Here is a 115,343-nt window from a genome sequence, read left to right on the forward strand (position 1 = left end):
AATCGTCTTGAAGAGCTAAAAAGCTAAAATCGGCACATAAAAAGGCTAACCAATGTATGCAGCATTTCGTTCAATAGGGGCATATGTCCCCTCTAAAATTCTCACCAATGCCGAGCTGGAAACCCTCGTTGATACAACGGATGAATGGATCACTAAGCGAACAGGGATCAAAGAGCGCCATATTGCTGCAGTAAATGAAACAACGAGCGATATGGGTGTCAAAGCAGCCGAACTCGCTATAGCGCGTTCCGGACTGGATAAAAGCCAAATTGATATGCTTATTTGTGCAACTATTTCACCCGATTATTTTTGTATGCCCTCTACCGCGACTATAATCGCCACAAAATTGGGACTTGATAAAATGATGGCCTTTGATATTTCGGCCGCATGTACCGGTTTTGTTTATGCACTTAGCATCGCAAAAGCCTTTGTTGAATCGGGAATGAAAAAAAATGTACTTATTGTCGGAGCTGAAAAACTTAGTGCCATCACCGATTACACCGATCGTGGAACCTGTATCCTCTTCGGTGATGGTGCAGGTGCAGCGGTTATCAGTGCTACGGAAGATAAATCCAAAGCAATTATTGATATCCATACCGGTTCCGATGGAAGCTATGCGGATCTACTTATGACTCCTAACGGCGGTAGCGGATCGGCTCATGATGAACTCAACCGTGAAGCGGCAGGATGTTTTATGAAGATGAAAGGGAATGAAACCTTTAAAGTTGCAGTCCGTACCCTCACCAATGATGTTATAGATATCTTAGAGCAAAATACCATTCCTTCATCCGCTATTAAACATTTTATTCCTCACCAAGCCAATTATCGTATCATAAAAGCAGTAGGCGATGCATTAAACCTTCAAGATGAACAAGTGGTACTGACTGTTGAAAAATATGGCAATACTTCCGGTGCTTCTATCCCTATGGCAATCAATGACATCTATGAATCAGGTCGTCTAAAAGAGGGTGAACTTATGCTTCTGGATGCTTTTGGCGGCGGTTTGACATGGGGAAGTGCCCTTGTTCCGTTTGCAGGAAAAAATATCTAAAAATTGCTACACTATCGAATCTTTTTAAAGGTTCGACATGCTTTACTCCAACTCCCTTATTTATATCGAACGTCACGATAGTGATATCCCTTGGCTCAAAATTTTTACCCATTCACTCCATAAAGAATTCTCAGAATGTTCTCGTGACGAAAAAGAGATGATATGGGAATGCTTGGATATGATCGAAAAAGAGATGTTACGCTATTTTAATCCTGCTAAAATCAATATTGCTTCATTCGGAAATATGTTACCGCGCGTTCATTGGCATGTCATGGCACGATTTGAAGATGACAACTATTTTCCAGAACCGATGTGGGGGATTAAACAAAGAGAGGGGTTTGTATTAACGACTCCGATGGAGCCGTTTATTGAGGCGATGAAGCTTAACTTAGCTTCTAGGTTTGCTTGAGCGATTACCACCGCTAAAGCTGCGTGAACGATCACCGCGATCGTTTCCGCCGCGTTCTCCGCCACCGCTGCGCTCACCACCGGCAGCATTACGATCGTTATTGCCACGGTATCCGCCGCCAGAGCTGCTACGACCTGCACCGCCTCCGCTACGATTACGGTTAAATCCGCCAGGACGGCTTCTTCCGCCACCGTCGTGACGATTTTGAAGATTATTAAGAATTTTCTCTAATCTCTCTGCTGCAATACCGATTTGATTCGGTCCGGCAACCGTATTACGTTCCATCAATACAGAAATTAATTTATACGCAATTTGCTCTTGATCGTACTCTTCTTTCAAAACGTCTAGCACTTTATGCGCTTCATCATAAACATGTTGTTTTTCAATTTCAGCAAGCAAACGGCTTACTTGAGCCTCTTTAACATCCAATTTACTTGGAATATACGCATGCTCCATGGTCGTACCAACTTTTGAACGGATACGCTGCAGTTCTTTGAATTCCATTGGTGTTACCAACGTAATCGCGACCCCTTTTTTACCCGCACGTCCTGTACGTCCGATACGGTGCACATAACTCTCTGCATCGAATGGAATATGGTAGTTGAATACATGGGTAACATTATCAATATGTAAACCACGTGCAGCAACATCGGTTGCGATCAATACGTCAATACCCTCGGTTTTAAACCCTTTAATAACACTTTCACGTTGACGTTGTTCCATATCGCCGTGCAAGCCTTTAGCCGAATAACCCACTGCAGAAAGGACATTTGACAAACGGTCAACTTCTTTTTTAGTACGGCAGAACACAACGGTTTTTTGTGCGTCTTCCGCATCCATCAAACGGATAATCGCATCATCACGCTCTGATTCTTCAATAACATAGTATTGTTGTGTAATATCCGTATTGGTTGTCTCGGATTTCGTAATCGATGCAAAGAACGGGTTAACCAAGATACGCTCAGCAAGATGCTTGATCGGAGCCGGCATCGTTGCTGAGAAAAGCAATGTTTGACGTTCAGTCGGAAGATAGGTGAAAATTTCATTGATATCGTCCAAAAAGCCCATGTCCAACATCTCATCCGCTTCGTCCAAAATAACAGTTGAAGGGGCAAAACCTTTAAGCATATCGCGACTAAGCATATCCAGAAGACGACCCGGAGTTGCTATAATCACCTGTGCTCCGCGCTCAATCAAATCCATTTGACGATTGTATGAACTTCCACCGTAAATCGTAACGGTACGAACACCCAAATGTTTACCGTATTTAAAAATTTCATCGCTTACTTGGTTTGCAAGTTCACGTGTCGGAGTAATAATAAGGGCTTCAATCCCCCCTTTTAAATGCATTTTATTCAATGTCGGAAGACCAAACGCTGCTGTTTTACCGGTACCGGTGTGGGCTTGTCCTACAACGTCGCGCCCTTCCATGATAACAGGGATAACCATTGACTGAATTGGGCTTGGTTGCTTAAAACCTGCATAAGAGATGCTTTGCATAATTTCACTACGAAGACCGAAATCTTCAAATGTAGCTAGATTTTCTGCGTTGTCTGTGTTCATTTCTGAGTTACTCATAATTCTTTCCTTTTGTATACGCCACGCCTGCAAAAAAAAGGAACCCGTTTTCCGTAATATACGAAAATATTTCCTAAAAAAGCCCATGTTGCTACGCTGTGCAGCTGTGACGTTAAATAATTGCCCTCATATAGGGACGATAAATTTTCAAAGATTAAATAGGGCATCCCTATAATCTCTACCATGGAGGGCACCTTTACAAAACTTCATTTTCATTAAAGGTTTGTAAAGGCACCCAAAAATTTGGCGAATTGTACCCATTATGACCATAATATCTCCTGACAAACATAGTTTAATAAAAAATAAAGTTAACCTTTAGTTTCATTTCGTCTAATTTTTGTCTAAAATTTTTAATCTTTATCGATTATACTTCCAAAAATTTACTCCAGGAGCAACGATTATGTTTACTGTAAAAATGGAAAAAGAGTGCGGCTGTTTCAAGCGCAGTGGTATAGAAAATTGCAAAACATTTGACAATCGTGATGATGCAATGCAAGAAGCAAAAGAGTGGTCAGAAGAGATGAATGAGACATTTTGTAAAAAACATAATTTTACTGTTGTAGAAGAAGGCAATGACTTAATTATCAAAGTCGATATGAACTAGGATTTATATATGCCAAAGGGATATATTTTCCCTTTGGCCACACACTTTTATGAAGAGAGCAATAGCGTTATTTAGAGTTTTAAATTTAGCTTTTTAATCATCATTTTTTTCGACCAAATCGGATCTTTCAATTCCAACATCTCACGTACCTCATCATTTACCAATCGATAAGAAACAACCACTGACACAGCATCAGCACTTGCTACTAATGGCAATGAAAAGGTTTTAGCGCCCAAAGCCGGAATGGAGACACTGTTCATACTCTTTGCCGCCAAATGAGGAATGGTAGGCTTATCCCGCTTGTTCAAATAGTGGGTAGAAAGAGAAAGGGCTTCCGTTTTGATCACTTTTCCTCCGGCCATGTAATAAGCCTCGATCAAAATCTCACGCGAACCAAAGCCGTTTGGTAATGCGTGAGGCTGAGGATTTGTCAATGTCACTTCCAGAGAGCGTGTACTTTTGCGGACATCAACATCCAATGCACCCTGCCACATTGTCTCCGTATGTGCCCCTTTAAATCCATGTTCACGAATTAAACGTTTATGCTGTTGCCCATTTTTATCCGGCAAGGTAGCAGCAACTCCCTCTTTGCGTGTTCCCATATGACAATCTACACACAATTTGCCATTATTTTGAAATTCTGCTTGCATGTTAATAAAGCGAAGTCCTTCTTCTGAACTGTCATTGGCATGGCACACAAAACAAAGCTGATTGGGATTTGTATCCATAAAATCACGTGGCTCGACTTTATGATACGGTGATTTAGCATCTGCATACGGACCGCTCATCATACCGGATTTTATCCAAGTAACCCGGTTTATCCCCCGTTTATTGTCAGGTAGATTATCATGTATTTGATCGATGTTATGGCATACGACACAATTGATTCCTTCGGAAATCGTATCACTGTGAAGCGCTTTATCCACAGCTGTCCCTTTGTCAAGCTTCAAAGCAGCTATAGCTTCATAGTCTGCGTTGGTAGAAGTAACGGCGATGCGCGGGTTATGACAAGTAGCACACTCAACCTTCACGGCATTGAGTGACTTATGGTTTTTGCGTACAACATAATCAATGGTTTTCTGAAAATATTCATCGCTCTCATAATGCGATTTAGCATGCCATGAAGTATCCCATTGTGCAACGATATGATTATGGCACGCTTTACACTTACTGGAATCTTTATATCTGTCCCCGACAGCCACAACTTCAGCCGCATAAGCTCCCAAACTGACCAATCCAATCCATAACAACCAACGCATTAGCACTCCTTATCGATGTTTATCTAGCCAAACCATCAACCCTTTTTGAGCATGTAGACGATTCTCCGCCTCTTCCAATATAAGACTTTGTTTCCCTTCAAGTACCGCTTCACTCACTTCTACTTCACGGTAGGCAGGAAGACAATGGAGAAAAATAGCATCCTCCCGAGCCAAAGCCATCAACGCTTCATCTACGATGTAACCTTTAAAATCATTAATACGCTGTGTTTTCTCGTCTTCCTGCCCCATCGATATCCAGGTATCTGTTGTCACAACACTCGCGCCGACAACCGCTTCTTTCGGATCGTTCGTAATAGTGATTTTAGCCCCGCTCTCTTGGGCCAACTCCATCGCATCTATAACAATAAGAGGATCACACTCATACCCTTTTGGGGTCGCCACACGCAATTCAAATCCAAGTTTCGCCGCTAACATCAGCCAAGAATGGGTCATATTATTTCCATCACCGACATAGGCAACAACCGGATTGATATCTTTACCGCATTCCATCATTGTCATATAATCAGCAAGAAGCTGCACCGGATGGTAACTGTCACTGAGTCCGTTAATCACGGGAACTTTTGAGTGCGAAGCGAACTCTTCGAGCTTAGAGTGCTCATAGGTTCGGATCATTACCATATCGCACATCGAAGAGATAACACGCGCCGTATCTTTTACCGGTTCACCACGCCCCAAATGGATATCCCGATTGGAGAGAAACAGGGCATGACCGCCGAGTTGGAACATTCCGACTTCAAAGCTGACACGGGTACGTGTCGAACTTTTTTCAAAAATCATCGCCAAGGTTTGATGTGCTAATCTTGGCTTAAACACTTTGGCTTTAACCTCATGTTTAATCTCTAATCCCAAAGCCAAAATTTCTAATATCTCTTCTTTGGTGTAATCTTTCAGCGTTAAAAAATGTCTCACGGTGTTCCTTCGATACAAAAAACAATCATATCATAAAATTATTTTATTAGTTTAAAAGTTTGGCTACTTCTTTAGCATGGTAACTGATGATGATATCAGCACCGGCTCGTTTGAAAGCAACCATCGTTTCCATCATCACCCGATTATAATCGATCAGACCGGCATTTCCGGCAAATTTAAGCATCGCGTATTCGCCACTGACATTGTAGACTGCAAGAGGTAATTGAGAAGCTTCACGGATATCTCGGATAATATCAAGATAAGCCAATGCCGGTTTCACCATCAGAATATCAGCCCCCTGCGCTTCATCTGCAAGGCTCTCTCGAATCGCTTCACGACGGTTTGCAGGGTCCATTTGATAGGTTGAACGGTCTCCAAAACTCGGGACCGATTCGGCAACATCCCGAAACGGTCCATAGTAGCCACTGGCAAATTTGGTCGAATAACTCATGATGGGAAGATTCGAATATCCGCCCCCATCGAGGGCGTCACGAAGCGTCGTAATAATCCCGTCCATCATTCCCGATGGAGCGATCATATCAGCACCGGCACGTGCATGAACCAACGCCTGCTGTGCCGAAATACCAAGGGTTAAATCATTATCCACGGTTTCATGAACATGATCCAGAATACCGCAATGACCGTGATCGGTATATTCACAAAAACACAGATCCGTCACGACAAATATTTTAGGATAGGCACGTTTGATAGCCCGAATTGCGGTGGCAATGATCCCGTGATCGCATAGGGCATCAGAGCCAACGGAATCTTTCACCTCCGGAATTCCAAAAAGGATAATGGAGTAAATACCCAACGATTGGAGCAGTTCACACTCCTTTAAGATCTCATCCAAACTCATCTGATAAACACCCGGCATCGAAGAGACTTCTGTTTTGATCCCCTCCCCAGGTCTGACAAACAGCGGATAGATAAAATCAGTAACGTTGACTTGGGTTTCACGAACCATTGTGCGTAATTGCGGGTTAAGTCGAGTGCGGCGGAAACGCTCCATATATAAGACTCCATTGAAAAAAATAATGGTTAGATTGTATCGCCAGTTAGTTTAATTATTCATATCACTATAAAGGTACGCTTTTTGCTTGTATGCACGTGCGCTTTGCGCACCCATTTTCGATAAGGAGGTCAAAATGACAATCAGCGGCAATTCTGCCATGTCATCTTATGTGTCTCAGGTATATTCCAATAAAAATGTACAGAGTCAAAGCGGTGCCAGCGGTACATGGACAGACAACAGTGCCCAAAGTTTCGATGCAATAGCTCAACAACTTATGTCTGCACTCGATACCAATAACAGCGGTACTATCGATAAAACCGAATTTTCTCAAGCGGCTCAAGCACTCTCCAATAATACGGCGGACACTACTAAAGTAGATACTGCTTTTAGTAAAGCAGATCAAAACGGTGACGGTCAAATCAGCTCGGATGAGTTTTTGAATGCACTCAAACAAGCCAGTGCTCAAACTCATAAACAACATCATCACAAACCGGCAGCCGATACTGCTGCAACACAAACCAGCCCATCTGCTACACCTTCAGATTCCGCATTATCACTCAGTCAGATGCAGAAAAATTTGTTAAGTAAGATATTAGCTGCTTATGGCAATTCAACGACAACAACTGGATCAACCACCAATCTTTCTGCTTGAATTTTTTTTAGCACGCCTTATGAGCTTCGTATTGAAGCTCCGACGACACTGAAGAAGCACTACTCATTATTACATCTGCTCATTCACATACGATACCACCTACTAAAGTCTTTTTTAATCTTAACAGAGTTAGGATAGGTATAAAAGAGAAGCCAAATATTCGTAGAAGGTGGTACCCCATGCATGTACTTATAACCGGAGGAGCAGGATTTATCGGATCCAATCTGGTCACTTATCATCTGGAAAAAGGGGATAAAGTCCATGTCGTTGATAACTTATCAACCGGCCGTATAGAAAATATTGCCCCTTATATGGAGCATCCCGATTTTATCTTCGATGAAGCCGATATTCTTGTATGGAATGAATTGGAAAAAGCGGTTAATTGGGCAGACCGAATTTATCATATGGCTGCTGTGGTCGGTGTCTTCAGAGTATTAAAAGAACCTATTTCTGTTTTAGCAACCAATATCGCCGGATGTGAACGTATTTTACGGGCTCTTCATACCAGTCACTGGAATACAAAACTTATCATTGCTTCAAGCTCGGAAGTGTACGGTAACCGCTCCGAAGATGAACTGCTAAGTGAAGACATGGAACTTCTTATCAGCCCTGGGCATAACAGTCGGTGGAATTATTCTATCAGTAAATTGGCAGATGAAGCTTTTGCCCTCTCATATGCTCGGCAGTACAATATGGATGTGACCGTTATCCGTTTCTTCAATGTTATAGGCCCCAATCAGACAGGCAAATACGGTATGGTAGTTCCCCGATTTGTTCGGCAAGCCGTTCGAGAGGAACCGATCACTGTTTTTGGAGACGGAACCCAAAAACGTTCATTTTTGGATGTCAGAGATGCCGTAATCTATTTAGATATGTTGGCCAATAATCCGCAAAGCCGTGCAGAAGTAATCAATGTCGGTACCAGACGGGAAATTAGTATAGAGCAATTAGCCAATATCATTAAAAATGAATCAAACAGTGCTTCTTCTATCGAATATATATCGTATGATGATGCATACGGAAAAGATTTTGACGAAATATTTCATCGAAAACCAAATCTTGAGAAACTTATAAAGTTTACCCATTATCTACCGCAATGGAGTCTTGAAAAGAGTATTATCGATTTAATTCAACGTCAACACGCTAAAAAGGAGTACTAAATGGCCGCAACCCCCTATTTCGTCCTTAGCCCGAATCTCATATTGAGTATTGTGGGTATGTTTCACGGTCCTGATAAAACCGTACCTACTCCATCGGAAGATTGGAAAGAGGCAACCGTTAACGTAATTATTCCCGCCTTTAATGAAGAAAAAAATATCCCCTTATGTCTTGCTTCGCTTGCCAATCAAACCCTTAAACCGCAACGGATTATTCTCATTGATGACGGTAGCCATGATAAAACCGTACTCTATACTCAAGAGTTTTGTGCTGCCAACAACATGGAAGTAACCATTATTCAAAGAGAGCACTCCATCGGTAAAACACCCACCATTAAACGACAATCCAGAGAGTTTGAAGCCGATGTCGAATTTATCCTTGATGGGGACACCTATTTAGAATCGATCAATTATATTGAGAGGACGGTTCAGGAGCTGTATCAGGCAGTCGGCATTGCCAGTGCATGCGGAACAGTTGTTCCTTTGCGTGACAGTGATCGTAAGATGATGATACAGACCCCTATGATTCAATCTTTTTTACACCATTTTCCAGACGCTGATTTACTACAAAAACAGGACTTTTTTCATATTCTTATGCGTAAACTTAGCAATGTATATCGCGATTCACTGTATATCTTTTTACAAAAATTTGTTTATCACGGACAAATGATCTTTTTTGGCTCTGTCACCAATCCGGTTGGTTGTGCAGTCGCTTATCGTCAAAAATATATCCGTGATCTCTTTGATCAGTATGAACCTATACTAGGAGATGATTTAACCAATTCCGAAGATATTTTTATTGGTTTTGCCCTACTCAAACATGGCTATCGTAATATTCAGCTAACGGATATTTATGCACGCTCTCAAGAACCTGAAGCCGAAAAGCTTCCTGCTCAAATCTACATGTGGTCTTCCTCCTTTTTTCAAAGTTGCTACTACTTTGATGAGTTGGTGCGCAGTCCCCTTAAATCTTTCAGAAACTATCTTCACCATCGCAAAATGGAAAAAGAACAGGGAGAAGAAATCCGTCATTTACGTAAAATACAAGAACCGTATCGTCAACCATTCGGAGATAATGTGACAATACAGTATGGTCGGCCTATGGGATGGGTTATTTTTGTCTCTCTTATTGAAAAAACATTTTTTCCAGCAACACTGTTGGTCATGATCATTCTTCATATGTGGTGGGCGCTAGGATTGACAATGGCAGTTGAAACAGTAATATCAGTCACCCTTTTAACGGCTGTAAGCAATAAAGGGGAGCGTTTAAATTATTTTTTCAAAGGAATTGTTGCAACACCAATGCGGTATGCAAGTATTATGTTTGATTTGTATACGATGAGCCGTTTCGCAATCGATATTTGGATAACCCGCAATAAAGGATGGAGAAAATGAGATACATTGCTGGATTAGTACTTACAGGAGTCCTTGCTATTGCGGCAGAAATTCCGCAAGATGGGTTAAAAGCAGAAATGGCTGGAAAGTGGAATGAAGCGGCAACTATGTATGAAAATGTTCTTCAAAAAGAGCCGACACGAACCGATTTATATGTACGTCTTTCCAATATTTATGCGAAAGAAAAACAATTTGACAAAGCAGCCGATGTACTCAATCGAGCTATTGCTATTAATCCAAAGCAGGCTGATTTGTATGATAAGCTAGCTTCGATCTATGCCGTCTTAAATCAGCCGGAACTAGCTCTTGCTGCACGCGATAAAACAATTGTACTCGAACCAAAAAATATTACCTATTTGGTAGCTCATGCAAAAGTCGCTAACTGGTGCAAGAAATCAGATATTGCCACCGAAAGTTTTAAAAAAGCACTTGCCCTTGATCCAACCAATGAAGATCTTCTTTTTTTACTTTCTCAATCTTCAGAATGGGCACGAAAAGATGTCGAAGCAATCAATTATTACCAAAAATATCTCGACTATAATCCTGATAATTTAAAAATTTGGCTTCTCCTAGCAAATATGCAAGTTATGCGGGGTGATTTAGCCGGTTCGAATGAGACACTGAAAAAAGCCTATAATCGTTTTACTCCAAAATCTCCGATTCAACCGACATCTTCAACCACTATCCCTGATATAGCCATTCCGATACTCGAGTACCATTGTCTTGATAAAACTGCTCCCAATATGTATTGGGTTTCTACCTCTGAATTTGAGTCTCAGATGGATGAATTGGTAAAAAATGGATATCACTCTATTACGATGGATACTATCGGAAAAGCAATAAAAGAAGGAAAGCCTCTCCCTGAAAAACCGGTTGCTATTACTTTTGACGACGGATGCCGAAATCTTTACACACAAGCATTTCCAATTCTCAAGAAAAAAGGCTTGAATGCTGAAATTTACGTTGTGACTGACTCTATTGGAAACAATGATGCAGAAAGAAAAAGCAGCACTACAGCCAAACTTGGAGAGAATGGTGAAAATTCGTTTACCGATTATCTTACATGGCCGGAAATAAAAGAGATGAGCGATGCTGGCTGGGGTATCGGGAGCCATTCAAGAGCACATACGGATATGAATGAGATTAATGCATCCGCACGCTTTCATGAACTCTTATACTCAAAACTTGCAATATTGGCCAATACTCAACTTAATGTTACCTCATTCTCTTATCCATACGGTTATGGTATTGGGGGAACGGATATTCATAATGATCTATCTTCTTTGGGGTATACAACAGCAGTTGCTTCAACAGGAGGGATAGTACAATTAAAAACCACTAATATGTTTGAGATTCCCAGAATTATGATATATGGACCAAAATCTTCAATTGATCCGCAAAGTAAAGGGATTTCAGTAATAAGTGACCCCTCTCGCCCAAATGATGGATTCATATATAAAATTGAGCCTAATGAAGCTGAAAAAAGATATGAAAAAGCAAAATTTCTTCTCAGTTCTCGAAAAGAGAGTGAAGCTCTTATTTCTATTAATGAAGCGGTTAGGCTTTCTCCGAATACCGTACGTTATCTGAAAACACAACTTCAACTTGCCGGTGTTTTGAATAATGCTTCGATTGCGGCAGAAGCTGCAACTAAATTACATGCCCTCGAATCAATAGATGAAAATCTTCTGACTCTTGCCCGTACGTATGTAGCGGATAACAGACTGAATGATTCAGTTACAAAATATGCAATGTATCTCCACCGTCATCCCGATCAAAAAGAGGTATGGTTGGAATATATCCAACTTCAAATTTGGCTGGGGCATTATGCAGCCGCACTGGAACAGTTAGAGTGGTATAAAGAAAAATTTGGAATCGACGACCCCTCTTTGGAAATAAAAGCTCAGGCATTAAGTTGGGGAAATCGTCAACAATACGCTTTCCCCATCCTTGATTCCACATTGAAAAGCCATCCTAATGATTATAATGCCAACTATACTAAAACCGTAGCTCTGGATAAAAATTTACAACCGATAGAAGCCGTCGAAAATCTTAATAAAGTGGAAGCATCTCGTCCGGATGCAACCCTTCAAAATGACTTTCTCCGTAAATTTATTACCACAAAAAATCGTTCTTCGGTTACGGCAGGTTTTCAATATTATGACGATTCATATCACGTAAACGATCTCTCGGGAAGAGTAAACGGAGAGTATGTCCTCACTCCGATAACAAGATTGAATGCGCAAATTCGTGTAGATGATTTACAGGCCAAAACCATCAGTGGCTACCAACAAGACAATGGAAAAGAAAATGCCCGTTACAGCAGTGCCACAGTAGGTATTAACCATCGATTTTCACCACGTCTAGCATTCAACGGGGCACTCGGAGGGGCAAAAACAGAAACATCAAGTGATGTTATTTATACGGTCGGTACTTTATGGTCTCCGGTCAATGCATTTTCAATGAATGTATCATACGGACATGATTATTTTGTTATTTCACCGCGTAGCATCAGTCGTGATATCAAAGATAACAATGTAAAAATGGAATTGCATTGGGAACCAACCATGAAAATCGCCGTTGATATTTTTAGCAAATATGATTGGCTTTCGGACAGTAATAAACGATGGGAAATTGATTTGTCCCCGAAATGGCTGATTGCACGAACACAATACTGGAATTTAGATATCGGGCCAAGTGCCCGTTTTTATGGCTATGACAAACAATTCACCGATCATGGATATTATGCACCTGAACTGATCCAAGGTTATTATGGAACGGGATATCTATATTGGAAAAAGAATCAAAATGACGGTGTTGGATTAGTCGTTTCAGTCGGAACCATTTATGACAGCTATGTGAACAGATCCAAACCTGGTGGAGGGGCAACGGTTGAGGGAACATTCGGTTTTTATCAGGACTGGATGCTCAAAGCAAGTGTATCCCTCGATTATAATTCACGGTTCACAGATCAGTCGTATCGGGGAAATAATTTTTCCCTTTATGTCACACGTCGTTTTTAAGAGGTTAGTATGTCCAAAAAAATATGTATCATCGGAGGCGGATATGTTGGCCTCCCCTTAGCAGTAGCCTTTGCTGAATATTTTTCTGTAATTGTTTTGACAAAAACCAAAGCTCATGCAGAAGAACTTTCAAAAGGGATAGATCGTACGCAAGCATTTAGTAGCGATGAACTCAGAAGGCATCCAATAATCTTTACTTCGGATATTTCAAATACGTCTGATGCAACCGTCTATATTGTTACCGTTCCTACTCCGATTTATGATGACTATACCCCTGATCTTTCTCCTGTAGAGGATGCAACCAAAAGTATTGCATCAGTTCTCAAAAAAGACGATATCGTCATTTATGAAAGCACCGTTTTTATCGGATGCACGGAAGAATTTTGCGCTCCATTGCTCGAACAAAAGAGCGGTTTGAAATTTAATAAAGATTTTTTTTGCGGTTTTAGTCCTGAGAGGATTAACCCTTCCGATACGGAACGAACCATTCATACCGTTGTCAAAATTATTGCTGGTTCTACCCCTCCTATCACAGAACAGATGAAAGAGATGTATGGAAAGATCATCCATGCTGGGTTACATATTGCCCCCTCTATAAAAGTTGCCGAAGCATCCAAATTGATCGAGAATATCCAACGAGATGTCAACATCGCACTCATGAACGAGTTAAGTCCCCTTTTTAAAGTACTTGGAATAAACACTAACGATGTGATTAATGCCGCATCAACTAAATGGAATTTTCAACCCTACCGTCCGGGTCTTGTGGGCGGTCATTGCATCGGTGTAGACCCCTATTACATGCTTTACAACGGAGAGAAACAAAACATTCCTCTTCCTCTGATTGCGCTTGCACGAAAAACCAATAATGCCATGTCTCATTATGTAGTCGATTCTACCCTTGAATTACTCCGACAACACAGCATTAAACCATCAGATGCCAACATACTCATGCTAGGGATTACCTTCAAAGAAAACTGTCCTGATATCCGAAATTCCCAAAGTGCCCGCATTTTTTCTGCCTTAAAAGCGGCAGTTAATACAATAGACCTTTGCGACCCGATCGCTGATCAACAAGAAGTTTATCGAGTGTATGAGATTCGAACTATTCCAATGGCTGATTTGAAACCGAAACGATATGATGCCGTTATCATAACGGTTGCCCATACTCTCTACAAAACCCTTGAGATTCAGAAATTGTTACTACAAGAAAATGGGATAATTATTGATTTAAAAGGATTACTTCCTTTAGGCAAAAGCAGCTTCACCCTCTAAAAGTTGATTCGTAAAATATGGAATCACACATTGTTACCAAATTTCGATAAACTAACTGCCATAGAAAATAAAAACAAACCAAGGAAAATTACCATGACAAAACGCTTTATCGGTTCCGTCATAACCGCATTATGTATTACTTCGTCTCTTCAAGCCCATCCAATCGCACCGGATGAGATTAAACAATTTGCTGCACAAGCGTTGCAAATCGATTTTGATAAAGCTCCACAGGACGTTCAGCAAAAAATATCGACTGAATACACTCAGCGAATAAAACTAGCAGAAACCCTTGTTGTTAAACTCAAAAACGATCCGGAATATATTCGTCTTTCCGAAACACTCGCTCTTGATTTATGGTCAAAACGGATCGCTGATACTATTAAACCTTCCGACGAAGAGTTACAAAAAGTATACAGTGAAGCAAAAGATTTAAATGTAGCACCAAGCTATAAACTCCGTCATATCGTTGTTGCACAAGAGACATTGGCGGATGATCTCATCAATCAGTTAAAAGCAAAAACAGGTGAAGAGCAAAGTAAGCTCTTCGCTTCATTGGCAGCAGCACAAAGTTTGGATCAAAACACTAAGCAAAAAGGGGGTGCAATCGGATGGGTTGATTCCGCAGCACTTCCTCCCGTTGTCAACAATGAGCTAAAAGGTAAAGAGGCTGGGAATCTTGTCAAGATGGCTGCAGGTAAAGAGATGTGGGATGTTATTCTTGTGGATGAAGTGAAAGCGGAACATCGTGCAACGTTTGAAGAGGCTAAAAATTATTTGTCCAATATGATGCGCCAGCAAGCGGTTGAAAATGAAGCAAAGAAAATTTTGGGCAGCAGTACAACAGCTCCAAAGCCAACAGGAAAGCATAAATAAATCTTTAACATAGGCAGAGAAACCCTCTCTGCCTATAATATTTCTTCTGACACCCCAATTTTTACGGAATATCGGACTATTACGTTCCCATAGAGGATACGAATACGCCTCTTTTATTTAGGAATTCAGAAACAACGATTATAATGGCACTAATGAAAACAACAACACCCACTTTTGAAAAATCTTCCATCGCCAATCTCCCCAGCAAATATGGGCATTTTAAGATCCGTGTTTACAAAGAGGGGATTCAAGAGCATCTCGCTATCTTTACTGAAAACTTTGAGCTCCAAGAAGCTCCACTTGTACGTATCCACTCTGAATGCCTTACAGGTGATACGATGGGAAGTATTAAATGTGATTGTAACAATCAGTTACACAAAGCATTGAATCTGATCGCCGATCAAGGTGGAATGGTCATCTATCATCGCCAAGAGGGGCGCAATATCGGATTGCTTAACAAAGTAAATGCCTATGCACTCCAAGATCAGGGACGCAATACGATCGAAGCGAATGTGGAATTGGGTTTTGCACCGGATCAGCGGACCTATGACGTAGTGCGTGAAATTTTTAATGATTTCGGGCTCACAAAAATTCGTCTCTTAACCAACAATCCGGCAAAAGTCTCTATCGTTGAAGAGTTGAATGTCGAAATTACGGAACGTATTCCGATCATTATCGATTCAAATCCTTACAATGAAGGATACCTTAGGGTAAAAAAAGAACAAATGGGGCATATTTTTTGAGCCGATTACACCAACTATTAAAGAATGCCGGAGTAAACGTCAATGAACGTTTTTTCGAGCGGGCTGAACAGTACAAAGTATTACTCGCAAAATGGAATAAAATCCATAACCTAACGGGAGCAAAAACAGCCGCTCAAATCGATGAATTTATTGCCGATGCTATTGCCCCTATCACTTTTTTACCCCCCGTTAAAACCGTTATGGATATCGGAACAGGGGCAGGATTCCCGGGAATGATCTTGGCGATGGGAATGGACGATACCCATTTCACCTTAGTGGAGCCTCTTGCAAAACGGGCTAGTTTTTTGCAGTTCGTAAAAGCGGATCTAGGGCTTAATAATGTTGATATCAAAGCCATGAAAGTTGAAGAGTTACCCTCAACGCGATACGATCTTATTACCTCGCGCGCTGTAACCGATACCCAAATGTTGTTAAAACTTTCTAAGCCGTTTTGTGATGATAAAACCCTTTTGCTCTTTTACAAAGGGGAAAAAGTGTATGATGAAATTGATGAAACGCTGAAGTATCAAATTTTTCAAACAGCTAACCGTCACTATCTTCTAATCGAGTCTTAAAAATGTTATTAAAACTATTGCTTTTTGTCGGTCTTGTAAGTACCGTCTATTTTGTATTTTTCAAGAAAAAAAGTCTCTCAGCACCCAGAAATGATCATTCACAAGAAGAGGCAATGATCCCCTGCGCCCAATGTGGAACCTATGTTCAGCTCAAGGAATCATTAATGAGAGATGGAAAATACTACTGCTCACACGAGTGCCTGGAGGCCTAAATGCTACTGTTCGGACACCCTTATATCGCCTCGGAGACGTTTTATCATATTGAATCGCTCGAAGCGATTCGACGCACTCCGCCCAATTCCATAGTCACCCTTTTCTTCACCCCTGAAAATCTTGATTTGATTGAGCATTTGCGTACACACGGTATACGCTTTGCCCTTCACATTGATTCCGTTACCGATGCGGTCATAGGGGAGAATTTACGCGCTACCTATCTCATTGTCAATCCCAAAGCGGGTATCGAAATTCAGCGTGTCGCAGAACATTATCTTTTTGATGCAAAAGTATTAGGGTATGTTGAAGATATGAGCAGTCTTGAAAAATTGATTGATCTACGGCTCGATGGAGCCATTTTTGCCGACGCGATTATTAAAATAACCTCTTAATTGCGCCATTCCCGTTTTAACTCTTTATCCAAACACGCCAAAATCTCATATCCGATCGTACCTACCGCTTTGGCGTATTCATTGGCGTTATCAAAAATAAGCAGCTCATCCGCATCACTCGAAAAAGCTGCATTATCCATCGAGATACGTCCGCGCAGCGCAATACCCTCAGGGGTGATGTAGCGGTTGGAAGCAAGGCGATCCAATCCGTTCGCATACCCTAAATCATACGTCGATATCACCTCATCCTCCTTCGCTTCATAAATGCCGTTATAACCGATCCGTTCCCCTTTTTTCAAAACGCGGGTAGCAATTTTATCTCCATACAGTGAGAGAACCGACTTAAGAGGCGGTTGCGGTAATGTCGTATCCATCTCCAAACATCCATATAATGCAATACCGACGCGTACCATATCGTCACTGCAGTGCGAACGAAAAGTACCGGCAGAGTTCGATGCGTGAAAGCGAAGATGCCACTTATACTTTTTGGCAAGTTTCACGGATTCTATTTTGATTGCATCAAACGCTCTACGCTGCCAGTACCACTCGCTGCTTAGAGTATCGGCACTTCGAAAGTGGGTAAACACACCCTTACAGATCAATCCCTGCGCAGAGATTTGTTCAAACGCTTTACTAAGAGCCGAAGGGGAGATACCGTTGCGGTGCATCCCGGTATCCATTTTCAATTCGACATGAGTACCGCGAGGAAATAAAGGGATCGATTCGAGGGAGTTGATGGCATAGCTAAACGTTTCATTGGGACGATCAGGCATGTCGGCTAAAATCAAAATACGCTCAAAAAACTCGACAATCTCTGCCGCTTCACGCTCCAATCGCACAACAGCATTTCGTACACCGTACTCCGACGCCGCTTGTGCGATCATGAGAGCACCATGGCCGTACGCGTTGTCTTTTAAAACCACGGCTATTTTATCTTTTCCACCGACTTGATGTGTAATAATGTCAAGATTATAAATCAGTGCCTCACGGCTAAGTTTGATCGATGCCATTGTTTCCCTACTGGGTGAGATGGTGAAATTATAGACCAAGGTAAATTAATGCGCTATTTCCCCGCCGAATTTGAACCCCAAAGTTTTGTCCAACTCATCTTTCCCCACCCGCAAAGTGACTGGGCACCCTATCTCGAAGAGGCACGTCAATGCTTCGTCAATATTGCCACCGCTGTCGCCCGCTATCAACCTTGCCTGCTCATCTGTGATGATGTTGAACTTGTCAAAAGTTATTTCAAAAACCAAGAAAATCTAATTTTTATTGCCTATCAGAGCGATGATACCTGGGCACGTGATTGCAGCGCATTAAGTGTCATTGATGAGGAGGAAGATGAGCCTTTACTCCTTGATTTCACCTTTACGGGATGGGGTGGAAAATTCGACTCATCCCGTGATAACGCAATGAGCCGTGCAATCAGCAACGTATATGGCGCACCAATGAAAAAAATTGACCTTATATTAGAGGGCGGCGGCGTTGAGACAAACGGGGCGGGAAGTTTACTCACTACGGCAGAGTGTCTTCTAAACCCAAACCGCAATACACACCTCACCAAACCTCAAACCGAAGCCATCCTCAAAAACGAGTTTGGCGTCGAGCAAATCTTATGGCTCAATCACGGCTATTTAGCCGGAGATGACACCGACAGCCACATCGACACTCTCGCCCGATTTATTGATACCGATACGATTATGTATGTCAAATGCGACGACAAAGAGGATGAACATTACGATGCTTTGAAAAAGATGGAGAGCGAGTTGCAAACTCTACGAGACATAGAGGGGGAACCGTTTAATTTAATCGCATTGCCAATGTGCAACCCGACGTTTTACGACGGTGAGCGGTTACCGGCAACCTATGCAAACTTCTTGATTATTAACGACGCCGTACTCTTGCCTGTCTATAACGATCCGCATGATGCCGAAGCAATCGCGATCTGCAAAAAAGCCTTCCACGGACGCGATATTATCCCTATCGACTGCTCCGTCTTGATCCGTCAACACGGATCACTGCACTGTGTCACAATGCAATTCCCCGAAGAAGTATCTTTAAAAGTAGAATGAATTCTGCCCGGCAGGGCAAGCTTCAGTGCCATAGTGGCGAGCGTAACCGAAAGGATTTTATCCCTTCGGTGTTCCAAATAAGAGCGAAAAACCGGAGTATAAAAAGTAGCCCGAAGCGACCAAAAGCAAAAAAGTAAAACCTATCTGTTTCATATTCATTTTGTAGTATCTCCCATAACTATTTACCCCTGAGTAAGTAGTATTTCATAGGCAACGTTGGCATCATTACGGTCGAAATTGAATTGTTTTAACATAGGCTCAACTTCTTCAAATGCTTTTATATATTTCAGATTAAAAAGAGTTCTTGCACACTTTATAGCCGCGCAAATTTCGGGTTCAAGCCCATTTTCAGGATTCAGTGAATAGCCTAAAGAATTGACAAAAAGCTTATCAAAATTCCACAATTCAAACAATGTTGCAGCCAATTCATCCCCTGACGCACCGACGACATTTTTTTCTTCAAGAGAGAGCTTTTCGGGTTCATCTTCCGTAAAGCAGTAAGCGTTATTGTTAAACATCAGAGAATAGGATGAAATCAAACGTCCGATTTCAAGGATGAAGGTAAGTCCTCCCAGCGATTGCAACATCGCGCGATGTTTTTTCCTAAGCCAAAGATCCAGAAAACGTTGTTGTTTTTCCATAACCGCGAACCATTGATCAACAGTAATGCCATACGGGGTAAGATCCGTCGAAGGATTCGCTTTTAACTCAGCGGTAAGAGCCATTCCTCGGATTGCCGAGATCCCGAAAAGGGCGATTGCTTGCGATATCGATGTAATTGGATTGCTAAATCCATGATAAGGAACATTCGAATAACGAAGAATATCGGTATACAAAAGCGGGTCAGATTCAATTAGCCGAATAAAAGCTTTTAAATCAACATCTTCAAAACGGCAAAGTTCATTCATTTTATTAATGGATTCAGATAACGGAGGAAAGGATTCTATCGAATGCAGTAAAGTACTATTCATTTATTGCCTTGTTAGCTCTATTTATAGGTTTTCTTCAAGAGCCTAATAATAACCAAAAAAGTCCCTAAAAATTAGGCTGAAAGATATTATACAACTTGGTAAAAAAATTAATAATTTCTATTATTACTTTCCTATAAGTAATAAATACAATTGAAAGTAGAACAATTGTTATAATGCGTCAAAAGTTATATTGCGATAGCAAAAATATCCCTATAAAAAATAAATTATTCAAAGCAGATTCTGATAATATGCCTTACTTTACTTACTTTACCCGCTTAAATGAGCGATTTAGTTGTCATTTTTCTGTTAAGAAAAGCAATTCATGAATAAAAAAGCCGATTTTGGATTACTGGATATATTAAAAAAAACCAATATTGATGCAAATCAACGTGAGTTTGAAATCATGGCTATGGCCATGAAGCATGCTTCAGACAGCATGATCGTTACCGACCGTAACAACAATATTATTAAAGTAAATAATGCCTTTGTTAAAACGTTCGGTTATCAAGAAAATGAAGTCATTGGGAAAAATCCTGATATTTTATCTTCCTTAAAACATGAAGTTTCTTTTTACCAATTTTTGTGGCATTCATTGTTAAAAGAAAAACACTGGAGCGGTGAATTATGGAACCGACGTAAAAATGGTGAACTGTTTCCGGCATGGGTGAGTATTAATGCGATCACCGATGAGAATAAAAAAATTCAAAATTATCTTGCTGTTTTTACCGACTTAAGCGCCTTACGAAAAAGTCAAAACAAATCCTTAAAACTAGCCTACTTTGACCAGCTGACTGAATTACCCAATCGTCAGAAAATTGTCTCAGATATGGGAGAAAAAAATCCTACTACGTGTGTAATTTTCAATATAGATGATTTTAAAGAGATTAATGACTTTTTCGGCATTGAAACGGGGGATGCCCTCTTGAGTCAAATCGGAAAATGGTTTTGCAGCATGAATTTTTCACCGTATCGAATCGGCGGAGATGAATTTGCTATTTTGCTCTATGAAGAGATTGTGTGGAATGATCTACACAGCCGAATTTCCGCATTGATGTCATTATTAGAAGAAAATGTTTTTGTTGTTGATGAGGAAGCTATCAATATCCGTATGAGCGTCGGCGTGGCAATTGGAAATGATAAATTATTAACACGTGCCGATATTGCATTAAACAGAGCCAAAAAAGATAAAAAGTCGATCGCTCTTTATGCCGAGCATGAAAATATAGAAGAAACCTATCGTGCAAATATGAGGATGAGCGCTATTATCCGCAATGCATTGAGTCAAAAACGGATTCTATGTCACTACCAGCCTATCGTGAATCTGACCGATGGAAGGATAGATAAGTATGAGACTCTCGTACGTATGCTTGATAATAATGGAAACATCCTCTCTCCCGCAAGTTTTTTAACCATTGCAAAAAAAGCCAAACTTTATTCTCATATTACAACCGAAGTAATCAATCAAGCCTGTACCCTATTTTCAACACGAAATGAGGAATTTTCTATCAATCTTTCTGATAGTGACTTACGAGATCCCTATATCGTTCAAGAGATTATTAATACCATTACCAAAACAGGTACAGCTTCTCGAATTGTATTTGAAATTCTCGAATCCGAAGGGATAGAAAATTATGAAGAAGTGACCCATTTTATTACACAAGTAAAAGCTTTGGGGGCCAAAATAGCGATCGATGATTTTGGAACCGGGTATTCAAATTTTGAAAATATTCTCAAATTGAGCGTTGATTATATCAAGATAGACGGTTCCCTGATCCAAGGGATTACCGATAATACGAGGCATCATATTGTTGTTGAAACCATCGTCAGTTTTGCCCATAAAATCGGCGCTAAAACAATAGCCGAATTTGTAAGTGATGAAGCAATTTACGCGGCTGTAAAAAATCTGGGGGTTGATTATTCCCAAGGGTACTATACCGGAAAACCGGAAAAACTCCTCCACTCCATACCGTTTAAACAGAGTGTAGACTTAACACTATTGTAACACTTCTTCCGTACAATTCTTCATATTTACTTAAGGATTTAAAGTATGAAGAATGCTGCTCTTCTCTCTTTAGCGGCCATTGCCGCTCTCGCCTCGGAACCGCTCACGATCCAAAAACTAACCGTCGAAGTCGATGCACCAAAATCGGATGTCACCGCGGTTGACATGACACAATTACCTGCGGCTACCAAAATGTCCGGAGATTCCGCTACCTTATTAGCCGATTTACCCGGAGTCAGTCTCTATTCCAACGGAAGTACCGCTTCCCTGCCCGTCATTCACGGTATGGCCGATGATCGTGTTAAAATCGATATTGACGGCATGACTATTACCTCGGCATGTCCAAATCACATGAATCCTGCACTCTCCTATATCGATACCTCTAAAATTGCCGTTATGGAAGTCATGGCGGGCATTACTCCGGTAAGCTATGGCGGTGACAGTATCGGAGGAACCATCATTGTAAAATCCAAAGATCCTGTATTTGCTCAAAAACCAGGCGAAGTGGTTATGGGGGGCAATTTAAGCGGTTTTTATCATAGCAACAACGGCGCACGCGGCGCTGCAATTAATGCCAATGCCGCCAATGACAAAATCAGCGTCAGCTATTCAGGCTTTGCTGAAAAAGCAGGTGATTACCGAGATGGAAACGGAAAACTTGTTAAAGCTACACTGTATCAACAACAAAATCAAGCCGCTACCTTGGCTTATAAACTTGATGATGACAATATTCTCTCTCTCAAAGTCGCTAAAACCTATGTTGATTATGCAGGTTTCCCAAACGAGTACATGGATATGCTCGATAATACCTCCACTAACTTTAATTTGATCTACAAAGGACGTCTTGGAAATCTTTTGTTGGATGCCAATGCTTTTCGCCAAAAAACCGATCACTATATGAATAAACTTTTGACTGAGCGGATCGGAAATATGCCAATGCATACTGAGGCGGTAGAGACGGGCTTCAACCTCAAAGCAACTCTCCCTCTTTCAAAAGAACATACCCTCAAATTTGGAAGCGATATGGATCGCTACAAATTAAATGATTGGTGGCCTGCTGCTGGAGGAACCAGTACAGGGATGAATCCTAATACCTTTGTTAATATTAATGATGGTCATCGGGATCGTTTTGGATTATTCGCAGAAAATGTCTCTCAATGGAACGATAAACTTTCATCGATTATCGGGCTACGCACCGATATTGTAACCATGAATACCGGAAATGTTACGGGCTATAACAGTACCAATAATGACCCCACCGATGCGGCCGGTTTCAATGCACGGGATCATTCAAAACGGGATGTAAACTACGATTTTACTGCAATGTCCAAATATGAGTATAGTAATTCCAGTGATTTTGAACTCGGCTTCGCCCGCAAAACACGATCTCCTAATATTTACGAACGGTTTGCATGGGCAGGAGGATACGGTTCAAATATTACCGCTATGGCAAGTAGCCCAATCCGAATGGATATGGCCATGGTAAACTGGTTCGGAGACGCAAACGGTTACGTAGGAAACCTTGATCTTAAACCTGAAGTTGCCAATACCATTAGTGCGACACTATCCCTCCATGATGCAGCACAAAAAGAGTGGGGATTCAAATTTACCCCTTATTACAGCAAAGTTCAAAATTATATTGATGTCAAATATTTAGGCAAAGCAACCACGGGTAACTTCACGAATATTCAACTTCTACAATTTGTCAATACCGATGCTCATCTTTTCGGGGCTGACCTCTCCGGATATGCAACCCTTTGGGATAATGCTAATAGCGGAACCGGTACGCTTAGATCCGTCATCGGATACACTCGCGGAATACGCGATGATGGCGGATCCCTCTATCATATGATGCCATTTCATGCTAAAGTCAGTTTAGATCGTGTTTCCGGTGCATGGAACAACGGTATTGATATTCAAGCCGTTGGTGCAAAAGATTCCGTTGATACCCTCCGCAAAGAACCGATGACTCCGGGATATGCACTTGTCGATCTTCGAACCGGTTACCAAATTTCAAAGGATATTAAATTTGATGTAGCAGTAACCAACCTTTTTAACAAAGCGTATGAAATGCCACTGGGAGGAGTGGATGTTGTCAATTATACCGCCAGTAGCTATACCCCGTTACAAGGGATGGGACGATCCTTTAATACCGCATTGAATATCAATTTCTAGATCGATTTTAGTTTCGTCATCCCCCTATGGGGGCACTACACTCGATTTTCAAAAAACCATCCAAAGCCGAACATTAGACCCGGTGTTTTGGCTTTGGTCTCATCCATCACAAAATATTTTGCATCCGCCACATCGATATACATGACTTCGATTTGTTCCGCTTCGATTCCGCCCCCTTCACTGACACGCATTGATTCATTAACCGATGCAACGTAGAGCGTTTGAACCGAACCGGCAAACCCCACTGCGGTGTAAAATGACGTTACACGTTCAATGGAGTCTAACGGTACCTGATATCCGCACTCCTCAAGTATCTCTTCCTGGGCGATCTCAACCAACGATTTGTCTTTATCCACAATCCCTGCACACAACTCATACGTAAAACCGTCATTATTTTTGAGATAGACAGGGGGACGAAACTGCCGCACGACGATCAGCGCTTGGCGTTCTTCATGATACAGAATGATCGCGACGCTATCATGAACATCCACCATATCCCAAGTTTTTGCTTTTCCTTCCTGCGTATATAGCATACGTTTAGGTTGAATAAAAGCCGAAGTACTGCATGGGAGAATTTCAACATCTTGAATCACAAGAACCCCTTATCAGAACGGTTTAGGCTTAAATGTTCCACTGTCAACATAATAGATATCTTGGAAATCGACATATTTGTGTGCTACCGGTTTAGATGAGAGTTTTTGTCTGAAAATACGATCCAATTTATCGCGGATTGCAAGAAATACCCTCCGCTCTTTACCGCTAAAGCCTTCGGTTTTCTTCTTCATAACGCTCAGAGGATCGATCGGTGTCGAGCCGATGTACATCCCAAAATGCAAATGGGGACCCGAAGAGAGACCTGTAGACCCCACATAACCGATGACATCCCCTTGTTTCACGGATGAGCCCAGATGTATTCCGCTTTTAAATGCTTTTTGATGGGCATACAAGCTTATATAACCGTTGGAATGGTGTATCTTGATCGTATTTCCATACCCCCGGGAAAATCCCTCAAAACAAATTTTCCCCTCACCCGTTGCCAAAATAGGTGTTCCGGGGCGAGCCCCAAAATCGACCCCTACGTGCGCCCGATAGCGGTGGAGTACAGGATGCCAACGACTTTTGGTAAATCCTGAGGTGATACGCGGGGAACAGATCGGTGCCTTGAAAAGAAATTTTTCGTATTGTCCCCCTTTGGCATCGTAAAAGCGTCCGTCACTGTGGCGGTACATTGCAAAATGTTTTCCCCCCATATCGATCATTGCACCATGAATTTCCGGCATAGAAAACGGTTTTCCGAGGCGATATTTTTGATCATACACCAAAACCAAAGGATCACCCACTTTGAGATCACTTTTAAAATTGACTTTCCCTTTGAACATTTTGACAAAAGTAGCCGCAAGATTTTTTGATCCTGTCGCGTTAAGGATGTCGTCATAGGGGACACTTTGAATAGGAAGATAGAGAACTTCACTGTGTGTCTCACTGATAATCGGAACTACTTTCAACCCATATTTTCTTTTGGGCGTAAGATAAATTTGCAGCTGTAACTCGTCATTCACAGGGATTAAAATTTGTTGAATAAGATGTTTATCATTAAGTAACATTTGACAATTTGCGTTATACGGGATATCTTCCGTAAGCTTTTGATCTTCTTTATCAAGATTGTAGTAAATCGCAAGAGGGAGTTTTTTACGTTCCAAAAAGGTTAGAAAACTTTCACCGTCATTCCACTTAAACGGTTTTATCGAAGCACTGAAAAGAAGTATAGGAAGTAAAAGTAAACATAAAAATCGACACATTACTATCCTTAAAAACTATTCTGAACCTCAAAAGAGTCTTAAATAATATCAAAAAATTCGTTTACAAATGGATGTTTAGCTATAATCCGAACTACTTACTTTTTAAAAAGGTTACTATGATGCGCATTTGGCTTTATTCTCTTATCTCTTTTAGTGCGCTGTGCGCTTCACCTATCTCAACCCCCTTACTTACCGTAGAAGGAGAACGCGCGGCCATTGAAGCTCCCAACTTGCGCGTCGGTATGAGCGGTTTCATCGTCCGCAAATTTGACACAACGCACAGTACCATTATTGCCAATGCACGTGTCGAACAAACCAATCCTTCTAATAACCGTGCTATTTTACAGATCAGCAAATACGACGGTCTTAGCCAGAGTGCCCTTCCAAGCGGTATCTGGAGCCCAAAACCTTCGGATGAAGCCATTATAGCCTACGATTATGGACGTGCCCTTGTCATCGCTCCAAATGAAGACACCTATGAATCTATCACAAAAAGCATTCCCAATATCGAGTGGATTCATCCGGATAATTATGCAACCTTTCTCTCTCACGAAGGTCATCCGACCCCTTTAGTTCAAGATTTTCACGATTACTGCACTGCCAATTCGATCGGTCTTCTTTATATCCAAAGTGCACAAACCCTATTTACCCTGGATTGTAAAAGTTTTACCCTCTTGGACAGTGCCCCTTCCATCCCAAAAAAGGGGTCGGCTCAAACACCGTTTTTTACCCATGTTCCAAAAATTAGAGCTGCATGGTGGGGAACGGGAAGCTCACAACTGGGAAGTTATGAACCTTATTATCTGGAACAAATTGCTTTAAATAATTCAACAAATCACAATTTATATGAGCTTTACAAAGCAAAATTTAGCGATAAAAGTGCACTATTGCACCACTTCCAAATTAAGGAGTAAGCGATGTTATCCGCTTCCGCCATCGAATTTTTCACCACATTATTGGGCAAAGAGAATGTTTACAGTGATAAAGCGCACTTAATTGCCTATTCGTATGATGCAACTCGGGAACATTTCGAACCCGATCTGGTTCTTTTTCCTCGCCACGAAAGCGATGTTAGCGATATCCTCAAATACTGTAATGAACACCGAATCGTTATCGTCCCTCGTGGAGCCGGAAGCGGTTTCACCGGAGGCGCGCTTCCGGCATCCGGAGGTATCGTCCTCGCATTTGAAAAACATATGAACAAAATTTTAGAGATCGATATGCAAAACATGGTCGCTATCGTTCAACCGGGTGTCGTCAATATGGAACTGCAACGTGCAGTTGAAGAGGTTGGCCTTTTTTACCCTCCCGATCCGGCAAGCCAAGAATATTCTACTATCGGCGGTAACGTCAGTGAAAACGCCGGCGGAATGCGTGCTGCCAAATACGGCATTACCAAAGACTATGTCATGGCAATGCGTGCAGTACTCCCAAACGGTGACATCATCAAAGCGGGTAAGCGTACGATCAAAGATGTAGCAGGATACAACATTACAGGCATTTTGATTGCCAGCGAAGGGACGCTTGCCGTCACTACCGAAGTGACTCTAAAACTCCTCTCAAAACCGAAAATGACCAAAACAGCCATGGGAATTTTCCCAACCGTTCATGAAGCAATGGAAGCCGTTTATAAAACCATGGCAAGCGGTGTCACCCCTGTTGCTATGGAATTTTTGGACAATCTCACCATACGAGCGGTAGAGCAAATCTACCATAAAGGGCTTCCCGTAGAAGCCGGAGCGATCTTGGTTACCGATGTCGATGGCAATCTCGAAGAAGACCTTGATTTTCAACTCGCATTGATCAAAAAAGTCTTTCAAGAAAACGGATGCAGTGAATTTAAAATTGCTCAAAACAAACAAGAAGCCTCCGACTTATGGTTTGCCCGACGCAATGCGAGTCAATCGCTCTCCGTTTACGGCTCTAAAAAAATCAACGAAGATGTCACCGTCCCCCGTTCCGCTCTCCCCGAATTACTGGAAAGATTCGATGCCATTGCTAAAAAATACGCTATCAATATCCCCTGCTTCGGTCACACGGGCGATGGCAATGTCCACACCAATGTAATGGTAGACGGCAAAGACCCGGAGCAGGTCAAAATCGGCTATGAAGCGATCCGTGAAGTATTTCAAGCCACCATCGATCTAGGCGGAACCCTTAGCGGAGAACACGGTATCGGCTTGGCCAAAGCCCCATATATGTCCATGGCTTTTACCGCTGAAGAGATGGCTCTGTTTCAATCGATCAAAAAAGCCTTTGATCCCAACAATATCCTTAATCCGGCGAAAATGGGGCTTAAATAACCGATGAATGTAAAAGCGATGCTCAGACATATTCGCCTTTTTTTCCTAATGCTCTTTGATCGGGAAATTACCGTCTATGCCTCCAGTCTCAGCTTTTACACTATTTTTACCGTTGTACCGTTACTGATCATCTCTCTCAGCCTTATCGCCAATGTCCCCGTTTTCAACGCCCAATACGCCAAAATTCAAATTTTTATTTTTGAAAACATGATGCCGGTTCAAACCGCCGCAGTTGCAGGATATTTAGAATCCTTTTTCCAAAACTCCGTGCAGCTAGGGGTAATCGGTTTTAGCACAATGATTATTTCATCGTTGCTTTTTTTCCAAAACTTTGAACATATCGTCAGTAAAATTTTCAAAACCCCGAAGAGAGCGATTTGGGATGCCATTACAACCTATTGGACCCTTATTACCCTTACGCCGATCGTTCTCATCGCCTCTATGAGTTTAAAAGCCTACTTAGTTTCGCATGTCAGCGGTTTTATGCTCCAGGCACTCTCCATCTTCCCTTTTATATTGCTATGGGGAATTTTTTTCGTGATCTACCATATCGCCGTAAATGCCGATGTCTCTCCAAAAGCAGCCGCCATCAGTTCCTTTATTGTCGCCGTCGTCTGGGGAGTTGCTAAAAACAGTTTTGTCCAATACGTCTTTTATAACAAAACCTATGCCACAATGTACGGCTCTTTTTCCGCTCTCATCTTCTTCTTTTTATGGATTTATGTTTCATGGATCATCGTCATCTACGGTATGAAACTATGCTATCTGATAAATCGCGCTGACCAACGTACCGAAACCCAAAAACCCTAAACTCCCCATCGCCCATTTCCATCGCATAGCCGCAACAGCCAAAAAAACACTTCCAACTCCCACCGCTATAGGAATCGTTACCATTCCCACCTTTGCCGAGGCAAACATTTTGAGCAGCAACGGGTCATAAATATCTCCCCATGGAGTCAGATGCAGAGCCAAAACACTGGGATAATAAAGATTAAACAGAAGCGATAAAGGGATAGAACCGATATGCCAAAAACTAAACGTCCCAAAAATAGCGAGCGATATCGGCAACATAACGAGATAGCACCATACATTCAACGCTAAAAAGATTTGCCATGGCTTCCAATGTTCATAATGACGAACAAAGATAAAGATCGACAAGACACCGAACGTCGAAAACCAAAAGCCCATCGAAAAAAAGAGTCGCGGGAAAAAAGCGAGTAAAAGGGTAATCGCGATAAAGAGCGTTTGAACCGAAACGATTTTAATCCCCCGATCATAGAGCCAATACCCCACCGCGATCATCGCAAACGAACGTACCATCGCCGGGTTAAATTCCAGTGCCCATAAATAAAAAAACAGTAAGGACGTGACAACAACAACCAAATCCCGATTGCCGTGCCGATAGGGGAAATAACGATTTTGTAACCACCGATACGGTGTACGAAGAAAAAAATATGCGATCAAACTCAAAATCCCGAAATGGTATCCGCTGATGGAGAGGATAGCACTCAGCCCCATCGCCCCCACCAGTGACTGAAACTCTCCGGACATCGGAGTTGCTACAAATAAAGCGCCGTAAAGCTCTTTCATTGTTTGATCCTGATGTGCAGAAGCAATCAACCGATATCCGCGCTCTTTCAGGCTAAGGGTAGGATACACCTCCACAATCACCCCACGAGTACGGAATCCTTTCAGATAATCCCAGAAACTCACTTTGGCAACCTGCAACTCGACCAATACGTCCCGCCCGCGCAAATCGCGCAGATAAGGGCTCATGACACATCGAACGCTGGATCCGTTTTCAAGACGAAGTTTCATCGAAGTTTTAGAAGTATCCGAAATCAACCGTACCTCTTGATCGATCACATTGGCTCGAACCAGCGGGTCATCAAACTGTTTAAATTTGCTAAATTGATAGTATTCATACGAAAGAGATAAAGAGAGTATAAACAGGAGAAATACCAAAAAGAGAGAGCCGCTTTTAAGATCAAAAAGCTCGACTCTCTCTAATTTTGACATCTATATTATCGGCATTGAAACCGTTTCAGTGTCCATATTCATCGTTGCCGATTTCATATCGATATTTTCATACACGATCTGTGCCGCCCCAAACGTCGGTTTATCGATAAAGCGGGTAAATTTCTTTTGGAACATCAGCTTCACATGTCCTGTCGGACCGTTACGCTGTTTGCCGATAATAATTTCGGCTTCTTCTTCCTCTTTTTCGACGTATTTTGAGATAAACTCTTTGCCCGAAGAGATTGCCTCTTTCTCCCGCTCTTTTTCCTCTTTGTAGAGATAGACATCGTTTCGGTAGACGAAAAGGATAATATCGGCATCCTGCTCGATCGAACCCGACTCACGGATGTCGCTGAGCATAGGACGTTTATCGGCGCGCGATTCGAGGGAACGGTTCAGCTGTGAAAGGGCAATGATCGGTATTTCCAACTCACGGGCGAGCATTTTTAGCCCGCGTGAAATCTCACTCACCTCCAAGTGACGATCTTTCCCCCCTGTTCCGTTCATAATTTGCAAGTAGTCAATGACGGCAACTTCTATCTCAGGATGGCGGCTTTTGAGCTTTCGGAGTTTGGAACGGAGCTGATTGATATTGATCGAACCGTGATCGTCCACGAAAAGTTTCGTATGGCGCATCTTATCGACCGCATCGTTGAGCCGTTTGTACTCCTCTGGGGTCATATCCCCGACACGAAGACGTTGAAGCTGGATAGAGGTTTGAACACTCAGAAGACGCAGCATCAGCTGTTCAGCAGGCATCTCCAACGAGAAAAAGGCAACCCCTTTCCCCTTTTCGATCAGATTTTGGACCATATTGAGGGCAAATGAGGTTTTCCCCATTGCAGGACGGGCGGCGATGATGACCAAATCCCCTTTGCCGTATCCGGTTGTCATTTTATTAAGCTCGGCATACCCCGTATCAACCCCGACGAGTATCGCATCGCCCCGCGCGCGCATCTCTTCGATGTAGCGCATCGTCTCATCGGTCACGGTATCCGCATCTTTAAAATCGGTCGCTTGAGAGCTTTGGGTAATCTCGTAGAGCTTTTTTTCGACCAAATCGACGACATCCGCCCCCGAAAGCTCTTCTTCGAGCGTTACCCTCTTGATCTCCGTCGTAAGAGTCAGCAAATGACGTTTAATCGCTTTGTCTTTGATCTCTTGAACATAAGCTGTCGTATTGGAGATCGGATTGGCAGTGAGAATTTCCACCATCACCCGCTCATCAAATTTTTGTTTCCCCGTCAGCTCTTTTTTCAAAAACTCTTCATCGATGGGGAGATCGCGATGCGATAGAGCCATCATCGAGCGATAAATTTCCTGATGGGCAGAGAGATAAAAATCTTCCGGTATCAATATCGCTTCAAACTCATCAAACTGCGAGGGATCGAAAATGATAGAGCTCAAAACAGAGCGTTCAAAGGCTAAGTTGTATAACGATTCTTCCATTTAATCCTCTTCCCTTGCCATTTTTTCGACCTCTTCGACAAACCGATCCACCAATAAATCTTCACTCAATCGCGCAACCACTTCACCCTTGACCATCACCAATCCAGAACCTTTGCCATAGGCGATAGCGACATCGGCATGTTTCGCTTCCCCGATAGCGTTTACCACACACCCCATGACCGAAAGATCAAGGGGCTTTTTGATGTGTTTTGTCCGCTCTTCGATTACCGCTACCGCACTCACCAAATCGGCTTCGATCCGTCCGCACGTCGGACACGAGATGATATTGGGTCCCTCTTTGGCCACCCCGCTGTCTTTGAGGATGGCGCGCCCGACTTTGATCTCCTCTTCGAGCTCTCCGGTGATGGAGACACGCATCGTATCCCCGATCCCCTCTAATAACAATGTCCCCAGACCGATCGCACTTTTTATCGTCGCATGAAAAATCGTCCCCGCCTCGGTCACACCGAGGTGGAATGGATAGTGGTTCTTCGGACGTAACATCCGATACGCTTCAACGGTACGCTGAACATCACTCGCTTTGAGTGATACCTTGATATCACTAAAACCTAAATCTTCGAGAAATTTGATGTTATACTCGGCAGATGCCACCATCCCCTCGGCGCTTTGTCCGTAGCGCTGCTCAAACTCTTTTTCCAGACTTCCCGCATTCACCCCGATACGGATCGGAATTGAGCGTTCCTGACACGCTTTTACGATCTCACGAATGCGCGATTTCTCACCGATGTTTCCGGGATTAAAACGGATGCAGTCTACGCTCTCAGCAGCGATCAATGCCAGTTTATAGTTAAAATGGATATCCGCCACAAGGGGAAGAGAAATTTGTTCTTTGATCGATTTCAATGCACGCGCATCCTCCTCATCGGGGACGGCAACGCGGACAATATCACATCCGGCAAAATGGAGCCGATTGATCTGCTCCACGGTTGCACTAATATCCGCTGTACGCGAATAGGTCATCGACTGTACCGAGATGGGGGCATCTCCGCCGATGGGGACATTTCCGACAAAAATTTGTTTAGTAGGGTAGCGTTTTATCATAGGGTAGATTGTAACCATTATGATGTTAATTTTTACTGACTTCTGCCTCGAACGAGGCAAGCTTCAGTGCCATAGCGGCCAGCGTAGCCAGAGAGATTTTATCCCTTTGGCGTTCTATATTACGTAAACTCTATCGGGTCCATATCAATCTCACACAACGGCGATTTTACGACCCTGATCGCTCGAATCAGATCGGTACTTTTATCACTCCGTAACAGAATTTGAAATCGGTATTTGTCGGCGATCCGCTCTATCGGGGATGCGCCGAATCCGACAATGTCTATCTCTCTGAATCCACGTAAAACATCCACCGCCTCTTCCATCGCACTCTTTGCTTTAATCCCATTTTTATGGGCATAGAGGAGTCGTGCCAGCTTTTTCGTAGGGGGATAGCGTCCCTCTCTCAGTTTCTGCTCATCCTTTAAAAATTGTTCATAATCTTCTAAGTAACTTCGGAAAAACGACTCATTAAAACTTTGGACAATAACCGTTGAACTGTTTTTTCGACCGCTTCTGCCGGCTATTTGGATGAGCAAAGAGAGTGCTTTTTCACGTGCACGGTAATCGGCCTGCCCCAGTAAATTATCGATCCCCATTACCACAGCGAGGGCAATATCGTGATAATCATGCCCTTTGGATAACATCTGCGTCCCGACAAGTAAATCAATCTCTCGTCCGTTAAAAGCTTTTAGAACCTTGGTCAGTTTATTTTGCGTCGTGATAATATCGCGATCGAACTGGGCGATGGTGAGATTAGGATTTTCGTCCTTGAAATGCTCTACCGCTTCTGCCGTACCTAGCCGTGAGGAGGTGAGATGAGGGCTGTGGCATTTCGGGCATACTTTCGGAAGCACCTCGGTATAGGCACAATAGTGACATTTCAACGCACGGGCATTGCGATGCAGACTCATCCCGACACTGCAAAACGGGCACTCTACGGTACTGCCGCACCCCTCACACACCAGATATTTAAAATTAGCGCGCGTAGGGATAAAAACGATCCCCTGATGCCCCGCTTTATAGTTCGATTGTATCGCTGCATCGATGGTGCAACTCAGCGATTCCACCGAGGGTTCAAAAACAAATGTCCGCTTCGTCTCATAATAGCCGCCGCGTAGACGGGTAAAGGGATATTTGCTGTAACTGCTAAGACTGGGGGTTGCGCTCCCCAAAACAACAGGAATTTTCATCATATTCCCTAAATAAATCGCCATATCCCGTGCATTGTAGCGAGGACGGGAGGAAGACTTATAGCTCTCATCATGTTCCTCATCCACCACAACCAATCCTAAATCCGCTATCGGTAAAAAGAGGGCTGATCGAGGACCCGCTATAATGCGCGCCTCTCCACCATAAATTTTTTCCAGAGTCACTTTTTTTTGTTTCGGCGTCATTTTAGAGTGCCACAATACAAAGGCTTCGCCGAAATGCTTTTTAAATCGATCTTCCATCTGCGGTGTTAATGAGATTTCAGGAAGTAACAATAAAGCCCTCTTACCTGCACGTAAAACTTCATCCATCCGCCGCATGTAGATTTCGCTCTTCCCCGCACCGGTATCACCAAAGAGGAGCGATACTGGGTGCGAGCGGATAAAATTAAGCGCTTCGTTTTGCGAAGGAGAGAGGGTAATATCGACGAAAGAATGAGAAAGAGGCGGAAGAATCCGATCTTCATGGTCTAAAAACGGTACAAACACATTGAGCGCTTCGCCCAGCGAACACCCATAATACTCCGCCATAAACTGCGCCATTTTGATTTGGGAATCCGAATAGATGAGAGGGGAAATTTCGAGGATACTTTGCGTTTTGAAGTCAGGTTTTACCGTAGATTCGACAACCACACCTAACATTTGACGGTTTGAAAGAGTCAAAGAGACTTGAATACCGACCGAAAGCCCGGCATCGTAATGATAAGTAAGCAACTCAAGAGGAGAGCCCAAAAGGGCTATTTGATAAAAATAATTCACTATCGATGAAGGATCTATTCCGTCAAGCTTTTACAGTTTGCAGTAGTATGGTCACAATCAAATGTACCCGCTTGATGCGTCCCGTTGATTACCGGATAATAGGTAAATGCAGTGTCAGCATTGAGAACATGAAACGTATACTCATTCGTATTTGTTTTTCTCCAATGCCCGTTACCTGTACCCGGAGCAATACCATACTGCAACAGTATGTGCGTACTATCATTTCCATCAAATATCCCGCCACTTGCACCATCTAATGCTGAAATATAGCTACTGTCCCCTTGCAATAACCGCGTTTGACGCTCACTGACAATCGCCGCACGAATGGCCGCCACATCGCTGCGCCCTTTGGCCATTTGCGCATCGTCCCGTGTCGCTGCCAACTTGGGAATTGCAATTGCAGCCAAAATACCCAAGACGACAATAACGAATACTAATTCGATCATTGTAAAAGCGTTTCGTTTCATACTAATCCCTGTTGCTCTGAGTTTTACGATTCATCTTAGAATCTCAAAAGTCAAGTCAATACTCAAAGGAGGTATCACCCGAAGGTGATACAAAACGCGTTATTGAACGACGCTAGTTCCGCCAAACGATACGTTTTTATCTGCATTAGAAGCACCAAGAAGATTTGATTTGACCGCTGCTGCTTGTACTGCCTTACAAACATTAGATGTTGTGTCAGTTCCTACAGAAATTGTCATATTGCCATCCCCGGTGGCTACAGTAAACGGTTTAAATATCAAACAACTCTGAGCTGCAGCAGTTCCATTAGCAAGATGTAATGTTGCACCGGCCAAAGTTGTTGTCGCTGATGGTTCAACGAAAGCAACATTCGTAACATCACCGACAAATGCAGTACCGAATGTACCTTTGGAGGTATAATACGCCCCTATATCGCTCACAAACGTAGCTGCATCCGAATTTAATTTTGCAACTTTAGCATCATCCCGTGTTGCTGCCAATTTCGGAATAGCTACTGCCGCCAAAATACCCAAAATAACGATAACGAAGATCAGCTCGATCATAGTAAAACCCGAACGTTTCATGGTTTACTCCTTGAAGTTTAAAATATAGATTACTCTTGTAACCTTAGTGTCATTATGAACCCCTTAATCTTATAAAACGTTTAATCCAAAACCATCTTTGCTATTGAACGACGCGGGTTCCGCTAAAAGAGACATTTTTATCTGCATTATTAACCCCAAGGATATTGGATTTAATCGCAACCGATCGTACTTCGGTACAAATTGCACCGGTTCCCGTCCCGGCAGAAATGGTCATATTTCCATCGGCACCGCCGGCAGCCGGTTTAAATACCAAACAGACGTTCTCTCCATCCGTCAAATCCAATGTCGATCCCGCCAAAGGGGTCGTTGTATCCGTCGGTGCCGCAACCGTTCCGAATTCGACATTGGTAATATCTCCAAGCGTTGCCGTTCCGAAAGTATCTTTTGAGGTATAGTATGCTCCCACATCGCTCACAAATCTAGCGGCGTCCGAACTGATTCTTGCAACTTTAGCATCATCCCGTGTTGCCGCTAGCTTTGGAACCGCTACCGCAGCCAAAATACCTACAATGACAATAACAAAGATTAATTCAACCATGGTAAAGCCTGAACGTTTCATTGGTTTACTCCTTAAAATTCAGCATTAAAGTGTAATATAAAAATTACCTTTGTGAGCTTAAAGTATCCAAAAAAAAAATTTGTCCTGTTTTATTCTCTAGCACAGTATTTAAGTTCCCTATGGCATAATTTTCAAAATCAAGGAGACCTTATGAAAATCGCGGTACCCGTAATGGATGAAAATTTAAAAATGGCCGGCAATGCAGGACATACCCCCTATTTTGCTGTTTACACTCTCAAAGGGGGGATGTTTCGTTCTTTCGAATATGAAGGATTACGCGCCAATCCCAAAGTAGCCGGCGAAGAGGCTCATGATCATGATGAACACCATACGTGCGATCACGATGCCGATGATGTCGAACATATCCAAGCCCATGACACCATGGCCCATGCAATAGAAGATTGCGACTACCTTGTCGTGAAAATGGCGTGTAAAAATACCGCTAAGAGTATGAATAACCTCGGAATAAAACTTCAAAAATACAACGGAACCGAAGCACAAGCTGGAAAAATATTGATGGAATTAGCGGCACAATTTCAATAATTGACTACTTTAATTCTCGTTTATAAATTGGAGGCGTATAATTCGCACCACAAATGAAGCTTATGCTTTAACTTTTCATCTGGGTACAGTACGCAGATGAACCCAAAAAGGCAAAACAAGACCATGATTTCCACAGAGATTGAGACGTTAGGGATAAAAAACAGCGGAAAGCTTTTCCACAATTTGGGCTTTGAAGAGCTGATTGAACACGAATTGCGCAACGGTGAATGCCGCCTCGCTGATAACGGTGCGACGATGGTTGATACGGGTGTATTTACCGGACGAAGTCCAAAAGATAAATATTTTGTTGACCAAGACCCTTCCAATAAATACATCGCATGGGGAGATGTCAATAAAAAAATTGACAAAGCCGTCTTCGATGAGCTTCTTGTCGTTGCACGCGAGCAACTCTCCAATAAAGATCTTTACATCACCGATGTTTTCTGCGGTTCCAGCGCTTCAAGCAAACGTTCTATCCGTTTTGTCTCTGAAATTGCATGGCAATCCCATTTTGTCAAAAATATGTTTATTCGCCCTACAACAAAAGAGTTAGAGAGTTTCAAACCTCAGTTTACCGTTCTTAATGCGTGTAAAGCGGTTAATGAGCAATGGGAAAACCATGGTCTCAACTCGGAGGTATTTGTCCTTTTCAGTGTCGAAGAGAACCTCTGCATCATCGGCGGAACCTGGTATGGCGGTGAGATGAAAAAAGGGATTTTTTCAATGATGAATTATTGGCTTCCTCTGGAAGGGAAGCTTTCAATGCACTGCTCCGCCAATGTCGGCGATGCGGGAGATACCTGTTTATTCTTCGGCCTCAGCGGTACCGGAAAAACCACCCTCTCAACCGATCCAAAGCGCGCCCTTATCGGCGATGACGAACACGGTTGGGATGACGAGGGTGTATTCAATTTTGAAGGTGGCTGTTACGCCAAAGTTATCAACCTTGATCCCAGCAGTGAACCTGAAATCTACGGTGCTATCCGACCGAATGCACTGCTCGAAAACGTCGTGTATGATGAAGACGGAAAAGTAGACTATACGGACGATTCTAAAACCGAAAACACGCGCGTATCGTATCCGATCGAACATATCGATAATCACGAATCAACACTTCAAGCTCCGCATCCTAAAAATATCATTTTTCTCTCTGCCGATGCATTCGGTGTATTGCCGCCGGTTAGCAAACTTTCCAAAGAACAAGCCATGTATTACTTTCTCAGCGGTTACACGGCTAAAGTAGCCGGAACGGAACGCGGCATTACCGAACCGGTTGCAACCTTCAGCTCCTGTTTCGGAGAAGCATTCTTACCGCTTCATCCAACCGTATATGCAAAATTGTTGGGTGATAAAATTGATAAGCACGGTGTCAATGTCTATTTGGTTAATACCGGATGGACAGGCGGCGGATACGGCGTCGGTAAACGGATGAGTATCAAAGATACACGCGCGTGTATCAATGCTATTTTGGACGGTTCCATCCGAGAGAGCGAATTCGACGTTACCAATACTTTCGGTTTTCATATTCCAAAAACACTCGCTTCCATCGATCCGGTAATTCTGAATCCTCGCAATGCATGGCAAGATCGAGATGCCTATTTGGTTCAACGTGATAACCTGGCCGCCCTCTTTATTAAAAACTTCCAAAAATATACCGATGGACAAAGTGAATTTGACTACTCTGCTGCGGGACCAAAACTTCCATAATTCTTCTTCATACTTTTCTTTTTAATAAAGAAAAGTAGCAAAAGAAAATCGCCCCCACAACAAAACGCTATCGGTACGCTTTTTCCCTACGGCAAGCGACCTTGCTCTTGGTGTGTTGGGGGGCATTATTTTACAATAATAAAATTTAATAATAAAAATGAACTGAAGAGAAAGTGTGCAGGGTTTTCACCCCGCACAGAAGATTAGCAAGAATAAGTGGATTTGAATTCGAACGCAGTCGGACGAGCTTCGTCAGGCCATACTTGTGTTTCAAATTTGTAATTTTGGTAAGTATCCAAAAATTCTGGAGTCATAACCGGCTGCAAGAAATCGTTATCACGAATCAATGATTCCAAAGCACCGCGCAATGTGTGTGGCATTTGTGGAATCCCTTTTTCACGGATTTCATTGAGGCTAAGCTCAAATAAATCTTCATCCATCGGTCCAACCGGAACCATTTTGTTTTTGATACCGTCAAGTCCAGCCAACATCATTGCGGTAAACGCAAGGTATGGGCATGAAGTAGAGTCAGGGAAACGCATTTCGATACGAGTCGCTTTTTCACCTGCACCGTATGGAACACGGCAAGATGCTGAGCGGTTTTGACTTGAGTAGGTCAAGATAGACGGTGCTTCAAAACCAGGGATAAGACGTTTGTATGAGTTGGTTGATGGGTTAGTGAACGCTGCAACGGCGCGAGCGTGTGCAAAAATTCCGCCAACATAGTGAAGCGCCGCTTCAGAGAGGTTACCGTAGCCACCCTCTTTGTAGAATGTGTTTTTGCCGTCTTTCCAGATGGATTGGTGAACGTGCATACCGTTACCGTTGTCTCCGTAAAGCGGTTTAGGCATGAAAGTGACCGTTTTGCCGTTAAGATGCGCTACCATTTTGATAACGTATTTAAGTTTTTGAACGTTGTCCGCCGCGTTAACAAGAGTATCGAATACGATACCGATTTCACCTTGTGCTTGAGCAACTTCGTGGTGACCCAAAATAACTTCAAGACCGACTTGCTCTAATACTTGCATCATTTCTGCACGTAAATCGACCATGGTATCGATCGGAGCAACCGGGAAGTAACCCCCTTTGGTACGTGGACGATGACCGGTATTGTAACCGTCTTGGAAAGATTTACTATCATTCCATTCACCCTCTTCAGAATCTACTTCATAGTATGAGCAGTTGATCTCATCGCGGATTTTTACATCGTCAAATACAAAGAATTCATTTTCAGGCCCGAAATACGCAACATCACCGTAACCAGCTCCTTTAAGGTGCTCAAGGGCTTTTTTAGCGATAGAACGTGGACATTTTTCGTACATTTGACCTTTGTAAATGTCAAATACGTCACAGAATACGATGATGGTCGGATCAGCCGTAAACGGATCCATAAATGCAGATTCTGCATCCGGTTTTAGGAGCATATCGGAACGATTGATCGGCTGCCAAGCATCGATAGATGAACCGTCGAACGGAAGACCGTTTTCAAAATGGCCGGCATTTACCGCACTGTAGCGATAGCTAACATGGTGCCATGTCCCTTTCATATCGGTGAAACGGAAATCTACGAACTGAACGTCGTTCTCTTTTGAAAAACTAAAAAACTCGTCGACACTATTTACGAATTTACCCATGCTTATCTCCTGAAAAAAATAAAAGTGAAGCAGTATATCAAAAAAGACTAAAAATTGAAGCGCTGAGGATGATTAAAATTTAACCAATGTACGATCTTTGTTACGGTACAGCGCACATTGCGTGTACCCGAATGAACGGGCCAACGTTTCGATTTGCTCACTGTACAATCCGACCTGATCCGGTCTGTGTGCATCGGATCCGAACGTTATCGGAATATCCAATGCCGCTATCTCTTCCAATAAATGTGTTGAAGGATACGCTTCCGCAATGGGTTTTCGATATCCGGCAACATTAAGTTCAACGGCCAATCCCGCTTTTTTGATCGCATGGAGGGCATTTTTGGCTAATAGTCTGATATCTTTCTTGGGTAAAAATTTAAAGACTTTCAACAAATCCAAATGGCCGATAATTTCAAATTTACCGCTTTGTGCCATCTGTTCTATCAATTCAAAATAGCGCGTATATACCGTATCAAGGTTTGCCCCCTCATAACGCCCGATAAATTCAGGATTATCGAATCCCCAGTCATCAATAAAATGAACGCTTCCGATCAAATAATCGCACGGACGTTTTAAGACAGCATCGTCCATAAATCGGGGCAGAAAATCGACTTCATATCCTAAAAGCAGCGTAATTTTGTCCTTATAGTGCTCACGGGCATCTCTCACCCATCCCTCATAAAGTTCCATTTGTTCAAAGCTCATGCGGTACTGCGGATCATAATGCATCGGGGCATGATCGGAAAAACCAAAATACTCCGTTCCTTTCTCTATGGCGGCTTCAACATATTCAGCAACACTTCCCGTAGCATGATTACATAAAACCGTATGGTTATGAAGATCGATTTTCATTTTTTTATCCAAATAAAATAAAGATTTAAATGCTATTATAGTGCAATTTAATCGTTGAGGGTACAGGTCATGACGCAAGAAGAGCTAGATGCACTGATGAATGGTGATATGGATTTTGATGAGACGGTAGAGGAAACGATTCCTTCTGCTGCAGTTGAATCTGCACAAGAAGAAGATGAAGCAAAAGAGGAAGTCCCTTACCATGAAACCGATCCAGATACATACCGCGTTTCGGCTATGAACAGTTGGCCACCGCCACCGCCAACCGATGACAATAAAATGGTGCATCAACTGGACGATGTCACTAAAGAAAGCGAAGAAAAAGCGACTGAAATTTTTGATCTCATAGAGGGGATCAGCAATGATCTGGGCGATGGCGAGAAGCATGTTAAAACACTGAACGCTGTCCTGAAAAGCAATATCGAATTATTTGAAACCCTGAGTGTCAAGTTTCCTCATGTTGAAGCGTTCAAAACCCAACTAACAAAAAACAAAGAAGCGTCCAAAGAGTCCGATCAAATTTTAGAAATACTCCAAAATGGCGGCGACACCATTATGAATGTCATGGATATCATGCAGTATCAAGATATTCACCGTCAAAAAATCGAACGGGTTATCAACGTAATGCGCGCCCTTTCAACCTATATGAATCATCTATTTGCCGGAAAAATAGACGATTCTAAACGGGTGGCATCGGCGGTTCATCTTCCGGGCGATACCGGAACGGAAGATGTCGTAAGCAGCGATGATATTGAAGCATTACTTGCATCTTTTGGGCAAAAGTAGAGGTTTTATAAGGTAAAATTCTCTCAAATTATTAAAAAAGAGAATTTACTTTTGAAAAAAGTCGAACTCCTCTCCCCTGCGGGGAATTTAGAAAAACTCAAAATCGCCATTGATTACGGTGCTGATGCCGTGTATGGCGGAGTCAGCCACTTTTCGCTCCGTATCCGATCGGGTAAAGAGTTCGATTTAGAAAGTTTCAAAGAGGGAATCGATTACGCTCATGCACGCGGTCGAAAAGTCTATGTTACCATCAACGGCTTCCCTTTTAATTCCCAACTCAAACTTCTCAAAGAACACATTTCTCAAATGGCCTCGTTAGAACCCGATGCGTTTATCGTAGCCACCCCCGGAGTACTCAAACTTGCCCACCAAATCGCCCCTCATATTCCGCTGCACCTCTCGACGCAAGCCAATGTGATGAACGTTTTGGACGCGCAGGTCTATTACGATATGGGGGCTCGCCGTATCATTGCCGCACGGGAAATTTCGCTCAAAGACCTCAAACAGATCAAAGAAGAGCTTCCTGATTTGGAAATCGAAGTATTTGTCCACGGCTCTATGTGTTTTGCCTACAGCGGGCGCTGTCTTATCTCAACGCTCCAAAGCGGACGTGTTCCGAACCGTGGAAGCTGTGCCAACGACTGCCGATTCCCGTACGAAATGTACGCCGCCAATCCGGAGACCGGAACGCTGTTTAAACTCGTGGAAGATGAAGGGGTCGGCACCTATATTATGAATTCCAAAGATCTCAATCTAGCAAGCCATATCCAAGAGATCATAGATGCGGGATGTATTGATTCGCTCAAGATTGAAGGGCGCACCAAAGCCCCTTATTACGCCGCTATCACGGCCAAAGTATATCGCCGTGCTATCGATGATTATTATGCCGGAAAAAGTGATGCTGATGCCTACCAAAAAGAGTTGGGGACGATGCAAAACCGAGGATTTACGGATGCTTATCTCGTAAATCGGCCGTTTGAAAAGCACGATACCCAAAATCTCGATTTCAGTATGATGATGGGAACCCACCAAGTAAGCGGCATCGTAGATGAGAGCGGTGAGTTTTATGAATGCAAATACAAAACCTTCCCCAATGAAGCAATGGAGATAGTTACCCCCGATGAATCGATTCTAGTAGAAATCGATAATGAAATCGGTACGATAAGCCAAAAAGAGGGGCAATGGACCATTACCTTCAAACAACTGCTTGCCGAAAACGGAAAAGTATGGGATCAGGTACACAGCGGAAATCTAAATCGTTTCACTTTACCGACCAAACTTCCCCCCTTTACCTTTTTCCGTATCCCTGCAACGGAAGATATGGGGACTGTTAAATGTGATACGCCCAAGGAGCAAAGCCCCTCTGGGCTACGCTAACGCTTAGTTTTCCTCAGCGGAAAGCTCACGCGCACTTGTGCGCTTTTTTAATCTTAACCAAACTTCAGGAGGAAAGAAATGAAATTCGTATCTATAATTATGGGGAGCAAAAGCGATTTTGACGTCATGAAATCGTGCTCACAAACCCTCGAAGAGTTTGGCGTCCAATATGAGCTCATTATCTCATCGGCACACCGCAGCCCTGAACGGACCAAGGACTATGTTATTGCTGCTGAGGCAAAAGGGGCACAAGTGTTCATTGCCGCTGCGGGAATGGCAGCACACTTGGCAGGGGTACTCGCCTCTAAAACGATCAAGCCCATCATCGGTGTCCCGATGAGTGCATCAGCCCTATCGGGGATCGATGCGCTCCTCTCAACCGTCCAAATGCCGGCCGGTATGCCGGTAGCGACCGTCGCGATCGGAAAAGCCGGAGCAATCAACTCTGCCTATCTCGCTATGCAGATTTTAGCTTTGGAAAATGAAGAGTTACGGATGAAGCTCCAAGAAGACCGCATTGCCAAAGCGAAAAAAGTAGAAATGGATTCACTGGAAATCGAAACCATTATCTAGGTACGGCTTTTGCTTTAAAAAATAAAAATAGTGAAGGTGGTAAAGATGCAAGAAGGGCATTGGATGAGTATCGATGAATACGCCCGTATGACGCAAATGGATCGTTCTGAGGTGGAAACATTGATTGTTCGAGGCAAACTTACCACAATCATTGAAGACGGGATTGTCTATATCGATCCGGGACAGGGGATGTCCGGAATTGTCCCTGCCTCCTTGCATGCTCTGAGTGCCTCTGAAACCGATATGACCATCGGGGCAAATTTCGTCGAAAAAACGATCGGTACCATCATCAACCTTCATGAAAAAGTACTCAGTGCCAAAGAAGAGACCATCGAGTCGATCAAAACAGAAAATCTGTTTCTCAGAGAAGCCCTCGCCTCGCTTCAAGAACTTTACGATGAAGACCGTAATACCATAGCGACCCTTACCGAACAGCTTAAACTCTCTCAACAAGAAGTAGAGTTTATGCGCCGCAAATACAAATTGATGTGGGGCAAAGTAATCGATGAGCATGCTGCACAATGACCATACAACAAGAGTGCATTGGGTGTATTATTGCCCAAAGCAACCGAGTTTGCGATGCCATTAATGCAAGTCACGAGTTAAGATCACAAATTACAATCTACGTCGAACATGCTCTCAAAAATCCCGATTTCACCCTTTCTCCGCCGGTTATAGCCGCACCTTTGTATGAACAAATGGCAGTTTTAGCGGGGAAAATTGATCTTTATGAGGAACAAAAAGCGCACGCCAGTCGTCAAGCATCACATTATTTACCGTTTTTACGAGAAACCATCAAAAACGCCAATCACCCTTTCACTGCGCTCCTCAAAACGGCTGTTGTCGGCAATGTTATCGATCTCGCAGCTGAAGTTCATTTTGACCTGCACCATGCCATTGCCTCCGTTTTTGATACTCCGTTTGCTCACGATGATTCCAAGCTGTTGGAGAAAACTATCTCTGAAGCTAAAACACTCCTCTACATCGGCGATAATGCAGGAGAACATCTGTTTGACGGACTCGCTATCGAATCGCTAAAAGAGCTTTATCCTTCATTAAAAATTACCTACATGGTGCGAGGCAATCCTATCATTAACGACGTAACAATGAAAGAAGCCCAAGAGGCCGATATCGATAGCCTCTGCACCCTAATAGACAGCGGTGTCCCGACACCCGGATTTGTCTACGAATATGCTTCTATCGAAGCACAATCGCTCTTTGATAGTGCCGATATAATCATCGCAAAGGGGATGGGCAATTATGAGTGTATGAGTCCCGTCAAACGGAAAAATATCTGTTTTTTATTGAAAGTTAAATGTTCGGTTGTCGCCCGTTCTTTGGGTAGAGAAATCGGTGATATTATCTGCAAACTCTCATGATACAATAATTTTATTGCGCCCTAGATCTTTTGCTTTATATAGCGCTTCATCAGCCCGGCTAACCGCGCTCTCAACGCGATCATCCTCTCTGAACTCACCAATTCCGAAACTGCAGGTAAGGGTGTGTACCACTTCAAAATCATGCGCATTAATCATCGATTGAATCTTGCTTGCTAAATAAGATGCTCCTGCTTTATCGGTATCAGGACAAATAATCATAAACTCTTCCCCACCCCAGCGTCCGACAGTATCGGTATCACGAACCGTAGTGCGCAAAATAGAGGCTAACGTTTCTAAAACTTTATCTCCTACCAAATGTCCATACGTATCGTTGATCCGCTTAAAATAATCGACATCCACCATCACGATGGAAAATGCTCTGCGGGTACGTTGATAATAGGTAAAACACTCAAATAATTTTTCATCCAGTTTAATCCGGTTTGGAAGCTTGGTAAGTGAATCTGTCGTTGCCATTTTGAGAAGTTTTTTATGGTATTTACCCATTTCAAGCTGTCGATATACAAACAAAGATACGATAAGAAATACGATAAGCCCCCCCCAATAAACCCACCGATAATCAACTTTATCCTCATACGTAACAGCAATATAACGATTAAAGATTTTCTGCCGCTCCGCCAGAGTAATGGAATCAATCCCTTTATCAATAATCGATTTAAGCTCGGGATAATCATTGCGTATCATCATCCGAACATCAAAATTAAACTCGGTTGTCCCCGATATTTTTAAATCAACATAATGATCGGCATTAATCAAATACGCGACGACGGGAAGGATATCAATCACTGCATCCACCCGTTTAGCACTCAGCAGTTTTAACCCTTCACGGGTATTCTCGACACCGACGATACGGATTTTCGGATAATGCTCGGCAATCGTTTCGACAATACTATACCCCTGCCCTATCGCTACCCGTTTCCCCTCGAGTGAGGAGAGCCCCGGGAGAAAATCGATGGTTTTATTGGTTACGATAACATTCGGAAAAGTAGCATAAGGTTTGGAAAAGAGGGCATAGGGTTCTGCCGTACTGGAGATAGATGTCCCCAAAATTACATCCGCATGTTTTGTTTTAATTGCATTGAATACCGCACCCCATGTCGGAGCAGAGATATAAGCCGTTTTTAACTCCGAACGTTGGACAATTAAATCCCAAAAATCATGTGCTATCCCTTCGAGTTTTTCTTTATCGGTATCGGAAGCAAAGTTAAAGGGAGGCCACGTATAGGTGGAGGTGTAACGGACAGTCGTCCGATGAATAAATGAGCGTTCTTCAACACTTAAGGGCAATGCTTGGCGCACTAAATTTTCATACAGAAACCCGTGTAATCGCTTTTCGTCTTGCGGGATTCCCATCACTTTATAAATATCGGATATCCGCTGGAATTTTTCGATATTCATCCCCCCTAAAGGCTGATTATCATGATACGCGAGTTCTTTTAACACTCGCCCCTCGTATATCAAACTCTCCAACGATTTATTTTGCCCGTTATAACGGGCTTTAATCAACTGTGCCGTCTCTTCAATATGGGTAAAAGCATATTCCCATCCCCGTAATGTGGCATCCACAAAAGCACGCACTCGTTTGGGATGATGACGCAGTTCATCTTCTGAAGTGAATAAAATATCGCTGTAAAAATCAAATCCGTACTGTTCGGGGTTGATGGCGTTGGTCTCTACCCCTTTCTCTTTCAACACAAACGGTTCATTCGAAATATAGCACGCCATCACATCCGTTTTGCCATTTGCGATATCGATGGGATTGTAGCTGTGCTCTATAAAACGCAGCTTATCCATCTGAACCCCTTGAGCGTTCAGCATTGCACGAACAGAAATCGTATCTTGGAAATCTTGGGTCATCATAATCCGCTTGCCGATTAAATCTTTCGGCGTAGTGATATCGAGTGATTTTTTCGAGAGAAGAACCATAGGGGAGCTTTGGAAAATAGCCGCAAGCGCAACCACTTTTTTACCGTTCATTCGATCGATTAAAAGCGATGAGCGCCCTATCCCATAGGTCGATCGTCCACTCATAACCTCATCCACAGCAAGTTTCTTAGGATCAAATTTTTGGATCGTTACATCGAGTCCCACATCGCGGTAAAACCCTTTCTCTTTTGCTACATAATAACCGGCGAATTGAAATTGATCCGCCCATTGCAGCTTAAGCGAGACGGCATCAAGCGGCTTAGCATTATAGGCAAATACGGATATAGCAAAAAAAAGAAAGAAAAAGAATTTCATTTACCCAATGTACTTTATTTATAATTCCTTATATCATAAAGGATATTTGATTAAAAGAGCCTTTGGGGCAGTACAGGCTTTTGGTATAATGGCATTATCTTTTTAACGGGACACGTATGATTACTTTTGGCGATATGCTTTTAAAACTTCAACAATTTTGGAATGACCAAGGATGTGCAATTGTACAACCTTACGATATAGCGGCAGGTGCAGGGACCTTTCATCCGGCAACTTTTTTACGTTCACTCGATTCACAGCCTTGGTCTGTCGCCTATGTCGCCCCAAGCCGCCGACCGACGGATGGCCGTTACGGTGAAAATCCAAATCGTCTGGGAAGCTACTATCAGTTTCAAGCACTCATTAAACCCAGTCCCGAAAATATTCAGGAACTTTATCTTAAAAGTCTCGAATATCTCGGTCTGAATTTAAAAGACCACGATATCCGCTTCGTTGAGGACAACTGGGAATCGCCAACCCTCGGTGCATGGGGACTGGGTTGGGAAGTATGGCTCAACGGTATGGAAGTAACACAGTTTACCTATTTTCAGCAAGTGGGGGGGATCGCGTGCGATCCCGTAGCCGTCGAAATCACTTATGGAACCGAGCGTCTTGCCATGTATCTGCAAGGGGTTGATACGGTATTTGACATCGTATGGAGCGAAAATAAATACGGCAAAACCCTCTACCGTGATATTCACAAAGAAGGGGAGATCGAGTTTAGCAAATACAACTTCGAAATCGCCGATACCGCAATGCTCTTTGCCGAATTTGAGGCCAAAGCCACTGAGTGTAAACGCTGTTTGGATGCGGAGCTTCCCCTGCCGGCATACGATCTATGTATGATGGCATCCCATACGTTCAATACCCTTGATGCCCGTAAAGCGATCTCCGTCACCGAACGTGCCAACTACATCCTCAAAATCCGTGAACTTGCACGCGGATGTGCCGAACTGTATAAATCTCAAGAAGCTGAACGGATAGAACGGGTCAAAGCATAATTGCAAACACTCATCGGCCAAATCGATAAAATCATTTATGAAAACGGCGAATTTTTCGTTGCCGCTCTCAAAAGCGGAGAAAAAATAACCGCCCACTACTTTGAAAGTGACATCGAGCATCTGCTCGGTGCTGCGGTAACGCTCAAGGGAGAATGGGAAGAACACCGTACTCATGGCCGAACCTTTAAAGCCGAATCGCTTCTCGTCAATCAAAATGAACTCTTCTTTTTTCTCAACCGCGTAGTCAAAGGGTTCACTAAAAAACTTACCGCAGATCTGATAGAACGCTACAGCCCCGAGGGGCTTATCGAGATTCTGGAAAACGACATTGAGCGTTTGATGGAGATCAAAGGGATGAATGCCAAACGCCTCTCCAAACTGCACGAGGGGTGGAAACAGTTTCGATCCTTACGTCAGCTCGGGGAATTTTTAGCCCCCTATGGTGTCACTCCTGCCCTCTTGCGTCTTATTGCGGGTGCAATGAAAGGGGTTAAAGATCCCATTGAAGTGATTCGTAAAAATCCTTATGGACTTATGTCGATCAACGGTATCGGCTTCAAAAAAGCCGATGATATTGCACGGCAAATGGGGACAAGCGATCACGATCCTCGCCGTATTCAAGCAGCTATGGAATACACTCTAAGCGAATACTGCGATCAAGAGGGAAACAGCTGCATTGATAGGCAAACTCTTTTTAACAAGCTTGATCTCCTTATGGAGCTGGGAGAAAATAATCTCTATCGTGATGCCCTTGATGATCGGGTAAAAGAAGGTTCTATTGTCATCCTTCCAAGCGGCCGACTCTCACCGGTACGATTATATGAATCGGAAACCTTTTTGGCACAAATGTTTCAAACTCGTTCACGGGATCGTTTTGAAGTATTATCCCCGGATTTGGAGACATTTTTAAAAGAACATACCCTTTCGCTGGGAGAACAGCAACAACGGGCACTCGAACTGATTAACGAAGGGGTAAAAATCTTGCTTCTCGTCGGGTATGCGGGGACGGGGAAAAGTACGACAGCCAAAGCCCTCCTCGATCTTCTTTCAACGCGCCACGCTCCGGAATTAATTATGACCTGCGCCCTAAGCGGTATCGCTTCGGCACGGATACGGGAACGAAGCGGCTATCAAAGTGCGACCATCCAAAGTTTACTGGTACGGTTCGAATCCCAAGACGTAATGCCCTACAAAGTTGTACTGATTGATGAAGCTTCTATGATCAACTCCATGCTTTTCGCACGGCTTATCTCCAAAATTTCCTCCGATGCGGTTATTATCATTGTCGGAGATGATGCACAGCTCCCCCCTATCGGTGCGGGAAATCCTCTCACCGATGCGATAGCCCTAGCTCTTGCTCCCACAATCACCCTCACCCGCATTTATCGTCAAAGCCCTGACCAAGCCATAACCCTTATCGCCAACGACATCCGCCAGGGGATACTCCCCGAGTATCAGGGAGAATATAAGGATTTTACCTTCCATACCGTAGATATCCCCAATCGTAATATGCTTAAACGCTCTTTAGGGGCCAATGAGTTCCAAGAATTGATCGGTGACACGGCACAAAGTATCCTCGCTCGAATTGCCCAAGTGTGTTTGGACTATTTAGCCGATTCGCGTGAAAAGCTTCAAAACAAACAAATTCGTGAGTATCTATCCGCCTTTCAGGTCATCTCGCCGATGCGGGGAAATACCTTGGGGATTGATAATCTCAATCTCCTCCTGCAAGAGTACTTCAACCCCAATCCGAAAAAAAAGCTCAAAACGCGTAACGGCGAATTTCGCCTCTGGGATAAAGTCGTTCATGTGCGCAATATCAATATGCCCTCCTTTTCCCCCGAAGAGTTCAAAGAGGAAGGGGAAGCGAGCGAGCGACGCGTCTACAACGGGATGTGCGGCCTCATATTTCGCCTCGATGAAGAAGAGGAACTGTGCTATGTCTTTTATCCCAATGAAGAGATGGTCGTGCAGTATAAATATGACGAAACATCCGATCTTCTAAGCCTCTCCTATGCCCTCACCGTCCATAAAGTGCAGGGGATGGAGTATGAGAATGTTGTTGTCGTAATGAGCTTCGCCCACCACATCATGCTCAATACCAAACTTCTCTATACCGCTATCACCCGTGCGAAAGGGCATTGCATTGTAATCGGAGAGTCGGCGGCATTTGAATCGGCATGCCGTCGGCTTGAAACCACCAAACGCTCCACCGTTATGCAAGAACTAGATAAAGGATAAAAATTTTCCTTTAGTTTAATCTGTTACAATGTTCTCATCTATCCAACCTACCAAGGATTCCGCATGAGAACACTAATGATTTCCGCTATCGTTGCTACAAGTGTACTGGGTGCTTCACTGATTGATGAAGCCAAATCTGCCGGTCTTAAACCGATCCCGGCCAATAAAACAGCACTGGAAAAACTCACCTCTAATCCTAATAATCCAACCACTTCAGCCAAAGTAGAGTTAGGCAAAATGCTCTATTTTGACCCTCGTCTCTCCAAAAGTGGTCTTATCAGCTGCAATACCTGTCATAACCTCGCTCTCGGCGGAACCGATGGGATGAGTGCGGCAATCGGTCATAAATGGACTTCTAATCCCCACGGTTTAAGCTCACCTACCGTTTACAATGCTGTATTTTACACTCAACAATTTTGGGACGGACGCTCTCCACACCTCGAAGACCAAGCCCAAGGTCCAATCCAAGCAGGACCGGAAATGGCAGCACCTAAAGAGTTCGTCACGGGTGTCATCAACTCAATCCCCGAATACACGGCACTGTTCCAAAAAGCGTACGGTAAAGATGTCAAAATAACCTTTGAAAAGGTGGCCGATACAATCGCCGTATTCGAGCGCACCCTCGTTACCCCAGCGCGCTATGATGCTTTTCTAAACGGTAACAAAAAAGCACTTACAACTGCGGAGCAAAAAGGGCTTAAAACCTTTATCGACAAAGGGTGTACAACGTGTCATAACGATATCGCATTGGGCGGAACCATGCAGGCTTTCGGTGTCGTAGCACCGTATAAGTACATGAGCGTGGGAGATTTTAAAGGGGATAAAAACGGGATGGTTCGCGTACCGACCTTGCGCAACATTACCCAGAGCGCCCCGTATTTCCACAACGGTCAAATCGCAACCCTTAGCGAAGCGATCAAAGAGATGGGACGTATCCAACTCGGTATCGATCTCACTGAAGATGAAACCGCCTCAATTGAAACGTTCCTCAAATCACTTGAAGGTAAAAAACCGCAAGTGATTTATCCGATGCTTCCCTCATCTACCGCAAAAACCCCCAAAGTGGACGTCGTTAATAACTAAAAGACCCCTCCCTGACCACGTCGGGGAAACGTACTAATCACACTCGATCCCCTCATAATCTTTTTGATACTGTTTACATTCGTTTAGCGGTATTTGCAATATTTTAGGAGATTTAAGGGGATCAAGCCATGTTAACAGCTCTTCAAGAGCCGCTTGATCCATCGCGGTACAGCCTGAGGTGGGATGGTTGTCGGGGTGGTTGAGATGGATAAAGATGCACGATCCCCTTCCACTCACCCCTGCAGTGTTATACTCAATAATTGCTCCATTGCGATATACCTCATCGTCTCGTCGCATTTTTTCATAGCTTTTCGGAGGATTAAGCGGGTCTAAAATAGCCATTTGATTGTACCTCTGATCCGACCCATCATCAATACAAATCAACGTCGAATCAGCATGCAGATAGGGCATTTGTGACAGAGAATGTTCACCATACCCGAAGGTACGGGATATGCTAAAAAGACCTGCGGGGCTTCGTCCATCCCCCTCATATTTAAGCGGTTCGGCACCCTTACTCCACCCCAATCCATTTCGTCCAAGCGTTACAGGAACCGCAGCCCCTACCTTATGCCAATGGATTACTTTTTCATACCGCTGCATCATTGCAGTGGTTGAATTGATATCCCGAGAGAGGACAACGATAAGCTGTTCAGATGCCGAAGCAGAGAAAAGAGAAAAAAATGAGCTCATTAAAAAAAAGATTTTTGGCATACTATTCATCAAACTTAGTTTATTTTAAAGTTAGGTAGTATAGCATACTGAAAATTGCAGGGTAAGGGCATCGATGAATATTACAGTTCGCAAAGCATCCGAAACTGATGTTGACATAGTTTCCCAAGCCTTATTGGAAGGGTCACGTGCCGGCAAAAAAATCGGACTGTTTGATCTGGTATTTAACACCTCTGATGATGCAATACTCCTAGAATACCTCAAGCGCTTGGCCTTGGCATCCACTAAAAGCTATTGTCATTTTTCCAATTTTTCGATCGCGTTGGATGGAAATGAGCGTGTTGGTGCCCTCTGCGGATACGAACCCCGCATCGCTACCCATGAAGTATTTTCCCAAGCCCTTGAAGAGATTGGTTTTGATGAAAGCTATCATGAACGTATTGCTGCCTATCTCTTGTGCGAAGGGGAGAGTGATAACAAAACATGGGTCTTGGATTTCATTATGGTCAATAATCCATTCCAAAGCTTCGAAATTCTCAAAGAGCTTGTGGGGAAAAGCATGCTTACCGCCCGTCTAAAAGGGTATAGAAAAGTTCAAACCTCTGTTGAAATCGGATCCATAGAAACAGAGCTTATTTATAAAAAATTAGGATTTACCGTGATTGATGAAAAGCGGAGTGAATACTACAAAGAACAATTTGGACGCGCCGGTATTATGCGGCTTCAAATGATTCTTTGAAATGAGTGAGAAGCATCAACCTTCCCTCCTTCAAGCACTTGGATTGGTTACAGCAATCTTGATGGTTGCCGGAAACATGATAGGTTCCGGTGTATTCAAAAAAATTACCCCCATGTCAGCCGAACTGATGAACAGTTCCCTTATCCTGTGGGCATGGGCGGTCGCCGGATTGATTACTATGCTCGGCGCCTTTAGCTTTGCTTCCTTGGCTACCACAACCAAAGAGGCGGGGGGACAATTCCAATATTTTAAAAATGTATTCGGTGATTTTTTCGGGTTTATCTACGGATGGAGTTTTTTTTCCGTCATCAGTACCGCTTCTATCGCTTCAATGGCCTATGTTTTCGCCGAATCACTCGGCAATCTTTTTCATGTCTCCCCACTATTGGAGTCATGCAGTAGCTACAGTATTGCCGGCGTTATTTTTCCGTTTCAAAACGCGTCGATCAAACTGATCGCCATTAGCACATTGATTTTTTTGACTCTCTTCAATATTCGCGGAGTAAAAGGGGGAGGATGGCTCAGTAACGTCGTTACCAGTGCAAAGATTTTGGGAATTGTACTCTTGATCGCACTCGGATTAAGTTATTCGGGACATCATACTGATACACCCCTCGCCATACAAAGTATTAACCCCTCTCAAACCAGTAATTTACTCCATATCAGCGCTTTTTTTACCGCAATGCTCGGAGCATTTTGGGCGTATGACGGTTGGGTAAATATTACCAATATGGCAAGCGAGTTTAAAAATCCGACCAAAAATATCCCCCGTGCCATTATTATCGGAACCGCTCTTACGATGTTTCTCTATCTTATGGTCAACTATGCCTATTTACAAGTCCTCACCCCTGCTGATTTTGCCCATTTGAAGACTCAACAGGGGAGTATCGCCGCAGTGAAAGTGGCCGGGATTGTGTTGGGTTCGTTCGGTATCACCGTTATTTCCGCATTGATTATGATCTCTACGTTCGGTGCGACACAAGCAAGTACGATGTCTGCGGCACGAGTCTATTATCAAATGGCCAAAGAGGGGTATTTTTTCAAACCCTTCTCCCTCGTCCATAAACGTTTTCGAACTCCCTATATTTCACTGTACGGACAAATGATCTGGGCCTCGTTGCTCATTCTTAGCGGTACATTCGATCAACTCACCGATATGTTGATTTTTGCCGCATTTATCTTTTACGGACTGGGTGCAGTTGCGGTTATCCGATTAAAAATGCTCGGCAAGCTCACTTTTACGTTCGGATATCCGGTCGTCCCATTTTTATTTTTGCTCTGCTGCGCTGTTATTGTTGGTAATGCGATCTATACTCGCCCCTTAGAGTCTCTCACCGGATTGGGGCTGATTTCGCTCGGTATACCGTTTTATCTCTATTTTCGAATACAGCAATCCAAATGATAAAAGCCAAACTCCTTCTCCTCGAAGATGACCCTAATCTCTCAGAGAGTGTCTGCGAATATCTCGAAGAACAAGGGTATGATGTCGTACCCGTGTATGATGCCTCCGCCGCCGAAGATGCACTGTACGAGGGGAAATTTGATGTGTTGCTGCTGGATGTAAACATTCCGGGAGGAGATGGTTTTTCACTTCTCAAAGCCTCCCGCAAAAAGGGAAACGTCACACCGGCCATTTTCATCACCTCACGTAACGGCATCAGTGATGTTGAAGAGGGGTTTGAGAGCGGGGGAGATGATTATATCCGTAAACCCTATCAGCTTAAAGAGTTGCTTCTGCGCATTCAAACCATACTTAAGCGGAATTTTTACCATCCCCCCTCCGATACGCTCGATCTAGGAGAAGGGATCACGTACGACATCCTCAACCAAGTTCTACGGATTCAGAATAAGGAGCAGCCGTTGCAACTCAAAGAGCACAAGCTCCTCAAACTCTTCATTCAACATAAAAATGAGCTTCTCACCCATGAGACCATTATGGAATATCTCTGGGATTATGAAGAGACCCCAAGCGACGGCTCACTTCGCACCTATATAAAGACGTTGCGCAAACTTCTGGGAAAGGATCGTATTGTCAGCCACAAACGTCTCGGGTATCAATTCCGCTAAATATCGGACTCTGCGGAGCTTTCTTGCTCTCTATGGGGTAATGAGTATCCTGTTATTACTCCTCGTAGGGATGATTTATTATCATTACATGGAATCGCAAATGCTCTCATCGCATCGTCTAGCAATGCAGCTGCAAAGTGAATCGTATGTCCCAAAATTGCGCAAATGGCTTCAACACGATCGTAATATCTCCACTTTTCCAAGTGACTTAGCCTACAAAACGGCACTGTACGGATATGATCAAAAACCGCTCGTATCCCGGATTCACCGCACTAAGATCGATTTCACAGACAACCTATATCTCTCAAACGGATATGTCTACCTGATTATCCCCCTCTCGGCATATGGCATGGGAGAGTATTATCTCATTTTTGAAACCCTTGATGATCGGTTGTGGCTACAACAAACACTCGAAGTCTCTGCCATTTTCGGAATGATCTTATTTTTGCTCCTCTCGGCGGTCGGTTTTGCACTCTCCCGTTTGATATTACGCCCGATGAATGAAGCCATTGCCCTCCTTGATGATTTTATTAAAGACACTACCCATGAACTTAATACTCCCGTTAGTGCTATCCTCACCAATATCGAATCAATGGATGCCGATCAATTGCCCCCTGCACTCCAAAAAAAGCTCCGTCGTATCGAGATTGCATCCCGAACCATATCAACCCTCTACGATGATCTCACCTATTTGGTTCTTAACCATGACATCTCTTACACCAATGAACCGCTGGATATCACCCATCTCTTAGAGGAGAGACTGGAATATTTTCGACACCGCATTGAGCAAAAAAAAATTACCCTCTCGCTGGATATTACCCCCAATGTGACACTCATCATCGATCGCACCAAAGCAACCCGCCTCCTCGATAATCTTCTCTCCAATGCAATTAAATACAATCATCTGGGAGGTACTATTTCGATTGTGCTGGATCCTGCGTCATTATGTATCCAAGATAACGGTATCGGTATTCCCAAAGAGATGATAGAACGGGTATTTGAACGTTATACAAGAGCGGATAAAAGCGTTGGAGGGTTCGGAATAGGCTTGCATATTGTTGCTATGATCGCTAAAAGCTATGATCTCTCCATCAGTATGGAATCCGAAGAAAACAAAGGGACAAAAATATGCGTGGGGTGGAAGATATAGTCCCCGCCTAAACGGGGGAAATGACGAGAGACAAAAACAAAATCATAGATGGGCTACGACTGCTCGTAGCAGCTAAGAGGGATTATTTAAGTCCTGCTACATACTCGGCAATCGTTTTCATATCACCCTCACTCAGCGTCGCGGTTTGACCTTTCATAATCGCACCCATCCCTTTGGTGTTACGGGTCCCCGCTTTATACCCTTTGAGGGCATCAAGCGTTTTATCCGCTTTCCATCCGGCAATCACTTCCGATTTCCCCAGTGCCGGTTTCTCAGCTTTAAGACCGTGACATGCGGCACATTTTTGAAATAAAGCACTGCCATCCGCAGCACTCAACATAGCACTCAAACCAAGAATTGCAATTAACGTTTTCATGTTAAATCCTTTGCTTATCATTTATATCTATCAACCGCAAGAGGGGACATTTCCAGAATCACTGCCGTACTCTTTGGCAAAATCACCGACCTCTTGCAATTTATCTTTCATTTCAGGGTTGGTCAATACCGGAACCGCTGAGGGGAACTTGGCACTGTACTCTTTAATGAATCCAGCCGCATCGTTTGCAAAAAGGTCTTCCCATTCGGCTACCGTATGTTCAGCGGCGAATTTTGTCCCGTTCATCCCAAATTTTGCTTTGAGGGTTTTAAGATACACTTTTTGTCCCGATTTGGCATCCGCTTGTGCCATCGAAGCAGTAAGTGCCGCAGCAGCAAGTAACAATAGAAACTTTTTCATAATAAACTCCTTTTTTTTGAGATTTTCTTGCGAAATTCTCTTTGGGTAAGGAGAGTATAGAAAAGTATTGTGGAGGGATTGTGAAGTGAATTAGTCGTTGGTGATTTTTTCTATTAATCCGAAAATCTGTTTCTCCTGCTCATACAGAGCAAAGTTCTTGCGGACATAGGCTTGAAGGAGGAGTTTAAGATCATTATTGCCCGAAACATTAAAATCCTCAGCCATTTGAGCACTCAAAAACTTGGCGAAATCCTCTTCAACATCAATGTCGTACCGTTTGGCATTAAGTGTAAGGGAGAGTTTTGTTGTCACGATTAACCGAGTAGACTTTCAATTTTGGCAACAATGGCTTCTATCTCGGCATCTTTTTCAGCTAATTCACTGTTTTTTTCAGTCAGTTCAGCATCTTTGGCACGTAACTCATTTTTTAAGCGCTCAACTTCTTCTTCCTTAGTTTCTCCCTGAGTGCGAATCGAGACCATCTCCTGACGTAATGTATCAAGTTCCTCCTTGACACTATTGTATTTATTCAACAGATCATTAGTCAACGTACTCAATTTTTCGATAGGTGTCGGATTAAACAACATAAATAGCCTTAGATAGGATTTTTTTCGATAGTTCTATTACCTATAATTCTATCACAATTTATCCTAGGGTTTATCCATGTCCGATTTTAAAAATATCGATCCCCACCGTTGAAGCACTAAGCGGCTATTAGAGTATTACAATACAATCCCGTCCATCTTCTTTAGCCTTGTATAGCGCCATATCAGCAGTTTTTATAAGATCTTCATAATAATAATTTTCATTTGGGATCTTACTGCTGATTCCAAAACTCATTGTGACCGGTTTTATTTTAGTTCCCTGAAATTCTAAATCATTGGTACTTTTAAGATTTTGTTTAATACTCAGACACAACTCTTTTGCATCATCTCTATTGGTATCGTACAAAACAATCACAAACTCTTCACCACCGTATCTAGCTATAAAATCCGTACTTCTTTTCAATGATTTTTTTAAAATTGTCCCTACTTCTTTCAGGATCATATCTCCGCATACATGCCCATACGTGTCATTAACCTGCTTAAAATAATCAATATCACACATTATCAAGACAACTTCCAATTGTTTTCGATATGCCAAATTCCAAATATCTTTAAAAGATTGATCAAAATGGCGTCTATTAGAGAGTTTTGTTAGTGGGTCGGTAATAGAGAGTTCATTTAATTTTATATTCACTTCTTCGAGTTCTTTCGTTCTTTCTTGAACCTTAGATTCTAATGACTGATTTACCTCATCTAGCAAGCTAGCATAGGAGTGTATTTTTTCAACCATACTAATAATAGCGTTATGAATAACCCCTACTTCATCGGTTCGATGAGAATGAGTCAAAGTAAAATTATTTTGTTTTGGATCATATTTCAAAACGTTTCTGCTAAGTTCTTTTAAATATTTAAATTCCCGTTTGATCCCATAAATGAAAATCATAAGTAAGAAAAAAGTAACCACAAAAATTTTAATTGTCGCTTCTTTATTTTTTTGCAATATCATTTGATAGTCATGATTATCAAAATAAAGCGTCACTTTTCCGAAATACTCAGCGGTTACCGGATCTATAATATTTTTGCTATACGGATGTTTTTTGCTTTTATCGTTCGTATTGCCCTTAAAATACCGATAAAGAATACTTCCCTTATTATCAATCAATTCAATAAATTCTAAATCGCTGTTTTGTTTTGCTATTTGACCTAAATAATCTTGATTGGCATCACCCAATCCTAAAGAGATATTCAATGCGATGATAGGTGAAATAGTATTAATCAATAAATTGTTTTTTGATTTTTCTGATTCAATAAATTGTTCGACAATATTTTCAGATAATTGGTAGCGTTCTAACCCCACAATAAAAAGGGTGAACAATACAACGCCTATGAGCATTTTCATTTCTATACTAATACTTCGCATTATTTACCGTCTTCAGTGTAAATTTTTGAGATTCGCAATAAAACATTATCAAGTTCGATTCCTGTTTTACGAAAAGAGTTCATATTGATATAAGGGACAACTTTTCTTCCTAAAAAAAGAGAGAGAGCAACACCGTTTTCAAGATATTTTGCATCGTATGACATGCTCATGACCTTATGTTCGTTGGAAAATTTTGTGGCTTTTTCAATATTAGAGTCACTGCTATTGAATAAAAACAGCATTTGGCTGTTCTCACATATATCCATATTGGCATAGCCTGTATTCATCATTTTAATTTTTAAATTTTTTATTCCAGAAGGGTATTCAGCAGAAATCTTTTCCATCAAGGAGAGAGCACTTCTTTCATCCATTTTATCGTGCAGAACACATATTTCGACTCGCTCGTTATACTTCGCTTTTTCATTGCTCATAAGGATTAAACGGGGGATAATTTTTGCGTAAATATCTAAAACATCATCATCATACGTAGACGCATAGAGGGTTGAAGAACCGAAAGAAAGAGTCAAGGTCAGCAAGCTATGAAAAAAAATACGTAACAAAATCTCTCTTTTATAATAAAACAAAATAAATTAAAGATACATTTAATCGTTTTATGACCTTATACACTATAACATACATTAAATTAATGGTTCTTAATAAAAAAGAAATCATCACATCTCTTTCGATGTCATCAGGAAAAAGGTACTAGGTGAAAAAGCATATTATACTTATCATACTTTCAACTCAACTGATAGTTGAAGCCAGTGAACCTGCCACATCCAATGATTTCGAATCGCTTATTAATAGTGTCAGTGAAATCGCAACAAAAAAATCGCTTAATATTGACTATTTACCCTCTGTCGTGACGGTCGTAGACGGACAAACCTTTTTAGATGCCGGTATTCAAAATATTGGAGAGGCATTGGACATGCTGCCCGGTATTCAAATGCAAACAAGTCCGATGGGATATACCACAACTACCGTCAGAGGGTTAAAAATGCCCAACGCCTATCTCTCCGATAAAATCAAAATATTGATCGATGGCGTTGCCATCAATAACGAAGTAACCGGAAGCAGTAATTTTTACATGGACTTCCCTATGCAGCTGGTCGAAAAAATAGAAGTTTTACGCGGCCCAAACTCTACCATATACGGTGCAGGGGCATTTTATGGCACGGTTAATGTAATTACGAGACTGGGGAATAACAAAACAGAAAATCAACTCTTTTTAGGAACAGGAAGCTACGAGTATCGAACAGCCGGGAGTAATTTAAGTACTTCCATCGGAGACTGGAAACTGTTTACGGACGGTTATTACAAACAAAACAACAAATCACTGCCGGTAAAGGACAAAGATCAGGGGACAGAAGAAGCAATGCAAGACTACTCTGTAGGACTCAAGGCAATTAATGGCGGTTTTGAATTTTTAACCCGCTTCAAAAAAAGCACCTATGGAAATTTTTACAGTTTTGAAGGAGACCTTGATCCTATTCCGGGCAAAAATCAAGGACATACGAATTCCTATTTTTTCTCACAGCTCTCGTATAAGACCTCTTTTCATGATTATAAATTGGAAACAAAAGCTAATTTTTCTCATAGAGAATCAAATATCGATGCCAATATCTATAGTGCAAGTACAATAGCAGAACTTCCGGCTCCATTTGGTAATAGATTACTGAGCGTTGGTATTACTCCACAGGAAGGCTTTTATACCCATGAAAAAACGGGAGAAGAAAACTTTGAAGCTGAAGCAATTTTAACGCTCCCAAAAATACAATCAAATGATATTTTAGTAGGGGCGGGGATACGTCAAGTAAACATCACGCAGAATGATTTTTACAGCAGTCTTGAAAACCTGATCATGCAAAATGAAGCAGCAATCCTTAGTAACCCAAATTACAATAACTTTAGATACAACGCAACAAAAGAACCTGCATTCTGGGCTAATCCAACAACGAAGCTATTAAGAGACGGAGTGAACCGTACCATCGGCTATGCCTATGCGCAAGATTTGATATCACTCACAGATGATATTGATCTAATCCTCGGATTGCGCGCGGATGCTTATTCGGACTACGGAATGCATGTTAGCAAAAGAGCTGGATTGGTTTACCGTGCTACCGATAAGATGATTTTTAAACTTCTATATGGTTCAGCCTTTCGCGTTCCGACACTGATTGAAGCCTATCAAAACGGTCATATTAACACCCGTGCCGGAGACAGCACTATTCAACCTGAAGAGACGGATACCTATGAAGCGACATGGATTTATTCACCAACCTTGAACCATAAATTTTCATTGAATCTCTTTTACTCCCAATTAAAAAACATCATTGATCTCGAAGAGTTTACTGATACCATTCCAGGATATCAAAATTTCAAACAACGGTACAGCAAAGGGGTAGAATTTGAGTATTTTTATCACACAGAACGAAAACATAATCTCTATTTCAATGCAACCTATGTCTATTCAGAATATACCATTCCGCCAGAAAATAGACCGATTGTATTGGTAGATCAGTCGATGCCGGATATTTCAAAAGTAATGCTCAAAGCAATGTATATTTATCGTCCAACAGAGAAGCTCTCATTCGGTACTACTTGGCGCTATTTTTCAGAAACAACCGCTACAAAGTTGTACTGGGTAACGAATGATTCAACAGCGGATGCGGTTCATATTTTTGATGAAACACTCACCTATCATTGTTCACCCTCAAGTGAGATTCGGCTCACCGTTAAAAATATTCTTAATAGAGAAGTTCACCAACCAAGCTACTACTATAACATCGCTGGCGGAATAATACGAGAAGGAAGAAACTACTTTTTGAACTATACCCTAAAATTTTAATTTTCTCAAAAACTTCCTTTCCAATACTTGCAGTGAATCAACAGTTATCCACCATGAAAAATAGCTTTTCCGCTATAATTTCAGATAATTAACAGATACTACATCAGGGTTCACTCATTGCCAGTTTTTAAAGTCCATACCCCCTATCAAGCTGCCGGTGATCAGCCCGTCGCGATTGAAGCACTAGCGTCAGGAATCAAAAACGGCGAGCGCTACGTTGCCCTAGAAGGTGTCACGGGTAGCGGTAAAACATTCACTATGGCGAAGGTAATCGAAGCGGTACAGCTGCCGACTATTATCATGACCCATAATAAAACATTGGCGGCACAGCTTTACAGCGAGTTTAGAAGTTTCTTCCCTGAAAACCATGTCGAGTACTTCATCAGCTACTACGATTATTATCAGCCCGAAGCCTATATCCCCCGCCAAGACCTCTTTATCGAAAAAGACAGCTCTATCAACGATGAACTGGAACGTCTTCGTCTCTCGGCTACCGCCAATCTCCTCAGCTATGATGATGTCATCGTAGTCGCTTCGGTCTCGGCAAACTACGGTTTGGGTGATCCGGAAGAGTATGAAAAAATGGTTCAAGTCGTTAGTTTGGGAGATGAAATCAGCCAAAAAAAACTCCTCCTTCGACTCGTCGAGATGGGGTATGCTCGAAATGATTCTTTTTTCGACGGAGGGCATTTTCGCGTCAGCGGCGACGTGATCGATATTCATCCCCCTTATTGGCAAGATCAGGCGTTACGTATCGAATTTTACGGTGACGAGGTAGAACGACTAACCCTTTTTGAGCCTCTCGCCAATACTGTAACCGAAAGTGTCGAAACTATCACCATTTATGCTACCAGTCAATTCGCCGTAGGGCAAGAAAAACTCTCCCGCGCTATCAAGCGGATCGAAGATGAGCTGGGAGAGCGTTTGTCCGAACTTGATAAACAAGGCAAAATCGTTGAAGCGCAGCGATTACGACAGCGATGTGAATTTGACCTAGAAATGCTCCAGGCTACGGGGATGTGTAAGGGGATCGAAAACTATTCTCGCCATCTCACCGATAAATTACCCGGCGAAGCTCCGTACACTCTGCTCGATTATTTTGATCTTCATCATGACAAATACCTCATTATCGTCGATGAATCGCATGTAAGTTTACCGCAATTTCGAGGAATGTTTGCGGGAGACCGCAGCCGCAAAGAGGTGCTGGTAGACTACGGTTTCCGTCTTCCGAGCGCGTTGGACAACCGCCCGTTAATGATCGATGAGTTTATGAATAAAGCCCCGCACTATATGTTCGTATCTGCTACCCCATCGGCGCAAGAGCTCGATATCAGCACTACCATTGCCCATCAGATTATCAGACCCACAGGGCTGCTTGACCCTCAAATCACCATCAAGTCCAGTAGCAATCAAGTCGAGGATCTCCACGATGAGATCAAAAAAACGGTTGCTTTGGGGGATCGGGTATTAGTGACGGTACTCACCAAAAAAATGGCCGAAGCACTCACCAAATATCTTGCTGATTTGGGAATCAGAGTGCAATACATGCACTCTGAGATCGATGCTATAGAGCGCAACCAAATCATACGGGGCTTACGAGTAGGCGATTTTGACGTCCTCATCGGAATCAACCTGCTGCGAGAAGGGCTTGACCTACCCGAGGTGAGTCTTGTAGCAATTTTGGATGCCGACAAAGAGGGATTTTTACGTTCCGAAACATCACTTGTCCAAACGATCGGACGGGCGGCACGTAATGAACGAGGACGGGTTATCCTCTATGCCGAAAAAATAACCGGATCCATGGAACGTGCTATTGCCAAAACCAATGCACGTCGAGAGATGCAGGAAAAATTCAATACCGAGCACGGAATCACACCTATCAGTACCAAACGCTCACTCGATGAAAACCTCAAACTCGAAGATCCGGCTGAACTGTACAATCGAACCAAAAAAGCCAAAACACTTCCTGCAGCAGAGCGGAAAAAACTGATCGATGAACTTAACCTCAAAATGAAAGAGGCTGCAAAAAAACTCGAATTCGAAGAGGCAGCCCGCCTCCGCGATGAAATAGCCAAAATAAGGAAATTATAACTCCATGGATGATATGCTAAACAACCTCGCGACATACGGATATCTTGTCGTCTTTATTTACTCCCTCGGAGGTGGGATGCTGGCACTAATCGGTGCCGGAGTACTCAGTTTTATGGGGAAAATGGATTTAAGTCTCTCTATCAGTATCGCCTTTGTTGCCAATTTTATCGGTGATACCCTCCTCTTTTATATGTCCCGATACCACAAAGCCGAGATGTTGGAATATGTCCGTAAGCACCGCCGTAAAATAGCTTTTTCGAATATGCTCTTCAAGCGACGGGGAGCATGGATAATAATCCTTAAAAAATTCATCTACGGACTCAAAACCTTAGTGCCCCTTACCATTGGATTGACCAAATACGACTTTTGGAAATTCAGCGGTTACAATGCATTGGGTGCATTTGTTTGGGCGATTGTTGTCGGAGGGGGAAGCTTCTTCTTTGGTGCGGCATTAATCGAAGGGTATAAGCTCATTTCGGATAAACCCTATCTCGCCCCCATCTCACTTCTTCTCGTGGGGGGAAGCGTTTGGTTTTATCTCTCACAAGCGACTAAAAAGAGATAACTAAAATACCAATCGCTCATTCGTTGCCGGAGCTGGCGTTTCCGTTACATCCGGCGCTTTCGAGGTATCGGTATACTCTTCCGTTGTATTGCCGTCATTGGTCGGCTCTCGGTATACTCCGGCAGGAAGATCAAAATAGCGTTTGGTATTCGGATATATGCGTAATAAATCATCGTAAAAATATTTAAATACCGGAGCTGCGGCACGCCCTCCGGTCTCACTTCGGCGCATTGGGGTATTGTTATCATGTCCCATCCATACGACCGTTTCAACACTCGGAGAGTACCCGACAAACCATGCATCGACATTTTTATTGGTCGTACCCGTTTTACCTGCAATATCCATCCCATTAACACGTGCAGCAGTTCCTGTACCGTGGCGAACAACATCTTGAAGAATAGAGGTCATTAGGTAAATTTGTTGCGGTGTATTGACTTGGCGATGTTTGTTCTCATACCGCAAGGTCTCTCCCTTAGGGGTGATGACGTTACGAATCAAAATAGGATCGCTCAAAACCCCTTTTGCTGCAAACATCGTATAGTATTTAGCCAAATCGATCGGAGAGATGGAGATCGTCCCCAGAGCAATCGAAAGATCGGGAGGGAGATTTTCAGTAATACCGTAACGTCTAAGCCCCTCAACCACTTTTTGGAATCCCATATCACTCACCATATTGATCGTCGCCAAATTTCGCGAATGGGTTAGAGCATCACGGATGGTAACCATCCCTTTGTACTCGTTTTTAAAGTTTTTTGGGGTCCATGTTTTTTCTTCTCCATCGTCACCCGCATAGGTATAGGTGCGGGCAATATCGGGAACCATTGAAGATGGAGACATACCGCTGTCCAGTGCTACCTGGTAAACAAACGGTTTAAAAGCAGATCCGGGTTGTCGCTTGGCTTGAGTAACACGGTTAAAAGGGCTTGATGCGTAATCGTATCCTCCAACCATCGCTAAAATTTCTCCCGTTTCAGGGTCAAGACTTACCAAAGCCCCATTAAGCTGTGTTTGAATATTTTCATCCAAATCGCCTGCTTCCTGTGCCCGCTTTAGTATCTCATCACGTCCTGATTGGAGAGCTTTATACCCTGCTTCTTGAAGACGCATATCGATAGTGGTATAGACTTTGTATCCGCCGCTGCGAATATCCGGAAATGCATCTCCAAGTTGACGCATGACTTCATCGATAATATAAGGACCCGAATTTTTACTCAATGTGTCATTATACACTTTAGGGCGTTCTTGCGTTGCCCGATCATACGTACCCTGATCGATCCATCCCAAATCTTTCATCCGTGCTACGATACGGTTTGCCCGCCCTAAACAAAGCTCATAGTTTTTAGTGGGAGAGTAAAAGTTCGGAGCTTTCGGCAATCCGACCAACATCGCTATCTCTTTGAGGGTTAGCTCTTTCAGAGGTTTATGAAAATAACCGTCTGCCGCTGTTTTAATCCCGTAATAACCGTGCCCTAAATAAATTTCATTGAAATAACGTTCTAAAATTTGTTCTTTGGTAAGCTCCTGCTCGATTCGGATCGAATAAAGAACCTCTTTAAACTTACGGGTAAAATTTTTCTCTCGGGTCAACAGGGTATTTTTGACCAATTGTTGCGTAATAGTACTCGCCCCTTCTTTGAGTTTTCCGGCAGTAACGTCTTTAATAATAGCCCGTAAAATCGCATCGGGATTTACGCCGTGATGCTCAAAGAAAGTGGTATCTTCAATGGCCAAAAGGGCTTCTACCAATCGGGGAGGAATATTGTCAAACGACACATAATAACGATGTTCGTCACTAAAGAGATTGGCTATTTTGTTCCCGTTGCGATCGTATACCTCGGTCGTTAATCGGGGCTGGTAATTAATCAGCTTTTTTGTCTCATACTCAAACGAATAGATAAGATATCCTAAAAAAACAACGGGGATTAGGATTGCAACTCCCACCGCTATCAATATATATTTTTTCATTAAATTCTAAACTCCCGATTCCCAAAATCTGCATCAATCAAAGAGCGTGTATAACGCTCGCGCGGCCTCTCTATCACCTGAGACATTTTCCCTATTTCGACGACTTTTCCATCGTAAATCACACATATATCTTCACATAAGGCCGAAGCAACACCCATGTCGTGAGTCACGAATAGCATCGAAAATCCCATCATTGCCTGCAAAGAGCGCAATAAGTCTATCATTGTCTCTTTGGACTCCGGATCGAGGGCGGTGGTCGGTTCATCCAACAACAGCAATCGCGGATGGGAACCCAAAGCCATCGCCACAACCACGCGCTGAAGCTGACCCCCAGAAAGTTCAGGGGGGAAACGCTCCAAAAGAGCCCTCTCTAATCCCAAAAGATCAAACAGCTCCTCACTCCGCCCATCAGCACAAAACATCTGCTCTTTGATCTTGGTCAAAGGGGAAAGAGCTGTAAACGGATTTTGAGGAACCAAAGAGATGCTTTTTCCCCGGATCCACTCAAAATCAGAGCGCTTTTCTAACTCCAGCTCCATCAACGGATCCAGCAATCCTAAAAGTGCTTTCAACGTAAGTGATTTACCGCTCCCGCTTTGCCCAACCAAGGCTAAAGATCGGTCGATATCAAATCCGATATCAAGCAGAACCTTTCCCTTGTGAGTAATTTTTAGCCGATCAATATGGATACGATTCATCGCGCTATTTTACCCTAATCCGCGTTAAACGCTCACACACCTGTAATAAAACCTCTTCGGATATTTCCAACCGTGCAATAAGGCGGAGGATTGCTTTTTCGACGGTAGGTTGACGAATTGCTCCGATCTGTATCCCAAGCTCTTCTTTTAAAAGAGCCTGTATCTCCATAACACGAACATTATCCCCGATTTCAATAGGGATTATCAACCCTTCTCGATCAATTCCAAGCACTTCATGAACAATGAAACGACGTCTCATGATTTGAGAGCGCAGTTCATCGGTATGGAGTTGAATATAATCGAGAGCATGGTGAGCAAGGGCGGTATCGTACAAAGAGGGGGCAGTCGCATAGATAACATTTTTAGCTCGATTAATGAGATAATCGGCAATATGAGCACTGCAGAGAGTATACGCACCAAAACTTCCGTATGCTTTCCCCAACGTCCCCATTTTGACCATCAACGGCGTCGGTATAATCTCATAATGATCGAGTATCCCCATCAGGTGTTTCCCGATCACACCGCTGCTGTGTGCCTCATCAAGGATGAGAATCGTTTTATAGCGGATACATAACTCAATGATTTCGCGTTTTAGAATATCCCCGCTCATCGAGTAAATTCCCTCTACGGCTACAATAATACGACGATCTCCTGCCCTGATAAGCGCTTCTTCAAGCTTATCGGAATCGTTATGGGAGAAAAAAACCACCTCTCCGTCCACCATTCGGCTCCCCGCTATACCGCTGGCATGGTACTCTTCATCCATCAGCAGTACATCCCCTTTACGCACCAATGACTCTATAAGACCAATATTGGCGTTAAAACCACTCCCCATTACGATTCCCGCTTCGAATCCGTTTGCTTTGCATAACGCCTCTTCAAATGCTGCGTGAACAGGGTGATATCCACCTACGAGCATAGAGGCTTTAGGGGAGTGATACGGGTACGTTGAGAGCGTTGCACATGCTTTTGCATGAAGATCACCCCTATGGGCCAGCCCCAAATAATCATTCGAGGCCAGATCGATCAAAGTTTCATCCGCAAGATGACGTTCTCGATAGCGCCCTGAGCGCTTTAGCGCTTTAAGTTCATTGGTGTAGGGATTATAATTCAACTCATTTTCTCTTTTATTTTAAAACTTTGACACATTCATAAAAACCATGTATAATTCTTTTACAATTCGCCTTCGGGCACACCCACTTTCTAAGTGGGGTCAACCAATCTTTTTATCTTCTCCTGAATCATTTTAAAATTCTCTTTATCAATCATCCCTATACGCTTCATCAATCTTTTTGTACTAAAAACTTTTACCTGCAATACCATTGCCGTTGTTTGAGTTTCACCTTTTGATTCATGGTTATAAGCAAATGTATGGAAATAATCATTATGTTTTTCATTCGTGGTTGTAGGGACACCCAAAAATAGATCATGGGTAAGTTTTCGAATAATGATTACTGGGCGTGTAAAATTTTCACCTTTGCCGTACTCTTCAGAACCAATATTTTGCCCTACCTTTACCCAAAATAGTTCCCTGGGTTTAATACCTACTTTGCGATCACTCACATCGGTTTGCTTTTTGGTTTCATTCCACTCATCAAATCGTTTACTCATGTATGCACCCTACTCACAAGATCAATTATAATCTTGTGTGACACTATAGGTAATATCAGTATTCGTTGCTTTAATTACTTTTATCCGCAGCCCTTTAAATCCGACCATAGCTTCACCATTTTTGTCAAGTTCATACTCGATATCTTGGGTAAAGGCTGGTCTTATCATTAAAAAGTCATCAGTGTCTCCTGAAGATTTAACAAATTCTCTAAATTGAATTTTGATCTTATTTCCTATTTTTCCTTGATAAATAGCTTCATATTTAAATGAGTCATCAGTAAATGTTGGACGGGTAGGAGAAATTGTATATTTTATAGGTCCATCAACTTCTACTATCTCATCTGTTTTGTTACGTTTTGCTCTATCTTCAACATTATCTTCAATTTCACTGATTTTATTAATTGCTGTAATGTCTTTCATCTCATTTATATTTTCAATATCTTCAATATCTCTAATAACTTTTGTAAAGTATCCTGTATTGTTTTCATCTACAAGAAAGGCATTATTATTAATATAACATACGGTATTCCAATTTTGATTTGTCCATTTATGCAATAAGTTCTGTTTTTGACATCCCTGCCCATATGAAACTAATTTATTGATTTTATCATCCGACGTATTGATGAGTGTAACATCATTTGTATCATATGAGTATTGATTTGTCTTACTATATATATTATCTCCAACTTCTACAGTCGCTATTGTATTAAGTGTAGGAAATCTGACTATACTTAATCCTGTCTGTCTATTAAAATCATGATAAACTGTAGGAACTTGAATTTTTGGAAGGCTTGGATTTTTTGCACACCCATTTATACCAAATCCTACAATAGAAAGCAATCCTATGCTAACTATAAAAAAATTTACTTTCTTCATACTTTTTCCCTATTTCTACTAAATTTTGCTAATTAGTCTATCTCAAAGACTCTTAAACTAGTGTTGAGCAGGTAACAGAGCAATATAATCACGTATGGCTTTGATCCGTTCATCATCTGCCGGATGGGTTGAAAGAAATGCAGGGCTTTTTTGGGAATTTTTCGAAAATTTCGCCATATTTTCCCAAAATTTGAGCGCTTGCATCGGATTGTAACCCGCTTTCCACATTAAGTAAATACCAATTTGATCTGCTTCATTTTCAAACTTTCGGCTGTAGGGGAGAATAAGCCCTATCTGAGAGGTAACTCCGTATGCTTGAGCATAGAGATTTTTATATTCGGCAGGGAGGTTCAATGCACTTGCCAATACCTGCGCTCCAAGATCACTCGCCATCTGCATAGACATCCGCTCTGCTCCATGCCGAGCAAGAGCGTGTGCGATCTCATGCCCCATCACCGTTGCAATCTGATCGTCATTTTCCGTTACTTTTAAAATTCCGGTATAAAAAAAGACTTTGCCCCCCGGCAAACAAAATGCGTTCAGGGTGGGATCGTCTATAACCGTAAATTCCCACGCATAATCATCCCGACCACTGATGGCAGCAATCTTGTTACCGATCCGGTTGATCCGTTCTTGAAGAACTTTATCTGTACTTATTTTCGATGTTTGAACCACTTTTTGTGCTTCAGTGGCTCCCATACTCATCTCTTCTTGCGGGGATACCATGATAAATTGTGATCGGTTCGTCAGCGGTGTTGTCGCACATCCGGCAAATACTAACCCGGCGAATAAGAGTGATGTACATTTCATAGCATCTTCCTAGATAAAAGGTTTAAGTACTTCGACGCTTAGCCCCATTGCCGTACTCTCGTATCCTCTGGTTTCTCGGATATACGGCTTGCAGAATCCCTCAACCATACAGGCTCCCGCTTTTCCTTTCCACTCACCGCTTTGTATATAACGTTCCACATCCTCGGGATCGAATCGATCAAAATAATAATGGGTCGAGGAGATGTCGATCAGTTCCAAGCGGGGAGTTTTATATACCATACACGTGAGGATAGCTACGTCTGAACCGCTTTGCATCTCTAAAATTGCTCTCGCATCCGCTTCATTTTTTGCTTTACGCAAAATTTTCCCCTGCGCGGTTACCACCGTATCGGCAACCAAAAGGGGAAAATCATCACAGCCGAAACGGGCTAAATTAACTTTGTATTTTCCCATGGTTGCTTGATAGACAAAATTTTTAGGGGAGGTGGCAATGATAGAGTCTTCATCAAAATCAAGCGACTCTTGAATAAACGAGATACCTGCCGCACTGAGAAGTTCAGCGCGGGTAATAGAAGCAGATGCAAGTCGTAGCATTAATAGGCGTTACGGAGAACGACACCAATAAAAATAGCGATAACACCAAGCACGATATTCACCGGAACCATATATTTAGAGATCAATCCGAGCATCTCTTTGGCAACGGCAAGATTCCCTTCGCGTAATGCAATTTCTGCTTTGCGGCGTCGAAACATCATCGCGGCAAGGTTCAACGACATGAGCAACCAGATCGCCTCTTTGATATGGATGGTTTTATACAGACTCATTGCGTAATCATTGATCACGTTACCGGACGCATCCATGGCAGCCGCGCGGAACCCGAGCCCGACCGACATTAAGACTGCCGTCGTAATCAGCACGAGAACAAACGGCCATACGATCGTAAAAAAACGTTTCAATGTATGCGCAGCACGCTCCAGCCTCTGTTTCGGATCCGCAATCTGTGCTAACGATTGGTGGACCGCAAAACGAATGGCGACCATCCCCCCAACCCAGATGACAGCACTGATAATGTGCAAAAAAACAATCAACGTCCGATGATGGGCGAACGTCTCGATCAAAAACTCTTTCATTACGCCAATTCCTTGGTTACATACGCCATTGCCGCTTCTTTAGCTTCAGCGATTTTCGTAATATCTTTTCCACCCGCTTGGGCGAAATCAGGACGTCCGCCGCCGCCGCCGCCGAGAATCGGTGCGATCACTTTGATCCAGTCACCCGCTTTGACCTTCGTGTTTTTAGCACCGGCTGCAAGAAGGACTTTGTCCTCTTTGATTTGGAATAAAATAACCGCAACCGATTCATGAGCGTTTTTCAATTCATCGATACGCTCTTTGATATCACCGGTTCCCAATTCAGAGACAACAACAGCCGTATTGCCCATCATTGTCACAGCAAGTTCTTCTTTGGCAGAAGAAGCTAATGTGCTCATCTCATGCTTGAGGGTTTTAACCTGCTCTTTAAGACGCTCGATTCCCGCTAATACATCGCGATTTTTAACCGATGCTTCGACCTCTTCGAGAAGATGGCGCTGCGATTTAAACAAATTGTACGCCGCATTTCCGCACACCGCTTCGATACGGCGAACACCGGCACTGACACCGCTCTCTTTTACAATCACAAATGTTCCGATGGTTGCCGTGTTATCGACATGGATACCACCGCAAAACTCGACCGACGCAGTGCCGAAATTGACGACACGGACGGTATCGCCGTATTTTTCGCCGAACTGCGCTTTTGCACCGCTTTTTTTAGCCTCATCAATGCTCATCTCACGCGTTAAGCCCTCTAATGCATGGAAGATATGATAGTTCACCCGCTCTTCGACCAATGCAATCTCTTCATGGCTCATCGCTTTCGGATGGGAAAAGTCAAAACGGAGACGATTAGGTTCAACCAATGACCCCGCTTGGGAGATATGTTCCCCCAACTGCTCATACAGTGCCGCATGCAACAAGTGAGTCGCCGAGTGGTGTTTCGCGATTTCATTACGGGAAGGATCGACAATAGCGTCGATCATCTCTCCGACGTTAATCGTTTCGCGGGTTTCGACATGTGAAAGGTTTAACCCGTGAAATTTTTTAGTCTCGGTAACGGTCGCTTTCTCTCCCAATGCACCGATATCACCGCATTGTCCGCCGCTCTCCGCGTAAAATGGAGTTTCTTCAAGCAATACCCATCCGCTTTGTTGTGCATGAAGCTGATCGACACGCTCAAAATTCTCACCCAAAAGGGCTTGGATTTTGACCGGAGCTTTCGTATAGGCATACCCGATAAAGGTGTTCACGCCGAATGTTTCGAGAAGGGTTTTGAAATCTCCCTCGACATGGGCATCCCCTGAACCTTTCCATGCCGCTTTTGCACGCTTACGCTGCTCAGACATCAATGTTTCAAACGTCTCCACATCGAGGGAGAGGTGTTTCTCTTTCAGCATATCTTCGGTCAAATCGAGAGGGAATCCGAAGGTGTCGTAGAGTTTAAAGGCTACTTCGCCGCTGAATATCTCTTTGGTGTTTTTGAGCTCTTCATTGAAAAGCTCGATCCCCGATGCGATGGTTTTGAAAAAACGTTCCTCTTCGAGCATGATTTGCTCTTTTAAAACCGCCAACTTTTCGACGATATACGGGTATTGTTTCCCCATCAATTCGGCAACAGTATCGGCAACCTCAAACATAAACGGTTTGGTAAATCCAAGCAAGTAGCCGTGACGAACCGCACGGCGAAGGATACGGCGAAGAACATATCCGCGCCCTTCATTTGAGAAGTTTGTCCCCTGTGCGAGGAGGAAAGTAGCGGTACGGATATGATCCGCGATAACACGGTACGACGCACCGCTCGCATACGTATACGGTTTACCGATAAGAGCTTCGACTTTACGGATAATCGGCATAAACAAAGATGAATCATAGTTGCTCAATGCCCCTTCGAGGACAGCCGTAGCACGCTCTAACCCCATCCCCGTATCTATAGATGGTTTCGGCAACGGCTTCAACTCACCCTTCGTATTACGCTCATATTGCATAAAAACAAGATTCCAGATTTCAAGGAATCGATCTCCGTCTCCCCCCATGTAATCTTCAGGGCCGTTGAAATGTTCCGCACCCTGATCGATAAAGATCTCCGAACACGGTCCGCACGGTCCGGTATCTCCCATCTGCCAAAAATTGTCTTTGTCCCCAAGACGCATAATGCGATCCGCGCTAATGTGTTTTTTCCAAATTGCTTCGGCTTCGTCATCGCTTTCATGAACGGTAACCCATAGCTTTTCGATCGGCAATTTCATAACTTCCGTTACAAACTCCCACGCATACGCAATTGCTTCTTCTTTGAAGTAATCGCCAAAACTAAAGTTTCCAAGCATCTCAAAAAACGTATGGTGGCGCGCCGTATGACCGACATTTTCGAGGTCATTATGCTTGCCCCCTGCGCGGATACACGTTTGGGCACTCGTAGCACGAGGATTGGCAGGGATAGGAATATCTCCCGTAAAGATCGACTTGAACGGAACCATACCCGCATTGGTAAAAAGCAAGGTTGCATCATCGGGAACGAGTGGAGAACTCGCGGCACGTTCGTGTTGTTTTGATTCGAAAAAGGCTAAAAAAGCTTCGCGGACATCCATCATAGTCATACTCTCATATTGGATAAAATTGCGCGATTATAGCGAAGATGGAGTTAAAAAACTTTATAAAATTCCCGTGATCCGATACAAAGAGCCGTTCCGAAGGCAGTCGTGACGAGAAGAATATAGCGTTTTTGGATCACAGTATGATCTTGTGCTACTTTTCTGGCTAAATAGAAAAGTAGATAATCTTTTTACGACTTTTTTGCTAAACTATATTTCATAAGCAATTAGTAGAGGACATTTAACGTGCCAACTGTTCTGAAAATTAAAGATTACCGTTTTTTCTTTTTTTCTCGTGAAGAGGTACGTATGCATATCCATGTCATTTGTCCTGACGGCGAAGCGAAGCTTTGGCTTGAACCGACTATCGAAATTGCAACGAGTTATAAACTCTCAAATGTTCGTCTAAAAGAGATTGAAATAATGACGAAAGAGAATATTGAAACTTTTAAAAATGCTTGGGAGGCACACTTTGGAAACTGAAATCACCAACATTTCCCCTAATGGCGTATGGATTCTAACCGAGGGCAAAGAGCTGTTTATGTCTTTTGAAACATTCCCGTGGTTTAAAGATGCTTCGGTAGCAAAAATCGGCAATGTCGAGACCTATGCAAACGGTCATCTGTATTGGCCGGATTTAGATATTGACCTCACCGTTGATATTATCGAACACCCTGAACGATTTCCGCTGATTGCGTCGTAGAATTTCAGTTATTATGAAAGCTGAAGAATTAGACGAATTATTTGATTCAGGTGAAGATATAAGCGAGCATCTCGATCTCACCACTGCCAAACGGATCGGGACGCAACCGAAAAAAGTAAATGTCGATTTTCCCGAATGGATCGTCAATGCGCTCGACATCGAAGCTAAAAAGATCGGGGTGACACGCCAATCAATTATTAAGGTTTGGATTGCAGAACGGTTAAAAGAGGAACAGTCTCATAAGGCGAGTTAAGTAGGTTTCCGTTCGTGGTGAGCTTGTCGAACCATGAACCCCCTTCGACAAGCTCAGAGTGAACGTTTTTTGTTACAAAAAAGCTCTATTGAACGAACTTAAATTTATTGTTCAGTTGAAACGTTCTTAATGTCTGTAAAATGAAATATAAACATAGACACACTCATAATCAGAATGAGCATAATCATTGAAGATTTCAAACTAATATTAAAAATCATATTCTGAGTAGTAAACATAATAGAAGTATATTCAATAAGAATAAAAGCAGGTGCATACCATAGTTGTGATCTAAACCCACCACTTTGATTTACAACCATTGCTAAAAACTTAGCTAAATAAATCACCAGAAATATGCCTAAAAAGAATTTTATTTTATTTTTTTCTTTATCTTCATGGACTATCTGTGTTAATTCATGAACACCTACAATTCTTGCTGTGGGAGTAATTTTATCAATTACACCATCTAAAATAATGCTAATTGTAAATTCATCATCTGGGTTCAGTAACATTGGATTAAGTTGGATTGAATTTTCTATTTGTTTAAATTCTATATGTAAATCTTTTGGTTTAATGTAACTAATTTGCGATTGAAAAATTCTTTTTGCTTCAGGGATTTTAATAGTTATTGGTGTGTCAAATTCAGAACGTTGAATTGCGGTTTTTCCACTATTGATAAATCGGATTGTGACAACTGATAAATTGTCGCCTAAATAAGTCTCTTTGCCATCTTTTATTCCAAAAAAAATATTCTTATTTTCTATTCCATTGAAACTTTTTTTATTTATGATTTGTAAAACTTCATAAGACAATTCTTTATCTTTTTGAAAAAAACTATTACTATAAATAAAAGGTATTAATGCAGTTATTATTGCAACCAGTATACTTATTGCCCATTTCCAATCTATTTTCATAGTCGTAAACTTCCTAAAATTATTTATTCAGCAGGTGTTAATATATGATTATATCAAAATATATAGGTTTTTTATTGTTCCACCTCTTCAGGAAAAAGGGGATGAGGCTGCTTTTATTTAGCTAGATTCCCGCTTATGCGGGAATGACGGAAGAGTTACGAAAACGCCCGATTAAGAGCGCTGAACATCGCTTTGATTGAGGCCACGGTGATATCGTTATCACACCCTACCCCGAAAAATTTATCCAAACTCTCCGTCTGAATCTCGATGTAAGCGACCGCTTCGGCACTGGAGAGCTCTCCGCGTGAATGCTCACTGTACGAGAGGATTTTAAAGCTATGGGAATACTCTACCATCAACGCATTTTTGCACGCATCGATCGGACCGTTCCCCACCCCTTCGCTTCGGATCGCTTTTCCGTTATGGGTGTATTCCAACACACATTTGGCGGAGTGCTCTTTGGCACTCTCCGAGACCACCGAATAGTCCACAAACTCGATGTCATGCGGTTCGCCGAAATACGTTTTCTCAAAGATCTCTAAAATCTCTTCACTGGTGAGTTCGCGCCCCGCATTATCGGTCACTTTTTGGACAATGGTGCCGATCTCAGGGTGCATTTTCTTCGGCAGTGAATAGCCGAATTTATCTTCGAGAACGTACGCTACCCCCCCCTTACCCGATTGGGAGTTGATACGGATAATCCCCTCATAGTTACGCCCCACATCCTGCGGATCGATAGGGAGATACGGTACTTCCCAAAACGCATCCTCTTTGGCACGCTGATACGCCAACCCTTTGTTGATCGCGTCCTGATGAGACCCTGAAAACGCCGTGTAGACGAGTTCACCCACATACGGATGACGCTCATGGGTTTTCATATCGGTGCACTCTTCAACAACCCGAACAACACTCTCCAAATCGCTGAAATCGAGCTCCGGATCAACCCCTTGGGTGTACATATTGAGTGCGAGGGTAATAATATCGACGTTTCCGGTGCGCTCCCCATTGGAGAGCAACGTCCCCTCGACACGATCCGCCCCCGCCAACAATGCCAACTCGGTTGCCGCGACCGAGGTTCCACGGTCATTATGGGTATGCGTCGAGATCAACACGTGTTCACGATTCGTCAGATGACGACTCATCCATTCGATCTGATCGGCATAGACGTTCGGTGTCGCCATCTCAACCGTAGCGGGGAGATTGATAATGACTTTACGATCCGCACTAATGCCCCAACGATCGGTTACCGCGTTACAAATACGGGCGGCATATTCCAGCTCTGTCCCCGTAAAACTCTCCGGTGAATACTCCAAACTGATCTCGCCGTCGTGTTTGGCTGCGCGAGATTTGACCATATCAACACCCTCCAACGCCAATGCGATAATCTCGTCTTGCTCTTTACCGAAGACGATCTTACGCTGTGCAACGGAAGTGGAGTTGTACAAATGGACAATCGCTTTTTTGACCCCGGAGAGCGCTTCGAACGTTTTATCGATTAAATGTTCACGCGCTTGGACGAGCACTTGTACCGTCACGTCATCGGGAATCAATTTTTGCTCGACCAAGGTGCGCAAAAAGTCAAACTCCACTTTCGATGCGGAGGGAAATCCCACCTCAATAGTTTTAAATCCGAGTTTCAGCAAGAGGGAGAAGAGGGAGAGTTTTTGATCCAAATTCATCGGGGTGATCAACGCTTGGTTTCCGTCGCGAAGATCGACACTGCACCACAAGGGAGCGTGTGTGATGGTTTTGGTAGGCCAAATGCGATTCGGCAAATCAACTTGAGGATAAGGACGGTATTTTCCCGCAGACATGTTTTTCATGTTGGTTTCCTTTGAATTTCTCTTCTCACCCCAAAGGGGTTCTCGTACCCTTTAGGGTGCTACCCTTGCTGGTGGTAATGATTGGGCGAATTATATCAAAAAGGTCTCGTAATTAATGATTTTAGAAAGGTAGATTTCCCTCTTCAATTTTTTCAATGATGTGGGATGCACCGTTGGATTGAATCAATTCAGCCAATCGATGACTTTTGGGGGCTATATCGCTACCGATCGCCTCTTTGAGTTTTATGGCTATCCCCTCATTTTGACGTTCGCACCATCCGCAGTCGTGTTGAAGAATATATTGTGCATTGTGAAATTGATGATCGGCTGCGGCACTGGGATAAGGGATAAAAAAGGCAGGTACCCGTGCGGCACACAATTCCCACAACGTGCTTGCGCCGGAACGGCTTATGGCTAGATCGCTTCGTTCTATCAATTCCGCGATTTTGGTGGTAAATCCATAGACTTCGGCATCAATCCCGAGGGTCGCATAGGCCGCTTTGACCCGTTCTTCTTCTTTGGCACCGCATTGATGGAGAATAGTTATCGATTTCTCCTGCAGCCACGGAGCAATTTCGAGTGCCAAATCGTTGATAAACTTCGCCCCCTGAGATCCCCCTAAAAAAATAACCGTTTTAATCGTATCTCTATCACGTGCACCTTGGAAATACCGCTCACTGACCGGATAATCGCATCGGGATTTCCCCTCTTCATACGAACTGAAAAAACCTTTTGCATAAGGACGCAATAGGGTATTGAGTTTTCCCATAATCGCATTTTGCTCATGAATATATAACGGTGTTTTTGTAATAATCGCTGCCAAAGCCGCCGGTGCCGCCGAAAAGCCGCCGACACTCACGACTGCATCCGCTTTAAAAGCATGAATCACTCTTCTCGAAGCGATTAGCGCTTTAAAAATCTTCCATAAAGCTCCGACTTTTCCGAAACCCTTTTTATTGACAACTCCGGTTGTCTCTAAAAAATGGGCTTGTTCAAACAATGTACTCTCACTAAACCACTGCCGATCCTGTCCGGATGTCGAACCGATAAACATCACATGATGTCCTCTCTCACGGGCCGCTTCCGCGAGGGAAAGGGCAATGACAAGATGTCCCCCTGTCCCCCCTCCGGTAAAGATTATATTCATAATTTATCACCTGGTTTGTACTTGATTTTCTTAGAGAGCATCAATACCATTCCGATACCGACGGCTGAGGCCATCATTGCCGATCCTCCGTAACTCAAAAACGGTACCGAAATCCCTTTGATCGGTGTTAATCCGCTGATACCGTAAGCATTCACCATAAAAGCAAAGGTAATCAATAATCCTACACCCAAACTAAAAAGATACGCCGTATCATTATGAGACCGGTTGGCAATTTTAAACAAACGGTGCAATATCATGATGAAAATCAACGTAACAACAAATACCCCCAGAAATCCAAACTCCTCGGCAATTCCGGCTAATACAAAGTCGGTATGCACTTCACTCAAAAAGCCCAGTTTAAAGGTTCCGCCACCCAGCCCGGTACCGAAAATACCCCCGTTATGAATCGCATTGAGGGAGTGTCCAATTTGATATGCCTCCTCGGCATTTTCAATCCGCAGATGCTGTGCAATCGATTCGGGGAAAAAAGCTAAAATCGTACTTTGAGCTGATGCCCACCATGATAAAATACGGTTAATCCGATGCTCGGAAGTAAGGATAAAAAAGAGAAAAAAGGCAACCGAACCGCCGATCAGCGTCATGAAGAAACGAAAGCTGCTTCCGGCAAAAAAGAGCATAAACGCCAGTGTCAATGCCAGTACAATGACCTGCCCCAAGTCGTTTTGCATGAATGCAATCAAAAACATAATCAAAACGAAAATCGCCGCATAGGGGAAAAAACGTTTAAACTCTTCTATAACCCCCATATCGTCATGATGTCCAAGCTTTCGCGAAAAACTCCATGCCAAAAAGTAGACAAATCCAATTTTAAAATATTCTACCGGAGCAACTGAAAAACCGGCAAGCTTGATCCAACGTTTTGCCCCGCCCACTTCACTTACTAAGAATGAAGGGAGAAAAGGCATAACAATCATTAATACTATCCCCCCAAAAAAGAGGGTTAAACCTAAACGGTGAAGCCAAATATCGGGATCAAGCTGAGCCAATCCCCACATCAATAAAATCGAAATAATAGCAACAATAAGTTCACGTACGACAAAGTGAAAATCGTTGTATTCGAATAATACGACCGTATATGCCGTAAGGGTGTACGAACAAATCACCCCTATCGTTATCAGCGCAGTCGTTAAAAGAAATAGTTTTTTATCGGGCATTTTAGGACTTATTAATGTATAATTTACGTAAGTATATCGCTCTTTATAAAAGAGTTCGATAAAAGCATTCCGTTGAATTATGGAATATTTTTTGCTTTAGGGTATTAAATTAGTTAAAAAGGGGTCATAAATGGGTATCAATATCTCTCGCGCTCACGATCTGATGCAAAACGCGATGGACTATCGCGCCGCCCGTCAGGACATGATTGCAGGAAATATTGCCAATGCAGACACCCCGTTTTACCGACCGCGCGATATTCGCTTTGAAGAGATGTTAACCCAAAAAAGCGAAGCGATTTTTGCCGATAAAACCCAAACCCTCCAAATGAGCCGCACCGATGGTGCTCATCTATCAGGAGTTGAGGGGACAACTTCCACTAAACCGACCACGTTTTTCAGAGACGGGCACATGGCACGCAATGACGGTAACAGTGTCGATTTAGACGTTGAAAGCAGTGAAATGGCAAAAAATTCTACCATGTTTAATGCCCTTACTGCGGCACTCAAAAAAGATTCGGCTCTTTTCAAAAGCGTTATCGACGCTTCCGGAAAAACATCATGATGGTAAGGATTAAATAATGGCATTTTTAGACAGTTTTGACATCAGCGGTTACGGACTCTCCGCACAGCGTGTCCGTGTCAACACCATCAGTTCCAACATCGCCAATGCTCAGACAACTCGAACCGCTGAGGGAGGACCTTATCGTCGTCAAGAGGTAGTCTTTAAAGCAATCGATTTCAACACGGTTTATAACCAGCAGCTTGAACGTCAAAGCTCCGCTCTTGGGTATTCTGATCCTCTAAAAGAAGGGTTGGCAGGGCTGAAACCGAATCCTGCCATTATGAGTGTTGTGGTCGATAAAATTACCCGTGACGATACTGCACCCAAAATGAAATTTGATCCGTCCCATCCCGATGCCGATGCAAAAGGGTATGTTGCCTACCCAAATGTTAATCCTGTCATCGAAATGGCCGATTTAGTAGAAGCAACTCGCTCCTATCAGGCGAATGTCGCCGCATTCGAAAGTGCAAAAAATATGGCAGGCAGTGCCATCAGTATTTTGCAGAACTAAGTAAGGAAAAATAATTATGACTGATATTCAATCCATAAAATCGCTCTCAACTGCCGATTTACTGAAATCAAAAAGTGTCAACGGAGTAAGCGGAAGCACAACCGACTTTGCCCAGGAACTCAAAAATGCGATGGGAAACGTTAACCAAATGCAGGTTGACGGAGAGAGAGCAATGAGTGACATTGCAACCGGAAGCGTCAAAGATCTGCATCAAGCCGCTATTGCCATCGATAAAGCCGAAATCAGCATGAAACTTATGTTGGAAGTACGAAATAAAGCCCTCAGCGCTTACAAAGAGATCACCCGTACCCAAATGTAACCCTAAGGCGAGAGGAATCGTATTCCTCTTATCTCTTTCTAATTGATCAATTTTTAAACCAAAAGTAAGCATGCATGAGAAATACAAGTAAATCTAAAAAAATATTAGCCCTATTTCTCGTTTTAATGCTTGGATTTACTATCTTTTTGACCGTAATGCTCTACACTGCACTTCACCATCGAGATATCCCCTCTATCTTTTCCGAAGAGACGTCAAAAGCACAACGCGGCTCTATTATCAGCAGTGACGGCTTTCATATTGCGACCACTCAAAAGCTCTACAAAGCGGTAGTGAATACCCGAAATATTGATCCGGGAAAAGAAGAACTTTTTATTCAATTATTCAGTATTTACAGTGATATTAACCCGGAAGAAATCCGCCAGCGTCTTCACACGCGTAAAGGGTCGGTAACCCTCAGTTACCACATCAGCCCGAAAGAGGCCATGTACTTAAAAACGTTAGCTTTCGAGCTTCGACGCCTTGGGGTATTTATCGAATACGAAACCCGTGATGGAGACCGTATCTTGCAAGGGCTCAGTATTATCGAGAGCGGAGAGGCACGTGAATACCCCTACGGTAAATTATTGACACCTCTTTTGGGGTACCCTCGCAAGATTGAAGAAGACGGGTACACTCGTGTTTATGGGATCAAAGGGCTGGAGAAATTTTTCGATGAAGAGCTCAATCCTCAACAAAATAAAGCCCAAAAAGCGATGCGCGATGTAAACGGCTATCTCATTTTAAATAAACAAAGCGACATTAAACGCCAAATTAACGGACTTACCGTTAAACTTAATATCCCTATGGCACTTCAAGCTCGAGTGGAATCGATCACGGATCGTATCAAAAATCAGCTCCAAGCCGATGAAATTATTGCCACCGTCATGGATTCCAAAACCGGTAAAATTCTCTCGCTTGCAAGTTCAAACCGTTTCGACCCCAGTCACATCCGCACCGAAGATTACCCCTCCCTAAATACGAATGCCATCGAATACAGCTATGAACCCGGATCGGTTATCAAACCGGTCATTTTTGCTTTGTTATTAGAGCATCACCTCATCAATCCCTATGACATGGTAAACGGTCATGGCGGAAGCTATACGATGGGGCGCAAAACCATTACCGATGAGCATAAATTCAATATGATCAGCGCAGAAGACGTCATTGTATTCTCCTCCAATATCGGGATTGCACAACTCGCTCAAAAGCTCAACGGTGCCGAATTTACCGAAGGGCTTAAACGCTTTGGTTTTACCCATTTCAGCGGTATTGACCTCCCCTATGAAAAACGCGGCTCTGTCCCCTCTTCCACGCAGCTCAATAATTATCTCTACAAAGCGATCACAGCTTACGGCTACGGAATGCGTGCCAATGCAATGCAGTTGGTCAAAGCATTCAATGTGTTCAACAACGGAGGAAAACTTATTAATCCGATGGTGGTAGACTCCCTCATTGACGACAACGGCCGCACCATCCCGATGCAGGTTCAAGCCCCTATTCAGGTAATCTCTCCGGCTACTGCACAACAAATGAAACAAATTTTGATTAAAACGGTCAATGAAGGAACGGGAACGGTTGCAAAAACTCCCGGACTTGAAATCGGCGGTAAAACAGGAACAGCACACATTGCAAAAAACGGCGGTTACGTCAATAGCTATCACACCTCATTTATCGGCTTTGCCAATGACGGAACCCATAATTATACGATCGGGATTACGGTTATCAACCCTCGTACCGTATATTTTGCTTCCATTACCGCCGTTCCGGTATTCAAAGGGATTGTCGATATGATGATTGAAGAAAAATATCTAAAACCCGATCCCATAGCCGCAGCGGCAGCGGCTCAAGAGGTTCCTACTCACCACTAAGTTTTATTTTAGCGCTTTTTGAACGAGCTTGGTAATCTCTTTTTCAAACGGATAATGCTTTTGGATTCCCCATACTTCAACAACCGCTTCTCCTTTTAAAAAAAGTTTACGCTTTGATTGCATTACCCCTAAAATTTGATTCGCACTCAAACGCTTCGGATCAATTCGTAATACCAGCGGAATAATTTTTTGCTCTCCCGAAGCAACAACAATAGGGTGTAGCGTATCTACAACAGCTTCTCCTGTGCCAAAGCTGTTTTTTTCATCATTCAGCGTGTACGAGAGTGAAATCAGCGTCAAATCACTGTGCCATTTATTGGTTACTTTAAGATCCCTTCCCAATCGGATAGGTCCATTATTGACCGAAATACCTAATAAAGAGAGTGCTCCCAGAAGCAATTCAGATTCCGTATTTTCAAAACGGATATTCCCCTCAGGTTCGATAAAAATATCTTTCCCCATTTTCGGAGCACATCCCCCGATCAACAATGCCACGAGGGCAATTACAATAGTGTATCTCACCCTTACATCCAAACATTATCAATTAAGCGGGTAGGTCCCACCCGCGCCGCCACAAGTACGATGGTATTGCCGATCATGACCTCATCAAGCGCTTCAAATTGACGATTAACAATCGCAACGTATTCAACCTCCAAAGGTTCTAACAGTTTTAGCATAGCACCTTTGATCTCATTGCCCCTTATATTCCCTTGCATTACCATTTTAGTGGCTTCTTTAAGGGCGGAAGAGAGTTTTAACGCCTCTTGGCGCTGTGACTCATTCAAATAAACGTTTCGGCTGCTCAATGCCAAACCGTCACTCTCACGTACCGTTTCCATTGGAACAATCTCAATATCCATGAAAAAGTTTTCACACATTTGTGTAATTAATGCCAATTGTTGCGCATCTTTTTTTCCAAAATAGACACGGGTAGGATGAACCATATTCAGCAATTTCATCACCACCGTCAAAACACCGTCAAAATGCCCGGGGCGGGAAGCCCCTTCAAGAATATACCCCCTGATATCGGGAGCAATCACCCGTACTTCATCCTCTTTGTACATAGCAGACACCTCCGGATAAAACAAGATATCCACACCGCTCAGTTCACAAATTTTGAAATCGGCCTCCTCCCTGCGGGGATACTTGCTCAAATCCTCTCCCGGCAAAAACTGGGTCGGATTGACAAAAATGGAGACAACCACCGTCTCATTGTCACGCCGCGCTGCTTCAATTAATGTCCGATGACCGATATGGAGCGCCCCCATCGTCGGAACAAATCCGAGGGAACCTTGTTTAGACTCAAGTGCAGCTTTAAGTTCTGACGCGGAACGTGCGATAATCATGGTTTTAGCCTCTATAGAATATAATCGCAATTATAATATAACCACAGGAATAAATACGTGGATCACTACGAATATACCGAATTACTTAAAACCTTGACCATTAAGATGCAAAACGTCACCGATGTTGTCCGTCCGCAGGACATTACTGCACGTCTGAGCGAAATTGAAGTCCTTGAAAACTCGGATGGCTTTTGGAACGATGCCGCCAATGCCGGAGTAGTACAAAAGGAGAAGACTCAACTCGAACGACGCCTTGCCAAATATTCCAAAACATTTCATACACTCGGAGATGCTGTCGATTTGTATGATATGGCAAAAGACGAAGGGGACGAAGAGACGATAGAATCCCTCTTTGCCGATGCGGGAGCATTGGAAAACAATGTCAAATCGATGGAGGTTGAAGTGCTTCTCTCCGGTGAACACGATAGCCATAATGCCATTGTCACCATCCATCCGGGAGCGGGAGGAACCGAGTCTCAAGACTGGGCTTCGATGCTGCTGCGCATGTACACCCGTTGGGCGGAACGACATGACTTTACGGTCGAAATTCTCGATTACCAATCCGGTGAAGAGGCGGGGATCAAAGATGCCGCACTCCTTATCAAAGGGGTCAATGTCTATGGCTACCTCAAAAATGAAAACGGTATCCACCGCCTTGTCCGTATCAGCCCCTATGATTCTGCCGCCAAACGCCACACCAGCTTTACCTCAGTAATGGTCTCGCCGGAGCTTGACGATGATATCGATATCGAAATCGAAGACCGCGACATCCGTATCGACACCTATCGTGCATCAGGTGCGGGGGGTCAGCACGTCAACAAAACCGAATCGGCGATCCGTATCACCCATATCCCATCAGGGATCGTTGTACAGTGTCAGAATGACCGTTCACAGCATAAAAATAAAGCGACCGCGTTTAAAATGTTAAAATCTCGACTGTACGAACTCGAAATGGAGAAAAAACAAGCGGCGGTAGACGGAATCGAAAAAAGTGAAAACGGCTGGGGACACCAAATCCGCTCGTATGTCCTCGCCCCCTATCAACAAGTTAAAGATACCCGATCCGGAATCCCTTATTCAAACATCAGCAATATCCTCGATGGAGATATTGACGAGATGATCGAAGGTGTCCTCATCTCCCTTAGCCGCAAAGATGACGACGAATAACCAAAATACCATTCTCAAAGAGTGCGCGCTCCATGAGCCGTGCTCCTACATCTCGGGAAATTCCCAAACCATCCACTACAAAGTCATCCAAGAGTGCACCAAAGAACAATGTGAAGCATTAATCCTGCGAGGATGGAGACGATTCGGCTCAATGTACTTTCGCCCTATCTGTTCGGAATGCCGCGCCTGTGAAAGTCTCAAAATTGATGCTGAAAATTACGCACTCAGCAAATCCGAACGGCGTATCCTCCGCAAAAACACCCACTTAACAACCGTTATCCGCCATCCAACCCTCACGCGGGAGCATCTAAGCCTCTTTGATCGTTACCACCGCTATAAACACCACACAAGAGAGTGGGATGCCCCCAAAAGCGATCCTAAAAACTATTACGCATCCTTCGTACAAGGGCACGGTGACTTTGGATGTGAAGTGCTCTATTTTGACGATAACAAGCTTATTGCCGTCGATTTGATCGATATTTTAGACGAAGGGATCAGTTCGCTTTATTGCTACTATGATCCCGACTACAATCGCCAATCTCTTGGACGCTACACGCTACTGCAGCAAATAGAATTTGCCCATCGCCTTAATCTAAAATGGATCTATCTGGGATACTACGTAGAGGGGTGCCAAAGTCTGGCCTACAAAGCAGACTATCAACCCGCGCTTGAATTGATGGGGCGACCTGAAGAGTATGAAACACCTATTTGGAAAGAGCTCCACAATGAAAAACATCCACTTTAACGGGACACCGATCACCCCCTCCAAAGTGATCTGTATCGGGCGTAATTACGTCGAGCATATCCACGAGCTGAACAATGAAATCCCCTCTTCCATGGTAGTGTTCAATAAACCCAACTCTGCCATCACCGATACCCTCCGTTTCATCACTCCCGATACTCGGTTTGAGGGAGAAATCTGCTTTTTGATGATAGGCGGAGCGATAAAGGGAATCGGATTCGGACTCGACCTCACCAAAGCGGATATCCAAAATCACTTAAAATCCAAAGGACTCCCGTGGGAGAGAGCCAAAGGGTTCGACGGTTCTGCGGTATTAGGTGATTTTGTCTCATTTGATACACCGCTTGAATGCCTACGGATGACACTCCATATCAACGACGTATTAGTACAAGAAGCAACCTATGAGTTGATGATCTATAAACCGCAGGAAATGATCGAAGAGATAAAAAGCTTTATGAGTTTCGAAGATGGCGATGTTATTATGAGCGGAACTCCCAAAGGGGTTAGTACCTACAACATGGGTGATGAGTTTATCGGACGAATATACAGTGATGAGAGATTGTTAGTTGAAAGTTATTGGATTGTAAAATAAAAAAAGAGTTAGGGAAGACTCCCCAAAAGGGGAGGAGAAAAAGAGATATTAGCTGTTACGCTTTTTGATGATCTCTTCAGCAACGTTACGTGGAACTTCTTCGTAGTGATCGAATTCCATAGAGTAACTTGCACGTCCTTGAGTTGCTGAACGAAGGTCAGTTGAGTAACCGAACATTTCAGAGAGTGGTACGAACGCGTCAACAATTTTGTTACCAGAACGGTCACCCATATTGTTAACTTGTCCGCGACGACGGTTAAGGTCTCCGATAACGTCACCCATGAAATTCTCAGGAACTTCAACTTCAACTTTCATCATTGGCTCAAGGATAGCTGGATTTGCTTTACGTGCACCCTCTTTGAAGCCCATAGAAGCAGCAAGTTTAAACGCCATCTCATTCGAGTCAACCTCATGGTATGAACCGTCATACAATGCAACTTCGATATCTTCGATCGGATAACCCGCGAGAACACCTTTTTGCATTGCTTCTTTACACCCTTTTTCAACTGCAGGAACGTATTCTTTTGGAATAACCCCACCTTTGATTTCGTTGTGGAAGATATAACCGGTACCAGGTACGCCCGGCTTGATGCGGAGATATACGTGACCGAATTGTCCACGTCCACCCGATTGTTTCGCGTATTTGTACTCTTGGTTAACTTCGTTACGGATAGACTCACGGTATGCAACTTGAGGTGCACCCACTTCCGCTTCGACTTTAAATTCACGGAACATACGGTCAACAAGGATCTCAAGGTGAAGCTCACCCATACCTGAGATAATTGTTTGACCTGTTTCTTCGTCTGTGTGAACCCGGAAAGATGGATCTTCTGCCGCCAGTTTTGCTAACGCGATACCCATTTTTTCTTGGTCTACTTTGGTTTTAGGCTCAACCGCAACCGAGATAACTGGCTCAGGGAAATGCATACGCTCTAACACTAGACGTTCACGCTCATCACACAAAGTATCTCCGGTAGTAGTATCTTTGAGACCTACAACTGCACCGATTTCACCTGCATAAAGAGATTTAATCTCTTCACGTTTGTTAGCATGCATTTTCAAAAGACGACCGATACGCTCTTTTTTACCTTTAATGGTGTTATAAGCGTATGTACCTGATTCGAGAACACCACGGTAAACACGTACGAAAGTAAGCTGACCAACGAATGGATCCGTCATAATTTTAAACGCAAGACCGGCAAATGGTGCATCATCCGTAGATTCTACCTCTACTTCTACCTCTTCATCATCTTCCATTGTCCCTTTAATGGCGGCAACTTCAAGTGGTGAAGGGAGATAATCGACAACTGCGTCAAGAAGAGTTTGAACCCCTTTGTTTTTAAACGCTGTACCACATGTCATAGGAATGATTTCCATTTTAAGACATCCAGCTTTAATCCCGCGCATAATCTCTTCGTTGCTAAGTTCACCCTCTTCGAAGAATTTCTCCATCAAAGTATCGTCACCCTCAGCAGCCGCTTCCATCAATTGTGCACGGTATTTATTCGAAATTTCCACCATATCAGCAGGAATCTCTGCTTCATGATAGTTTGAACCCATTGCTGCGTCATCATCCCAAAGGATGGCTTTCATCTTAACGAGGTCAACAATCCCTTTGAAACCGTCTTCAGCACCGATTGGCAACTGAATAGCGATTGGATTAGCTTTTAGACGTGCACGAATTTGCTCTTCAACGTTATAAAAATCGGCACCGGTACGGTCCATTTTGTTAACGAAAACCATACGAGGTACGCCGTAACGATTTGCTTGACGCCATACGGTTTCTGATTGTGGTTGAACCCCACCTACCGCACAAAATACGGCTACAGCACCATCAAGTACACGCATAGAACGCTCAACTTCAATCGTGAAGTCAACGTGGCCCGGAGTGTCGATGATATTGATTTGTTTGCCGTTCCATTCACAGGTTGTTGCAGCAGAAGTAATCGTGATACCACGCTCTTGCTCTTGCTCCATCCAGTCCATTGTTGCAGCACCTTCGTGTACTTCACCGATTTTGTGTGATACACCGGTATAGAATAAGATACGCTCAGTTGTTGTCGTTTTACCCGCGTCAATGTGAGCGGCGATACCGATATTTCTAACGTCTTCTAGTTTATGGGATCTTGCCATGATAATAGCCCTTAAAGAGTTTATAGTGGATTGAAAAAATGATAACCCGAGTGGGTTATCAAAAAGTTACGAATATCTTACCAGCGATAATGAGCGAATGCTTTATTCGCTTCAGCCATTTTGTAAGTATCTTCTTTACGTTTGAATGCAGTACCTTTATCGCTGGCAGCATCCATCAATTCATTCGCCAAACGCTCAGCCATAGTGCGCTCGTTACGTTTACGTGATGCATCCGTCAACCAACGGATAGCAAGTGAAAGCTGACGAACAGGGCGTACTTCTACTGGAACTTGGTAGGTCGCTCCACCCACACGGCGGCTTTTCACTTCGATAACCGGTTTAATGTTATCAATCGCTGTGTTAAACACTTCGATACCTGTTTTTTCACCGCGAGATGCAATGATATCCAATGCACCGTACATGATTTTTTCAGCGGTACTTTTTTTGCCGTCCCACATGATTTTATTGATAAATTTTGTCAATACTTTTGAACCATGAACCGGGTCAGGCATAATTTCGCGAACGGGCGCTTTTCTTCTTCTCATAATGTTTCCTTCAATGTTTTTTCATTTACTCAAAATAGGGTCATCAAAAACCCAATCTTGTCAGACTAATTGACTATTTTTTAGCCTTAGCTTTTTTGGTACCGTATTTAGAACGAGATACTTTACGGTCTTTAACACCCGCAGTATCGAGAGCACCACGTACGATATGGTATTTTACCCCTGGTAAGTCTTTTACACGACCACCACGAACAAGAACGATAGAGTGCTCTTGCAAGTTGTGACCCTCACCACCGATATAACTAATTACTTCAAACCCTGAAGTCAAACGTACTTTAGCAACTTTACGAAGCGCCGAGTTCGGTTTTTTAGGGGTTGTAGTATATACACGAGTACATACACCACGACGTTGTGGGCATGACACCAAAGCAGGTGATTTTGATTTTTTCACAACTGCTTGTCGCTCTTTACGAATAAGTTGGTTGATTGTTGGCACACAATCTCCTTTGTTGAAATGTTCCAGTAGAATGTTAATCCGCTAATTAAAAGGGGACTAATAAACGCGAAATGTTACCCGATTTTTGATTAAATATAGCTTATTTTAAGGAAGTTTTAAATTGAAGAGAAGAGGGATGAATATTTTTGGCCTTAGCCAAAAATATTACTCGCCGAACATAATGGTTTGATCTTTATAGATACCGGTACCAACTGGGATAGTACGGCCGATAATGACGTTCTCTTTAAGATCGGTCAAGTCATCGATTTTTGCCGCTACCGCTGCTTCGGTCAAGACTTTTGTGGTGTCTTGGAACGATGCAGCCGAAATAATTGAGTCAGCACTAACCGCAGCGCGGGTAATACCTACGAGGTACGGTTCAGCAATTGCCGGCTCTCCACCGAGACGAAGAATTTTTTCATTCTCGATTTTAAACTGCACCTTACTGGCCACATCGCCTTCGATAAATTTCGTGTCGCCGGAACGAACGATTTTAATCTGACGCAACATCTGAGTAAAGATAACTTCGATGTGTTTGTCGGCGATATTAACCCCTTGACGGCGATAAACTTGTTGTACTTCACTGACAAGATAGTTATACAACGCTTTAACACCCAAGATTCTCAAAATCTCGTGTGAGCTGACAATACCGTCGGTCAAACGCTCACCGGCGTGAACAAACTCGCCCGGATGAACCAATGCGACAAGATTTTTATCAACAAAGTACTCTTTAACCATTCCATTTTCAGAAGTGATCAAGATACGCTCTTTACCACGAAGCGGTTTACCGAAGCTTACTACCCCGTCAAGTTCAGCAATCAGCGCGATCTCTTTAGGTTTACGTGCTTCGAAAAGCTCAGAAACCCGTGGAAGACCCCCGGTGATATCGCGTGATTTTTGTAGTGCTTTTGGCGTTCTTGCCAAAATATCAGCCACTTTTACATCCGCTCGATCTTGGGCAAAAATCGCTGTTTTCGGCTCAACCGCATAACGGATCACCGAACCGTCGTTTGCTGCAAGGACGATCGCCGGTTTGTATTCCGGAGCAACATACTCGTTGATCATCAAACGGGTTTTACCGGTCAATTCGTCAAACTGCTCAGATGCCGTAACACCTGGGATAATGTCTTCAAAGGTAATGACACCATCGGTCTCAGAGATGATCGGATTGGAATATGGATCCCACTCTGCAATGACCGTCGATTCTTCTTTAGCCGGTTTAGCGATCAAGGTATCCGCTTTTACCGCTTCGTTATCGTTAATTTCGATTACGGAACCGCGAGCGATATAGTGACGAATCGCTTCACGATCTTCACTGTCAGCAACAACGGCGAAAAGACCTTTCTCTTCAACGCTGTACCCTTTTGCAATTTCGTGATGACGCTCAAGATAATCGCCTTTGAGAAGGTAATATTTGATAGTCCCTTTCTCTTTAGCCAAAATTTTCTGCGTTACCGGAGCACCGTCTTTAACTTGAATTTCAGATGCATACGGAATACGGTTAGGAACATTCCATCCGTCTTTAATGGTTTCGACAATAGATTCATTCTCTTTAACTACACTGCCATTTTCATACGGCATGAAGAATTTACCTTCGATTTTACCGCTTACCCCTGCAAGTTCATTCGGTTTTGCCACTTCATTTTTGCGAAGGGTATAGCGAACGGTTTGGCTTTCACCTTTAACACTTACAATGGTTTCATCATGAATGGTTTGAATCTCAAACGTTCCGTTAAACGGAGCTTTGATTTTCGGCTCTACCAATAGGATTGCCGCATTACGACGATTCGCAACAATTTGTTTCCCCTCTTTAGAGAGGTATGTTTTCATGTTGTAATAACGGATGAAACCTTCTTTAGTCGCAACAACTTGACGCTCTTCACGTGTACTTGATGCGGTTCCCCCAACGTGGAAGGTACGAAGTGTCAACTGTGTACCCGGTTCCCCGATTGACTGAGCGGCAACGATACCGACGGCTTCCCCTTTTTTGACGATTTCGCCGGTTCCAAGGTTCAGTCCATAACACAATGCACATACACCGTGTTCTGTTTTACAGGTTGTCGGAGTACGGATTTGAACCGATTTGATTCCCGCCTCAACCACTTTGGATGCTTTGATCTCATCCATCAAGGTACCCTCAGAGTAGAGGATCTCATTTGTGATAGGATCAATTGCATCTTCTGCCAATACACGACCGTAAATACGATCTTCGAGCGGCTCGATCAATTCATTACCGACAGAGATATCAGTCAATTCGATCCCCTCATGGGTACCGCAATCGTGCTCAATAATTTTGACATTTTGAGCAACGTCAACAAGTTTACGAGTCAAATAACCCGCATTCGCTGTTTTAAGTGCTGTATCCGCAAGACCTTTACGGGCACCGTGGGTCGAAATAAAGTACTCAAGGACGTTTAGACCCTCTTTAAAGTTTGAAATAATCGGGGTTTCAATAATCGAACCATCTGGTTTCGCCATCAAACCACGCATACCGGCCAACTGACGGATTTGAGCCGCAGATCCACGCGCTCCAGAGTCCGCCATCATAAAGATCGAGTTAAATCCGTCTTTATCATTTTGAATAAGGTCCATCATACCGCCGGCAACGGTATTATTGGTATCTGTCCAGACGTCAATAATTTTGTTATAACGCTCTTGCTCGGTCAAAAGACCCGCTTCGAACTGCTTTTGGATCTCTTTTACACGGTTTTTAGATGCAATAATCAATGGAGCTTTCATCTCCGGAATAATGATGTCCGTGATAGAAATCGATACACCCGATTGTGTCGCGTATTTGAAACCGAGATCTTTCAAATCATCCAAGAAACTTGCAGTAACGCTCAATCCACCATGCTTATTGACATAGTCAACAAGGATAGAGATATTTTTCTTTTTCATAACAACATTCCAAAGCTCCACCGGAACGAAATCAGGGATAACCGATTGGAAAATGATACGACCCGCTGTTGTATGGATCATACGTCCATCCACGCGAGTACGTACTTTTGCGTGCAAATCAAGAGCGTTATGCTCTAGTGCAATCATAATCTCATCAACATTGCTGAAAAGTTTATTCGATCCCTTAACATCATTTTTACCCAATGATAGGTAATAAAGACCCAAGACCATATCTTGTGATGGGGTTGCAATCGCTTTACCCGATGCAGGAAGCAAGATGTTCATAGAAGAGAGCATCAATACTTTACACTCGGCTATCGCTTCCGCACTTAGTGGAATATGAACCGCCATTTGGTCACCGTCGAAGTCCGCATTGAACGCCGCACAAACGAGTGGGTGCAATTGAATCGCTTTACCGTCGATAAGTTTCGGGTGGAACGCTTGGATCGAGAGTTTATGCAGTGTTGGTGCACGGTTAAGCATAATAGGATAACCCTCAACGATTTCTGCAAGACACTCCCAAACTTCATTGGTTTTCTCTTCAATCATTTTTTTCGCCGCTTTCACGGTGGTTGCGTACCCTTTATCTTCGAGTTTTGCAATCAAATGAGGTTTGAAAAGTTCCAATGCCATTTGTTTAGGCAATCCGCACTGATCCATACGCAAGCTTGGTCCGACAACGATGACCGAACGGCCTGAGAAGTCAACACGTTTTCCGAGTAGATTCTGACGGAAACGTCCTTGTTTACCTTTGATAATCTCAGAAAGTGATTTAAGAGGACGTTTGTTCGCCCCTTTAACCGCATTTGCACGACGACCGTTATCAAACAATGCATCTACCGCTTCTTGAAGCATACGTTTTTCATTACGTACAATGATTTCCGGTGCTTCAAGCTCGATAAGACGTTTCAAACGCTGGTTACGGTTAATAACACGGCGATAGAGGTCATTTACATCCGATACCGCAAATTTTCCACCATCGAGACTTACCAACGGGCGAAGTTCAGGAGGAAGAACCGGCAATGCCGTAAGCATCATCCATGCAGGGTTGTTACCTGAATTCAAGAACGATTCGATAACTTTAAGGCGCTTGATGATCGTTTTACGTTTTGCTTCCGAATTGGTCTTTTTGACATCTTCTTTGAGTGCAGAAAAAAGATCTACAAGATCAAGTTCATCCAATAGATCACGAACCGCTTGTCCACCCATTTCAGCAGAGAATCCGCTCTCTCCATAACGCTGAACCAAAGTACGATATTGCTCTTCGTTCAATACATCGTATTTAAGTACCGCAGAAGTTTGCTCACCGTCATAGTACGCTTCTCCACCGGTTTTAACGATATACGCTTCATAATACAATACGCGTTCAAGATCTTTCATCTTCACGCCAAGAAGCGTTCCGATACGGCTTGGAAGTGAACTGACATACCAGATATGCGCTACCGGAGTTACAAGATCAATGTGACCCATACGTACACGGCGTACTTTGGCTGATGTGACTTCTACACCACATTTTTCGCAGATAACACCTTTGTAACGCATTTTTTTGTATTTGCCGCACAGACATTCGTAATCGCGTACCGGTCCGAAAATTTTCGCACAAAACAATCCATCGCGTTCCGGTTTAAGGGTACGGTAATTGATCGTTTCCGGTTTTTTAACTTCACCGTGGCTCCATGAGAGAATTTTCTCAGGAGACGCAAGGCGAAATTGAAGTTGTTTAATGTCTGTAGGACGATTCTCTTCCGTTATGGTAACAGGTACTAATTTACTCATTGTCATCTACCTCGTCAAAAATCTCAATATCGAGCGCCAACGCTTGGAGCTCTTTGGTCAATACGAACAACGTCTCAGGGATACCCGATGCAGGAACGCTTTCACCTTTTGTAATCGCTTTGTACGCACGGACACGTCCGTCCACATCATCCGATTTGATTGTTAACATCTCTTTGAGTACAGCTGAAGCACCGTATGCTTCAAGTGCCCAAACCTCCATCTCTCCGAAACGCTGTCCGCCGAAAAGTGCTTTACCACCAACAGGCTGTTGAGTAACGAGAGAGTATGGTCCCGTTGAACGAGCATGTACTTTCTCATCAACCAAGTGATGGAGTTTAAGCATATACATGTAACCGACATTAACACGTTCTTTGAGCTTGTCTCCGGTTTTACCGTCGTATAGCTCCATTTTACCGTCGTTATCAAGTTTAGCAAGTTCAAATAACTTACCGAACTCTTCCGCATTTACCCCTTCGAAAATCGGAGTAGCAAATTTAACCCCACGTGACCAATCTTGAGCGTATCCAAGGAATGTCGCATCATCCATAGCACCAATCGTTACAGCAGCGTTCATAAGTCCGGCAACATCGGCGATAGTGATCATTTTAGCACGAAGTTCACCGATAAACTCTTTTTGTTTGGTTTCAAAAATCTCTTGAAGTTGGAAACCGAGTTCGCGCCCGACCATACCAAGGTGCATCTCAAGGATTTGCCCGATATTCATACGAGACGGAACCCCGAGTGGGTTCAAACAAACGTCTACCGAACGGCCGCTTGCCATGTATGGCATATCAACTTGAGGAACAATCGTCGAAACGATACCTTTATTCCCGTGACGTCCCGCCATTTTATCCCCGACTTTGAGCTTACGTTTAGTCGCGATATAAACTTTAACGAATTTAACAACGCCGTTAGGGAGAATGTCGTCTTTTTCCAAGATAGAGAGTTTTTCTTCGTGTTCGTCACGGAATTTTTTCTTCTCTTTTTGGAAGTGATTTTTAGTTTGGTTGTACTTCTCTTGTATATCGTCTGCAAATGCTTTTACGATGTTGTTCATCGCAAAACGGTTTACCTCTTTTAGATCATCCGCTTTTACATTATCACCAGCTTTATAATCGTTTCCGTTGATGCTAACATCACTGATAAGTGCATGTTTGGTAAGTAATGAAACAATACGAAGCATCTCTTCTTTGTCGATCATAAGTAAACGATCGTAATGTTCACGCTCTAATTCATCACGTTCATGCTTTTCGAGCTCAAGAGTGCGAGGATCTTTATCATACCCTTTTTTCGTGAAGACTTTGACATCAACAATAACCCCTTCCATACTTGGCGTACAGTAGAGTGATTTGTTAACGACATGACCTGCTTTTTCTCCGAAGATTGCGCGCAATAGACGCTCTTCAGGAGTCGGTTTTACTTCCCCTTTAGGAGAAACTTTACCGACGAGAATCATCCCACCTTTGACATAGGTACCGATTTTAACGATACCACCCTCATCAAGGTGCGCCAATTCATCATCACGAACGTTTGGAATATCCCGTGTGATCTCTTCAACACCGTGTTTGAGTTCGCGAGCTTCTGCCTCTTTTTCATAGATATGAACCGAGGTAAATGCATCTTCGCGAATCATTCGCTCCGACATAACGATAGCATCCTCAAAGTTATATCCGTTCCACGGCATAAAGGCTACAAGAGCATTGATACCAAGCGCCAATTCACCTTGATCCATATTTGGACCGTCAGCAATAATTTGACCCTTAGCAACTGCTTGCCCTTGTTTTACGATCGGTTTTTGCAAGAATGTCGTATTTTGGTTGGTACGAAGATTCTTTTGCAACGGATAATAATCGATAAACGTTCCGTCTTCATCTTCACCCATGATATACACGTGTTTCGAGTCAACTTTCTCAACCACACCGCTGCGTTCTGCTTTTACACACTCCCATGAGTCACGAGCAACAAGTTTTTCAACCCCTGTTCCAACCATCGGTGCTTCAGGACGCAACAACGGTACGGCTTGACGTTGCATGTTTGATCCCATCAATGCGCGGTTCGCGTCATCGTGTTCAAGGAATGGAATCAAACTTGCCGCAACACCGACAACCATGTGCGGTGTCAAATCACGTAGTTCACACTCTTTAGGAGAAACAAGTGGATATTCACCATCTTGGCGTGTTTCAACCAAATCATCCAAAAAGTTTCCGTTTTCGTCGATACGGCTTGATGCTGCAGCAATGACTTTACCCTCTTCTTGAGTAGCCGTCAAATAAACGACTTCAGAAGTTACGACACCGTCTTTAACAACGTTGTACGGCGCTTCAATAAATCCGTGTTCATTAACTTTTGAATAGGTTGCCAACGTATTGATCAAACCGATGTTTTGTCCCTCAGGAGTTTCAATCGGACAGATACGACCGTAATGGGTTGGGTGAACGTCACGCACTTCAAATCCGGCACGCTCTTTAACCAAACCACCTTCTCCGAGAGCGGATAGACGACGTTTATGGGTAACTTCCGACAACGGATTCGTTTGGTCCATAAACTGTGACAATTGTCCACCACTGAAAAATTCCATAATAGTAGAAGTGATCATTTTTGAGTTGATCAAATCATGCGGCATCAACTCAGTAGTAGGTCCGCTCATTGTAGAAAGTTTGTCTTTGATCGCTTTTTGCATTTTGATCAAACCGTTATGAAGCTCGTTACCAAGCAACTCGCCGATTGAACGGATACGTCGATTTCCGAGGTGGTCACGGTCGTCGATATGACCTTGACCGTTTTTTACTTTTATAACGTATTTAACCGTATTAATGATATCTTCATTGGTTAAAACGGTTACATACTCAGGTATATTTAGGCCTAATTTATGATTCATTTTCATACGACCGACACGTGTCAAGTCATAACGTTCAGGATCAAAGAAAAGTTGGTTAACAAATACTTTTGCTGCTTCTTTTGTTACCGGTTCACCAGGACGCATTACTTTGTAAATACGAATTGCCGCTAGATCATTTTCATCTTCAATAATTTCTGTTTGACGGAGTAATTTCAATGAATCGGCATCAGCGATAAATGCATTAATGATAGCACTGTCATGTCCTTCAGCTAAGTCGTTTGCAATAACAAACTCTTTAATTCCGGATTCAATCATCTTTTTGAGTTTAGTCTCATCAAGTTGTGCCATCGTATCAAGCATAACTTCACCCGTTACTGCATCAATAATCGGCTCAGCCAAATGACGTTCAATTAATGTTTCAATCGGGTACTGAATCGCAGTGACACCATCTGCTATCAATTTTTCCGCTTTTTTCGCTGAAAGGCGTTTTCCGGCAGCGACCAATAGTTTACCGTCACTATCAATTAGATCGTAGCCCAAACGGCCTTCAAAATGTTCTGGATCGAAATCCATCAAATATTTGTTTTCTTCTACGCGAATTTTTTGCAACGGATAGAACATTTTCAAGATATCTTGTTTACTGTAACCAAGTGCACGGAACATGATCGTAACCGGTACTTTACGGCGTTTGTTGATACGCATATAAAGGATATCTTTTGGATCGTACTCAAAATAGAGCCATGAACCACGGTCAGGAATAATCTGTCCGGTAAAAATCATTTTACTTCCGGCAGTACTTGACTCTTCTTCTTTGAAGATAACCCCAGGACTTCTATGCAGCTGATTTACAACAACGCGTTCAACACCGTTGATGACAAACGATGTGCGTTCAGTCATTAACGGAATGTCACGTATGAAGATCGTCTGTTCTTTGATATCTTTAACACCGGTTTTTTCTTTGGTATTTTCATCACGGTCCCAAATCATAAGACGTGTTTTCATACGCAAAGAGACCGAGTAGGTCAAACCACGTTCCATACACTCGCGTACGGTGTACTTAGGGCGTCCTACTTCAGAGCCCAAATATTCAAGTGAAAGACGGTTTTGTGAATCGTGAATCGGAAAAACCGATTGGAATACGCGCTCAATACCACTTTTGGTACGATCTTTTTGATCCAACATTAGAAATGATTCATATGAACTTTGTTGAAGTTGTAACAAGTTCGGAACTTCAATTTGCTGGGGAGTTTTCGCGAAATCTACGCGTAAGCGGTTTCCGGAGTGAAGAGTGTTTAACATAGGCTACCTCAATCGAAATATATAATCCCAAGGGGATAAGTGCAAAGTCTGGGGGAAGAGCGTCCTCAACCCTATAACGACGTATGGGCACTTTAGCAAGATGATTAAATCAACTCGCTAAAGCGCCCGTTGGGAGGTGGAGGCGCAAGCCTCCAATCAGTAAATGATTATTTGATTTCGACAGCTGCGCCAGCTTCTTCAAGCTCTTTTTTCGCTGCTTCTGCAACGTCTTTCGCAACGCCTTCTTTGATAGTTGTTGGTGCACCTTCAACAGCATCTTTAGCCTCTTTAAGACCAAGACCTGTAAGAGCACGTACCACTTTAATAACGTTGATTTTTTTGTCACCACCGTCTTTCAAGATAACATCAAATTCAGTTTTTTCTTCTACTTCAACAGCAGCAACTGCAGCACCAGCTACAGCAACAGGTTGTGCAGATACACCGAATTTTTCTTCGAATTCTTTTACAAGCTCAGAAAGCTCAAGTACAGAAAGGTTTGAGATAAACTCAAGAACGTCTTGTTTTGTAACAGCCATTGTATTCTCCTATGATATTTTAGTTTTTATGCCGATATTCTTATCAGCGGTTTTTGGAAGCAGCAATTACGCTGCTTCTTCTTCTTTTTTGCGTTTAAGCGCATCGAGTCCGATTGTGAAGTTGCGAACTGGTCCCATCCAAACGGATGCCAACATTCCAAGCAACTCTTCGCGTCCCGGTAGGGTTGCAAATGCACGAACTTTAGTTTCATCTGCTGCTTCACCGTCAATGTATGCAGTACGAATAGTAAATTTATCATTCGCTTTTGCATACTCAACTACGGTTTTCGCGGTAGCGATTGCATCATTACCCCAAATGAAGATATTGGTATCTACGATATCAATACCGCTCATTTGTGCATTATTCAATGCGATAGTTGCAAGGGTATTTTTTACCACTTGAACTTTCGTATCTTTATCACGTGCAAGTTTGCGGAGTGCTTCAAGGTCTGATACCACTAAACCGCGGTAATCACACATGACAACAGAACTAGCCGTTTTGAACTCTTCTGTAAGAGCGCTAACGATTTGAGCTTTTTGTGTTTTAGTCATTATTTCTCCTTTCCAGACATAACTTCAAGCGGGGCGGAGTGACTCCGATTAAGGCTAACGCCCCCTACTGTCTTAAGTCCATAAGATAAAGTATATTTTTTTGAATTATAAACGGATATCAAGAAGCTCTTGAGTATCAAATTTGATTGCCGGACTCATAGTTAATGAAAGGGCACCGTTTTTGATATAACGGCCTTTAGCCGTTGATGGTTTTGCACGGTTGATAGCACCAACAAATGCTTTGATGTTCTCAGCAATTTTATCCGTATCGAAACTTACTTTACCGATACCGGCATGGATATTACCTTTTTTGTCAACACGGAAATTAACTTGTCCGCCTTTAACGTTGCTTACCGCTTTTGCGATATCTGCAGTTACGGTTCCTGTTTTAGGATTCGGCATCATCCCTTTTGGCCCGAGGATACGTCCTACTTGACCAACAAGACCCATACAATCCGGTGCAGCAACAACGATATCAAAATTGATGTTGCCTGCTTTGATTTGCTCAACCAAATCTTCAGCACCTACAATATCAGCACCGGCAGCTTTAGCTTCGTCTACTTTAGCACCTTTTGCGAAAACCGCAACACGAACCACTTTACCCGTACCGTGAGGAAGCACAACGGCACCGCGGATCATTTGGTCAGCGTGACGAGGGTCAACACCTAGGTTCAATGCAATTTCAACGGTTTCGTCAAATTTAGCCGATTTAAGTTCTTTAACGAATGCTGCCGCATCAGCTACTGAGTAGCTTTTTGACATATCGATTTTTTCACTAAGTTGTTTGTAGCGTTTTCCAGCCATTTTAATTCTCCAATATTAGAATCTGCCGCAAGGTTTAGCCTCTTTGCGGTCGAAGAGTAGTGTAGAAATTAATCTACGATATCAACACCCATAGAACGAGCAGAACCGGTAATAGTTGCGGCAGCTGCATCGATATCATCTGTATTCATATCTTGAATTTTTTGCTTAACGATTTCCATCAATTGAGCTTTAGTGATTTTACCCACTTTGTTTTTCATCGGATTATCAGTCCCTTTTTTAAGACCTGCTGCTTTCATAATGAGAGCAGAAGCCGGTGGCTGTTTAGTGATGAATGAAAACGTTTTGTCCGCATATACCGTAATAACAACAGGGAGTTTAAAACCTGCCTTATCTTTTGTACGCTCGTTGAACGCCTTACAAAATTCCATGATGTTAACACCACGTTGACCGAGTGCAGGTCCAACCGGAGGGGCTGGATTAGCTGCGCCAGCTTGTACTTGCAACTTGATGTAGCCCGTAATTTTCTTTGCCATTTGTGCTTCCTTTTTTTGAGATTAAATAATTTTTTCGACTTGCGTATACGAAATATCCACCGGAGTACTTCGTCCGAAGATAGATACATTAAGCTTTAACGTTCCATGCTCAAGATCATACTCATCCACTGTACCGGTGAAATTTGCAAACGGACCATCCACGATACGAACCATTTCAGCTTTATCAAAAAATACTTTTGGTTTCGGAGCGGAACGATTCGTTACACGATCCAAGATAACCGCAATGTCATTTTCACTGAGAGGGGTCGGTTTATTCGACTCACCGATAAAACCGGCTACACGAGGCAGTGATTGAATACGGTGCTGCAAATCTATTGAAAGATCCATATTGGCAAACACATACCCTGAGTACAATGAACGCTCAGTAATTTTTTTCTTGCCGTTTTTTACTTCGATAACATCTTCTGTCGGAACGATTACTTCTGTAATCACTTCTTGTAGATTGTTTTCGGCAATAATATTTTCGATAGCCGCTTTAACACTGCGCTCGCTACCTGCATACGTTTGAATCGAATACCAACGATGTGCCATGTTTATTCCTTATCTCAAAATTGCCGAAACGGTAGACGACATGATCAAATCGACCAATGCCAAAAACAAAACGACGAATGCAACAACAACAACAACAGCAATAAATGCTTGCTTTACTTGCGGTTTCGTCGGGAAAATGACTTTCGCAAGCTCTAACTTAGCATTACGGATATAGTGGTTTACGCTGTTTTTCATCATTAATCCTTAGGACATTTCCAACGAATAAAGCCCTAAAGCATCATTCGTCAAAAATGGGTGGCAGGCCAGGGGGGATTCGAACCCGCAACCATCGGATTTGGAATCCGGCGCTCTACCATTGGAGCTACTGACCTATAAAACCCTCAAAAAGAGGGAACTAATATTAAAGTTTTGCTTCTTTGTGAATGGTGTGTTCACGACAGAATTTACAAAATTTACGAACTGAGAATTTCTCAGTATGAGTTTTTTTATTTTTTGTTGTGTGATAGTTACGACGAGTACACTTCTCACAACCCAAATGGATAATTTCACGCATGTTTGACCTTATGTTCCGACCCTAAGGCCGGATAAAATTATGCAAGGATTTTAGAAACAACACCTGCACCGACAGTACGTCCACCTTCGCGGATAGCGAAGCGAGTACCCTCTTCCATAGCGATTGGGTGAATCAATTCAGCATTGATTTTCACGTTATCACCAGGCATAACCATTTCAGTACCTTCTTGCAAGGTGATAGCACCTGTACAGTCAGTTGTACGAACATAGAATTGTGGGCGGTAGCCGTTGAAGAATGGAGTATGACGTCCACCCTCTTCTTTGCTCAATACGTAAATCTCAGCCTCAAATTTTGTGTGAGGAGTGATTGATTTAGGTTTACAAAGAACTTGACCACGCTCAACATCTTCTTTCTTAGTACCACGAAGCAAGATTCCGCAGTTATCGCCTGCTTCACCCATTTCCATCTCTTTACGGAACATCTCAACACCGGTTACAGTTGTTGTTTGTGTATCACGGATACCAACGATCTCGATCGTTTCACCGATTTTGATTGTACCACGCTCAATACGACCAGTTACAACCGTACCACGTCCAGAAATTGAGAAAACGTCCTCTACCGGCATCAAGAAATCTTTTTCAGTTTCACGAGTAGGCTCAGGGATATATTCATCAACCGCATCCATCAATTTAATGATTTTAGCAGCCCAGTCACCGATAATTCCAGCTTTAGCTTCTTCAAGAGCTTTAAGCGCAGAACCTGCAACGATTGGAGTGTCATCACCTGGGAAATCATACATATCTAGAAGCTCACGGATTTCCATCTCAACAAGCTCAAGAAGTTCTTCATCATCAACCATATCTTCTTTGTTCATGAAAACAACGATATATGGAACACCTACTTGACGAGAAAGAAGGATGTGCTCACGTGTTTGTGGCATCGGGCCGTCTGCTGCAGAAACAACAAGAATAGCACCGTCCATTTGAGCAGCACCGGTAATCATGTTTTTAACGTAGTCGGCGTGTCCAGGACAGTCAACGTGCGCATAGTGACGTTTATCAGTTTCGTACTCAACGTGTGAAGTAGCGATCGTAATACCGCGCTCGCGCTCTTCAGGAGCGTTGTCGATTTGATCGTAGTCCATAAATTTTGCACCAGTTTTTGTAGCAAGAACCGCTGTGATCGCTGCTGTCAACGTAGTTTTACCGTGGTCAACGTGACCGATTGTACCGATGTTAACGTGTGGTTTATTACGCGTAAACTTTTCTTTTGCCATTGTGTCCTCCGACTGAAATTGTAAATGAAATTGGAATTATACCAAAAAAACAGCTGAAATAGCTTTCAAGCTTCAAATATTACAAAAATATTACTGGAGCTCACGAGCGGATTTGAACCGCCGACCTCTTCCTTACCAAGGAAGTGCTCTACCCCTGAGCCACGTGAGCATAATGATACATTTGTATTGGAAGCTTAAAAACTATTTTACGGTTTTATGGTAATGATGAAGTAGTATTGCGAAATGTACTTCAGCTCCCAGTGGAGCGGGAAACGAGACTCGAACTCGCGACATTCAGCTTGGAAGGCTGACGCTCTAGCCAACTGAGCTATTCCCGCAGATGGTGGTGAGAGAAGGATTCGAACCTTCGAAGATAAAAATCAGCAGATTTACAGTCTGCCCTCGTTGGCCACTTGAGTATCTCACCACGGCCATAATCTGGTCTAACACTGATAATTGTAATGCGTTTCCAATTTCGTCAATGGTGCCGGCACGAGGATTTGAACCCCGGGCCTATTGATTACAAATCAATTGCTCTAGCCAACTGAGCTATGCCGGCATATTCCGAAATGGAGCTGAAATTATAGACATTTCATTCTAAAAAGTCAAGTGATTCTCAAAAGAAATTAGATAATTTCGTAAATGATCTCTTTTGTCCTCTTGGTTTCAAGGATTTCTTTTAGTATCAGCCCCTCAATATTAAGCGCCAATAACGCGTTTATGGACTCTACCTTCGATAATGCCGCTTCACGCAACACTATCCCTCGATACGCTTTTGCCCAGTGACTCACGACCTTCCCCTCTTTCAAAAACTTCAACGTTGCAGCCTTATTTTTGGGAACATAGAACTTATCATAGAATCCGGCACGAATATCTAATATTTCTCTATCGCCGATCATCTCATCCAAAGCACTGCTAAAATGGGTCTTGTAAAATTTCTCGGGTGCAACCGTATCGATCGCTGAGCCTTGTTTGAGTTTATAATCGGGAATTTGATCATCCGCACGGATCGGTCCAAATAAATTCGAGAAGAGGATAACATGCGAATCAATATAGCGCTGTGCTTGCGTGGAGAGCTCCAGGTAATTTAGATAACCGTATGCCACGCCATCGTAACGTTCTATCGCTTTCATTGTAGGAGCAGCCTCAAATGGCTTTTTATACCGTATGAATTCGTTTTCATCTTTAATACCGAACAATGCCGAGAGTGCTTCTTGGGTTCCCGTTTGGACTAATGTTTCATATCGCTTAATGATCTCAAGACGATTGGAATAAAGTTCGGGGAAAAGAAAAGACGTTTCAGAGAAGCTCGGGAGAAGACCGCCCTCTCTCTTTCCTTCGCTGGGTGCAAATAATATAACCATTGTTTAGTAATATGCCGCAATAATTGCATAGCTGATAAAGAACATCAAATGTGACGCCCCTTCAAAATAGTTGGTCTCCCCTTCTTCGGTCGTTTTCCAAACTAATATAATCGTCAATAGCAGCGCACCGATCTGGAGCGGATTAAAATCAAGGGTAAGATTGATTCCTGAAAAATGAGCCAACAACATCAAAATCGGAACCGTCAAAATAATCGATACCGTCGATGCTCCCATTGCAATATTAACAACACGCTGAATCTGATCGTTGCGGGCAGCACGAACCGCCGTAAAAATTTCTGGTGATACGCTGATAATAGCAATGACCAATCCGGCCAACCCCGCAGAAATACCGTAATCACGAGCAATTTTGACTCCATTGCCTGCAAAAATATCCGCCCCCAATGCAATGACGCCGATCAACATAAAAATAATTAAAAAATTGACCGTTGTGCTGAAATGTTCAAAAATATAATCACTTGAGTCATTCTCATCAATTTCACCCTCTTCCTCTTGAAGTTTACGTTTGAGACGGAAAAAACGGCTTCGGGCTGTTGCTTTAAAAAAATGGGTGTGCGTACGCGTTTGAAAAATAAAGATGACAAGATAGAACAATAGCAATACACCCGCAATTAAATGACTTACTTGCGTTAATGAATCTATTCCGTGATCCGTATGGCTCAACAAACCGGGGACCAGCAGTGCCGATGAGGAGACAAATAAAACGGTACTGTAGGCGCTGGAGGTCTCTTTATTGTGTTGCTGCTGACTAAAAGCGAGTCCACCCAAAAAGACGGCAAGCCCGAGCAAGACATTCAAATCGACAATTACTGCCGAAATAATCCCCCCCTTAACCGTCTCCAAAACCTCTGGACTGTGACGTACTTCAAGTAAAATTACGTATAAAAGAATGATCTCTACCACAACGGCACTAAAGGTAAGGACAAAGCTGCCATAAGGCTCTTGAAGACGTTCAGAGAGGATATCAGCTACTTCGGCTACAGTAAGAGAAAGAGCGGCAATAGCGACTGCGGAAAATACCGTCGCCATCATCCCATCCCCTTCGTGATGAAAGAAAAAAGCAAGTGTAATAGAGACTACTCCTATGAATATGTCCCAGTAATCTTCGATAAAGTAGCGTATCCGCCTGTCCAAAAGTGTATCCTTTTTTTTTACTAATTCAGTATAGATGTAATGGTATCATATTTTACCATGGAGCATTAAATCCACCCTTTCCGTTTAAAAATATAAACCGGTAGAATAGATGAAATAATCATCATAACAATTGAGAGCAAATACCCATATTGCCAATGCAACTCGGGTAAAAGATCAAAGTTCATCCCATATATACTCGCGATTAAGGTCGGAGGGAGAAACACAACATTAACGATTGTAAACATCTTAATAACTTTGTTTTGTTCAATACTCAAAACTCCAACGAAAATATTCTGAAGATAATCCAGTCGCTCAAAATTAAAGTCGGTGTAATCAATCAATGATTTAATATCTTTAAGCATAACCGTAACATCGTGCTTAAGCGCATGCTTGTATTTACTTGATTTCAGAAAAGCACTCAGAATACGCTGCTTATCATTGAGATTTTCCCGAATTTGCATGTTCAAATCTTCTAACGATGAAATACGTTCCAAGATCTCTTCATCTTCATTCGTATAGTCGGTCAAAACGTGTTTACGTACACGGGTAATATCTTTAGCAAGTTTTTCAATAATATCCGCATCGGCATCAATTCGAATATCTAAAATCTGGCAAAAAATATCATAGCCGGTCTCAAATTGTTTTGGGGTAGCAAAAAACTTTCGATTAAATTCATCAAAGGTATATAAAGTAGTGTAGCGAATAGAGATCAGCATATCGTTATTTAAAATAAAAGATACCGTTTCATTATGGGAGCTTTCTCTCGTATTTACCAAAAAATAACTGTTGATTTCAATTTTGTCGTTCTCTTCCCAATAACGCGAACTGATTTCAATCTCTTCTGTCTCTTGTTTGGTTGGAAATTTAATCGTAAAGGTATTTTCAATAAAAGCAATCTCATCGTACGTCGGCATCAGCATATCGATCCAAATGACTTTATCGATCACATCGCCGTCAAGTTCCGACATAGTATCAATAAATGCGATTGCATTTTCGTTTTTTACATAACATTTAATCATGCTAGTACCCCTTTCCTAAATCGCTCTTTATAACTGCACTTTTGGCACAGTTCTTCGATAGCAAGCCCTTTTTCAAAACCTGTTACCATTGCGCATGAGCGTTCCGATGTCAGAATTTTACCCAAATTTATCTCGTGGAGGTTACCCAATTCCATAACCCCCTCACCGTCTAAGCAACAAGGGACCACTCTTCCATCGCTTAAAATGGCAATTTGACGACTGAGCCCATGACAATAGCCATCTCCGACCACCTCATTATTCAAATGCGGCCACTCAAAATAGCGATCAAAATGGAGCAATACTTTAGATGCGAGACGGATCGATTGACGCTCACCGCTGATATACGAAGCAATACTCTCCTCTTCTAGAGAAAAATGTTTCTCCAAAAGTGCAAACAACTGCTCATTAAAATATTTCTCGCTGTAAACCTCATCCAGATTCCAAAGGCGAAGATTGATAAAAAAATCTTTTTTCCCCGCAAGCTTCTCATCACACAGAGCTAAGATAGGTTCCATATACGCTTCAAACGTTCGGGAAACACTGTTTTTGTTAAAACTATTCAGAGAGATATTCACTTGTCGTACCGATGGATGGAAAAGAGCCTCTCTGCGTGTAGAATCCAAATAAAATCCACTCGTGGTAACCATAACTTTAAATCTGTGTTTGTGTGCAATATCCAAATAGTCGCGTAAATTAGACAAAACCATCGGATCACCCATAACGTGAAGTGCAATTTCATCCGTGTAATCACGCAATTGTACAAGAGTTGATTCAAAGCAAGAAAGCTCCATTGTCTGAGTTGGCTGCGATTTGGGTGGACAAAAGGTACACGCCAGACCACACACATTTGTTACTTCAACATAAGCTCGATGAAACTTCATTGGCTATAATACCTTTATGCAAACTCTAGAAACTATACAACAAACATTAGATCAAAACGATGCGGTTATGCTCTATTTCAGTGCACCCACCTGTAATGTGTGTCATGCTCTTAAACCTAAGCTCGTGGAAGCGATCATCACTGAATTTCCGATTTTTATGATGGAGAGTATCGATATATCCGAAATACCTGAAATTGCATCGCACTTTAGTGTTTTTACCATTCCGACAGTACTGATCTTTTTTCAAGGGCGGGAATTTTTACGAAAAAGCCGCCATATGAGCGTTGGAGAAGTAGTCGAAGATATTCGCCGGCCGTATAACCTTATGGTAGAAAGCTGACGATTCCTGCCGTCACGGCAACATTAAGCGATTCAACTCCGCGATGCATTGCAATGGATACGCTGTGCGTCGAAGCACGCATTACGGCATCGCTTACCCCCTCAGACTCATTCCCCAAAACAAAAATAGCGCGAGATGGAATTTTCAACGCATGTATATCCTGCGATGCATGCGAAGAGAGGGTAATAATCGCCGTATCTTTCAATGTCAAAATATCGCTCAAATCTTCACAGTAATAGATGGGTATTTTAAACAGTGTTCCGGCACTCGCTTTCATCACCAAAGGGGAAAGTTTCGTACTGTTACGACGCGGCAATACAATTCCGTCAATTTTACTTGCCGCAGCGGAACGGACGATCATCCCCAAATTTTGAGGGTTGTTAATCCCATCAAGAGCCAAAAGGCGAAAAGAGTGGGGCAAATCCGTTGCAATCATTGAAGCACTTCGGTAATTTCGAGAGACTACATCAATAGCAACCCCTTGATCTTGGGCGCTGTTTTTTGAAATACGTGATAATGAATCTTTGGTATGGTACTTAATCTCCACTCCGCGCATATCGGCCAAAGCTAAAATCTCTTCTATCGTCTCATCGCTGCGGTTACTCTTAGAGAGATGAAGTTTATGAATCTGTACCGCATCATCACGTAACACTTCAACCGCTACATTCCGCCCATAAAGGGTAATGAGCGAATCAAAAAAACGCTTTTTTTCTAAATATTCAGGTGAATCATTCATACAATTTTTGATGCGATTGCTTCCGCATTAAACCCAAATCGTTCAAACAACAACTCTGCCGGTGCACTTGCACCAAAACTATCCATGGCGATCACCGTATCCGCAAATCGGTACCACTCCAAACCTCTGGCCGCTTCAATAGCCACTTTTTTTGTAGACGGTTTAATAATGGAATCAATATAACTTTGTGGTTCTTCCAATAATAGATCAAAACACGGCACACTCACGACATTTGCTTTTACACCTTGTGCAGCAAGCAATTGTGCAGTTTCTATTGCCAATGAAACTTCAGAGCCCGATGCCATCAACGTTATCGATGCATTCTCTTCTTCAACCAACAAATATCCGCCGTTTTCGACATTACCTTTTAGTGCTTTAGGCAATATGGATAGATTCTGACGTGAACATACAAATGCCGATGGCGAGCGCTTCATGGAGAGCGCCTTTTGCCAACATTTCACATTTTCTGCTCCATCTGCCGGACGGTAGACGTAAAAATTCGGTAATGCTCTAAATTGGCTCAGATGCTCAATCGGCTGATGGGTAGGACCATCTTCTCCGACACCGATACTGTCATGCGTCCAGATAAAAAATTGCTGGATACCTGCAAGTGCTGCAATGCGGGCTGCTGGCTTCAGATAATCGCTGAAAACAAAAAAGGTTGCACTGAACGGGATAATCGGACCGTACAATGCCATCGCATTGGTAATCGATGCCATCGCATGTTCACGAATCCCGAAATGGATATTTTTACCCTTAGGGAAATCACCCATATCTTTGAGCTCTGTCTTATTCGACGGACCAAGATCAGCAGATCCTCCTAAAAAGCCTGGTATAGCTTTAGCAATCGCATTAAGAATAATCCCGTTCGTATTACGTGTCGCATCGGCTTTTTCAAATGCAGGCCATACGATTCGTTCAAAATCAGGATTCATCAACTGCTCATATGCCTCATTTTGTTCCGACAACGGAAGCTCTTTAAGACGGTGCTTCCACTCGCGCTCCGCCAAATCCCCTTTTTCGATCGCACATCGAAACCGCTCCAATACATCATCACTTACGGCAAACGTTACTTCAGGATCAAAACCGGCACTAATTTTAGCCGTCTTAATCACTTCGTCTCCCAAAGGTGCACCGTGAGCATGGTGAGACCCTTCCATTTTTCCGCCCCCTTTGGCGATGACGGTATTCGCAATGATAAGAACAGGACGAGAAATCGTTTTAGCTTGTGTCAATGCCCCATCGATCTCTTCAAAATTGTGTCCGTCAATCTCCAAAACTGCCCAATTTTGCGATTCAAAACGGTCACGTATATTTTCACTAAGGCTGAGTTCCGTTGAACCTTCAATCGTAATACGGTTAGAATCGTAGATGAGTATCAAATTATCCAACCCCATGTGACCGGCAACCGAACACGCTTCGTAACTGATCCCCTCTTCAAGGTCTCCATCCCCGCAAAGACAATAGACGTTGTGATCGATCATATTAGCTGTTTCCGAATTTACTTTGTTCCCGACATATTTTGACGCCATTGCAAATCCTACCGCATTGGCAATTCCCTGCCCCAAAGGTCCCGTTGTGATCTCAATTCCGGCTGTATGACCATATTCCGGATGTCCGGGAGTCTTGGAATCGAGCTGGCGAAAGTTTTTCAAATCATCAATTTGTAATCCGTATCCCCATAGATAATAAAGCGAATAAATAAGTCCGGTACCATGACCACCGGAGAACACAAGCCGATCCCGATTAAGCCATTTTGGATTTTTCGGATTATGACTCATATGCTCAGACAAAACAACGGCGATATCCGCCAACCCCATAGGAGCACCCGGATGGCCCGAATTGGCTTGCTGAACCATGTCTGCCGCTAAAAAGCGGATTGTGTCTGCCATTTTTTGGCGCATTGCATTACTCATCGTTTAGTCCTTATGTCGGTTAATGTAGTGTTCAAGTGTTGGTGACAATTCGCGTTGCAAATTCTCATCAAAACTTTGAATTTGGGATAAAAGCTTTTCAGCCAATGTGTCCGCCTCGTTCATTGCCCCTTCATACCCGAGCAATGTCACAAAACTGTTTTTTGCCCCATCTGCTTGTGTTGTTTTTCCGGCTTCCTCGGCACTCATGGTCACATCCAAAATATCATCTTGAATCTGAAACAGCAATCCCAAATCAATCCCGAAATCATAAAGTTCAGAGGCTAACGCTTCACGTCCGATAATCAATGCACCCATTTTCAATGACGCTGCAATCAGCTTACCGGTTTTATGGGTATGAAGAATTTTAACTTGCTCTAGGCTCAAACGCTGATCTTCAAAATAACAATCTATCGCCTGCCCCAGTACCATCCCGTTTAGTCCACCGTTGTACGAAAGTTCTCGTACCAGTTTTACGATTATTCTATCGCTGAGCGGAGCATGAGAGAGAACTTCAAATGCGTACGTATTAAGGGCATCACCAGCCAGAATAGCACTTACTTCATCATACGTTTTATGCAAGGTAGGGATACCGCGACGCAAATCGGCATTATCCATAGCAGGTAAATCATCGTGAATTAAAGAGTACGTATGCAGCAATTCAATCGCTAATGCAACCGGAAATGCGCTTTGCGTTAAAAGTGGGTTATAGGCACGAACGACCCCTAAAAGGAGTGCCGGACGGAACCGTTTACCGCCTCCGAGCAGCATTTGATGTAAAGCATTTTCATAATGCGGGTGAAAACTAGGAGCGGATGGCAAATGTGCCGATAAAAAAGCTTCAAACTGCTCCATAGATCCCCACTATTTTTTTAGTGAAATTCTACCATGACGGAGCTTATTTAGATCTTCTCAATCACTTCGGTAATCGCATTATCATCATCGACCAACACGACGGTCGGTTTATAGTTCTCAAGTTCGGCATCATTATATGTTGCATAGGCAACAATTATGATTTTATCCCCTTTGTGAACTTTACGTGCAGCTGCTCCGTTAAGACAGATATCCCTCTGTCCGCGCTCGCCGAGAATGATATAGGTTGAAAAGCGCTCACCGTTATTGATGTTAAGAATTTCAACTTTTTGCCCGACACGCATTTTGGAAGCTTCAAGAAGTTCTTCATCAACTGTGATCGAACCGACGTAATTTAGATTAGCGTCGGTCACCGTGGCACGATGGATTTTGCTGTAAAGCATCTCGATCAACATGGATTATCGCCCCATCTGTTTCATCATATCAGCAGGCGTAACCGGTGCGTCCCACAATTCTGCTGGAATAACATACTCTTGTACCACTTCGCCGCCAATAATATGACGATCGATGATTTCATTGATTTTCTCTTTTGTGAGTCCTGCATACATAATATGACCCGGCTCTACCAACATGACCGGACCGACATTGCAACGATTCATGCATGATGTACGAATCGGCTGAACCGTAGCGATAAGCCCTTTTTGCATCAAGGTTTGTGCTAAATGTTGAAAAAGATCCTGTGTTTGCGGATTCACACAACTCGGTTTTGGCATCCCCGGAGGAGAGCTTTGCTCACATTTGAAAATATAAAACGCTGGTTGAGGGATACCCATCAAAACGCTCCTTTAAAAATCTAGTGTACTAAAACACCGTAAAATAATTACGGCATTATAGCCAAATCATACCAGTGCATATTAAGCTCCAGTAAACAACTTTTCTGTTTAAATCTCTTTTAACAACTCTTTTGCCACAACCCGATCATCGAAAGGGAGATGTTGATCGTAAATAATCTGAGAGGTTTCGTCCCCTTTACCCAAAATCAAAACAATTTCATCGCCACTTCGATCATGCAGCGCTTGCGCAATCGCATTACGACGATTTACATCGACAAATACTTTACTGCGATCTTCAATCCCATTCAATATATCTTCAATAATCATGTCCGGATCTTCAAAACGGGGATTATCGCTGGTCACATAAACTTTTTTAGCATACATCGCAGCCACTCTCCCCATCATTGGACGTTTGGTTCGGTCTCTATCTCCACCAGCACCGAATACGACCAACACTTCTTTCTCTTTTAACGCATTTAGGACCTGTTCCATCCCATCGGGAGTATGGGCAAAATCAACAATCACAAGAGGAGATTCACTCACCACTTCCATACGTCCGCTTACACCGCCGAAATTTTCGACTACTTCGGTAATTTTTTCTAAAGACTCACCGCTCACTAAATGGACTGCTGCGATGGCAGCGGTAATATTATAGAGATTAAAGAAACCGTGCAATGAAGTTGTAAATGCAACATGTTCTTCAAAATATTTTAAAACACCGCTAACACCGTTGTTCAATGAATAGGCAATTATTTTATACGTTGCCGGATTTTCAACGCCGTAACTAAACGCATTTTTCATATTAAATTCAGCACGCGGCTCATCTTTATTAATCAGTTTTTTAGACTCATCTTGAAAAAAGAGATTCTTTATACGGGTGTACTCTTCAATACTCTCGTGATAATCGAGGTGATCTTGGGTGATATTTGTCAAAATTTTTAATGCAAAATCAATCCCTGCAATCCGCTCTTGCTCTATCGCGTGCGAACTTACTTCCATTATAAAGTACTCACACCCCTCTGCAATTGCTTGCGCCATATGACGATAGGTATTTAGTACCGTAGGAGTAGTAAGGGTTTTCCCCTCTACCGGTGCATCATTCATAAAAAAACCGCGCGTACCCTGCATAGCCGTTTTGTGACCGCAATCAAGTAAAATCGAATAAATAGCACTCGCTGTCGTTGTTTTACCGTTTGTTCCTGTAATTCCGACAACCTTTATTCGGTTCAGGCCGAATAGTTCCCAACACTCTTGAGGAGTTAATATTGTATGTGCTCCGCGCGTGAGTGCATCTTCTTTGTACTTTTCATTTTGTTTTGTCAATAAAAAAGCGCAATCCGACCCGCACACACGTGAATTTTCGGATACATATCGGTATGGCTTGTCTTGAACTTCAACTTTCAAGTTCTCTCCCCTTCGCCAAACGGCGTAACAGATTTCGAAGCTGTCTGTCATTTGGGTAAACCCCAAGTGCACTTTCCAAATAGCTCAAGGCCATCTCTTTATAGCCATGATCTATTAAATTATCGAGAAAATCGACAAAATCCTCTTTCTCCGTAATAATAACTCGTGTAGAAAACATAATATTTTCAAAAATTCGGTTGAAATCTTTATCATTTTCTACGAGCTCTTTAAACTCGGTGTACATAATACCGTCTTCATATGCAAGGCGTTGTTTGATCGTATCGTCAAACAATCCAGCAAGTTGATCCAATGTCCCATCCATCGTCTCTAATATCTCAGAGATTATAGTATCCGCTTGCTCGCTATCTTCACTCCGCAAAATTGAATAATAATCAAACAGTGCTTCGGCACCGCTCTCGCCGCTCATAGCCATATCAGCGAGGATGGCACCATTATAGGCCTCTTTTGATGTAGGGTGATCTTTAAGTGCAAGGGAAAAATCACGCAATGCATCACTGTATTGCCCAGCCGAAAAATGTTCATTTGCTTGATTGAGGGTTTTGGATAAGCTAATCATTTTCATTGTACCCCTCCTATTTACTCTAATATCGACTTAAAGCGCGTGGATTATAGCGCGTCTATCTGATTTTCCATACCTTGCGGTACGTTGATGACACTGAGT

The 115,343-nt window shown here is 42.9% G+C and carries 113 protein-coding genes and 5 tRNA genes (2 of these 118 cut by a window edge); 48 read left to right on the forward strand and 70 right to left on the reverse strand.

The window, feature by feature from the left end; genetic code table 11:
- The 3 genes in view from plsX to WC407_RS08525 are tightly spaced (at most 37 nt apart) and all read left to right on the forward strand, a layout consistent with a single transcriptional unit that may run on beyond the window.
- Positions 1-27: the 3' portion of a phosphate acyltransferase PlsX gene (gene plsX, locus WC407_RS08515; RefSeq protein WP_373022190.1), read on the forward strand. 963 nt of this gene lie to the left of the window's left edge; only the last 27 of its 990 coding nucleotides appear in the window; the start codon falls outside the window, past its left edge; its stop codon occupies positions 25-27.
- Positions 28-52: 25 nt separating this feature from the next.
- A complete protein-coding gene (locus WC407_RS08520) occupies positions 53-1,051 on the forward strand; it encodes a beta-ketoacyl-ACP synthase III (RefSeq protein ID WP_373022191.1) in 999 nt (332 codons plus the stop codon).
- A gap of 37 nt (positions 1,052-1,088) precedes the next feature.
- Positions 1,089-1,460 (forward strand): HIT family protein, encoded by a 372-nt coding sequence (locus WC407_RS08525; protein WP_373022193.1) that lies wholly within the window; start codon positions 1,089-1,091, stop codon positions 1,458-1,460.
- Here WC407_RS08525 and WC407_RS08530 read toward each other — a convergent pair.
- Positions 1,440-3,038 carry a DEAD/DEAH box helicase gene (locus tag WC407_RS08530; RefSeq protein WP_373022195.1) on the reverse strand — a complete coding sequence of 533 codons (1,599 nt, stop codon included), beginning with the start codon at positions 3,036-3,038 and terminating at the stop codon, positions 1,440-1,442. The genes WC407_RS08525 and WC407_RS08530 overlap by 21 nt on opposite strands.
- A gap of 400 nt (positions 3,039-3,438) precedes the next feature.
- Here WC407_RS08530 and WC407_RS08535 point away from each other — a divergent pair, with 400 nt between their 5' ends.
- Positions 3,439-3,642, forward strand: coding sequence for a hypothetical protein (locus WC407_RS08535; protein ID WP_373022196.1), 204 nt, complete (start codon positions 3,439-3,441; stop codon positions 3,640-3,642).
- Positions 3,643-3,713: 71 nt separating this feature from the next.
- Here WC407_RS08535 and WC407_RS08540 read toward each other — a convergent pair whose 3' ends face one another.
- From WC407_RS08540 to hemB, 3 genes are read right to left on the reverse strand one after another with little or no spacing between them, the layout of a single operon-like run.
- Positions 3,714-4,901, reverse strand: coding sequence for a multiheme c-type cytochrome (locus tag WC407_RS08540; RefSeq protein ID WP_373022197.1), 1,188 nt, complete (start codon positions 4,899-4,901; stop codon positions 3,714-3,716).
- 9 nt (positions 4,902-4,910) lie between these two features.
- Entirely contained in the window at positions 4,911-5,831 is a 921-nt protein-coding gene (gene argF / locus WC407_RS08545) for an ornithine carbamoyltransferase (RefSeq protein WP_373022199.1), read from the reverse strand.
- A 46-nt stretch (positions 5,832-5,877) separates the two neighbouring features.
- Positions 5,878-6,843, reverse strand: coding sequence for a porphobilinogen synthase (hemB, locus tag WC407_RS08550; RefSeq protein WP_373022201.1), 966 nt, complete (start codon positions 6,841-6,843; stop codon positions 5,878-5,880).
- A 136-nt stretch (positions 6,844-6,979) separates the two neighbouring features.
- Here hemB and WC407_RS08555 point away from each other — a divergent pair, with 136 nt between their 5' ends.
- The 10 genes from WC407_RS08555 (at position 6,980) to WC407_RS08600 (ending at position 17,141) form a co-directional block, all read left to right on the forward strand.
- Positions 6,980-7,498, forward strand: a complete 519-nt coding sequence (locus tag WC407_RS08555) for an EF-hand domain-containing protein (protein WP_373022203.1) — start codon at positions 6,980-6,982, stop codon at positions 7,496-7,498.
- A gap of 179 nt (positions 7,499-7,677) precedes the next feature.
- A complete protein-coding gene (locus WC407_RS08560) occupies positions 7,678-8,658 on the forward strand; it encodes an NAD-dependent epimerase/dehydratase family protein (protein WP_373022204.1) in 981 nt (326 codons plus the stop codon).
- Positions 8,659-10,050 carry a glycosyltransferase gene (locus WC407_RS08565; RefSeq protein WP_373022205.1) on the forward strand — a complete coding sequence of 464 codons (1,392 nt, stop codon included), beginning with the start codon at positions 8,659-8,661 and terminating at the stop codon, positions 10,048-10,050.
- A complete protein-coding gene (locus WC407_RS08570) occupies positions 10,047-13,073 on the forward strand; it encodes a tetratricopeptide repeat protein (RefSeq protein WP_373022206.1) in 3,027 nt (1,008 codons plus the stop codon). The genes WC407_RS08565 and WC407_RS08570 overlap by 4 nt, the downstream gene beginning before the upstream one ends.
- A 9-nt stretch (positions 13,074-13,082) precedes the next feature.
- Positions 13,083-14,345 (forward strand): nucleotide sugar dehydrogenase, encoded by a 1,263-nt coding sequence (locus WC407_RS08575; RefSeq protein WP_373022207.1) that lies wholly within the window; start codon positions 13,083-13,085, stop codon positions 14,343-14,345.
- 93 nt (positions 14,346-14,438) lie between these two features.
- On the forward strand, positions 14,439-15,218 hold the full coding sequence (locus WC407_RS08580; RefSeq protein WP_373022208.1) for a peptidylprolyl isomerase: 780 nt from the start codon (positions 14,439-14,441) through the stop codon (positions 15,216-15,218).
- Positions 15,219-15,361: 143 nt separating this feature from the next.
- Positions 15,362-15,961, forward strand: a complete 600-nt coding sequence (ribA, locus tag WC407_RS08585; protein ID WP_373022209.1) for a GTP cyclohydrolase II — start codon at positions 15,362-15,364, stop codon at positions 15,959-15,961.
- Positions 15,958-16,536 (forward strand): 16S rRNA (guanine(527)-N(7))-methyltransferase RsmG, encoded by a 579-nt coding sequence (rsmG, locus tag WC407_RS08590; protein WP_373022210.1) that lies wholly within the window; start codon positions 15,958-15,960, stop codon positions 16,534-16,536. Before ribA ends, rsmG begins: the two co-directional genes overlap by 4 nt.
- A 2-nt stretch (positions 16,537-16,538) precedes the next feature.
- The gene (locus tag WC407_RS08595; protein ID WP_373022211.1) at positions 16,539-16,748 is read left to right on the forward strand and encodes a PP0621 family protein; all 210 of its coding nucleotides are present in this window, start codon (positions 16,539-16,541) and stop codon (positions 16,746-16,748) included.
- Positions 16,749-17,141, forward strand: coding sequence for a hypothetical protein (locus WC407_RS08600; protein ID WP_373022212.1), 393 nt, complete (start codon positions 16,749-16,751; stop codon positions 17,139-17,141).
- Here the strand turns inward: WC407_RS08600 and WC407_RS08605 are convergent.
- On the reverse strand, positions 17,138-18,151 hold the full coding sequence (locus tag WC407_RS08605) for an alanine racemase (protein ID WP_373022213.1): 1,014 nt from the start codon (positions 18,149-18,151) through the stop codon (positions 17,138-17,140). The genes WC407_RS08600 and WC407_RS08605 overlap by 4 nt on opposite strands.
- A gap of 48 nt (positions 18,152-18,199) precedes the next feature.
- On the opposite strand from WC407_RS08605, the gene WC407_RS08610 reads away from it, so the two are divergent.
- On the forward strand, positions 18,200-19,213 hold the full coding sequence (locus WC407_RS08610; protein WP_373022214.1) for an agmatine/peptidylarginine deiminase: 1,014 nt from the start codon (positions 18,200-18,202) through the stop codon (positions 19,211-19,213).
- Between the two features lie 182 nt (positions 19,214-19,395).
- Here the strand turns inward: WC407_RS08610 and WC407_RS08615 are convergent, their stop codons facing one another.
- On the reverse strand, positions 19,396-20,184 hold the full coding sequence (locus WC407_RS08615) for an HDOD domain-containing protein (protein ID WP_373022215.1): 789 nt from the start codon (positions 20,182-20,184) through the stop codon (positions 19,396-19,398).
- Between the two features lie 322 nt (positions 20,185-20,506).
- Here WC407_RS08615 and WC407_RS08620 point away from each other — a divergent pair, with 322 nt between their 5' ends.
- Positions 20,507-22,186: a putative bifunctional diguanylate cyclase/phosphodiesterase gene (locus WC407_RS08620; RefSeq protein WP_373022216.1), complete on the forward strand. Its 1,680-nt coding sequence runs from the start codon at positions 20,507-20,509 to the stop codon at positions 22,184-22,186.
- Positions 22,187-22,231: 45 nt separating this feature from the next.
- Positions 22,232-24,361, forward strand: coding sequence for a TonB-dependent receptor domain-containing protein (locus WC407_RS08625; RefSeq protein ID WP_373022217.1), 2,130 nt, complete (start codon positions 22,232-22,234; stop codon positions 24,359-24,361).
- Between the two features lie 35 nt (positions 24,362-24,396).
- Here WC407_RS08625 and WC407_RS08630 read toward each other — a convergent pair whose 3' ends face one another.
- Positions 24,397-24,954, reverse strand: a complete 558-nt coding sequence (locus WC407_RS08630) for an NUDIX domain-containing protein (protein ID WP_373022218.1) — start codon at positions 24,952-24,954, stop codon at positions 24,397-24,399.
- A 12-nt stretch (positions 24,955-24,966) separates the two neighbouring features.
- Positions 24,967-26,160 carry a peptidoglycan DD-metalloendopeptidase family protein gene (locus WC407_RS08635; RefSeq protein WP_373022219.1) on the reverse strand — a complete coding sequence of 398 codons (1,194 nt, stop codon included), beginning with the start codon at positions 26,158-26,160 and terminating at the stop codon, positions 24,967-24,969.
- 116 nt (positions 26,161-26,276) lie between these two features.
- On the opposite strand from WC407_RS08635, the gene WC407_RS08640 reads away from it, so the two are divergent.
- From WC407_RS08640 to WC407_RS08650, 3 genes are read left to right on the forward strand one after another with little or no spacing between them, the layout of a single operon-like run.
- Complete coding sequence (locus tag WC407_RS08640; RefSeq protein WP_373022220.1) at positions 26,277-27,074, forward strand: plasminogen-binding N-terminal domain-containing protein; 798 nt, start codon at positions 26,277-26,279, stop codon at positions 27,072-27,074.
- Between the two features lie 3 nt (positions 27,075-27,077).
- Positions 27,078-28,463, forward strand: coding sequence for an FAD-linked oxidase C-terminal domain-containing protein (locus tag WC407_RS08645; protein WP_373022221.1), 1,386 nt, complete (start codon positions 27,078-27,080; stop codon positions 28,461-28,463).
- 3 nt (positions 28,464-28,466) lie between these two features.
- Positions 28,467-29,273: a YihY/virulence factor BrkB family protein gene (locus tag WC407_RS08650; protein WP_373022222.1), complete on the forward strand. Its 807-nt coding sequence runs from the start codon at positions 28,467-28,469 to the stop codon at positions 29,271-29,273.
- Here the strand turns inward: WC407_RS08650 and WC407_RS08655 are convergent.
- The 7 genes from WC407_RS08655 to WC407_RS08685 form a co-directional block, all read right to left on the reverse strand.
- Positions 29,220-30,482, reverse strand: coding sequence for a ComEC/Rec2 family competence protein (locus tag WC407_RS08655; RefSeq protein ID WP_373022224.1), 1,263 nt, complete (start codon positions 30,480-30,482; stop codon positions 29,220-29,222). The two genes, WC407_RS08650 and WC407_RS08655, sit on opposite strands and share 54 nt — an antisense overlap.
- A complete protein-coding gene (locus WC407_RS08660) occupies positions 30,483-31,931 on the reverse strand; it encodes a replicative DNA helicase (RefSeq protein ID WP_373022226.1) in 1,449 nt (482 codons plus the stop codon).
- Positions 31,932-32,993: a flavodoxin-dependent (E)-4-hydroxy-3-methylbut-2-enyl-diphosphate synthase gene (gene ispG / locus WC407_RS08665; protein WP_373022227.1), complete on the reverse strand. Its 1,062-nt coding sequence runs from the start codon at positions 32,991-32,993 to the stop codon at positions 31,932-31,934. It abuts the gene before it with no gap.
- 119 nt (positions 32,994-33,112) lie between these two features.
- Positions 33,113-34,960 carry a primosomal protein N' gene (locus WC407_RS08670; RefSeq protein ID WP_373022228.1) on the reverse strand — a complete coding sequence of 616 codons (1,848 nt, stop codon included), beginning with the start codon at positions 34,958-34,960 and terminating at the stop codon, positions 33,113-33,115.
- Positions 34,961-34,974: 14 nt separating this feature from the next.
- Positions 34,975-35,427: a type II secretion system protein gene (locus WC407_RS08675; RefSeq protein WP_373022229.1), complete on the reverse strand. Its 453-nt coding sequence runs from the start codon at positions 35,425-35,427 to the stop codon at positions 34,975-34,977.
- A 99-nt stretch (positions 35,428-35,526) separates the two neighbouring features.
- A complete protein-coding gene (locus WC407_RS08680; RefSeq protein ID WP_373022230.1) occupies positions 35,527-36,009 on the reverse strand; it encodes a type II secretion system protein in 483 nt (160 codons plus the stop codon).
- 100 nt (positions 36,010-36,109) lie between these two features.
- Positions 36,110-36,589 carry a type II secretion system protein gene (locus WC407_RS08685; RefSeq protein WP_373022231.1) on the reverse strand — a complete coding sequence of 160 codons (480 nt, stop codon included), beginning with the start codon at positions 36,587-36,589 and terminating at the stop codon, positions 36,110-36,112.
- Positions 36,590-36,739: 150 nt separating this feature from the next.
- On the opposite strand from WC407_RS08685, the gene WC407_RS08690 reads away from it, so the two are divergent.
- Both WC407_RS08690 and pckA read left to right on the forward strand, forming a co-directional pair.
- Entirely contained in the window at positions 36,740-37,132 is a 393-nt protein-coding gene (locus tag WC407_RS08690; protein ID WP_373022232.1) for a hypothetical protein, read from the forward strand.
- A 96-nt stretch (positions 37,133-37,228) separates the two neighbouring features.
- On the forward strand, positions 37,229-38,839 hold the full coding sequence (gene pckA / locus WC407_RS08695) for a phosphoenolpyruvate carboxykinase (ATP) (RefSeq protein ID WP_373022234.1): 1,611 nt from the start codon (positions 37,229-37,231) through the stop codon (positions 38,837-38,839).
- Positions 38,840-39,042: 203 nt separating this feature from the next.
- On the opposite strand, the gene glnA is transcribed toward pckA, so the two are convergent.
- A complete protein-coding gene (gene glnA, locus WC407_RS08700; RefSeq protein WP_373022235.1) occupies positions 39,043-40,473 on the reverse strand; it encodes a type I glutamate--ammonia ligase in 1,431 nt (476 codons plus the stop codon).
- 72 nt (positions 40,474-40,545) lie between these two features.
- Positions 40,546-41,325, reverse strand: a complete 780-nt coding sequence (locus WC407_RS08705) for a histidinol-phosphatase (RefSeq protein ID WP_373022236.1) — start codon at positions 41,323-41,325, stop codon at positions 40,546-40,548.
- Positions 41,326-41,394: 69 nt separating this feature from the next.
- Between WC407_RS08705 and WC407_RS08710 the strand changes: the two genes are divergently transcribed.
- The 5 genes from WC407_RS08710 to WC407_RS08730 all read left to right on the forward strand — a co-directional run bounded on the left by WC407_RS08710 (position 41,395) and on the right by WC407_RS08730 (position 45,440).
- Positions 41,395-42,111, forward strand: a complete 717-nt coding sequence (locus WC407_RS08710; protein WP_373022237.1) for a chemotaxis protein — start codon at positions 41,395-41,397, stop codon at positions 42,109-42,111.
- Between the two features lie 51 nt (positions 42,112-42,162).
- A complete protein-coding gene (locus WC407_RS08715; RefSeq protein ID WP_373022238.1) occupies positions 42,163-43,488 on the forward strand; it encodes a peptidase U32 family protein in 1,326 nt (441 codons plus the stop codon).
- 78 nt (positions 43,489-43,566) lie between these two features.
- Positions 43,567-44,061, forward strand: coding sequence for a 5-(carboxyamino)imidazole ribonucleotide mutase (gene purE / locus WC407_RS08720; RefSeq protein WP_373022239.1), 495 nt, complete (start codon positions 43,567-43,569; stop codon positions 44,059-44,061).
- A 45-nt stretch (positions 44,062-44,106) separates the two neighbouring features.
- Positions 44,107-44,586 (forward strand): DUF3972 domain-containing protein, encoded by a 480-nt coding sequence (locus tag WC407_RS08725; RefSeq protein ID WP_373022240.1) that lies wholly within the window; start codon positions 44,107-44,109, stop codon positions 44,584-44,586.
- Positions 44,583-45,440, forward strand: a complete 858-nt coding sequence (locus WC407_RS08730) for a DUF89 domain-containing protein (protein ID WP_373022241.1) — start codon at positions 44,583-44,585, stop codon at positions 45,438-45,440. Before WC407_RS08725 ends, WC407_RS08730 begins: the two co-directional genes overlap by 4 nt.
- Here the strand turns inward: WC407_RS08730 and WC407_RS08735 are convergent.
- Entirely contained in the window at positions 45,435-47,699 is a 2,265-nt protein-coding gene (locus WC407_RS08735; RefSeq protein ID WP_373022242.1) for an ABC transporter substrate-binding protein, read from the reverse strand. The two genes, WC407_RS08730 and WC407_RS08735, sit on opposite strands and share 6 nt — an antisense overlap.
- A gap of 116 nt (positions 47,700-47,815) precedes the next feature.
- Between WC407_RS08735 and glyQ the strand changes: the two genes are divergently transcribed.
- The 3 genes from glyQ (at position 47,816) to WC407_RS08750 (ending at position 52,021) form a co-directional block, all read left to right on the forward strand.
- Positions 47,816-48,697: a glycine--tRNA ligase subunit alpha gene (gene glyQ, locus WC407_RS08740; RefSeq protein WP_373022243.1), complete on the forward strand. Its 882-nt coding sequence runs from the start codon at positions 47,816-47,818 to the stop codon at positions 48,695-48,697.
- A complete protein-coding gene (locus WC407_RS08745) occupies positions 48,698-50,938 on the forward strand; it encodes an AAA family ATPase (RefSeq protein WP_373022245.1) in 2,241 nt (746 codons plus the stop codon).
- Between the two features lie 63 nt (positions 50,939-51,001).
- Positions 51,002-52,021, forward strand: a complete 1,020-nt coding sequence (locus WC407_RS08750) for a cytochrome-c peroxidase (RefSeq protein ID WP_373022246.1) — start codon at positions 51,002-51,004, stop codon at positions 52,019-52,021.
- A gap of 33 nt (positions 52,022-52,054) precedes the next feature.
- Here the strand turns inward: WC407_RS08750 and WC407_RS08755 are convergent, their stop codons facing one another.
- On the reverse strand, positions 52,055-52,711 hold the full coding sequence (locus WC407_RS08755) for a L,D-transpeptidase (protein ID WP_373022247.1): 657 nt from the start codon (positions 52,709-52,711) through the stop codon (positions 52,055-52,057).
- A gap of 94 nt (positions 52,712-52,805) precedes the next feature.
- Between WC407_RS08755 and WC407_RS08760 the strand changes: the two genes are divergently transcribed.
- The 4 genes from WC407_RS08760 to WC407_RS08775 are packed head-to-tail and all read left to right on the forward strand — an operon-like array spanning position 52,806 to position 56,646.
- Positions 52,806-53,429 (forward strand): acyl-CoA acyltransferase, encoded by a 624-nt coding sequence (locus tag WC407_RS08760; RefSeq protein ID WP_373022248.1) that lies wholly within the window; start codon positions 52,806-52,808, stop codon positions 53,427-53,429.
- A 1-nt stretch (position 53,430) separates the two neighbouring features.
- A complete protein-coding gene (locus WC407_RS08765; protein ID WP_373022249.1) occupies positions 53,431-54,831 on the forward strand; it encodes an APC family permease in 1,401 nt (466 codons plus the stop codon).
- On the forward strand, positions 54,828-55,496 hold the full coding sequence (locus WC407_RS08770) for a response regulator transcription factor (RefSeq protein ID WP_373022250.1): 669 nt from the start codon (positions 54,828-54,830) through the stop codon (positions 55,494-55,496). The genes WC407_RS08765 and WC407_RS08770 overlap by 4 nt, the downstream gene beginning before the upstream one ends.
- Positions 55,459-56,646 carry a sensor histidine kinase gene (locus WC407_RS08775; protein ID WP_373022251.1) on the forward strand — a complete coding sequence of 396 codons (1,188 nt, stop codon included), beginning with the start codon at positions 55,459-55,461 and terminating at the stop codon, positions 56,644-56,646. The genes WC407_RS08770 and WC407_RS08775 overlap by 38 nt, the downstream gene beginning before the upstream one ends.
- An 82-nt stretch (positions 56,647-56,728) precedes the next feature.
- Here WC407_RS08775 and WC407_RS08780 read toward each other — a convergent pair whose 3' ends face one another.
- From WC407_RS08780 to WC407_RS08805, 6 genes are all read right to left on the reverse strand, one after another.
- Positions 56,729-57,022, reverse strand: coding sequence for a cytochrome c (locus WC407_RS08780; RefSeq protein WP_373022252.1), 294 nt, complete (start codon positions 57,020-57,022; stop codon positions 56,729-56,731).
- Positions 57,023-57,052: 30 nt separating this feature from the next.
- Positions 57,053-57,382: a hypothetical protein gene (locus WC407_RS08785; protein WP_373022253.1), complete on the reverse strand. Its 330-nt coding sequence runs from the start codon at positions 57,380-57,382 to the stop codon at positions 57,053-57,055.
- A 90-nt stretch (positions 57,383-57,472) separates the two neighbouring features.
- The gene (locus tag WC407_RS08790; protein WP_373022254.1) at positions 57,473-57,694 is read right to left on the reverse strand and encodes a hypothetical protein; all 222 of its coding nucleotides are present in this window, start codon (positions 57,692-57,694) and stop codon (positions 57,473-57,475) included.
- A 2-nt stretch (positions 57,695-57,696) separates the two neighbouring features.
- Positions 57,697-57,969: a hypothetical protein gene (locus tag WC407_RS08795; protein ID WP_373022255.1), complete on the reverse strand. Its 273-nt coding sequence runs from the start codon at positions 57,967-57,969 to the stop codon at positions 57,697-57,699.
- Positions 57,970-58,096: 127 nt separating this feature from the next.
- A complete protein-coding gene (locus WC407_RS08800; RefSeq protein ID WP_373022256.1) occupies positions 58,097-59,320 on the reverse strand; it encodes a diguanylate cyclase domain-containing protein in 1,224 nt (407 codons plus the stop codon).
- Positions 59,321-59,346: 26 nt separating this feature from the next.
- Positions 59,347-59,907 carry a YfiR/HmsC family protein gene (locus WC407_RS08805; RefSeq protein ID WP_373022257.1) on the reverse strand — a complete coding sequence of 187 codons (561 nt, stop codon included), beginning with the start codon at positions 59,905-59,907 and terminating at the stop codon, positions 59,347-59,349.
- Between the two features lie 149 nt (positions 59,908-60,056).
- Here WC407_RS08805 and WC407_RS08810 point away from each other — a divergent pair, with 149 nt between their 5' ends.
- From WC407_RS08810 to WC407_RS08820, 3 genes are all read left to right on the forward strand, one after another.
- Complete coding sequence (locus WC407_RS08810; protein WP_373022258.1) at positions 60,057-62,195, forward strand: TonB-dependent receptor plug domain-containing protein; 2,139 nt, start codon at positions 60,057-60,059, stop codon at positions 62,193-62,195.
- A gap of 117 nt (positions 62,196-62,312) precedes the next feature.
- Positions 62,313-64,286 (forward strand): excinuclease ABC subunit UvrB, encoded by a 1,974-nt coding sequence (uvrB, locus tag WC407_RS08815; protein WP_373022259.1) that lies wholly within the window; start codon positions 62,313-62,315, stop codon positions 64,284-64,286.
- Positions 64,287-64,290: 4 nt separating this feature from the next.
- Positions 64,291-64,851 carry a DedA family protein gene (locus tag WC407_RS08820; RefSeq protein ID WP_373022260.1) on the forward strand — a complete coding sequence of 187 codons (561 nt, stop codon included), beginning with the start codon at positions 64,291-64,293 and terminating at the stop codon, positions 64,849-64,851.
- On the opposite strand, the gene WC407_RS08825 is transcribed toward WC407_RS08820, so the two are convergent.
- The 9 genes from WC407_RS08825 to alaS form a co-directional block, all read right to left on the reverse strand.
- Positions 64,852-66,816 carry a transglycosylase domain-containing protein gene (locus WC407_RS08825; RefSeq protein ID WP_373022261.1) on the reverse strand — a complete coding sequence of 655 codons (1,965 nt, stop codon included), beginning with the start codon at positions 66,814-66,816 and terminating at the stop codon, positions 64,852-64,854. It lies immediately after the preceding gene.
- On the reverse strand, positions 66,816-67,514 hold the full coding sequence (locus WC407_RS08830; protein ID WP_373022262.1) for an ATP-binding cassette domain-containing protein: 699 nt from the start codon (positions 67,512-67,514) through the stop codon (positions 66,816-66,818). The genes WC407_RS08825 and WC407_RS08830 overlap by 1 nt, the downstream gene beginning before the upstream one ends.
- 4 nt (positions 67,515-67,518) lie before the next feature.
- The gene (locus WC407_RS08835) at positions 67,519-68,628 is read right to left on the reverse strand and encodes an aminotransferase class I/II-fold pyridoxal phosphate-dependent enzyme (protein WP_373022263.1); all 1,110 of its coding nucleotides are present in this window, start codon (positions 68,626-68,628) and stop codon (positions 67,519-67,521) included.
- Between the two features lie 89 nt (positions 68,629-68,717).
- Positions 68,718-69,125, reverse strand: a complete 408-nt coding sequence (locus WC407_RS08840; protein WP_373022264.1) for a type II toxin-antitoxin system PemK/MazF family toxin — start codon at positions 69,123-69,125, stop codon at positions 68,718-68,720.
- Positions 69,126-69,146: 21 nt separating this feature from the next.
- Positions 69,147-70,001, reverse strand: a complete 855-nt coding sequence (locus tag WC407_RS08845) for a hypothetical protein (protein ID WP_373022265.1) — start codon at positions 69,999-70,001, stop codon at positions 69,147-69,149.
- 57 nt (positions 70,002-70,058) lie between these two features.
- A complete protein-coding gene (locus WC407_RS08850; protein WP_373022266.1) occupies positions 70,059-70,811 on the reverse strand; it encodes a M48 family metallopeptidase in 753 nt (250 codons plus the stop codon).
- 9 nt (positions 70,812-70,820) lie between these two features.
- Positions 70,821-71,366 (reverse strand): septum formation inhibitor Maf, encoded by a 546-nt coding sequence (maf, locus tag WC407_RS08855; RefSeq protein ID WP_373022267.1) that lies wholly within the window; start codon positions 71,364-71,366, stop codon positions 70,821-70,823.
- Positions 71,366-71,902 carry a hypothetical protein gene (locus WC407_RS08860; RefSeq protein ID WP_373022268.1) on the reverse strand — a complete coding sequence of 179 codons (537 nt, stop codon included), beginning with the start codon at positions 71,900-71,902 and terminating at the stop codon, positions 71,366-71,368. Before WC407_RS08860 ends, maf begins: the two co-directional genes overlap by 1 nt.
- A complete protein-coding gene (gene alaS, locus WC407_RS08865; RefSeq protein WP_373022534.1) occupies positions 71,902-74,451 on the reverse strand; it encodes an alanine--tRNA ligase in 2,550 nt (849 codons plus the stop codon). The genes WC407_RS08860 and alaS overlap by 1 nt, the downstream gene beginning before the upstream one ends.
- A gap of 249 nt (positions 74,452-74,700) precedes the next feature.
- Here alaS and WC407_RS08870 point away from each other — a divergent pair, with 249 nt between their 5' ends.
- Genes WC407_RS08870 through brnA form a run of 3 tightly spaced genes read left to right on the forward strand, consistent with a single transcriptional unit; the run spans position 74,701 to position 75,410 of the window.
- Positions 74,701-74,937: a DUF4160 domain-containing protein gene (locus WC407_RS08870; RefSeq protein WP_373022269.1), complete on the forward strand. Its 237-nt coding sequence runs from the start codon at positions 74,701-74,703 to the stop codon at positions 74,935-74,937.
- The gene (locus WC407_RS08875) at positions 74,927-75,157 is read left to right on the forward strand and encodes a DUF2442 domain-containing protein (RefSeq protein WP_304740368.1); all 231 of its coding nucleotides are present in this window, start codon (positions 74,927-74,929) and stop codon (positions 75,155-75,157) included. The genes WC407_RS08870 and WC407_RS08875 overlap by 11 nt, the downstream gene beginning before the upstream one ends.
- A gap of 13 nt (positions 75,158-75,170) precedes the next feature.
- Entirely contained in the window at positions 75,171-75,410 is a 240-nt protein-coding gene (gene brnA, locus WC407_RS08880) for a type II toxin-antitoxin system BrnA family antitoxin (RefSeq protein WP_373022271.1), read from the forward strand.
- Positions 75,411-75,514: 104 nt separating this feature from the next.
- Here the strand turns inward: brnA and WC407_RS08885 are convergent, their stop codons facing one another.
- The 4 genes from WC407_RS08885 to WC407_RS08900 all read right to left on the reverse strand — a co-directional run bounded on the left by WC407_RS08885 (position 75,515) and on the right by WC407_RS08900 (position 80,466).
- A complete protein-coding gene (locus tag WC407_RS08885; RefSeq protein ID WP_373022272.1) occupies positions 75,515-76,321 on the reverse strand; it encodes a hypothetical protein in 807 nt (268 codons plus the stop codon).
- 155 nt (positions 76,322-76,476) lie between these two features.
- Positions 76,477-78,144: a 2-isopropylmalate synthase gene (leuA, locus tag WC407_RS08890; protein WP_373022273.1), complete on the reverse strand. Its 1,668-nt coding sequence runs from the start codon at positions 78,142-78,144 to the stop codon at positions 76,477-76,479.
- A 121-nt stretch (positions 78,145-78,265) separates the two neighbouring features.
- Positions 78,266-79,291: an undecaprenyldiphospho-muramoylpentapeptide beta-N-acetylglucosaminyltransferase gene (murG, locus tag WC407_RS08895; protein ID WP_373022274.1), complete on the reverse strand. Its 1,026-nt coding sequence runs from the start codon at positions 79,289-79,291 to the stop codon at positions 78,266-78,268.
- Entirely contained in the window at positions 79,288-80,466 is a 1,179-nt protein-coding gene (locus WC407_RS08900; RefSeq protein WP_373022275.1) for an FtsW/RodA/SpoVE family cell cycle protein, read from the reverse strand. The genes murG and WC407_RS08900 overlap by 4 nt, the downstream gene beginning before the upstream one ends.
- Positions 80,467-80,596: 130 nt before the next feature.
- Here WC407_RS08900 and flgB point away from each other — a divergent pair, with 130 nt between their 5' ends.
- The 4 genes from flgB (at position 80,597) to WC407_RS08920 (ending at position 83,726) form a co-directional block, all read left to right on the forward strand.
- On the forward strand, positions 80,597-81,028 hold the full coding sequence (gene flgB / locus WC407_RS08905) for a flagellar basal body rod protein FlgB (protein WP_373022276.1): 432 nt from the start codon (positions 80,597-80,599) through the stop codon (positions 81,026-81,028).
- Between the two features lie 16 nt (positions 81,029-81,044).
- A complete protein-coding gene (gene flgC, locus WC407_RS08910) occupies positions 81,045-81,539 on the forward strand; it encodes a flagellar basal body rod protein FlgC (RefSeq protein ID WP_373022277.1) in 495 nt (164 codons plus the stop codon).
- Positions 81,540-81,555: 16 nt separating this feature from the next.
- Positions 81,556-81,858, forward strand: coding sequence for a flagellar hook-basal body complex protein FliE (gene fliE, locus WC407_RS08915; protein WP_373022278.1), 303 nt, complete (start codon positions 81,556-81,558; stop codon positions 81,856-81,858).
- A gap of 74 nt (positions 81,859-81,932) precedes the next feature.
- A complete protein-coding gene (locus WC407_RS08920; RefSeq protein WP_373022279.1) occupies positions 81,933-83,726 on the forward strand; it encodes a peptidoglycan D,D-transpeptidase FtsI family protein in 1,794 nt (597 codons plus the stop codon).
- 3 nt (positions 83,727-83,729) lie between these two features.
- Here the strand turns inward: WC407_RS08920 and WC407_RS08925 are convergent, their stop codons facing one another.
- Positions 83,730-84,248, reverse strand: coding sequence for a hypothetical protein (locus tag WC407_RS08925; RefSeq protein WP_373022280.1), 519 nt, complete (start codon positions 84,246-84,248; stop codon positions 83,730-83,732).
- A 2-nt stretch (positions 84,249-84,250) separates the two neighbouring features.
- On the reverse strand, positions 84,251-85,072 hold the full coding sequence (gene panC / locus WC407_RS08930; RefSeq protein WP_373022281.1) for a pantoate--beta-alanine ligase: 822 nt from the start codon (positions 85,070-85,072) through the stop codon (positions 84,251-84,253).
- Between the two features lie 57 nt (positions 85,073-85,129).
- On the opposite strand from panC, the gene prfB reads away from it, so the two are divergent.
- From prfB to WC407_RS08945, 3 genes are read left to right on the forward strand one after another with little or no spacing between them, the layout of a single operon-like run.
- The gene (gene prfB, locus WC407_RS08935) at positions 85,130-86,239 is read left to right on the forward strand and encodes a peptide chain release factor 2 (protein WP_373022282.1); all 1,110 of its coding nucleotides are present in this window, start codon (positions 85,130-85,132) and stop codon (positions 86,237-86,239) included.
- Positions 86,226-86,984, forward strand: a complete 759-nt coding sequence (locus tag WC407_RS08940) for an arginyltransferase (RefSeq protein ID WP_373022283.1) — start codon at positions 86,226-86,228, stop codon at positions 86,982-86,984. The genes prfB and WC407_RS08940 overlap by 14 nt, the downstream gene beginning before the upstream one ends.
- Complete coding sequence (locus WC407_RS08945) at positions 86,965-87,573, forward strand: fumarylacetoacetate hydrolase family protein (protein WP_373022284.1); 609 nt, start codon at positions 86,965-86,967, stop codon at positions 87,571-87,573. Before WC407_RS08940 ends, WC407_RS08945 begins: the two co-directional genes overlap by 20 nt.
- 48 nt (positions 87,574-87,621) lie before the next feature.
- Here WC407_RS08945 and fusA read toward each other — a convergent pair whose 3' ends face one another.
- The 22 genes from fusA to WC407_RS09055 all read right to left on the reverse strand — a co-directional run bounded on the left by fusA (position 87,622) and on the right by WC407_RS09055 (position 108,622).
- Entirely contained in the window at positions 87,622-89,706 is a 2,085-nt protein-coding gene (fusA, locus tag WC407_RS08950) for an elongation factor G (protein ID WP_373022285.1), read from the reverse strand.
- Positions 89,707-89,783: 77 nt separating this feature from the next.
- Positions 89,784-90,251 carry a 30S ribosomal protein S7 gene (gene rpsG, locus WC407_RS08955; protein ID WP_373022286.1) on the reverse strand — a complete coding sequence of 156 codons (468 nt, stop codon included), beginning with the start codon at positions 90,249-90,251 and terminating at the stop codon, positions 89,784-89,786.
- 73 nt (positions 90,252-90,324) lie between these two features.
- Positions 90,325-90,705, reverse strand: coding sequence for a 30S ribosomal protein S12 (gene rpsL / locus WC407_RS08960; RefSeq protein ID WP_013461125.1), 381 nt, complete (start codon positions 90,703-90,705; stop codon positions 90,325-90,327).
- 165 nt (positions 90,706-90,870) lie between these two features.
- Entirely contained in the window at positions 90,871-95,379 is a 4,509-nt protein-coding gene (rpoC, locus tag WC407_RS08965) for a DNA-directed RNA polymerase subunit beta' (RefSeq protein WP_373022287.1), read from the reverse strand.
- Complete coding sequence (gene rpoB / locus WC407_RS08970; protein WP_373022288.1) at positions 95,372-99,517, reverse strand: DNA-directed RNA polymerase subunit beta; 4,146 nt, start codon at positions 99,515-99,517, stop codon at positions 95,372-95,374. Before rpoB ends, rpoC begins: the two co-directional genes overlap by 8 nt.
- Positions 99,518-99,684: 167 nt before the next feature.
- Positions 99,685-100,053: a 50S ribosomal protein L7/L12 gene (rplL, locus tag WC407_RS08975; RefSeq protein ID WP_373022289.1), complete on the reverse strand. Its 369-nt coding sequence runs from the start codon at positions 100,051-100,053 to the stop codon at positions 99,685-99,687.
- A gap of 66 nt (positions 100,054-100,119) precedes the next feature.
- Positions 100,120-100,605, reverse strand: coding sequence for a 50S ribosomal protein L10 (rplJ, locus tag WC407_RS08980; RefSeq protein WP_373022290.1), 486 nt, complete (start codon positions 100,603-100,605; stop codon positions 100,120-100,122).
- 105 nt (positions 100,606-100,710) lie between these two features.
- A complete protein-coding gene (rplA, locus tag WC407_RS08985; protein ID WP_373022291.1) occupies positions 100,711-101,409 on the reverse strand; it encodes a 50S ribosomal protein L1 in 699 nt (232 codons plus the stop codon).
- A 68-nt stretch (positions 101,410-101,477) separates the two neighbouring features.
- On the reverse strand, positions 101,478-101,903 hold the full coding sequence (gene rplK, locus WC407_RS08990) for a 50S ribosomal protein L11 (RefSeq protein WP_373022292.1): 426 nt from the start codon (positions 101,901-101,903) through the stop codon (positions 101,478-101,480).
- 21 nt (positions 101,904-101,924) lie between these two features.
- Positions 101,925-102,455 (reverse strand): transcription termination/antitermination protein NusG, encoded by a 531-nt coding sequence (gene nusG / locus WC407_RS08995; RefSeq protein WP_373022293.1) that lies wholly within the window; start codon positions 102,453-102,455, stop codon positions 101,925-101,927.
- Positions 102,456-102,464: 9 nt separating this feature from the next.
- The gene (secE, locus tag WC407_RS09000) at positions 102,465-102,650 is read right to left on the reverse strand and encodes a preprotein translocase subunit SecE (protein WP_373022294.1); all 186 of its coding nucleotides are present in this window, start codon (positions 102,648-102,650) and stop codon (positions 102,465-102,467) included.
- A 61-nt stretch (positions 102,651-102,711) separates the two neighbouring features.
- Positions 102,712-102,787 (reverse strand) — tRNA-Trp (locus tag WC407_RS09005).
- A 29-nt stretch (positions 102,788-102,816) separates the two neighbouring features.
- The gene (gene rpmG / locus WC407_RS09010; protein WP_373022295.1) at positions 102,817-102,969 is read right to left on the reverse strand and encodes a 50S ribosomal protein L33; all 153 of its coding nucleotides are present in this window, start codon (positions 102,967-102,969) and stop codon (positions 102,817-102,819) included.
- A gap of 37 nt (positions 102,970-103,006) precedes the next feature.
- The gene (gene tuf / locus WC407_RS09015; protein ID WP_373022296.1) at positions 103,007-104,206 is read right to left on the reverse strand and encodes an elongation factor Tu; all 1,200 of its coding nucleotides are present in this window, start codon (positions 104,204-104,206) and stop codon (positions 103,007-103,009) included.
- 94 nt (positions 104,207-104,300) lie between these two features.
- Positions 104,301-104,375, reverse strand: a tRNA-Thr gene (locus tag WC407_RS09020).
- 92 nt (positions 104,376-104,467) lie between these two features.
- Positions 104,468-104,544, reverse strand: a tRNA-Gly gene (locus tag WC407_RS09025).
- A gap of 3 nt (positions 104,545-104,547) precedes the next feature.
- A tRNA-Tyr gene (locus WC407_RS09030) sits at positions 104,548-104,633 on the reverse strand.
- A gap of 55 nt (positions 104,634-104,688) precedes the next feature.
- Positions 104,689-104,765, reverse strand: a tRNA-Thr gene (locus WC407_RS09035).
- A 67-nt stretch (positions 104,766-104,832) separates the two neighbouring features.
- Positions 104,833-105,570: a YaaA family protein gene (locus tag WC407_RS09040; RefSeq protein ID WP_373022297.1), complete on the reverse strand. Its 738-nt coding sequence runs from the start codon at positions 105,568-105,570 to the stop codon at positions 104,833-104,835.
- A 3-nt stretch (positions 105,571-105,573) separates the two neighbouring features.
- The gene (locus WC407_RS09045) at positions 105,574-106,722 is read right to left on the reverse strand and encodes a calcium:proton antiporter (protein ID WP_373022298.1); all 1,149 of its coding nucleotides are present in this window, start codon (positions 106,720-106,722) and stop codon (positions 105,574-105,576) included.
- A 65-nt stretch (positions 106,723-106,787) separates the two neighbouring features.
- Positions 106,788-107,741: a magnesium/cobalt transporter CorA gene (gene corA / locus WC407_RS09050; RefSeq protein WP_373022299.1), complete on the reverse strand. Its 954-nt coding sequence runs from the start codon at positions 107,739-107,741 to the stop codon at positions 106,788-106,790.
- Entirely contained in the window at positions 107,738-108,622 is an 885-nt protein-coding gene (locus WC407_RS09055; protein WP_373022301.1) for a radical SAM/SPASM domain-containing protein, read from the reverse strand. The genes corA and WC407_RS09055 overlap by 4 nt, the downstream gene beginning before the upstream one ends.
- 16 nt (positions 108,623-108,638) lie before the next feature.
- Here WC407_RS09055 and WC407_RS09060 point away from each other — a divergent pair, with 16 nt between their 5' ends.
- The gene (locus WC407_RS09060; protein ID WP_373022303.1) at positions 108,639-108,962 is read left to right on the forward strand and encodes a thioredoxin family protein; all 324 of its coding nucleotides are present in this window, start codon (positions 108,639-108,641) and stop codon (positions 108,960-108,962) included.
- On the opposite strand, the gene WC407_RS09065 is transcribed toward WC407_RS09060, so the two are convergent.
- From WC407_RS09065 to WC407_RS09100, 8 genes are all read right to left on the reverse strand, one after another.
- Complete coding sequence (locus WC407_RS09065; RefSeq protein WP_373022304.1) at positions 108,946-109,698, reverse strand: TrmH family RNA methyltransferase; 753 nt, start codon at positions 109,696-109,698, stop codon at positions 108,946-108,948. The genes WC407_RS09060 and WC407_RS09065 overlap by 17 nt on opposite strands.
- Complete coding sequence (gene tkt, locus WC407_RS09070; RefSeq protein WP_373022305.1) at positions 109,695-111,614, reverse strand: transketolase; 1,920 nt, start codon at positions 111,612-111,614, stop codon at positions 109,695-109,697. The genes WC407_RS09065 and tkt overlap by 4 nt, the downstream gene beginning before the upstream one ends.
- 3 nt (positions 111,615-111,617) lie before the next feature.
- A complete protein-coding gene (locus WC407_RS09075) occupies positions 111,618-112,466 on the reverse strand; it encodes a polyprenyl synthetase family protein (protein WP_373022306.1) in 849 nt (282 codons plus the stop codon).
- A 47-nt stretch (positions 112,467-112,513) separates the two neighbouring features.
- Complete coding sequence (panD, locus tag WC407_RS09080; RefSeq protein WP_373022307.1) at positions 112,514-112,879, reverse strand: aspartate 1-decarboxylase; 366 nt, start codon at positions 112,877-112,879, stop codon at positions 112,514-112,516.
- Positions 112,880-112,882: 3 nt separating this feature from the next.
- Positions 112,883-113,257, reverse strand: coding sequence for a ferredoxin (locus WC407_RS09085; RefSeq protein ID WP_373022308.1), 375 nt, complete (start codon positions 113,255-113,257; stop codon positions 112,883-112,885).
- Positions 113,258-113,365: 108 nt separating this feature from the next.
- A complete protein-coding gene (locus WC407_RS09090; protein ID WP_373022309.1) occupies positions 113,366-114,661 on the reverse strand; it encodes a UDP-N-acetylmuramoyl-L-alanyl-D-glutamate--2,6-diaminopimelate ligase in 1,296 nt (431 codons plus the stop codon).
- Positions 114,651-115,244: a hypothetical protein gene (locus tag WC407_RS09095; RefSeq protein WP_373022310.1), complete on the reverse strand. Its 594-nt coding sequence runs from the start codon at positions 115,242-115,244 to the stop codon at positions 114,651-114,653. Before WC407_RS09095 ends, WC407_RS09090 begins: the two co-directional genes overlap by 11 nt.
- A gap of 44 nt (positions 115,245-115,288) precedes the next feature.
- On the reverse strand, positions 115,289-115,343 hold the 3' end of the coding sequence (locus WC407_RS09100; protein ID WP_373022311.1) for a NifU family protein. Its footprint extends 221 nt past the window's final position; 55 of the gene's 276 nt are visible here — the last part of the coding sequence; its start codon lies off the right edge, out of view; its stop codon occupies positions 115,289-115,291.

Origin of the sequence: Sulfuricurvum sp. (genome assembly GCF_041651515.1) — a bacterium.
GTDB lineage: Bacteria > Campylobacterota > Campylobacteria > Campylobacterales > Sulfurimonadaceae > Sulfuricurvum.

Excerpts from the sequence above, each read along its gene's own strand:
- WC407_RS08820 (WP_373022260.1), top strand. The coding sequence starts at position 64,291 with ATGGATGATATGCTAAACAACCTCGCGACATACGGATATCTTGTCGTC.
- WC407_RS08640 (WP_373022220.1), top strand. The coding sequence starts at position 26,277 with ATGATGCGCATTTGGCTTTATTCTCTTATCTCTTTTAGTGCGCTGTGC.
- WC407_RS08850 (WP_373022266.1), bottom strand. The coding sequence starts at position 70,811 with ATGAAATGTACATCACTCTTATTCGCCGGGTTAGTATTTGCCGGATGT.
- rpoB (WP_373022288.1), bottom strand. The coding sequence starts at position 99,517 with ATGTTAAACACTCTTCACTCCGGAAACCGCTTACGCGTAGATTTCGCG.
- panD (WP_373022307.1), bottom strand. The coding sequence starts at position 112,879 with ATGTTGATCGAGATGCTTTACAGCAAAATCCATCGTGCCACGGTGACC.
- WC407_RS08580 (WP_373022208.1), top strand. The coding sequence starts at position 14,439 with ATGACAAAACGCTTTATCGGTTCCGTCATAACCGCATTATGTATTACT.
- WC407_RS08770 (WP_373022250.1), top strand. The coding sequence starts at position 54,828 with ATGATAAAAGCCAAACTCCTTCTCCTCGAAGATGACCCTAATCTCTCA.
- WC407_RS08530 (WP_373022195.1), bottom strand. The coding sequence starts at position 3,038 with ATGAGTAACTCAGAAATGAACACAGACAACGCAGAAAATCTAGCTACA.
- glnA (WP_373022235.1), bottom strand. The coding sequence starts at position 40,473 with ATGGGTAAATTCGTAAATAGTGTCGACGAGTTTTTTAGTTTTTCAAAA.
- WC407_RS08610 (WP_373022214.1), top strand. The coding sequence starts at position 18,200 with ATGCGCTATTTCCCCGCCGAATTTGAACCCCAAAGTTTTGTCCAACTC.
- WC407_RS08525 (WP_373022193.1), top strand. The coding sequence starts at position 1,089 with ATGCTTTACTCCAACTCCCTTATTTATATCGAACGTCACGATAGTGAT.
- flgC (WP_373022277.1), top strand. The coding sequence starts at position 81,045 with ATGGCATTTTTAGACAGTTTTGACATCAGCGGTTACGGACTCTCCGCA.
- tkt (WP_373022305.1), bottom strand. The coding sequence starts at position 111,614 with ATGAGTAATGCAATGCGCCAAAAAATGGCAGACACAATCCGCTTTTTA.
- WC407_RS09040 (WP_373022297.1), bottom strand. The coding sequence starts at position 105,570 with ATGGTTATATTATTTGCACCCAGCGAAGGAAAGAGAGAGGGCGGTCTT.
- purE (WP_373022239.1), top strand. The coding sequence starts at position 43,567 with ATGAAATTCGTATCTATAATTATGGGGAGCAAAAGCGATTTTGACGTC.
- WC407_RS09095 (WP_373022310.1), bottom strand. The coding sequence starts at position 115,244 with ATGAAAATGATTAGCTTATCCAAAACCCTCAATCAAGCAAATGAACAT.
- rpsG (WP_373022286.1), bottom strand. The coding sequence starts at position 90,251 with ATGAGAAGAAGAAAAGCGCCCGTTCGCGAAATTATGCCTGACCCGGTT.
- WC407_RS09060 (WP_373022303.1), top strand. The coding sequence starts at position 108,639 with ATGCAAACTCTAGAAACTATACAACAAACATTAGATCAAAACGATGCG.
- WC407_RS08560 (WP_373022204.1), top strand. The coding sequence starts at position 7,678 with ATGCATGTACTTATAACCGGAGGAGCAGGATTTATCGGATCCAATCTG.
- WC407_RS08710 (WP_373022237.1), top strand. The coding sequence starts at position 41,395 with ATGACGCAAGAAGAGCTAGATGCACTGATGAATGGTGATATGGATTTT.
- WC407_RS09075 (WP_373022306.1), bottom strand. The coding sequence starts at position 112,466 with ATGGAGCAGTTTGAAGCTTTTTTATCGGCACATTTGCCATCCGCTCCT.
- WC407_RS08940 (WP_373022283.1), top strand. The coding sequence starts at position 86,226 with ATGACGACGAATAACCAAAATACCATTCTCAAAGAGTGCGCGCTCCAT.
- WC407_RS08625 (WP_373022217.1), top strand. The coding sequence starts at position 22,232 with ATGAAGAATGCTGCTCTTCTCTCTTTAGCGGCCATTGCCGCTCTCGCC.
- WC407_RS08735 (WP_373022242.1), bottom strand. The coding sequence starts at position 47,699 with ATGAAATTCTTTTTCTTTCTTTTTTTTGCTATATCCGTATTTGCCTAT.
- WC407_RS08785 (WP_373022253.1), bottom strand. The coding sequence starts at position 57,382 with ATGAAAAAGTTTCTATTGTTACTTGCTGCTGCGGCACTTACTGCTTCG.
- hemB (WP_373022201.1), bottom strand. The coding sequence starts at position 6,843 with ATGGAGCGTTTCCGCCGCACTCGACTTAACCCGCAATTACGCACAATG.
- WC407_RS08795 (WP_373022255.1), bottom strand. The coding sequence starts at position 57,969 with ATGTTGTTTAATCCGACACCTATCGAAAAATTGAGTACGTTGACTAAT.
- WC407_RS08900 (WP_373022275.1), bottom strand. The coding sequence starts at position 80,466 with ATGCCCGATAAAAAACTATTTCTTTTAACGACTGCGCTGATAACGATA.
- WC407_RS08755 (WP_373022247.1), bottom strand. The coding sequence starts at position 52,711 with ATGAGCTCATTTTTTTCTCTTTTCTCTGCTTCGGCATCTGAACAGCTT.
- WC407_RS08605 (WP_373022213.1), bottom strand. The coding sequence starts at position 18,151 with ATGGCATCGATCAAACTTAGCCGTGAGGCACTGATTTATAATCTTGAC.
- fusA (WP_373022285.1), bottom strand. The coding sequence starts at position 89,706 with ATGGCAAGATCCCATAAACTAGAAGACGTTAGAAATATCGGTATCGCC.
- WC407_RS08520 (WP_373022191.1), top strand. The coding sequence starts at position 53 with ATGTATGCAGCATTTCGTTCAATAGGGGCATATGTCCCCTCTAAAATT.
- fliE (WP_373022278.1), top strand. The coding sequence starts at position 81,556 with ATGACTGATATTCAATCCATAAAATCGCTCTCAACTGCCGATTTACTG.
- WC407_RS08565 (WP_373022205.1), top strand. The coding sequence starts at position 8,659 with ATGGCCGCAACCCCCTATTTCGTCCTTAGCCCGAATCTCATATTGAGT.
- WC407_RS08830 (WP_373022262.1), bottom strand. The coding sequence starts at position 67,514 with ATGAATCGTATCCATATTGATCGGCTAAAAATTACTCACAAGGGAAAG.
- rplA (WP_373022291.1), bottom strand. The coding sequence starts at position 101,409 with ATGGCTGGAAAACGCTACAAACAACTTAGTGAAAAAATCGATATGTCA.
- rpoC (WP_373022287.1), bottom strand. The coding sequence starts at position 95,379 with ATGAGTAAATTAGTACCTGTTACCATAACGGAAGAGAATCGTCCTACA.
- WC407_RS08705 (WP_373022236.1), bottom strand. The coding sequence starts at position 41,325 with ATGAAAATCGATCTTCATAACCATACGGTTTTATGTAATCATGCTACG.
- WC407_RS08555 (WP_373022203.1), top strand. The coding sequence starts at position 6,980 with ATGACAATCAGCGGCAATTCTGCCATGTCATCTTATGTGTCTCAGGTA.
- ispG (WP_373022227.1), bottom strand. The coding sequence starts at position 32,993 with ATGATAAAACGCTACCCTACTAAACAAATTTTTGTCGGAAATGTCCCC.
- WC407_RS08570 (WP_373022206.1), top strand. The coding sequence starts at position 10,047 with ATGAGATACATTGCTGGATTAGTACTTACAGGAGTCCTTGCTATTGCG.
- corA (WP_373022299.1), bottom strand. The coding sequence starts at position 107,741 with ATGATTAAATGTTATGTAAAAAACGAAAATGCAATCGCATTTATTGAT.
- WC407_RS08825 (WP_373022261.1), bottom strand. The coding sequence starts at position 66,816 with ATGAAAAAATATATATTGATAGCGGTGGGAGTTGCAATCCTAATCCCC.
- WC407_RS08860 (WP_373022268.1), bottom strand. The coding sequence starts at position 71,902 with ATGAAAGAGTTTTTGATCGAGACGTTCGCCCATCATCGGACGTTGATT.
- WC407_RS08680 (WP_373022230.1), bottom strand. The coding sequence starts at position 36,009 with ATGAAACGTTCGGGTTTTACTATGATCGAGCTGATCTTCGTTATCGTT.
- flgB (WP_373022276.1), top strand. The coding sequence starts at position 80,597 with ATGGGTATCAATATCTCTCGCGCTCACGATCTGATGCAAAACGCGATG.
- rplK (WP_373022292.1), bottom strand. The coding sequence starts at position 101,903 with ATGGCAAAGAAAATTACGGGCTACATCAAGTTGCAAGTACAAGCTGGC.
- WC407_RS08760 (WP_373022248.1), top strand. The coding sequence starts at position 52,806 with ATGAATATTACAGTTCGCAAAGCATCCGAAACTGATGTTGACATAGTT.
- WC407_RS08780 (WP_373022252.1), bottom strand. The coding sequence starts at position 57,022 with ATGAAAACGTTAATTGCAATTCTTGGTTTGAGTGCTATGTTGAGTGCT.
- WC407_RS08685 (WP_373022231.1), bottom strand. The coding sequence starts at position 36,589 with ATGAAACGTTCAGGCTTTACCATGGTTGAATTAATCTTTGTTATTGTC.
- WC407_RS08650 (WP_373022222.1), top strand. The coding sequence starts at position 28,467 with ATGAATGTAAAAGCGATGCTCAGACATATTCGCCTTTTTTTCCTAATG.
- rplL (WP_373022289.1), bottom strand. The coding sequence starts at position 100,053 with ATGGCTGTTACAAAACAAGACGTTCTTGAGTTTATCTCAAACCTTTCT.
- secE (WP_373022294.1), bottom strand. The coding sequence starts at position 102,650 with ATGAAAAACAGCGTAAACCACTATATCCGTAATGCTAAGTTAGAGCTT.
- WC407_RS08645 (WP_373022221.1), top strand. The coding sequence starts at position 27,078 with ATGTTATCCGCTTCCGCCATCGAATTTTTCACCACATTATTGGGCAAA.
- WC407_RS09065 (WP_373022304.1), bottom strand. The coding sequence starts at position 109,698 with ATGAATGATTCACCTGAATATTTAGAAAAAAAGCGTTTTTTTGATTCG.
- WC407_RS09085 (WP_373022308.1), bottom strand. The coding sequence starts at position 113,257 with ATGGGTATCCCTCAACCAGCGTTTTATATTTTCAAATGTGAGCAAAGC.
- WC407_RS08690 (WP_373022232.1), top strand. The coding sequence starts at position 36,740 with ATGAAAATCGCGGTACCCGTAATGGATGAAAATTTAAAAATGGCCGGC.
- WC407_RS08945 (WP_373022284.1), top strand. The coding sequence starts at position 86,965 with ATGAAAAACATCCACTTTAACGGGACACCGATCACCCCCTCCAAAGTG.
- ribA (WP_373022209.1), top strand. The coding sequence starts at position 15,362 with ATGGCACTAATGAAAACAACAACACCCACTTTTGAAAAATCTTCCATC.
- WC407_RS08845 (WP_373022265.1), bottom strand. The coding sequence starts at position 70,001 with ATGAAGAAAGTAAATTTTTTTATAGTTAGCATAGGATTGCTTTCTATT.
- rplJ (WP_373022290.1), bottom strand. The coding sequence starts at position 100,605 with ATGACTAAAACACAAAAAGCTCAAATCGTTAGCGCTCTTACAGAAGAG.
- WC407_RS08800 (WP_373022256.1), bottom strand. The coding sequence starts at position 59,320 with ATGCTCATAGGCGTTGTATTGTTCACCCTTTTTATTGTGGGGTTAGAA.
- glyQ (WP_373022243.1), top strand. The coding sequence starts at position 47,816 with ATGATTACTTTTGGCGATATGCTTTTAAAACTTCAACAATTTTGGAAT.
- WC407_RS09055 (WP_373022301.1), bottom strand. The coding sequence starts at position 108,622 with ATGAAGTTTCATCGAGCTTATGTTGAAGTAACAAATGTGTGTGGTCTG.
- WC407_RS08535 (WP_373022196.1), top strand. The coding sequence starts at position 3,439 with ATGTTTACTGTAAAAATGGAAAAAGAGTGCGGCTGTTTCAAGCGCAGT.
- tuf (WP_373022296.1), bottom strand. The coding sequence starts at position 104,206 with ATGGCAAAAGAAAAGTTTACGCGTAATAAACCACACGTTAACATCGGT.
- WC407_RS08750 (WP_373022246.1), top strand. The coding sequence starts at position 51,002 with ATGAGAACACTAATGATTTCCGCTATCGTTGCTACAAGTGTACTGGGT.
- nusG (WP_373022293.1), bottom strand. The coding sequence starts at position 102,455 with ATGGCACATCGTTGGTATTCGATTCAAACGTATGCAGGTAGCGAGCGC.
- WC407_RS08660 (WP_373022226.1), bottom strand. The coding sequence starts at position 31,931 with ATGGAAGAATCGTTATACAACTTAGCCTTTGAACGCTCTGTTTTGAGC.
- rpmG (WP_373022295.1), bottom strand. The coding sequence starts at position 102,969 with ATGCGTGAAATTATCCATTTGGGTTGTGAGAAGTGTACTCGTCGTAAC.
- WC407_RS08575 (WP_373022207.1), top strand. The coding sequence starts at position 13,083 with ATGTCCAAAAAAATATGTATCATCGGAGGCGGATATGTTGGCCTCCCC.
- maf (WP_373022267.1), bottom strand. The coding sequence starts at position 71,366 with ATGCTACGACTTGCATCTGCTTCTATTACCCGCGCTGAACTTCTCAGT.
- WC407_RS08725 (WP_373022240.1), top strand. The coding sequence starts at position 44,107 with ATGCAAGAAGGGCATTGGATGAGTATCGATGAATACGCCCGTATGACG.
- WC407_RS08540 (WP_373022197.1), bottom strand. The coding sequence starts at position 4,901 with ATGCGTTGGTTGTTATGGATTGGATTGGTCAGTTTGGGAGCTTATGCG.
- WC407_RS08765 (WP_373022249.1), top strand. The coding sequence starts at position 53,431 with ATGAGTGAGAAGCATCAACCTTCCCTCCTTCAAGCACTTGGATTGGTT.
- brnA (WP_373022271.1), top strand. The coding sequence starts at position 75,171 with ATGAAAGCTGAAGAATTAGACGAATTATTTGATTCAGGTGAAGATATA.
- pckA (WP_373022234.1), top strand. The coding sequence starts at position 37,229 with ATGAACCCAAAAAGGCAAAACAAGACCATGATTTCCACAGAGATTGAG.
- WC407_RS08885 (WP_373022272.1), bottom strand. The coding sequence starts at position 76,321 with ATGAAAATAGATTGGAAATGGGCAATAAGTATACTGGTTGCAATAATA.
- WC407_RS08920 (WP_373022279.1), top strand. The coding sequence starts at position 81,933 with ATGAGAAATACAAGTAAATCTAAAAAAATATTAGCCCTATTTCTCGTT.
- leuA (WP_373022273.1), bottom strand. The coding sequence starts at position 78,144 with ATGAAAAACATGTCTGCGGGAAAATACCGTCCTTATCCTCAAGTTGAT.
- WC407_RS08675 (WP_373022229.1), bottom strand. The coding sequence starts at position 35,427 with ATGAAACGAAACGCTTTTACAATGATCGAATTAGTATTCGTTATTGTC.
- WC407_RS08620 (WP_373022216.1), top strand. The coding sequence starts at position 20,507 with ATGAATAAAAAAGCCGATTTTGGATTACTGGATATATTAAAAAAAACC.
- panC (WP_373022281.1), bottom strand. The coding sequence starts at position 85,072 with ATGATTATCGCACGTTCCGCGTCAGAACTTAAAGCTGCACTTGAGTCT.
- WC407_RS08730 (WP_373022241.1), top strand. The coding sequence starts at position 44,583 with ATGACCATACAACAAGAGTGCATTGGGTGTATTATTGCCCAAAGCAAC.
- WC407_RS08840 (WP_373022264.1), bottom strand. The coding sequence starts at position 69,125 with ATGAGTAAACGATTTGATGAGTGGAATGAAACCAAAAAGCAAACCGAT.
- WC407_RS08600 (WP_373022212.1), top strand. The coding sequence starts at position 16,749 with ATGCTACTGTTCGGACACCCTTATATCGCCTCGGAGACGTTTTATCAT.
- murG (WP_373022274.1), bottom strand. The coding sequence starts at position 79,291 with ATGAATATAATCTTTACCGGAGGGGGGACAGGGGGACATCTTGTCATT.
- alaS (WP_373022534.1), bottom strand. The coding sequence starts at position 74,451 with ATGGATGTCCGCGAAGCTTTTTTAGCCTTTTTCGAATCAAAACAACAC.
- WC407_RS08655 (WP_373022224.1), bottom strand. The coding sequence starts at position 30,482 with ATGTCAAAATTAGAGAGAGTCGAGCTTTTTGATCTTAAAAGCGGCTCT.
- WC407_RS08635 (WP_373022219.1), bottom strand. The coding sequence starts at position 26,160 with ATGTGTCGATTTTTATGTTTACTTTTACTTCCTATACTTCTTTTCAGT.
- WC407_RS08615 (WP_373022215.1), bottom strand. The coding sequence starts at position 20,184 with ATGAATAGTACTTTACTGCATTCGATAGAATCCTTTCCTCCGTTATCT.
- WC407_RS08595 (WP_373022211.1), top strand. The coding sequence starts at position 16,539 with ATGTTATTAAAACTATTGCTTTTTGTCGGTCTTGTAAGTACCGTCTAT.